The following is a 112,083-nucleotide window of genomic DNA, read 5'->3' as shown; positions in this document are numbered from 1 at the left end:
CGGTCGCGTCCAGATGGGCATCGGTGGCGGCTGGTACGAACACGAGTGGCGTGCATACGGTTACGGATTCCCGTCGGCGGGTGAGCGGCTGGCGCGGCTCGACGAGGGAGTGCAGATCATGAAGCAGGCCTGGGAGACCGGACGGGCGACGCTCGACGGCAAGCACTACACCGTCGACGACGCCATCTGCGCCCCGCAGCCCACGGCCGGGCGGCTGCCACTATGGATCGCCGGCGGCGGGGAGAAGAAGACGCTGCGTATCGCGGCCAAGTACGCCGACTACACCAACTTCGACGGCACGCCGGACGGGTTCGCGCACAAATCGTCGGTCCTGCAACAACATTGCGCCGACCTCGGACGCGACTTCGCGTCGATCACCCGCTCGGCCAATTACAACGTGATGCTCGGCGAGACCGAGGCCGACGTGGAGCGCAAGCTCACCGACCTCGAAGCCCGGCTGAGCAAGATCGTCGGGCCCGACGCTGCCTCCGGCAGTTTGGGCGCGTTCCGGGGGATGCCCGCGGTTGGGACGCCTGAACAGGTCGCCGAGAACCTTCGCGGGCTCGCCGACGCCGGGATGTCCTACGGGATCTGCTACTTCCCGAACATCGCCGTCGACCGCGAGGACCTCGAGATGTTCGAGCAGCGGGTGATCCCGGCGTTGCGCTGAGCTTCAGGCTGTCGGGTCACCAAGTGGCTTCGACTCGGCGCCTCGCTGCGCTCGGGGCCGGCTCAACCAGCGGGGGTGGTCGCCAAGTGGCTTCGACTCGGCGCCTCGACCTCGACGCGCTCCTTCGTCGCTTGCTCGGCCCGGCGGCTGCGCTCGGTGCCGGCTCAACCGGCGGGGTGGAGTCACAACCGGCGCAACCGCTCGGCGGCTTCGGCGATCACCTCGTCGCGTTTGGCGAAGGCGAACCGGAGCATGTGGTGCCAGGGTTCGCGGTCGTCGGTGAACACACAGACCGGCACCGCGGCCACGCCGATGCGTTCGGGCAGCGTTCGGCAGAACTCGATGCCGTCGTCGATGCCGAGAGGACGAGGGTCGGCGCAGACGAAATAGGTTGCCTCGCTACGGTGTACGGCGAAACCGGCGTCGGACAGTGCGGTCGAGATCAGGTCGCGTTTGGCCTGCAGCCCTCGCGCCGACTCGTGGACCCAGTCCAACTCGTGCTCCAGCGCGTGCGCCACCGCGGGCTGGAACGGCCCGGAGCCGACATAGGACATGTACTGCTTCGCCGTCCGTGCCGCGGCGACGAGTTCGGGCGGACCGCTCACCCAGCCGACCTTCCAGCCGGTGCAGTTGAAGGTCTTGCCGGAGCTGGAGATCCGCAGGGTGCGTTCCCGCATACCCGGCAGCGCCGCGAGCGGGGTGTGCGTCCGTCCGTCGAAGACCAGGTATTCGTAGACCTCGTCGGTGACGGCGATGACGTCGTGCGCGACGCACAGCCGTGCGATCTCGGCCAGGTCGTCGGTCGACAGCACGGTCCCCGTCGGATTGTGCGGGCTGTTCACCACCACCATCGATGTCTTCGGCCCGAAGGCCGCGGCAAGACGCTCGCGGTCAAGTCGGAAGCCGTCGCCGTCGGGGACCAGCGGCACGACGCGCCGCACACCCCCGGCCATCGCCACGGCGGCGGCGTAGGCGTCGTAGTAGGGCTCGATCATGATGACCTCGTCACCCGGCTCCACCAGACCGACGACGGCGCCGGCGATCGCCTCGGTCGCGCCGACCGTGATCAGCACCTCGCGGTCGGGGTCATAGTCCAGGCGATACCGATCACGCTGCTGCCGCGCCACCGCGTGCCGCAACTCCGGCACACCGATACCCGGCGGGTACTGATTGCGGCCGTCGCTGATCGCCTCGCGCGCGGCGTCGAGCATCGATGCCGGCCCGTCGGTGTCGGGGAAGCCCTGCCCGAGGTTCACGGCGTCGTGCTCGACGGCCAGCGCCGACATCTCGGCGAAGATCGTCGTGGTGAACGGACGCAGGCGGTCGACTGTCCGGTTCGCGGATGACATGTTCCAACAGTGGCACAGGTCCTCTCTTCAACGGTCGCGGTGGGCGCTGCGGGGGTGACAGACTGACCCCAGTCGCCGACACGGATGAGGAGGAGCGATGCCGCGCAATCCCGGCGAGCACTTCGCCGGCTACACCATCATCCGACTCGTCGGCCGGGGTGGCATGGGCGAGATCTACCTCGCGCGGCATCCCCACCTGCCGCGGAACGAGGCACTGAAGGTACTGCCCGCCGACCTCAGTCGCGACCCGATGTACCGGCAGCGTTTCGTCAAAGAGGCCGAGCACGCGTCGAGCGTCGTCCACCCGTCGATCGTGACGATCTTCAACTCCGGCGAGTACGACGGCCACCTGTGGATCGCGATGGAGTACATCGACGGCATCGATGCGCTGAAGCTCTTGCGCCAGACCCCGCGGGGACTCGACACCGCGACGGTGATCGCGATCGTGCGCGCGGTGGGCGCCGCGCTCGACCGGGCCCACGCGACGGGGTTGCTCCATCGCGACGTCAAGCCGGCCAACATCCTGCTGCAGGGCGCGGGTGGTCCGGAACCGCGGGTGTTGCTCGCGGACTTCGGGATCGCCAAGTCGGAGCAGGACGTCAGTCATCTCACCTCGACCAACGTCTTCCTCGGCACCGTCGCGTATGCCTCACCCGAACAGCTGCTCGGCGATCCGGTCGACGGCCGCGCCGACCAGTACGCGCTCGCGGCCACCGTCTTTGAACTGCTCACCGGGCGGCCGCCGTTCCAGGGTGCCGGCACCGCGTCGATCATCGCCGGCCACCTGCAGGCGATGCCGCCGCGACCGTCGACCCTGCGCCCGGGTATCTCGGGCGACGTCGACGCGGTGTTCGGTCGCGCCCTCGCGAAAGAGCCGGACCGCCGGTACGGGTCGTGCCGCGACTTCGCCGTCGACCTCGAACGCGCGCTCACCGTTCCACAGCTGTCCAAGGAGCCGACGGTGCGCGCGCCGTCGCCCGTGCCACCGGTTCCGGTGGCCCCGCCCGTTCCGGTGAACCCCCTGTCCTATCCACAAGGGCCGCAGCAGTATTCGCCGTACCAGTCGCAGCCGGGGACCTACCCCGGCGGGTTCCCCTCGCAGGGTGGCTACGCACCACCACCACCGCCGAAGAAGCGGTCCGGGCTGCTGATCGCACTGGGGTCACTCGCGGCCGTCCTCGTGCTCGCGATCGCGGCCGGGGTCGTCTACGTGGCGACGCAGGTGTCGAGTGCACCGACCGCGAGTGACACCTCGACGTCGCGCTCCACCACGGCCGCCGGGCCGGAGACCTCGACGTCCGCCGCCGGCACGTCTGCTCCCCGCACCACCGACTCCTCCACGTCGCCGGTCAACGGACCGGGGGACGTGCAGGTCGGCGAGTGCATCGGCATCGCGACCGACTCCGGATCGGCGACGAGCGTGAACGCGTCGAAGGTCGACTGCGACTCGGCCGGTCTCAACTTCTACACCGCCTCGAAGATCGCCGCGTCGACATCGTGTGCGAGCCCGCAGAACTCGACACTCACCTTCCCGGGCAGCTCCGACAAGGTCTGTCTCACGCCGAATTTCTACGAGGATCTGTGTTATCTGGTGCCGCTGTCGGGCGGTTCCCTCGCCGACTACCGGGAAGCCCCCTGCACGAGCGCCGCAACGGCGCAGACCGTCCTCGCCCGTGTCACGACGCGGTCGGATGCGTCGGTGACTTGTTCGGGCGAGGAGACGACATGGGTTTTCTACGAGCCGGAGTCGATCGGGTACTGCCTCGTCGAGACGTGAATCGACCCTTCGTGACGCGCCCTCCGCAAGCTCCGGGCGCTCCTCAGGGAGCAGTGGACGCGCCCTCCGCAAGCTCCGGGCGCTCCTCAGGGAGCACGGGGCAAGTAGCACTTCAGGTGCTACCCTGCAGGAATGAGGACGATCGGTATCCGCGAGCTCAGGCAGCACGCCTCGCGGTATCTCGCGCAGGTCGAGGCCGGGGAAGAGTTGGCCATCACCAACCGAGGCCGCACGGTTGCGCGGTTGGTCCCGGTGTCTGCGGGGGAGAGAAGTAGAGACGCGCTCATCGAGGCCGGGATACTCCTGCCGGCCCGACGTGCGGGCGGCATAACCGGGCTGCACCCCGAGACGTTGCCGGCGCGCGCGCTCACCGAAGTCCTCGACCAGGTTCGCGAGGATCGTTGATCTATCTCGACACCGCAGCGATGGTGAAACTCGTGGTGCGCGAGGCCGAGACCGCTCAGCTGATCGAGTGGCTCGCGCTGCATCCAGGGGTCCCGACCGTGACGAGTGCGCTGGGACGAGTCGAATTGATGCGCACCGCGTTGCGTGATGGCAGCCCGGGCCTTCATGAGCGAGCGCGTGTTCTCCTCGATGCTCTGGACGTGATCCCGCTGAGCGTTACCGTCATCGACATCGCCGAATCGATCGGCCCGTCTTCGCTGCGCTCGCTCGACGCCTTGCATCTCGCCTCTGCGAGCGTCATACGCGCCGAGATGAGTGCCTTCGTCGCTTATGATCACCGGCTTCTGGCGGGCGCATCGACGCTTGGCTACCCGACCGTTGCTCCCGGCGCCGAATCGTGAATCACCCGGCTGAACCCTCACCGATCGTCGGGCCGAGGAGGTCGTCGGCGTCGGTGATGCGGTAGGCGTACCCCTGTTCGGCGAGGAACCGCTGGCGGTGCGCCGCGTAGTCGGCGTCGAGGGTGTCGCGCGACACCACCGAGTAGAAATGCGCCTGTCCGCCATCGCGTTTCGGTCGCAGCAGCCGGCCGAGGCGCTGGGCCTCCTCCTGACGTGAGCCGAACGTCCCCGACACCTGCACCGCGACCGACGCCTCGGGGAGGTCGATGGAGAAGTTCGCCACCTTCGACACGACGAGGGTCTGCAACTCGCCGGAGCGGAACCGGTCGAACAGGACCTCGCGTTCCTTGTTCTTCGTCGATCCCTGGATCACCGGGGCGTCGAGTTCGCGGCCCAGTTCCTCGAGCTGGTCGATGTAGGCGCCGATGATCAGGGTCTGCTGACCCCGGTGCTTGTCGAGGATCGCCTTGACCACGTTGACCTTGGTGTGGGCCGTCGAGCAGAGCTTGTACTTCTCCTCGGGCTCGGCGACGGCGTACTGCAGGCGTTCCTCGTCGGTCAGGGTCACCCGGACCTCGACGCAGTCGGCCGGCGCGATCCACCCCTGCGCCTCGATGTCCTTCCACGGGGCGTCGTATCGCTTGGGTCCGATCAGGCTGAAGACGTCGCCCTCGCGGCCGTCCTCGCGGACCAGGGTTGCGGTGAGGCCGAGACGACGACGCGATTGCAGGTCGGCGGTCATCCGGAAGACGGGGGCGGGGAGGAGATGGACCTCGTCGTAGATGATCAGACCCCAGTCGCGGGAGTCGAACAGGTCGAGATTCTTGTACTCGCCCTTCGACTTCCGTGTCATCACCTGATACGTGGCGATCGTGACGGGACGGATCTCCTTGCGCTCGCCCGAGTACTCGCCGATCTCTTCTTCGGTGAGCGTCGTGCGCGCGATGAGTTCACGTTTCCACTGGCGGCCGGCGACCGTGTTGGTCACCAGGATCAGCGTCGTCGCGCCGGCCTTGGCCATCGCCGCCGCGCCGACCATCGTCTTGCCGGCACCGCAGGGGAGCACCACCACACCCGAGCCGCCGGCCCAGAACGAGTCGGCTGCCATCTCCTGGTAGTCACGCAGCTGCCAGTCGTCCTGGGCGAGGTCGATGGCGTGTGCCTCGCCGTCGACGTACCCGGCGAGGTCCTCGGCCGGCCAGCCGACCTTCAGCAGCACCTGCTTGAGACGACCGCGCTCGGACGGATGCACGATGACCGTGTCGTCGTCGATGCGCGCACCCAGCATCGGGGCGACCTTCTTGTTGCGCATCACCTCGATGAGGACGGCCTGGTCGAGGCTGACGAGTGTCAGTCCGTGCGCCGGATGCTTGACCAGTTGCAGGCGACCGAACCGGCCCATGGTGTCGACGACGTCCATCAGCAGCGGCTGGGGCACCGCGTAGCGCGAGTACGTCACGAGTGCGTCGACGACCTGTTCGGCGTCGTGACCTGCGGCGCGGGCGTTCCACAGCGCGAGCGGGGTGACCCGGTAGGTGTGGACGTGCTCGGGGGCGCGTTCGAGTTCGGCGAAGGGTGCGATCGCCGCGCGCGCCGCCGCGGCGTCGGGGTGATCCACCTCGAGCAGCAGCGTCTTGTCGGATTGCACGATCAGGGGTCCATCGGTCACCCGCTCCATTGTCCAGATCGCACCGACGATTGTCAGCGTCGGGCCTGCGCTGTGACGCGAGAGACCCCGGCGAACTCAGAAGACGGGGATGCCGAGCTTGCGACGGACCCGCAGGTCGATGATGTTGAGCCGGAAGATCCCGCGCAGAACTGGTGCCACCAGAGGGTCGACGCGGCGGAAGCCGGCAAGCGCCCGCTGATAGCGGCGTTCGTCGCGTTCGGTCCACCGCCACCGCATCATCGTGCGGAACTCCGGTGGCAACCCGGCCTTGATCGCGTAGGCGAGCGACGGCCCGATCGTGGCGTGCAGCAGCGTGCCGAGTTTTCCGACCCGGTACTCCAGGAAGGACAGGTCGGCGAGGCTGCGGAGCTCGTCGCGCACCGGGTCGTCGATGCGCAGCGAGGACAGTTCGGCGTTCCAGTAGACGAGCAGATCGTCGTAGGTCGCCGGCCACTTGTCCCGGGGAACGTTGAGTGCGGTGCCCAACGGGTGCGCCTCGGTGAGCACCATCTGCTTCTCCTCGGCGCTCAGCGGACCGTAGAGCAGTTCGTATTGGTCGATGAAGTACTTGAGCAGACACACCGCGACCCACAGCTGCAGACGCGAGTCGTTCCCGCTGTAGCGAACGGGACTCGACTGGGTGGAGTACACCTCGTCGTGGATGCGGCCGACGGCCTCGTGGATGTATGCCTTGTCGTCGTCGGAGCCCATCAGCGCGACCGCGAGGAACGTGCCGGTGGTGCGCCCCCGTTTGATGGGCCGCTTGATCGCATTGCCCGACGGCACGCGGCTCTCGTGGACGCCGTACCCGACCTTCGGGTTGGCGAGCTGCATGATCACGTTGGTGCCGGCGAGCGAAGGCCCGATGGCGGTGACCAGATCGGCCGGGCGCTTGACCCGAGGGCGCTTGCGTGCGGGCTTCATCCGGGCGACGAGGTCGTGCTGGTAGGTGTCGGCGACGGGGCCGAGATCTTCGCGAGCGGGGAGTTTCGGTGCCGCGGTCATACCCGAGGCTACCAAGGATGAGACGTGTTTCACAGGACGTCTCTACCCGCTGGACTCAGGCGTCGAGCAGCTCGACGCTGGTGAGGCGGTGCAGCGAGAACCGTTGCTCGTCATCGCTGCCCTCCTCGACGGCCACGAGCTGGCCGGCGCCGAGGATCTTCGGGGTCACTACATGCCGGCTCGCCGATCCCTGCGCGTCGACGTACCCGACGCGCAGCCTGCGGTTGGCGCGGAGCGCGAGCTGGATGAGCGCAGTGGCGGATTCGCCTCCGCCGGTCGCCCGCACCGGGGTCGTCGTGACGGCGCCGCGCACCGGGGTCGCGGCCGCCGCCCGGTCGGTCGAGCGGATGCGGGTCACCACCGACCGCAGCTGTGCCTCCGATGGCGCGTTCCTGCGTGGCTGGGCCTGCCGACGTGCCCGCGACACCGTGACCCGGCTGCCGCGTTCGCGGAGGTCGACCAGGGCTCCGGACGAATCCTCGCCCGCCGGAGCGAATCCCGCCGCCCGTAGCTGATCGATGACGTCGCGGACCTCCGACGGCGACACCGCGACCGTGGGGGCCAGCGCCCGCAGCGCGAGCGGTTCGGCCGCCGCACTGCGCAGCACAGCCGCCAGCACGGTCGGGTCCTCGCAGCGGATGAACGCCGACGCGACGCCCACGCGTAGCTGGCCGTGGCGTCGTGCGACGTCGTCGATGAGATACGTGAGTGACTGTGGCACCGGGGTTCTCGAGTGTTTCGTGAACATCGAGAGCAGTTCGTTGCTGCTGCGGCCCGCGTCGAGCGCCCGGCGCACGCTCTCGGGTGAGACCCGATAGACCGACGCCGCACCACCCGACTCCAGATCGGCGACGAGCTCCACCTGTTCGGCGAGTTCGGGCGTCATCGGGCCGGGGACGGTCAGCGTCAGATCGGCCTGCGTCAGGAAGTGGTCCACCGGCTCGGGGAGGGCCTTGCGCATCGCGGCGAGCACCGCCGCGTCGACGTCGGCGGGGTCGGAGTCCGGTGACTCCTCGATGGTGTACGCACGACCGACGGTGGTCAGGGCGTCGTGTGCGACCAGTCCCAATTCCCGTGCCTCACGCAGGGTTTCGGCGACGACGCGGCGGCTGAAGCGCCGGATCTGACGGGGGCGGTGCCAGTGCAGGTTCGCGAGGAGGGTGTCGGCGGGGACTCCCACCGCGGGGTCGGCGTGGGCGAGGGTGGACAGGATGAGCTGACGCTGCACCGGGGCGTAGGCGTCGTGGAGGTCGGACCCGAGCGCCGGCAGCGCATTGCCGTCCCGATCGGGTTCGCCGACCTGCCAGGCGCGGCGCGGCATGTGCATCCAGGCGTCGGCCAGCGCGAGCCACTGGCGCTCGCGCGGTTGGTGCAACCACGTGTCGGCGGTGGAGGTGGGCGCGAAGGACTGTTCGCCGGAATCGTTGGGCGGCGGGGGATCCGGGAAACCCGCGTCGATGAGCCGGAGATAGGCCGCGAGTTCGACGAGGAACGCCACCCGCTGTGTCTCGAGACCGGTCAGCTTCGCCAGACGACGCAGCTCGCGGACGCCGAGCGCGCCGGAACGGAGCACCGCCGCCGGCGTCGCGCCGAGGACCGCGATCAGCTGGGTGAGGTGACGGATGAGTTCGAGCGCCTCGCCGCCGGCAGCGGCGTCGACCGCCTTGGCCCCGAAACGTGGCTTCGCGCCGGGTTCGTGGAGGGGAGGGGGAGTGAGAACGTCTGTGTGCCAAGGTGGTTCGTCGCGGAGCACAGCGCCGACCATCGGCGGGAGCTCGACGGTCTGACTGTCGACGCGGGCCAGCAAGCCAGACGAGATGAGCCGCGCCACCGGGGAGTCCGGGTCGGCGTCGGGTGCCGCATCGCGACTGCGGCCCAGGGCCGGACCGCGTGCGAGGGTCTGCAGCAGACCGAGGGGCCGCTCGTCGAGATCGGCGATCATCGCCGCGATCTCCTCGCCCGACCGTCCGACGAGCGGACCACTGAGGTGCTTGGCCTTCCACGGCATCGCCGATTCGACGTGTTCACCGGCGCCGAGGGAGGAGTCCTCACCCCAGAGGATCGCGCGGCGTCGGAGGAGATCGATGCGGGTGCGGACGGCGGCCGCATCGGCGCGGCCGGACAGGGCTTTGACGATCGCAGTGACCGACGGTCGCCGCGTCTTCTTCGGGCTGCGGCTGTGGCGGGCGGCGACCTCTTCGAGAACCGCGACGGCCAGGACGTCGAGATCCTCGCCGGCGAGGGCCAACGACGCCGCCGACAGCGCCCGTTGCGCCAGTACCCGCGTCCCCGACGGAGTCGGTGAGGCGAGGTCGGGGCGCTCGAGGAGGAGCTCGGTCAGCGCGTCGTCGGAACGCGCGGCCAACTCATCGGCCAGGCCGGTGTGCTGGTCATCCGAACTCATTCGGCCCAGCTTACCGGGGGCTCAGGCAGCGGGGATCGGGGCTCAGACGTCGCCGCGGCGGAGCATGCGACCGCGGGCGGTCTCGAAGTCGACCTTCTGCCCACGAACCCAGGTCCCCTTGACCACACCGGCCAGTGCTCGTCCGTCGTACGGGCTCACCGGGTTCTTGTGGTGGAGGCGGTTGACGTCGACGATCTGCGCGGATTCCGGCTCGAAGATCGCGAAGTCGGCGTCGCAGCCGAGAGCGATGCGGCCCTTCGTCGGCAGACCGGCGAGGTCGGCGGGTTTCGACGCCATCCACTCGATCACCTGCGGCAGGTCAATGCCGCGCTTCTTGGCCTCCGACCAGATCAGCGACAGCCCCAGCTGCAACGACGCCACCCCACCCCACGCGACCCCGAAGTCGCCGTTCTCGGGATCCTTGAGGTCGACGGTCGACGGCGAGTGGTCGGAGACGATGCAGTCGATGGTGCCGGCCAGCAGGCCCTCCCACAGCAGTTCACGGTTGCCGGCCTCGCGGATGGGCGGGCAGCACTTGAAGGCCGTCGCACCGTTGGGTACCTCTTCGGCCAGCAGGGTGAGGTAGTGCGGGCAGGTCTCGACGGTGATCTTCACGCCGTCGCGCTTCGCGCTGGCCAGCATCGGCAGGGCGTCCGACGACGACAGGTGGAGGACGTGGGCGCGGACGCCGGTCCAGCGCGCCCGCTCGATGACCTCGGCGATCGCCAGGTTCTCGGCGCCGCGCGGACGGGACGCGAGGAATCGGGTGTACTCGTCACCCTCGGGCGACGGGGCCTTGTCGATGGCGCGGGAGTCCTCGGCGTGGACGATCATCAGCGAGTCGAACTCGGCGAGCTTGGCCATGTCGGCTTCCATCTCGTCGGCCGTCAGGTGAGGGAACTCGTCCACCCCCGAATGCAGCAGGAAGCACTTGAAGCCGAACACGCCGGCGTCGTGCAGGCCGCGCAGGTCGTCCTCGTTGCCCGGGATGGCGCCGCCCCAGAATCCGACGTCGATGTGCGTCTTGCCTTGTGCCGCAGCACGTTTCTCGGCCAGCGCGTCGACGTTCACGGTCGGCGGGATCGAGTTGAGCGGCATGTCGATGAGCGTGGTGACACCACCCGCGGCCGCCGCCTGGGTGGCCGAGTCGAAGCCCTCCCACTCGGTGCGCCCGGGCTCGTTGACGTGTACGTGGGTGTCCACGAGTCCGGGGATCATGACCTGGTCGTCGGCGAGCTCGATGACCTCGGCCCCGGTCAGCCCGCTGCCGAGGGGCTCGATCGCGACGATCCGACCGTCGCGGACACCGATCTCGCGTGCCACGATGCCGGCCGTGGTGAGAGTCTGTTCACCCCGCACGACCAGGTCGAACGGTGCGTCGGAAGTAGCGGCCGGGGCATCGGGTGCTGCGGTCATGGGGCGGGACTCCTTGCTGGTGCCGTGTCCGGTGTCGTTCCAGAGACTAACCCAGGTTATTCCTCATCATGGAATGAAGCCGTGTCATTTCGGAACTCAACTCGCGAGTAGGCCGGTGTCGTGCTATTGACAACGGCCTCGATCGTCAGGCTAACTGTCACGAACGCGGAAACTTGATTCCACATCACGGAACTCCGCGAGTGTAGGAGCGCGGTCCTCGACCGTCCGACCGAAAGTGCAGACATGAGCACTGAGCAGCACACAGCCCCCGTCGATGGACCGGTTTCCGAGGTCACCGGCACCGTCCCGGCCGGGCTGAGTCCGAAGCTGTACAACGACGACCTGGCACCGACCAGCCGCGTCGGACGACGCTGGAACACCTACAACATCTTCACGTTGTGGGCCAACGACGTACACAGTCTCGGCAACTACGCCTTCGCCATCGGTCTGTTCGCGCTCGGGCTCGGCGGGTGGCAGATCCTGACCGCCCTGGTGCTGGGTGGGGTGTTCCTCTTCCTGCTGCTGAATCTCTCCGGCTTCATGGGGGAGAAGACCGGAGTGCCGTTCCCGGTCATGAGCCGCATCTCGTTCGGGTTCCGCGGCGCGCAGATCCCCGCCCTCATCCGCGGTGGGGTGGCGATCGCGTGGTTCGGCATCCAGACCTACCTCGCGTCGGTCGTCCTGCGAATCATGTTGGTGGCGCTGTTCCCCGGCGCCGCCGACCTGGACACCAACCGTTTCCTCGGGCTCTCCACCCTGGGCTGGATCTCGTTCGTCTCGCTGTGGGTGATCCAGGTGATCATCGTCAGTTACGGCATGGAGATGATCCGTCGCTACGAGGCCTTCGCCGGTCCGGTCATCCTGGTCACCATGGTCGCACTGGCCGTCTGGATGCTGAGCAACGCCGACTGGACCATCGCGTGGTCGACGCCCGATTCGCTGACCGGCGTGGACATGTGGCTCCAGATCATCGGCGGCGCGAGCCTGTGGGTGGCGATCTACGGCACCTTCGTCCTCAACTTCTGCGACTTCACCCGCAACGCCGAATCGCGAAAGGCGATCGTGCGCGGCAACTTCTGGGGCATCCCGCTGAACATGCTGCTCTTCGGCGCCATCGTGATCACCCTCGCCGGCGCCCAGTTCCGGATCAACGGCACCGTCATCGAGTCGCCGTCGGACATCGTTCAGACCGTTCCCAACACCTTCCTGCTGGTGCTGGCCTGCCTCGCGCTGCTCATCCTCACCGTCGCGGTGAACCTCATGGCCAACTTCGTCGCGCCGATCTACGCGCTGTCCAACCTGTTCCCGCGCCACCTCGACTTCCGGCGCGCGGCGCTCGTCGCCGCGATCATCGGCCTGGTCATCCTGCCGTGGAACCTCTACAACTCGCCGGCGGTGATCAACTACTTCCTCGGCGGACTCGGTGCCCTCCTCGGCCCGCTGTTCGGTATCGTCATGGCCGATTACTGGCTCGTCCGCCGTTCGCGAATCGACGTGCCCGCGTTGTTCACCGAGGCGCCGGGTGCCGCCTACCACTACCGGAACGGGGTCAACATGCGGGCGATCGCCGCGCTCGTCCCGACCGCGGCCATCGCCCTGGTGATGGCCTTCGTCCCGGCCTTCAAGGTGATCTCGGAGTTCTCCTGGTTCATCGGCGCCGGTCTCGGTGCGATCGTGTACCTGGCGGTCGCCGACCGTCGCGGTCCGTTCGCCGAGGTGTCGGGCGAGTCGATCTCCGTCGCCAGCACTCACTGACCCACAAAGGACATCACCGTGCGCATCCTGGTCGCCAACGTCAACACCACCGTGTCGATGACCGAGGCCATCGCCGACTCGGCCCGCTCGGTCGCCTCCCGGGGGACCGAGATCGTGGGTATCACACCGCGATTCGGCGCCGACTCGTGTGAGGGGAACTTCGAGTCCTACCTCGCCGCGATCGCCGTGATGGACGCGATACTCGCCTACCCCGAGCCGTATGACGCGGTCATCCAGGCCGGTTACGGCGAACACGGCCGAGAGGGACTCCAGGAGCTCCTCGAGGTGCCGGTCGTCGACATCACCGAGGCCGCGGCGTCGACGGCGATGTATCTGGGACACCGCTTCTCGGTGGTGACGACCCTGGACCGGACGGTCCCGCTCATCGAGGACCGGCTCAAGCTGGCCGGCCTCGACCAGCGGTGTGCGTCGGTGCGGGCGTCGGGACTCGGTGTGCTGGAACTCGAGTCGGACCCGGAGCGGGCGGTGAAGGCGATCGTGGAACAGTCCACGCGTGCGGTCACCGACGACCACGCCGAGGTGATCTGCCTCGGGTGCGGCGGCATGGCCGAACTCGAGGAGCAGGTTCGTGAGGCGACCGGAGTGCCGATCGTCGACGGTGTGCGGGCGGCGGTCACGATCGCCGAAGGTCTTGTCCGAATGGGTCTCTCGACGTCGAAGGTCCGGACCTACGCCCCGCCGCGGGAGAAGAAGATCACCGGCTGGCCGTTCAACCGCTAGGCCTCCTTCACCGACTGCGGCCACCGGGGAGCCCGTCCGGTGAGGCCGGCGAGGCGGTCGACGAGGGGTGCGTCCTCGGGCACCTCGACGACCGGCCCGAACATGCCGTCGCGTTCTTCCTGCGGTTGGGGTGGGTAGTGGAGGTCGAAGACGACCTGGAGGATGTCGTCGGAGATGTCGAACGGGATGCCCATGGCACGTGCGATGTCCCAGCCGTGCAGCACGAGCTCCGACAGCGCCACGAGTCCCATGATCTCGGCCGGCAGTTCGACACCGCCCGCCTGGGTCATGCCGTCCCAGGCGGCGGGGTCATCCCAGGATTTGGCGAGGTCGTGTACGTGGCGACGCAGGTCGTCACGCCACTGCGTCGAGAGCTGACTCTGCGCTGGGTCCGGCGGCGTCGAGGTCAGCGTTCCGAAGTCCTTCCGCGCCGCGGCCGCGAAGGCCTGGGACAGGCCGTCGACGTGGGCGACCAGCGCGGCGAGGTCCATGTCGCCGCACGGGGTCGGACGGTCCAGGTCGGCGTCGGCGACTGTGGCGGTCAGAGCGAGCATGTGATCGGCGGCCGCCGATATCGATCGTGCCTGCGTGGTGTCGGTGGGCATGGGACTCCCTCTCGTCGTGTGTGCACTCAACAGGGCTGACCCGCTCGACGCCGGTTTCTCATCGGCCGCACCGATGCCCCCGTACGGTGGTCACGTGACCTCTCCGATCCGCGAGTACACGACCATCAGTCATCCGAAGCCGAATACCCGTGTCTGGCACGAGATCCAGGGCGACGGGCAACCGCTCGTGCTGCTCCACGGCGCCTTCTCGGGTGCGTCGTCGTGGGGCGGGCAGGTGCCGGCCCTTGTCGACGCGGGGTGGAAGGTCTTCTGTCCGGAACGTCACGGTCACGGACACAGCCCGGACGTGACCGACGAGTTCCACTACGCGGACATGGCCGAGGAGACGATCGCCTACCTCGACGAGGTAATCGGTGGTCCCGCCGAGATCGTCGGGTGGAGCGATGGCGCGGTGGTGGGTGTGCTGGTCGCGCTGCGTCGGCCCGACCTGGTCCGGCATCTGGTCCTGATCGGCCAGTACTACAACAGTTCGGGCCGGGCGGTCGGCGGCATCCTCGACGCGCTCGATTCCGCCGACGACGAGCTGATGGAGTTCTTCGCTGCCGACTACGCGTCCGAATCCCCGGACGGTGCAAGGCATTTCCAGGTCATCTTCGACAAGACGATGGCGATGATCAACTCCGAACCCGAGATCGACCTCGGTGATCTGGCCGCGATCACAGCACCGACGCTGGTCATGCAGGGGGACCGCGACGAGGTGACGCTCGAGCACAGCCGCGACGTCGTTGCCGCCATTCCGGGTGCCCGCCTGGCCGTGATCCCCGGGACGCACCTCATCCCCATCGAGGCGCCGCAGGCGGTGAACGCGGTCCTCGTCCAGTTTCTCGGCGCGGAGTGAGCCGGAGCCGTCAGTCCGGGACCATCGCCGAGAACGCGTCGGCCAGGGTGGGATAGAGGTCGAGCGTGTCGTCCAGGCCCGTCAGCCGCAGGGGCCGAGTGATGGCGGGATGCCCGCCGACGACGCCGAACCGGCCGCCGGCCGGGGTGACGGCCGCGTGCGCGGCGAGGAGCGCGGCGATGCCGGACGACGCGAGGAAGTCGGTGGCGGTGAGGTCGACGATCAGCCCCCGGGGTCGCTCGCTCACTGCTTCCAGCACGGCCGCACCCAACTGCGGGACGGTGAGCAGGTCGATGCTGCCGTGCACAGTCAGGATTATGAGTTGATCGCGCTGCGTCGAGATCACTGCCAGCGCGCGACCTGCCCGGGACGCGTCCTGGTCATCGTCGACGACCACCGGTTCGAAGCTGTCTGCCCTCATGTAGCCCTGCCTCCCTGTTCGCTCGAAGTCGCCCGTCCGTGAGATGGCAGCGCCTCGAGGTCCGCCTGGTGGCGTCGGCAGTTGGCTTCACCGGTGCCTTGGTGTGTCCTCGATATGACGTTCGGCGCCGTCGAAGACGCGGATGGCTGCGTGCCCCTCCCCGAGCACCGCGACATACCCGGCGACAGCTACTGCGCTGATGAGGAGCAGGTACCAGCCGGCAGCGTGATCGAAGGCCAGCAGGTAGAGCGCGGTCAGTGTCGCGGCGCAGATCGCCGCGGGCGGCAGTGCCGGAAGCCATCGTCTGTCTCGCAGGACGAGTATCGCCGCCTGACACTGCACGGCGATCTGCATCAGGGCCAGGAGCGCCCCGGCGCCGGCCATCCCGAGCAACCCCGGCAGTGTTCCGGTGTCGGAGAGGGCCGCAGTCGCGACGGTCGCGAGAATCGCGACCGAGCCGAGGGTTGCTCCGACCGTCGGGGAGGTGAAGCGCGCGAAGTCCTGGTCTACAGAGTTCTCGGGGTTGTCGACGGAAAGGTACATGACTTCTGTCTAACGCCTGATGCACGTCGGCGGTAGTATGCACAATATTGTCCATATGGACGAGAATGTCCACGGCGATGGCAGGGATGTGCGATGGAGAACCAGGATGATCCCGTGTTGCGCGACCCGGTTCGACGCGCCTACGAGGTGTGCCCGGTCGAGGTGAGCGTCGCCGTGCTCGGCGGTTCCTGGAAGATGACCATCGTCAAGAACCTTCTCGAGGGGCCGATGCGATACGGCGCCCTCGGGCGGGCAGTCGGTCCGGTCACGCCACGAGTGCTCACCCGCCAGCTACGTGAACTCGAATGTGACGGCATCGTGCAGCGCACGGCCTATCCCGAAGTCCCACCGAGAGTTGAGTACTCGCTCACCGAACAGGGACGGGCGTTGCGCCCCTTCGTCACCGCCCTCAACGAGTGGGGTAAGACCTACGCGACCGAGGTGATCGAACCCAAGGTCGCGCAGCGGGAGAGTGCGGCGAGCTGAGTCGAGGTCGCCGCCAGCCGGCGCAGTGTTCCGCGGAACACTCATGACCTCTGATCGAGGGGCGGGAGGAATTGTCGGTGCCTGGCGATACCTTGTTCCGGTACTTCTCGTTCGGTTCTGGGGGTTGCGATGGGGGTCAGTGCTTTTCGTTCCGGTGGAGATGCGTCGTCGATGTTCGACGATGCGGATCCGGTCTCATTGACGGATGAGGTGCTCGAGGCGCGGGTGCTGGGATATGCGGCTCAGATCACGGCGCTGACAGCGGAATTCCTTGAACTGGTGGCAGAACTGGATGAGCGGGAGTCGTGGCGGGGGCCGGGGATTCATTCGCTGGCGCACTGGTTGTCGTGGAAGGCCGGCATTGCACCGCGAACGGCGCATGAGCAGTTGAGGGTCGCCAAGGCGATACGAGAATTGCCGGCGATCCGCACGGCGTTTCGCGAGGGTCGGCTGACGTATTCGAAGGTCCGCGCCCTGACACGGGTGGCTACGCCGGAGCGGGAGGCGGAGTTGGTGAATCTGGCGTTGTCGTGCACGGCGAGTCAGTTGGATCGGGCGGTACGGGCGATGGGCCAGGTCGACCGCAACTGTGGCGTCGAAGAGGAAAGCCGGCCACCGGTGGAGTCGACGGGCCGGTGGAAGTGGAACGATGACGGGTCGTTGTCGGTGTCGTTGACATTGAGTCCATTGGATGGGGCGCGGTTCCTGGCGGGGTCGGTGCGGGCGGAGTATGAACGCACCCGGACCTGTGATGATCCGGATCTACCGTCGGCTGAGAGTGTTCCGCGGAACACTGACGCCGGTTCGGCACCTGAGGATTCGGAGGTGGTTCCGTCTCGGCGTCGGGATCTGTGGCGGCAGGTGCCGTCGAGTGTTGCGCCGGCGGTGGTGGCGATGGCCGACATGGTGCATGACGGGGTCGCGATGCCTGATCTCGCACCGGGTGCGGAGATCCTGATCCATGCCGGTGACGGGGTGGAGCATGCTCATCTGGATGACGGTCCGGCGTTGTCGGAGGTCGAGGTGGCCGAAGCTCGGTGCGGGGCGTCGACTCGGGATGTGGTGAGTCGCCGGGTTCCCGGGCAGCCCGGCAAGCTGGCGTTGTTGGGGGTGGGGCGTCGGAAGCGGGTGCCGAACAAAGCCCTGATCAGGGCGTTGTTCGTGCGGGATCGGTGTTGTCAGGTGCCGGGGTGTGGTCGGACGCGTCATCTGCATGCCCATCATGTGCAGTTGTGGTCGGCGGGTGGGCGGACGGATCCGGACAATCTGATCTTGTTGTGTGGGTCGTGTCATCGGGCGTTGCATCGGGGCGAGTTTGCGATCACCGCGCATGGGTTGCAGCGGTTCACGTTTCATCGCCCGGACGGCACTGAGATCGAGGTGGCGCCACCGACTTCGAGGCCGGGCGGGTGGCGACCCGATCAACGGATCGGGGTAGATGCGACGGTGCCGATCGGTGGGGGTCGGATGGATTTGGGTTACACCACCGAGGTGCTCTACGCGGTGTGGGAATGGAAGCAGCGCAACGAGACTCGCTCAGCACCAGTCGTCCGAGAGGCGGCGTAGCTATTCGTCGCGCAGCTCATCGATGTCGGTCCGCGTGATCTCGGTGAGCCGGTCGAGGATTCGGGTGTAGGACGGGGACTGGCGGTGGACGAGGGAGGTGTGGGTCTCGCCGTCGAACATGTGCAGCTCGGCCGAGCCGCCGGCGGCGTCAAGGGCGGTCGCGTAGCGGCGGGAGTTGGTCGGGTCGACATCGTCGTCGGCCAGTCCGTGGAACAAGGTGACCGGTAGCGCCGGATCGAGATTGCGGATGGGGTCGACCGAGTCATAGCGCGCGGGGACCTGTCGTGGTGTGCCACCCAGGACATGGGTGATCACCCGGTTGTTGCCGTGGCCGACGGCGTGGCGCATGTCGAGCGGGCCGGAGATGGACACCGCCCGGGATGGAACGAAGGCCGGACGCGAACCACTTCGTCATCGGTGAGGCGATGGCGCGTGCCGCCCCACACGGCCAATTGCGCACCGGCGCTGTGACCGACCACCAGCTCGTCGTCGATTCGCAACTGCGGGTAGGTCTCGGCCATCGCGGGCACATGGTCGAGTGCTCGGGCCACGTCGTGGAAGGTCGTGGGCCACCCTCCGCCGGTGCCCAGACGTCGGTACTCCACGTTGTAGACGGCCAACCCCCGGTCGGCGAGGTCTCTGGCCATCTCGTCGAATTGCTCTGCACCGGCCCGGCTTTCCCAACCGCCACCGTGGATGATCGTCACCAGCGGCAGCGAGTCGTCGTCGCGGGCGCCCGCAGGCAGGTACAGATCGGCCCAGTTCTCGGCGGGGTCGGCATCGTCGGAATCGAGATACTCGACGCGGACGACGTCGAAGGATTCGGTCCCCGCGGGGACCGGGGGAGCCGTCGCGGGTCCGTGCGCAGCCGATGGCGTACCGAAAGACGGTGACGGCGTTGACGACTGCTGGTCCGGCGGCGTCGAGCAACCACCGGCCACGAGCGCGATCACGCCCACGGCCACCGTGACGATCCGACGTCTCATCGCCTCACCGCAAACCGGAGGGCACGATCTTGCCGTTGACCGTGACGGTCACCTCGCCCGTCTCGGTGTTCTCGGAGATCTCGCCGTGCTCGAAGGTGACCACCTCGAGGTCACCGTCGACCGTCACGTCGCTCGTGGGCACACCGAGCGGCCCGGCCGAGCCGTTGGTGCCGAGGAGCAACGGGGTGCCGTCCGGGGCGCGCTCGGTGTTCCAGGCGTCCCGGATCTTGCCGGAGGTGACGATGTACCCAGGCGTTGCGGGGTCGCTGTTCCTCGCGATGATCACGCCACCGCGGAACTGTTGGTAGACAACGCCACTCTCTCGTGTCCCCGCGTTGTGATCCCCGGTCAACGGCTTGCCCAGGGCGGCCCGCTGTGCCTCGGTCGCCGACGCGTACTTCGTTGCGATCGGGCCGGTGAGAGTCACCTCGACATCGTCCTCGCCCATGACCGTGGTCTCGGTGGGCTTCGCATTCTCCACGACAGGAACGGGGCCCGTCGTGTCGCCGGCCGCTGAGGTCGTCGTCGAACCCCCGGTCGTCGAGGCTCCGGAGGGCGACTCGTCGGCGTCTGACGTGCCGCAACCGGCGGCGATCAGTGTGATCGCGAACAGTCCGGCGACCAACTCGGAGCGGCGGGATGCCACCAGTTTCATGTGATCCTCTCGACCCTCGACTCGTCGGCCTAGGTGTATCACGGACCGCGACCCGTCGCCGTGCGGCTGCGGTTCACCCGTGCCGACGGCGGTACTCGCCCGCGGCACCCGGATGCAGGGGGATGGGTCCGGTGAGGATCAATGACTGCGCGTCGAGGAACTGGCTGCCGATCGCCTGGGCGGGCACGAGGTGAGCAGCCTGGTCGAGCAGGACGTCGGCGATGGCCGCGGCGGTCGCATCCGGCACATCCCGACGGGCGAGCAGGAGATTCGCGACCCCGACGGTGGTGACCGCCGGGTGCCGGCCGTAGATGTCGGCGGGGATGCGTACGGGCTCGTACGCGGGCCCGAATCGCTGCCTCAAGCCCGCGACCACGTCACCGAGGTCGAGCAGGACGATCGGCACGCGCGGGTCGGTGAACGCCGGGGTCGGCAGACCGCCCGCCCACATGACGGCGTCGACCTCTCCCGCGGCAAGGGCGGCGCCGGCGTCGGCCATCGTCTGCTGGACCGGGCGGATGTCACGGCCAGTATCGAGGCCGGCCGCGGCGAGTACCCGCTCGGAGAGCCCGGCGGCGCCGGACCCCGGTGCTCCGACACTCACCGACCGCCCGCGCAGGTCGGCGACCGTCGCGATCCCGGACCCGGTGCGGACCGCCACCTGAAAGTAGTTCTCGTACACGCATCCGAGCGCCGTCAGCTGTGGGCCCGCGCGCTCGATGGCCGTGTCGCTGAGACTGATGGCGAGTTCCGCGGAACCGTTCGCCAGGGCGTCGAGGTTCTCGGCCGAGCCGCCGGACTGCCGCGGGCGGATCTCCAGCGCGCCGGACCGGTCGGCCGCCGCGGCGAGGAGACCGGCGAACTCCCAGAAGAAGCCACCGGGCTCGCCCGCCGCGAGGCGGACCGGTGCGCCGCGTTCGGTTTCGCACGCGGTCAGGAGAAGCAGCGCGCCCAGGCCGGTGGCCCCGCGGAGCATAGTCCGCCGGTCCACCGGCCCGCGCGCGAACGACATGATGACACCTTAGGCCCGCCGGGCAACGGCCTCTGCGTCGAGGAAGGCCCGCCCCTGCTCGCGATCGAGTGGGGTCTCCGCCTTGTTGCGCAAGACGAAAATGTAGACCATCAGCGACACCGCGATCACGACGGTGACGTAGGCGATGAACCACGGGACATGACCGCCGTTCTTGGCGGCCTGGTAGATCAGCGGCGCGGTGCCGCCGAAAGCCGAGTTCGCGAGCGCGTAGCCCAGACCCACTCCCAGCGCGCGGACGTGGGAGGGGAAGAGCTCCGCCTTCACGATCGCGTTGATGGAGGTGTAGCCGGTGAGGATGATGTAGCCGACTGCGAGCAGGGTCAACGACGTTGCCACCGAGGTGGTCTGGGGCAGGTAGGTGATCAGGACGTAGGTGTACAGGACACCGCCGACGCCGAAGAAGATGAGGACGGGTTTGCGTCCGACCTTGTCGCTGATCATCCCGCCGATCGGCTGCAACACCATCAGGAAGATCAAACCGATGAGGTTGATCCAGGTCCCGGTGCGACCGTGGTCCTCGTAGGCGGTCTTGACGATGGCCGGTGCGTTGACGCTGTAGGTGTAGAAGGCGATGGTGCCGCCGATGGTGACCAGGAAGCAGACCAGCAGAGGGCGCCAGTAGTTCAGGACGAGTTCGCGAATCGAGCCGGACTCGGAGTCGGCCCCGCTGCGGACGGCCTCCAACTGCTCCGGGGTGAGCGACTCGTCCATGCTGCGGCGAAGCCAGAAGACGACCACCGCGGCCACACCGCCGATGAGAAACGCGATACGCCAACCGAAGTCGGAGATCTGGTCCTTGTCGAGGAAGCCCTGCATCACCAGCAGGGTGAGCTGCGCCAGTACGTGTCCGCCGATGAGCGTGACGTACTGGAACGACGAGAAGAAGCCGCGACGCTCCCGGGTGGCCGCCTCGGACATGTAGGTGGCCGACGCGCCGTACTCACCGCCGGTCGCGAACCCCTGTACCAGTCGACAGAGCACCAGGACGACCGCCGCCCACACGCCGATCGACTCGCGACCCGGTGTCAACGCGATGACCAATGAGCACGCCGCCATCAGCGACACGCTGAAGGTCAGCGCCGCCCGGCGGCCCCGACGGTCCGCGTACCGACCGAAGAACCAGGAGCCGACCGGCCGCATCAGGAAGGTGACGGCGAAGATGGCATACACGTAGACGGTCGAGTTCTTGTCGGCCGAGTCGAAGAACTGGCTCTCGAAGTACGTCGCGAAGACGGTGTAGACGTAGACGTCGTACCACTCGACGAGGTTGCCGGACGACCCGCGCAGGGTGTTGAGCACGGCACGACGCGTCGCCGCGGCCGACGACGTCGGCGGTGCGCTCCGGGCGTTCGCGGGCTGCCGGGTGGGCGAGTCGGTCATCAGGGTCCTCCAGGTCGTCGAACGTGCACCCGACCCGGTCCGGCGTCGGTGCCCCTAACACTGTGAACGCAGTCACAGGCGGAACGGAAGCCGATCGCCGTTTCCTAACAGTCCCTTAGGACAGGTCGTCCACGGCCTCGTGGAATGGGACGTCGGAGGCCGGGATCCAGAGGTCCACCCGCAGTCCCGCGGGGCGTCCGGCGGTCACCTCCAGTTCGCCGCCGGCTCCTTCGACAAGGGCCGCGGCGATGGCCAATCCGAGTCCGGAGCCCGGCCCGCTGCCGGACGACGCGCGGAAGAACCGCTCCGTGATGTGTGGCAAGTCGTCGGCCGTCACGCCCTGTCCGGTGTCGGCGACCCAGACCCGGATACGCGCTCCCTCGGATCGACAGCCCAGCTCTACGTGGGCACCTTCCCCGGCGTGGTTGACCGCGTTGCTCATCAGGACGTCCATCGCCCGGATGAGGTCGTCCTCGTCGAGCGCGGCGATCACCGACCCGGGCCGGGGCGGCGAAGTGATCGACGCCGACATCCCCGCGTCGGCGAGCGCGTCCGCCCAGAAATCGTGGCGCTCGACCAGCACGGCGGCGACGTCGCAGACCCCTGTGGTGGAACCGGCGGGCCGCGACTCGGCGGTGGCGAGGACGAGGAGGTCGTCGACGATGCGGTCGAGCCGGTCGATCTCCACGACGGTCTTCCGATGCGATTCCAGCGAGCGGCCGGTCAATCCGAGGCCGAGGGTGTCGAGGCGAAAGCGGACCGCCGCCAACGGATTACGAAGTGCGTGCGCGGTGTCGGCGACCAGGCGGCGCTGGGCGGCGGTGGCGTTCTCGACGTCGTCCGCCATCGCGTCGAAGATCCGGGCCAGCTCGCGGACCTCCGGTGGGCCGGTGTGGCGTTGACCGGGCGATCCGCCCGGGGTCGTGTCGTTCGCCGACGGGCCGCTGTCGATGATCGAGGCGCGCAGCGAGCGCACCCGTGCCGACAACGCCGTGAGTGGGCGAACTGTCCACCGCGACAACGCAACCGCGATCATCGACCCGATCACGAGCATCGCGAGGGCCCCGGCGGCGATCACGGCCCACGTTCTGACGACATCGCGTTTCGCCGCCGTCGTCGACGCCTCGATGACGACCGCGCCGTCGACCTGGGTGCCCGTGCCGATCGGCATGGCCACGAGTACCGAGTCGGGCGACCAGGGCGTAAGCCCCGACGCGATCCGCGTGCGTTGATTGCGCAGCGCCTCGGAGACAGCCTCGGCGACCGCGGGTGACCGGGCTGCGAGGCCGGCCGAAGCGCGCGTCGTGCCGGCTCGATCGACCACCACGACACCTTCGTCGTAGAGGTCGCGGTAGCGCTCGGCGGCCCGCTGGAGTTCCGTACCCCGCATCTCCGGATCCCGATCCGCGAGGTCGGCGAAATAGACCGCGGATGCGGTCCGGCTCTCGGTGAACCGTTGCAGCCGTTCACGACTCGCCGTCGTCGCGAGGGGTACCGCCAGGCCCAGGACCACGATCGCCGAATAGACGACGAGCACGAGCAACACGCGCCGCCACATCGCTCAGGAACCCCAGCGGTAGCCGTACCCGCGGATCGTCTCGATCACGCCGGGCCTGCCGAGCTTCGCCCGGAGCGCGGTCATGTGGACGTCGAGGCTGCGCGAGATGGCGACGTAGGCGTCGCCCCAGATCGCGTCCATCAACTGTTCGCGGCTCACGGCTTCGCCCCGGCGGGTGACGAGGTGCGCGAGGAGTTCGAACTCCTTGGGAGTGAGGGCGACGTCGGTGCCGGCCACGGTCACCAGTCGCGCGTCGAGATCGACGACGATGTCGCCGGTGGCGATCTGTCGCGCCGCGGGTGGAGGTGCGTCGGCGGTGCGCCGACGGGCGGCCACCTCCAGGCGGGCCATCAGCTCGCCGAGGCGCGCCGGTTTCACCACATAGTCGTCGGCGCCCCCGCGCAGCGCACGCACCACCGACCTCTCGTCCTGCCGCGCGGTGAGCACCACGACCGGCATCTCACTCACCGCCCGCAGCCTGCGCAGCACGGTCAGCCCGTCCTCGTCGGGCAGCCCCAGGTCGAGAAGCGCGAGGTCGAAGTCACGGTGACCCAGGAGGAGATCGGCGCCGCGGCGCATGCGACGGGGCTCGTGCCCGACCTCGTTCAGGGCGTCGACGAGTGCGTCACCGACCCCGTCGTCGTCTTCCACCACCGCGATACGCATCGTCTCTCACGGTACGACAGGAACCGGAGGCGACCTCTCAGAGCACGATCTGCCGATTCACGTCCTTGTATAGGAGGTACCGGAAGTTCGACGGCCCGCCGGCGTAGCAGGCCTGCGGGCAGAAGGCGCGCAGGGACATGTAGTCGCCCTCCTGGACCTCCACCCAGTCCTCGTTGAGCCGGTAGACGGCCTTGCCCTCCAGGACGTACAGGCCGTGCTCCATCACGTGGGTCTCGGCGAAGGGGATCGATGCGCCGGGCTCGAAGGTCACGATGTTGACGTGCATGTCGTAGGCGAGGTCCTGGGGATCGAGCATTCTCGTTGTGCGCCACGCGCCGTCGGTGTCGGGCATCGGGGAGGGCTCGATGTCGCGCTCGTTGCCGAACTTCGGGGCCGGCTCGTGGCCCGTGATGGGCTCGTAGCGCTTACGGATCCAGTGGAAGGAGACGGGGACATCGCCGCGGTTGTGTGCCGACCACGGTGTGCCCGCGGGCAGGTAGCCGAAGCCGCCGTCGGTCAGGACGTGTTCCTCGCCCGCGATGGTCACGGTCAGCGATCCGGCGGTGACGAAGACGAAACCCTCGACCTCCGACTGCGGTTCGGGCGCAGCCGATCCGCCGCCCGGGGCGACCTCGACGATGGTCTGGGCGAAGGTCTGCGCGCCACCGGGCACCGGGCGGTTGAGCACCCAGGCGCGGGTGTCGGTCCACTCCGGGAACACCGAGGTCACGATGTCACGCAGCACGCCGCGCGGGATCACCGTGTACGCCTCGGTGACGACCGCGCGGTCGCTGAGGAGATCGGTCTGCGGCGGGAGCCCACCGGCGGGGGTGTAGTACGGCGTCGCGTTCATCGGGTTGTCCTCTGTGAGTGGGGGAGTGCGAAGTCGCGCACCTTCTCGATGGGCAGATCGGTCGCGGTCTCGACCTCGTCGACGGTCAGCGCGCCGCACACCTCGCCGCGTCGGATGAAGCCGGCGAGTGCGCGGGCCGTCGCCGGTTCGTCGAGCACCGACGACTCGAGCTTGTGCGCGTAGTTGCGCAGACGCACTGCGGCGGAATCGAATCCGTCACGGTAGAAGGCGTATGTGGCCAGGAAGCGGGTGACGAGCTGCGCGGGGTGGAGGTCCCACCCCTGATAGAAGCCGCGCTCGAGGTGGCGCCGGACCAGTCGCGCGTGCAACGCCCAGCCGGCTTCGACGGCCTCGGCGTCTCCGACGGGGAGGATGTTCGTCGAACCGTCCGACAACCGCACACCGGTGCCGGCCGCGGCGAGTTGCATCACGGCCTTCGCGTGGTCGGCGACGGGATGTTCCATCGACTGATACGCCGCGGCGATGCCGAGGGATGCCGAATAGTCGTAGGTTCCGTAGTGCAGTGCGGTCACCCGGCCCTCGCCGGCCTGGATCATCGCCGCCACGGCCGCGGTGCCGTCGGCGCTCATCACCGACTGCGGGGTCTCCACCTGGATCTCGAAACCGATGCGACCCTGCGGAAGTCCGTGAACCCGCTCGAGTTCGCGGGCGACGGCGACCATCGCGACGACCTGGTCGGTCGAGGTGACCTTGGGCAGCGTGAGCGTCAGACCCGCCGGGAGGTCCCCGGTGTCCGCCAGGCCGGCGACGAACAGATCGAGGGTGCGCAGGCCGCGGGCGCGGACGTCGGCCTCGAAACACTTGAAGCGGATGCCGAGGAACGGCGGTGAGGCGTCGCCGGCCGCCCGGATCGCGGCGACGGCGGCGCTGACGTGCGCGTCCTCCTCGTCATCGGCGCGGACACCGTAACCGTCCTCGAAGTCGATGCGCAGATCCTCGATGGGCTCGGTGCGCAGCTTGTTCTCGACGAGATCCGCGAGCGCGGTGGCCGCCGAGTCGGTCCGGGCGACGGTCGAGCGGGCGATCGCGGCGAGGCCGCCGTGGTCGGCGGCTGCCTCCAGGGCGGAATGGCCCCACTCCCGGGCGAGCTCGGCGGTGTACCGGTCGGCGGGAACGTAGACCGTGTGGACCGGCTGCCGGCTCCCGTCGTCGCCCGGATACCGATCGGATAGCACCGCGTCCGACGGTGCGAGGGCGGCCTCGATCTCAGCGAGGAAGGTCGCGCCGAGGCGACCGGGTTGCACGCTCATGGCGCCCCTTCGTGTCGGATCAATGGAAATCAAATTCCGCAGAGCGGAGTTTACTCCAGAACTGTCGGATGCGACCACCCGTGTGCGCAGACGGACCCTGATTGTGGTTTCACATCATGGAACGTAGCGTGATGCCGGACTGTGGAGGTGGCGATGGCGGGGAACTCCGGCGGTGTGCAATCCGTCGAGCGCGCATTCGAACTGCTCGAGCTCATCGGGCGCGCCGGCGGCGAGTGCTCACTGAGCCATCTGTCGGCGGAATCCCCGCTTCCGCCCCCGACCATCCACCGGCTGCTGCGAACACTCGTGGGAATCGGGTATGTCCGGCAGCTCCCGAACCGGTCGTACGCCCTGGGCCCCCGGCTCATCCGACTCGGCGAGGTGGCCAACCGGCAGCTCGGCGCGGTCGCCGCACCCGTCCTCGCCTCCCTGGTCGGCGAACTCAGCGAGACCGCAAGTCTCGCCGTCCTCGACGGCGACATGGTCATCTACGTGGCGCAGGTTCCGTCCCCGCACAGCATGCGCACCAACAACGAGGTCGGCCGTCGGGTCACGATGCACAACACCGCGGTCGGCAAGGCCGTGCTCGCCGAACTCGACGATGCGCGCATCCTCAAACACGTCACGCAGGCCGGGCTCACCCCCGCCACCCAATGGAGCGTCACGTCGCTGTCGGGTGTGTTCGCGGCCGTCGAGCAGGTACGGGCGAGCGGGGTCGCCACCGACGAACAGGAACACGAGGTCGGCGTCTGCGGGATGGCGGTCGCCGTCCCCGGTGCGCCCACGCCCATGGCGGTCGGGATCTCCGGGCCGGTCGCCCGATTCGACGACGGGCTCCGGGCCCGCGCGGTCGGGGCGCTCCGCACGGCCGCGGAGACCGTGTCCGAGGCGCTGATCGGGTCGCGCGAGTCCTAGGGGCGGGGCGGCTAGATGGTCAGTTTCGTGGGCGTCGTGCGGTTGGCGCCGTCGCCGCTGGAACCATCGCCGACCTGACCGTCGTTGTTGAATCCCCAGCAGTACACCGACGCGGCCGCCATCGCGCACGACGTCCCGTTGCCGGTCGAGATCGAGGTGACGTCGGTCAGCGTCGAGACCTCGCGGGGGATCTTCACCGACCCGCCGGACGAGCCGAGCTGGCTGCGGTCGTCGTCTCCCCAGCAGAAGGCCCGGTTGTCGGAGACCGCGCAGGTGGTGCCCCAGTCGGTGGAGATGGCCGAGACGCCGCTCAGATTGCCGACCTGAACGGGGGCCTGGCGGGTCTCGGTGGTGCCGTCGCCGATCTGGCCGTAGGCGTTGGAACCCCAGCACCACGCGTCGCCACCGGCGACCGCACAGGTCGTCTGGAAGTACGTGCTGGTGTTCGTGTTCGGATCGTCGTCGTCGGATGCCTCGTGGTAGCCGCCGACGGTGATGTCGGTGACGTCGGTCAGCGCGCCGACCTTCACCGGCGCCGAGCGCGCCGTCGTGCTGCCGTCACCGATCTGCCCATTGTCGTTGGCGCCCCAGCAGAACGCCGAGCCGTCCGACACCGCGCAGGTGGTGCCGTAGGCGGTGGTGATGTCGGTGACGACGCCGAGCCCGGGGACCTTCGTCGGTGCCGAGACCGGGTCGGTGCCGCCGCCGGTGCCGAGCTGGCCGTATTCGTTGTTGCCCCAGCAGTAGGCGTCGGTGCCGGCGACCGCGCAGGTGGTGCCCCAGCCGGTGGAGATCGCCTTGACGTCGGAGATGGCGCCGACCTTGGTCGCGGAGTCCACCGTCGAACCGCTGGAACCGTTGCCGACTTCGCCGTAATGGTTGTTGCCCCAACAGAATGCGTCGCCGGCGGCGATGGCGCAGGCCGTCGAGACGTAGGCGTTCTCGCCGGTGAGGTAGCCGCCGGTGGTGACCGCGGTCGCGTTGGCGACCCCGGTCACCGCCACCGGTCGGGTGTGCGGCGTCGTGGAACCGTCGCCGAGCTGACCGGAGTCGTTGTCGCCCCAGCAGTGCACGCTGCCGTTGACCACGGCGCAGCTGCTGCCGAAGTTCGTGCTCACCACCGGCTGCGCGACGGTCGCCTTCTCCGGGTCGGCGACGGTGCTGCCCAGGACGGCGAGTCCCACGACGGCGGCGACCACCAGCAGCAGCACGGCGCCGAGTACGCCGGCGACGATGAGGCCGGTCCGCTTCTTCTTTTTCGGCGGGACCGGCGGCATACCCGGGTAGCCGACCTGGGGATGCCCGGGCTGCGCGTGCGGGCCCGAGAGGTGAGGGGCCGAGGAGTACATCGGCTGGGGTCCCGACGGCTTGTTCATCAGCGGCTGCGGGCCCGACGGCCCGGTCATGGTCGGCTGCGGCGGCGGGGTGTACTGGCCATGGGGTGGGCCGAACTGCTGCTGGGGTCCCGAGGGGTGACCCGTGAACGGGCCGCCGGTGCCACCGCCGACGAGGGTGGGCGGCGGAACCGAACCCGCGATCATCGTGTTGCCCTGTGCGGCAGGGGATTCGAGCGCCGACTTCAAGGCGGCTGCGAAACTGCGGCAGTCGGGGTAGCGGGATGCGGGATTCTTCGACAGGGCGCGCTGGAACACCGGGTCGAGGTGCGCGAGGTCGCCGCGCAGCTGGCCGATGTGGGGAACCGGGCGCTGGATGTGGCCCAGCATCACCGACGGTTCGGACTGTCCGACGAAGGGCGGCTGCCCCGCGAGCATCGCGTAGGCCGTGCAGGCCAGCGAGTACTGGTCCGACCGGGCCGTGGCGTCGGCGCCCTCGAGTGTCTCCGGGGCCGAGAAGGCGACCGTCCCGATGAACGAATGGGTGCCGGTCAGGTTGGCCGAGCCGGCGAGCTTGGCGATGCCGAAGTCGAGCACGAGGGCGCGTTCGACGGCGTTCGTCGCCGGATCGCGCGTGACTAGGATGTTGGCGGGCTTGATGTCCCGGTGCACCACGTGGTGGCGGTGCGCGTAGTCGAGGGCGTCGGCCACCTGTCCGACGACCGTCGACACCTCCGCCGGCGTCAGACGTTCCTCGGTGAGGTCCTTGCCCTCGACGTAACTCATCGAGAACCAGGGCGAGCCGTCCTCGATGCCGTACTGGTGGATGGTGATGATGCTGCGATGGTCGAGCTTCGCGGTGGTGCGGGCCTCGTTGGTGAAGCGCTGGTTGAACCCGGGCTGGGCACTGACCGCCGTGGAGATGACCTTCAGGGCCTCCCGCCGCTCGAGTTGCAGGTTCTCGACGAGGTACACCTCGCCCATACCGCCCGCGCCGAGCTGGGAGACCACGCGATAACCGGCGATGTGGGTGCCGGGACTCAACGGCACGGCGTCACCTCTTTCTGGCTTGGCGGGAGAGCGGCTGCCAAATGGCTGCTCTCGCAGACGTATGCAGGGACGATACCGAACCGGGAAAGGTCCGGGGCACCCTTCAACCGGATGACGGAGCCGACGCTAGAACGTGACCTGAGTGGGGGTCAGACGGTCGTCGGTGCCCCCGATGCCGAGCTGTCCGGTGGCGTTGAAACCCCAGCACCACAGGTATGACGACGCGAGCGCGCACGTGGTTCGTTCGCCGGTGGACACCGCGCCGACATCGGACAATCCGTTCACCCGGGTGGGCGCCGGCCGGTCGGTCAGGGTGCCGTCGCCGACCGAGCCCCAGGCATTGGCGCCCCAGCAGTACGCGACCCCGGCCGCGAGTGCGCAGGTGGTGTTCGACGTGCCGGTGCTGATGGCCTCGACTCCGTCCAGGCCGGACACCGGCGTCGCCGTGCGTCGGCCGTAGGTGGTGCCGTCGCCGAGTTGGCCGAACGCGTTGTCGCCCCAGCAATATGCACTCGCCCCGGCGATCGCGCAGGCGGTCGCGGCGCCCGCCGAGACCGACGTCGCGCCGTCCAGGTCGGCGACCCGGGTCGGGCGGGCGCGGTTCGTGGTCGTGCCGTCGCCGACCTGTCCGTTGTCGTTGAGCCCCCAGCAGTAGGCGTCACCGGTCGCGACGGCACACGTGAAGTTCACGCCGACGCTGATGGCGGTCACGTCGTCGAGCCCGGCGACCCGGACCGGCCGGTACTGATTCGCGGTCGAACCGTCGCCGAGCTGGTCGAAGTCGTTGGTGCCCCAGCAGTACGCCGAGCCCGCCGAGATCGCGCACGTGGCCCAGTTGGCGGTCGAGATGGCGGTGACATCGGCGAGACCGGCGACCCGGGTCGGCGTCAGCCGCGCGTCGGTCGTGCCGTCGCCGATCTGCCCGTAGTCGTTGTTCCCCCAGCAGTACGCGAGTCCCTCGGCGATCGCACAGCTGTTGGGTCCACCGGTGCTGATCGCGGTGACGCCGCTGAGATCGGCGACCGGCGTGGGAGTCTGGCGGGTGTCGGTCGTGCCGTCGCCGAGTTGGCCGGCCGCGTTGTCGCCCCAGCAATAGGCGGTTCCGTCCCGGATCGAGCACGTGGCACCGAGCCCGGCGCTGAGCTGGGCGCCGGCATCGGCCGCCGCGATCGGCGACGACGGGGCGTCGGACGCGTCCCCGCCATCGCCGCCGCCGAGGGTGAGGACCCCGATCGCGACGACGACGGCCAGCACCGCGACCACGGCGACCGCGGCGAGGGCGAGCGGCCACCGTCGCCGGTGGGAGGGCGTCGGGGGCGCGGGGGATGGGGAGACCCACGGTTGGGTCGGTTTGGCCGGCGGCGGCGGGGTGATGACCTGGGTCGCAGCCACGGGCGCGGGTGGCCGGTTGTCGGAGTGGGTTCGCCCCAGCGCGGCGCGCAGATCCGCGGCGAACGCACCGCAGGTGGGGTAGCGGTCGAGGGGGCCGCGCGCGAGCGCACGGTCGAAGACGGGATCGAGGGCGGCGAGCTCGGGGCGGTGGGTGCTGATCGGCGCCGGGCGTGTCGTGAGCTTGGCGACGATGTGACGGGTCTGCGTGTCGGCATCGAACGGGGTTGCGCCGGAGAGCAATTCGTAGGCGGTACAGGCCAGCGCGTACTGATCCGATGCGGGGCCCGCGGGTTTGCCGTCGAGGATCTCCGGCGCGGCGTAGACGAGGGTGCCCACGAACGACGACGGCGCCGTCAAGGTGGTCGCGGTGGTGAGCTTCGCGATCCCGAAGTCGAGCACGACGACGCGGTCGAGGGCGTTGTCCATCGCGCGGCGCGTGACCATGATGTTGCCCGGTTTGATGTCGCGGTGGATCACGCCGTGCTCGTGTGCGTAGTCGAGGGCGTCGGCGACCCGGGAGACGACGGCCACCACCTCGTCGGGGCGGAGCGAGGCGCGTCGGAGGTCACGGCCGTCGAGGTAGGCCATCGTGAACCAGGGGTCGCCGTCGGCGACGCCGTAGTGGTAGATCGTGACGATCGACGGATGGTCGAGGGCTGCCGCGGTCTGTGCCTCGCGACTGAACCGGCGCGCGAACTCCTCGTCGACGGTCTCGGCTATCGAGATCACCTTGAGGGCCTCGCGCCGACGAAGCTGCGGATTCTCGACCAGGTAGACGGTGCCCATTCCGCCGCTCCCCAGCCGCGTGATCACCCGGTAGCCGGCGACCTGGACCGGTTGGGCGACCATGGGCGCCTCCTGGGGCGTGACCTGTGTTGCGACGACCTTAGCCCCGGCACGGGACTTCCGCCCCGGACACGGCTCTTGTTCATTCGAACGGCATGGCACAATGCACGACGTGGCAAACAAATCTGGCGCTGAAACACCCTCCTCCGGCGAAGCGGGGGCCGGCACCGGCAAGATCGTCGAATCTGCCAAGGGCAAGAAGCACTACGTCGACAACGGCTGGCCGCAGGACGAGAACGGCGACGCCGCCGAGCACGCGGTCTCCGAACTCGCGACCCACATCTCGGGTGCGCTGTCGCCGTTCGGCGACACCGAATTCCCGCTTCCGGTCGACGACCTGCCGTTCGTGCAGTCGAAGACCATCGTCAACCGCTGACGTCGATGCCGCCCACCGGGACTGACGAAGGTGGGTCGGACGCCCGGGACACCGGGCCGGCCGGCGGCTCCCGGCTGAGTCATCTGGACGAGTCCGGAACGGCCCGCATGGTCGACGTCGGCGCCAAGCCGACGACGAAGCGTCGCGCCGTCGCTGCCGGCACGTTCCGCACCACCGCCGAGGTGATCGGTCTCCTCAGCGAGTCGCGGCTGCCCAAAGGAGATGTGCTGGCCACGGCGCGCATCGCCGGGATCATGGCGGCCAAACGCACCGACGAGCTGATCCCGCTGTGCCATCAGCTGGCGTTGTCGTCGGTGGAGGTCGACTTCGCGATCGGCGCCGACACGATCGAGGTCACCGCGACCGTGGCCACCTCCGGCCAGACGGGTGTGGAGATGGAGGCGTTGACAGCGGTCGCAGTCGCCGGGCTGACACTCCACGACATGGTCAAGGCCGTCGACCGACGGGCGCAGATGGACGGCATCCGCCTGCTGGCCAAGACCGGCGGCAAATCCGGCGACTGGTACCGCGAGCCGTCTGACCCGGCTCATGACTGACCGGAATCCTTCCCGCGTCGCGCGCGTCGTCGTCGCGTCGAACCGCGCCAGCAGCGGTGTCTACGAAGACCGGTCCGGACCGATCATCGAGGCATGGCTGGTCGAGCAGGGCTTCACCGTCGACGAGTGCGACGTCGTCGCCGACGGCCCGCCGGTCGGCGAGGCCCTCCGCGCCGCGATCTACGCCGAGGTCGACCTCGTCATCACCACGGGCGGAACGGGTTTGACGCCCACGGACCGGACTCCGGAACAGACCCGCCCGCTCCTCGACGTCGAGATCCCGGGTCTGGCCGACGCCATCAGGTCGGCCGGGCTGCCGACGGTGCCCGCCGCGGTCCTCTCGCGCGGACTCGCCGGAATCGCCGGGACGACCCTCGTCGTGAACCTGCCCGGTTCGACCGGCGGGGTCCGCGACGGGCTCGGCGTCCTCGCGGGGGTCGTCCACCACGCGCTCGATCAGATCCGCGGAGGCGACCACCGATGACCCGAGAGGCCGGCCCGCACGTGGTGCACACCGCCGTCGTCGACGAGCCGATCACGCTGGCCGACCACGAGGCGATGGTCATCGACGCCGCCGACGGCAAAGCCGGTGCGGTGGTCGGGTTCGTGGGCGCGGTCCGCGACCACGACGGCGGCCGCACCGTGACCGCCCTGCATTATTCGGGGCACCCGACGGCGACGAAGGTCCTGGCCGAGGTCGTCGCGGAGGTCTCCGCGGTCGACGGGGTGCGCGCGGTCGCGGTGTCCCACCGGGTCGGCGACCTCGTGATCGGCGACATCGCGTTCGTGGTCGCGGTGGCGGCCGACCATCGTCGAGCGGCGTTCGAGACCTGCTCGCGCCTCGTCGACGAGGTCAAGGCCCGGCTACCGGTCTGGAAACACCAGTTCTTCGACGACGGCACCGACGAGTGGGTCAACTCGGCCTGACTCCGCCCCACTGGTTGAGCTGACCCCCCGCTGGTTGAGCTTGTCGAAACCAATGGAAAAGGGCCCCGCACGGATGGTTCATCGTGCGGGGCCCTTCGTCTGGGTCCCAGATCAGGCGTCGAGCGGCGATCAGGGGTTGGGCAGCAGGTGCTTGTTGTCGTTGAACAGCTTGATCTGATCCTGGTTCAGCGTGACGCCGCTGTCCTTGGCCGCCTGCCAGAGGTTCTTGATCTCGGGGCTGACGCCGGCCTCGGTGAGGGCGTCGGTGACCTGGTTGGCGACGTCCTCGGTGGTCTTCGCGAGGTCGACGCTGCCGTTGCCGCCGGGGAGCACCGGGGCGATCTCACGCGGGGTGTCGGTCGGCGCGCTGCGCGGGGTCGAGCCCGACAGGCCGGTGCCACAGGTGGGCCAGGCGCCCTTGCCCTGCGAACCGAGCACACGCTCGGCGACGACGATCTGCTCCTCGCGGGAGGCCTGATCGGCGGTCGGGGCGAACTCGCCGCCGCCGTGGCCGGTCCAGGTGCTCGGGGAGAACTGCAGGCCGCCGTGGTAGCCGTTGCCAGTCGCGATGGCCCAGTTGCCACCGGATTCGCACTGCGCGACCTGGTTCCACTCGGCGTCGGTGGCCGCATTGGCGGTACCGGTGCCCAGAAGGGCTGCTCCGCCGCCGAGGACCGCGCCGGTGAGGGCGACCTTGGTGATGGTCTTGGCGGCCGTGCTGGTCGTCTGCTTGCGATGACGTCCGGACATGTCTGTGTTTCCTCTCTCCACGCGCCTACGAAGTCAGCTGTCGGGTTCGAGCGAGAGGTGCTCGGTCTCGGGTCGTCGTGGTGGTCGCCGCGACTTCCGGGACTTAACCCCGAGGACACCTGGTGTGGTGCCCGGTCTCAGGGGATGAGGTTGGGTCCCCCGTCCTCGTTCCTAGATTGCTTGTCGTTCCCACCGGCGGAACGAGGCTCGGCGCGGCCGGTGGGACGTTATGTCTTGGTTGCTGTGTCGTGACCTCCGAGGAGGACGCTTCGAACAGTACGTCGTTCGTTGGACTGAATCACCTGCTTGGACGCAAGCGATTTTCGGCCCGGATCCGGGTCTTCCGACCCACTTCGGCCGTCATCCCAGTTCAACGGGTTAGTGGCCGTCCCGTGCCCATCCTGTTACCGCGCCGTGATGTGACCAAGGTCACAAGCCGGGTGTGGCGTCAGCCACCGGCAAACGGGGGGAGGACGTCGAGTGTCGCGCACGTGCCGAGCGCACGCGTCCGATCGGAGAACGCGATCTCGTCGCGCAGATACGAGCAGCGTTCGAGAACCGTGGCGAGGGACGGGTTTCCGGCGGCGAGCATGCCCTCGAGGGCGCCGAGCGGGGTCGACGGGTCGACGTCGATCACCTTCTCCTCGGCACCGGCGGCGGCGCGCGCGGCCGCGAAGAAACGAACTGTGAGCTGCATCGGACGCGAGCCTAGCCGCCGATCGCCGACATCGGCCGATCCGGTTGGGTGAAGCCCGCCGCGTTCACTTCGTGGCCCGCCGCTTTCGCCCACATGTTCGCGCGCCACAGGCGCGCGAGGGCGGCGTCGATCTCGTCGCCGGGGAGGGTGCGCAGCGCGTGCCGCACGTCGGTTTCCGACGTCGCGAACAGGCAGTTGCGCAGTGATCCGTCCGCGGTGAGCCGGGTGCGGTCGCAGTCCCCGCAGAACGGCCGGGTGACCGACGCGATCACCCCGACGCGTGCCGGGCCGTGCGCGCCGCGGTGGCCGTCGACGAGCCACGTGGCGGCCGGCGCGCTCCCACGTGGCGTGGGGTCGGGCAGCAGGGTGAACCGCTTCCGCAGGGTCGCGAGGATCTCGTGTGCGGTCACCATCTGTGCTCGCTGCCACGCATGGTCGGCGTCGAGTGGCATCTGTTCGATGATCCGCAGCTCGTAACCGTGCTCGAGACAGTAGGCGAGCAGGTCGGGGACTCCGGGTAGATCGCCACGGTCGGGCACCACGGCGTTGACCTTGACCGGGTCGAGCCCGGCGCGGCGCGCCGCCGCCAGGCCGTCGAGCACATCCGTCAGACGGTCCCGGCGCGTGATCTCGGCGAAGCGGACCGGGTCGATGGTGTCCAGCGAGACGTTGATGCGGTCGAGGCCGGCCTCGACCAGTCCGTCGACCCGCCGGGGCAGACCGAGTCCGTTCGTCGTCATCGCGATCTCGGGTGACTGCGGGAGGCCCGCGACGGCGGCGATGACGTCCTCGAGGTCGCGGCGCAACAGTGGTTCGCCGCCGGTGAACCGGATGCGCTCGATCCCCAGGTCGCGCACCGCCACCGTCAGCACCCGGATCAGTTCGTCGGTGGACAGCACCTGGTCGGTGGGCATCCAGTCGAGGCCCTCGGCCGGCATGCAGTACGAGCACCGAAGATTGCAGCGGTCGGTGACCGAGACCCGGAGATCCTTGGCGACCCGACCGAAGGTGTCGAGCAACGGCCCGTCGGTGGGCGCGTCGGAGGTCGCTGCTTCCCGCGGGGAGCGGGGCAGCGGCAGTCCGAGGCCGACCGTGCTCATGGTGCTGGGCGACTCACTTCCGGGTCGGGTCCGCGCGCGCCTCCAGGGCGCGGAAGGTGCTGGCGTGGAAGACCAGGGGCTCGATGTCGGGATCGGCGCGCAAGGTCTCGATCTCCAGCAACACGACGGTGTGGTCGCCGGCCTGGATCTCGTTGTGGATCGTGCACGACAGGTTTGCGGCCGCGTCGGGCACGAAGACCGCCCCGCGATCGGTGCTCAGCGGCGTGATGCCGTCGAACCGGTGCTCCGACGGCCCGGCGAGTTGCTTGCAGAGTTCGATCTGGTCGCCGGCGAACACGCTGACCCCGATGGCCGGAGCCGTACGGATCCGCGGCCAGGTCGTCGAGGTGTTCTGGACGCAGACCGAGACGAGTGGCGGGTCGAGCGAGACGGTGGTGAACGAGCTCGCGGCCATTCCGATCAATGTGGTCGAATCCCCGTCACGCTGTTCGCAACACACCGCCACGACGCCCGACGGGAAACAGCTGTACGCGTCACGCAGCGCCCGCCCGTCGGAGACGGGGGAGAGATCGGGGGTGGTGTCGATGGTTGTGGTCACGGTCCTCACCTGGCTCGGCGTCCGGCACGGAGTGCGTACACCAGGCCCAGGACGAAGCCCAGCGGTGCGCACATGGTCAGCAGATAGACGGCGGTCGGCGCGGTGTCGCCGCCGGTCACCAACGGTGTCAGGAACAACGCCACGATCGCCAGAATTCCGATCATGAACACGACCCCGGCAGCCTGCAGCAACCGCGGGGAGGATGTCTTCTGCATACCCGCCACGGTAGTGCAACGCGCGCCGGTGCGACGCCGCGCGATCCGTGCCCGCCGGGTAATGGTGTGACCGCGCGGTGGGGCGTTGGCTAGGATGGTCCGAAGCAGGCGCCTTGCATCCGTCTGGGCTCGCACGGTCTTCCGCCGTCCGGGCCGCGAGATGGGTGACGGCGTCTTTTGTCGTGACGGGTCGTTTTTCGACAGATCTAGAACAGATGAGGGTGAGCACAGTGCCGACCGGCAAGGTGAAGTGGTACGACGCGGACAAGGGCTTCGGCTTCCTCTCCCAGGAGAGCGGTGAGGACGTCTACGTCCGTTCGGCAGCGTTGCCCGACGGAGTCGAGGCGCTCAAGCCGGGCCAGCGCGTCGAGTTCGGCATGGCCGCCGGTCGTCGCGGCCCGCAGGCGTTGAGCGTGAAAGTGCTCGAACCCGCACCCAGCGTCTCCAAGAACGTGCGCGAGGCCGCCCGCAAGGACGCCAAGCGCCACACCCCCGACGAACTGCACGGGATGGTCGCCGACCTCATCACCCTGCTCGAGGGCAAGGTCCAGCCGGACCTGCGCAAGGGGCGTTACCCCGACCGCAAGACCGCACAGCGGATCTCCGAAGTCGTGCGTGCCGTCGCGCGGGAGCTCGACTCCTAGGACCGACTACGCGGCGGGCGCGGTCTGAACCGCGAGCTCGCCGCGCGGCAGGACGTCGTCGGCGGGGGTGAGCCGCGCCGACGCCGAGATCACGGTGAACCCGACCAGCACCCGGTCCGGTTCCGACCGGAGCGTCAGGGTGAAGGTGTCGTCCGCGCCCTGCTGCCGCTCGTCCTCGACGATCCCGCGCGGAGTCTGATAGACCGCCGCGAGGTTCCACGGACCCTGCGCGATCTCGCTCGAGACCGTCAGCATGATCGTCGAACCCACCGGCACCGGTACGGTCGCGGTCTCGTTCGGCGCGGTGATCTCGGGATCGCACACGGTCAGCATCAGGTCGCACCACCAGCGCGGATCGACGGTGTGCAACTCATCGCCGACCGCGACGTGCAGGTAGGGCTGATCGTCGTGCGCCGCGTTGCGGGTCAGCAGGAACACCGACGTCCCCACCACCGCGACGAACAGCACGACGACGATCGCGATGATCGACAGAGCCTTCTTCTCACCACTGCTGATCACTGACGACGTTGTCCTGTCTGGTTGGGCGGCGGGTGATCGCCGGGGCTGTACGGGCGCTCACCCCGGGTCTCGAACGGGGCGGTCGACGGGGTCCGGGTGGGCATGCGGGCGGTCGAGGGCCGCGCGGCGTGCGGTCGGGTGTCGGCGTCCGCCGGACCGGTCCGGGTGGCCGATCGGGCTTCTGCCGCGCGGAAGGCGACGGTGGGCGCGGCGTGGTCGGGGCGTCGACCGCCCAGACCGGGGACCAGTGACTTGCCGCGGGTGGTCATCACCGTCTGCAGCAGCCCGAGGCCGAGCAGTACCGAGACGACCGTGAACCCGATCCACAGGGTCGGCGGCAGCAGCACCCCGAGCGAGGCGCCGAAGACCCACGACAGCTGCAGCACCGTCTCCGACCGGCCGAACGCCGAGGCGCGGGACTCGTCGGGCAGGTCGTCCTGGATGGACGAGTCGAGGCACACCTTCCCGATCGCGCTGGTGCCGGAGGCGACCAGGGCTGCCACGGCGGCCGCGGCGATGTTGCCGAAGATGGCGGCCAGGACCGCGACGACGAAGCAGGCGGCGGTCGCGCCGACGACGATGTTCGGCGGGTTCTTCAGCTCGAGGCGGGTGCCGACGCCGTTGCCGATCATGTTGCCGACGCCGGCGGCGGCGCCGACCGCGCCGAGGAGGAGCAGCTGGGTCCAGTCGGAGGCGTCGCCCTGCTGGGCCTTGGCGTAGAACGCCACGAACAGCGTCAGGAAGCCGGTCAGGATGCGGATCGTGCCGTTGCCCCACAACCCGGCGACGACCTTGCGTCCGAGTGGCTGGCGCATCTTCGCCGCGATCATCTTCGCGCCGTCGCGAGCGCTCGTCGGCTGCTCGGAGTCGCCGGGGGCCGATCGCGCGGGCTCGCCGTGGTAGGTGAGGGTCGTCGGGATCTCGCCCTCGGTGGACTCGACCCACGCCGGGATGCGCATGCACAGGTAGGCGCCGGCGGCGGCGACGACGGCCAGCCACACCATCGCGCCGGGCAGATGCAGTGGGAGCAGCTGGCCGAGGAGGAACTCGATGGCCGCGGCGACCGCGCCGCCCACGATCGTGCCGCCGATGAGGCCGAAGGTGGTCAGCCGTGAATTGACCCGGGGGAGGTCGATGGTCGGCGGCACCACACGCGGCGTGACGGCCGACTTGAGGACGCCGAACGACTTGGACAGCACCAGCAGACCGAGGGCACACGGATAGAGCACCCATGGGTCGTATTCCAGCTGCTGGGTCGCGTCGTTCCACTGGACGTTGGCCATGATCAGCAGGGCCAGGACGACGCGCAGGCCGAAGGTCGTGGCCATGGCGATGCGGCGGCCGCGCTGCAGTCGGTCGAGGAGCGGGCCGATGAGCGGAGCGATCAGGGCGAACGGCGCGATCGTCAGTGCCAGGTACAAGGCCACATTGGTCTTCGACTCACCGGTCGCGGCGGCGAAGAACAGCGTGTTCGCCAGCGCGACGGCCATCGCGGCGTCGGCGGCGAAGTTGGCGATCACCGGCAGCGTCAGCGCGGTCAGGCCCGACTGGTCGGCGCCGTCGGCGGTGGCCGCCCGGTGGATCTTGCCGATCCCCCTGCCGGTCAGCTCGCGACTCCGCATCGCCGCGACCCGCATCACCGTCAGCTTCTTGGGTGTACGGCTTCCACCGTTCTGGGGCCCGTGGTCGGTCGGCATCGCCCGGGTCGCCTCGTCGGCCGGCGGACGGGCGCGGTCGTCGAGCGGCGGGAGATGCGGATTGTGGGTCGGCGGGGGGAGGTAGGCGTTGCGGCCGGGACCCGGCCCGGACGGCGGCTCTCCCCATCCCGGCGCCGGTCGCCGGGTCCGCATCTGCCGCGTCTCGTCGGCCGGATAGTTCGTCGAACCGGGGTGCTGCGCGGCGCGTCGTGCGCGACCGTCTGGTGGCGGTTGCCGAGGGTGCTGGTCGGCGGGACCCCTGGGGGCCCCGCGCCCCTCGTCGTGTCGGGAACTCCGTGGGATCACGCAGACGATTGTTCCTCATCTCCGACTGTGGTCGCTTGAAGCGGGTCGGTTGTGTGGCACACGTCGGCGGTATTGCACACTGGAGCGGTGACTCAGGTTGGTGACGGCGAACGGCACGGTGAGACCGAACGGCTGCTGGCAGCCGTCGACATCGCGCGTTCCGCGCTGCTCGATGAAGGTCAGCGGCCCGGAGCGCACCGGCGCAGTGTCGCCGAGGGCGACTGGGCCGCCGCTCACTACTTCGATGCCGAGCTCACGGGCTACCGGGGGTGGCAGTGGTGCGTCGTGCTGGCGGGTTCCCCGGGCAGCGACGAGATCACGCTCAGCGAGGTCGTGCTGCTTCCCGGTGACGGCTCGCTGCTCGCGCCGCCGTGGGTGCCGTGGTCGGAGCGGGTCGCGTCGGGCGATCTCGCACCGGGCGATCTGCTCGCCGCCGAACCCGACGACCCGCGTCTCGTGCCGAACCAGATCGACACCGGCGACGAGTTCCGATTCGAGTCCGAGTCCGTGGAACCCGACGACATCGGTCAGGTCGCGGGCGAGCTGGGGCTCGGCCGCAAGAGACTCCTGAGCCCGGAGGGACGCGCCGAGGCTGCGCAGCGCTGGTACGACGGCGACTTCGGTCCCGGCTCGGAGATGGCGCAGGCCGCGCCGTACTCGTGCTGTACCTGTGGTTTCTACGTCCCGCTCGCGGGTGCGCTGCGCGCCGGCTTCGGCGCCTGCACCAACGAACTGGCGGCCGACGGGCGCGTGGTGTCGGCCGAATACGGATGCGGTGCGCACTCGGACGTGCAGGGCCCCAAGGGGAACGGATCGCCCGCGTACGACGCCTACGACGACGGCGCGATCGAGGTCGTCGAGATCTCCCGGGACGCGGAACCGGCCCGGACCTGATCCGGCGCGAACCGACCGTGACCGACGATCCGTTCGGCACCGCGACATTGCGGTCGTCGACCCTGGATGCGTGGGCGGCGTCGCCGACCCGGTTGGCCGAGGACGCGGCCGCCGAAGCGGATCTGGTGACCGTCGGCTACCGGGATCGACTGCTGACCGAACTGGCCGCGAACGCCGCCGACGCGGCCGCGGCGGCCGGTGTCGAGGGCCGGCTGGCGGTCTGGGTGGACGGCACCGAGTTGCATGTCGCCAACACCGGGGCCCCGCTGACCGATGCGGGGGTGCGTTCACTCGCCGCGTTGCGGGTGTCGGCGAAGGCCGCGGACGACTCGGGCGCCCGGCAGATCGGGCGGTTCGGGGTCGGCTTCACCGCCACCGCGACGGTCGCCGATCGAATCGAGATCCGTTCGCGCAGTGGGTCGGTGGTCTTCGACCGAGCGGACACGATGGACGTCGCGCGAGCTGCCGGGATCTCCGTCGACGGGCCCGCGGACGTGCCGGTGCTGCGGCTGGTGTGGCCGACGGATCAGACGCCGACCGATGGCTTCGACACCGAGGTGGTCCTGCACCTCCGGGAGGAACCCGGCCCGCTTCTCGCCGCCATGCTCGGCCAGGCGCCGGATCTGGTCGTCGAACTGACTGCGCTGCAACGGATCAGCGTCGGCGATGTCGAGGTGTCGGCCGAACGGTCGGCGGGGCCGGACGTCGACGACGATGCCGCGCGCTCGGTCGTGACGACGGTGTCCGTCGTCGGTGCGCCGGACGCGACCGGCCTGCCGTCGACGCGCCGATGGCTCGAGGTCGCCCGGGGCGGCACACGCTGGCTCGTCGACGCCGACGGTGAGCCCGCGGCGGCCGGCGAGGTCCTGCGCGCCCCCACGCCCACCGACATCGAACTCAGCCTGCCGTGCCGGTGCATCACCGACCTGGCACTCACGCCAGATCGACGGCACCTCCATCCACGTGCCGAGATCGGCGATGCGGCAGCGGGTTACGTCGATCTCGTCCGGCTCGTCGAACCGGTGCGCAGGGTCGAACTGGTACCCGAACTGCATCTCGCGCGTAATCCCGACGACGCGCGCCTGATCGAGGCCGTTCGTCGCGAACTGCGGGATGTCGCGTGGCTTCCGGCGGCGGCCGGTGCCGACCTGGTGCCACCGCGCGGGGTGATGCTCGTGGGGCTGACCGATCGGCTCGCGGAGATCCTCGGCGACCTGTTCGGTGACCTGATCCACCCGGATCTGTCGCTGACACAACATCTCCCGACGCTGGGCCGGCTGGGTGTGTCGGAGCTCGGGCTCGCGGGGCTCGCCGAACGTCTCGTCGGCGTCGAACGTGAACCGTCGTGGTGGCACGACCTGTACGCCGCCCTTGCGCCCCTGGTGTCGACCGGCCGCGAGGTGGAAGAACTCGGCGCCCTGCCGATCCCGAGATCGGACGGACGGATGGCGATCGGGGTACGTGGACTATTTGTCAGTGACCGGATCTCGACCCCCATGCGGTGGATCCCCACCGTGCATCCCGAGGCGCGCCACGAACTGCTGACCCGACTCGGCGTCGCGGATCTGACGGTCGCGCAGGCAGTCTCGGACCCGCTGTTGCGCAGCCTCGTCGAAGATGTCGACTTCGATTCGGCCGGCCCCGACGATGACCGGCTCGCCGTCGAGGTGTGTGCGGTGTTGCGAGCCGATCCGGAAGCACCGGTTCCCTCGTGGCTCTCGGCGCTCGCCCTCCCCGACGCCGACGGCGAGTTGCGGCCGGCCGACGAACTCCTGCTGCCGGGCAGCCCGCTGCTCGAGGTCTTGGTCGACGATCACCCGTTCGGTGTGGTCGACGCCGAGGTGGTCGCCGAGTGCGGCGTCGAGGAACTGCGGCGGATCGGCGTCGGCTGGGGTTTCGTGACCGTCGACGACGACCTGCCCGTCGCGCCCGAGCATGACCTGCCCGACGAGGAGGACTGGTGGGCCACCCTCCCGGACGCGCCCGAGAAGCTCAGTGCAGTACGGGATCTCGACTTGATCGAGGACCGGCGCTGGCCGGAGGCGTTGACCATGATGGCCACCGACGAACGGATCCGGCCGCTGCTCGCCGACCGGACGGGTTACACCGCGTGGTGGTTACGACGCCATGCGGAGATCGACGGTCTGCTGCTGGGGGAGTACCGGTCGCCGTCGGATGAGGTTCTCGAGAACATCATCGATCCCCTCGACCACCCGTATGCCGACGAGCTCGCCGGCACCCTCGCCCGGCTGGAACCCGACTCCGCCGACGACGCGACGCTGCTGCTGACCCGGCTGGGCGATCGGGAGCGTGAGATCAGTGCGGGCGCAACGGTGTCCGTGCATGCCGCCGTCGTCGCGGCGTGCCGGAGCGGCGTCGTCGATGCGCACGACGTCGAGGTGCCCGAGCGGGTGCGCACCCTCGCCGGCACAACCGCCGACCGCGCGGTGGTCGTCGACCGGCCGTGGTTCCTGCAGACGCTGGCCGACGACGAGGCGGTACTCGCCGGACCCACCGTGGTCTCGGCCGACGCCGACCTGCTGGGCACGCTGCTCGACCTGCCGCTCGCGAGCGAGGAGTATTCGGCGACGGTGTCCGCGCCGGGGGAGGCAGTCGGCTGGGCGCACCCCGCGGTGGTGCGCTTCGGGGCGTCGCGGGGGATCGAGATCCCGCACGGCGATGTCCGGCTACACGACGAACTGTGGATCGCGTTGCGCAGCAACGACGGCGGAGACGGCCCCGATGTCGCACGGGAAGTGCGGGTCGAATGGTGGGTCGACGACGCGGGTGTCACCCACCTCGAGCGTCCGGGCCGGCGTCGATCCCCGCGGTGAGGATCGACGCGAGCTGGCGGTAGGCGGCCGCGTCGTCGAGTCCGGTCGCGGCCCACACCTCGCGACGCTGGATCCGGGTCATCATGGATGAGGCGAGGTCGGCGGCGAACGCGGCGTCGACGTTGCGGAACTCGCCGGCCGACACCCCGTCGGCGATGAGCGCCTGGACCCGGGACGATGCCGCCGCGGTGTTGCGCTCGTACAGTGCGCGTGCCGGTTCGAACGCGTCGAGATCGCGCATGAACGCCTCCGAGGCCGGTGCGAGTGCCTCACCCACCGCCACCAGGTAGACGATGACCCGTTCGCGCGGACTCGACGACGCCGCGACCCGTGACTCGACCTGTTCGGTCGCGCTGCGGAAGAAATGCGTCACGGTGGCGGTGACCAGTTGTTCCTTGCTGGCGGCGAGGGTGTACAGCGTCGACTTCGAGCAACGGAGTTCGGCCGCGATGGAACCGATCGACAGGTGCGCGAACCCCTCGCGCAGGATCAGCTCGAGAAGGGCGTCGAACAGCGCGGCCCGTCGGCGGGTGGCGAAACCCTGGGTGGCCATGCGTGCTCCCTTCCGCTGTACGAACGCTGCCCGAAATAGTACTGTGCAGAAGACCTGAGTACTAGTTTCGTAACCCTGGAGGTCTGGAATGCCGGTCGATCGCCTGCTCCCCAACGACGAGGCGCGCGACCTGATCGCGCTGGTCCGCGACATCGCCGACAAGCGCATGGCGCCGATCGTCGATCAGCACGAGAAGGACCGTCGGTACCCGGACGGGTTGTTCGCCGAACTGGGTGAGGCGGGGTTGCTCGGGCTGCCCTACCCGACGGAGTGGGACGGCGGGGGCCAGCCGTACGAGGTCTACCTGCAGGTGCTCGAGGAGCTCGGCGCGCGCTGGGCTGCGGTCGCCGTGGCGGTCAGCGTGCACGGGCTGGCCTGCCATCCGCTGTTCAACTTCGGCACCGACGAACAGAAGCAGCAGTGGCTGCCGGACCTGTTGAACGGCAAGCTGATCGGTGCCTACAGCCTGAGCGAACCCCAGGCCGGCTCCGACGCCGCGGCGCTCGCGTGCCGCGCCGCACCGACCGACGGCGGTTACTCGATGACGGGCTCGAAGGCGTGGATCACGCACGGCGGCATCGCCGATGTGTACAACGTCTTCGCCCGCACCGGTGAGGGTTCCAAGGGGGTGTCCTGCTTCTTCGTCGCCCGGGACACCGAGGGGCTCAGCTTCGGCAAGCCGGAGGACAAGATGGGCCTGCACGCGGTCCCGACGACCGGCGCCACCTACGACGACGCGTTCGTCGAGGAGGGACGCCGGCTGGGGGCGGAGGGGCAGGGGCTGCAGATCGCCTTCTCCGCGCTTGATTCCGGACGCCTGGGCATCGCTGCGGTGGCCACCGGCCTGGCGCAGGCGGCGCTCGACGCCGCCGTCGACTACGCGCAGGAACGAGCCGCGTTCGGCCGCAAGATCATCGACCACCAGGGGCTGTCGTTCGTGCTCGCCGACATGGCCGCCGCGGTCGACTCGGCCCGCGCGACCTACCTCGACGCCGCTCGACGCCGCGATGCCGGCATCGACTACACGCGGGCGGCGGCGACCGCCAAACTGGTGGCCACCGACGCCGCGATGAAGGTCACCACCGATGCGGTCCAGGTGTTCGGCGGTTACGGCTACACCCGCGACTTCCCGGTCGAGCGCTACATGCGCGAAGCGAAGATCACCCAGATCTTCGAGGGCACCAACCAGATCCAGCGGTTGGTGATCGGTCGGTCGCTGGCGCGGTGAGTTCGCCGGCCGTCGGTGTTCAGCGCGGGTTGTAGTAGAACGCGCGGTCGTCGAGGCGCCGGAATCTCGGTCCGCCGAGTCTGATCATCAGCCGCAGGATGGCGGGGATGCGGGCGTAGACCGCCTCGCGGTCGGGACCGGTCAGCCCTTTCGCCATGAGCGGGCACGTCCGCAGGGTCTCGGCCAGACCGGCGCGCTTGCTCATCTTCTCCTCGAAGGCGTCCCAGTCCTGCGGCGTGAGGCGGCGCTGCACGATGGCGATCGCGTCGGTCTCCTCATGGGCCAGGTGTCTGCCGAGGACCTCCTGGGCGCGCTGCAGCGCGTCCGCGAGGGTGGCCCGGGTCTGTTCGTCGGCGCGTTCGGCCATCCGCGCGAAGCCGGCCGCACACTCTTCGAGCAGCGGATCGATCTCGTCGTGCTCGTCCTCCATCGCCTGCAGGACCTCCGCCTCGGCGTTGTCGCACCGCTCGAGCAGCAGCGGCCACAATTCCAGGTCCTCGCCGGTGTGGTGGTGGTGCAGCGCATGGGCGAACATCGCCCATCGACGGGAGAGCGCACGCCAGGTCCCCGCGTCGTCGACGGGGGTGGCCGGAACGGTGGCGGCGAAGTCGGCGAGGTCTCGCCGGAATCCGTGGTGCAGGACGTACATCATGAACGGGTCGAGCGGTCCGTCGGGCGCGGCCGCCTGGCCGGGGAGCCGGAGCTGGATCGGGTGAGCGGTGTGGGCGGGGTGGGTCGTCATCGCGGGGGTCCTCATCGATACGTGGTCGGGCGGGTTCGAGGACCACAGTGGGCGGTGACGCTTGCGATGTGCTTGAGGGCGACTTGAGCGACGCCTGGATAGGGTGGCGGGATGTTCATCTCTCCGACGACGATCGACGAGAACATCCTGAACTGGGTGGTCGAGAACCGGTCGGAGCCCTGGGTCTCGATCGCCGAAGTGGTGACGGTGCTCGGCAACACGGTGACGATGTTGGTGCTGACATGTGCGGTCGTGGTGACACTCGCCGTGACCCGGCACCGAGTCGACGCGGTCTTCGTCGGCGCCGGAGTGCTTTTCGGATACGGTCTGATGCAGGCACTCAAGTACTCGTTCGCGCGGGACCGGCCACCCGTCGAAGACCGTCTACTGAACATCGACACCTTCTCGTTCCCCTCCGGGCACGCGATGATGACGATGGTCGTGTTCGGGCTGTTCGCTGTCGCCGCGTTTCGCTCCTCGCCCTGGGTGCGGGCGCATCGCTGGATCCTCGTGATCGCCCCCGTGCTGTCGATCCTCGTCGGCCTCACCCGAATACAACTCGCCGTGCACTGGGCCACGGACGTCGTGGCCGGATGGTTGTTCGGGGCGATCTGGGTGGTGTTCTGTACCTGGATACTGCTCCGGTACGAATCACGCCGCGGCTCCGGTGGTCTCGTCGGGGTTCAGCAGTAGACCACGCGGTCACCCGGACCATCCGCCGCCACATCTCCGGAAGCGGGGGCAGTTTGGTTCGACATGCGACTCATATTGCCCCCCCTGCTTGTGCGACCGCCTGGCTTTTCAACCGGGGGCCCGCCCGGTTGCGAGCGGGGCTAATCGACCGGGGTTCACTGTGGAGTTGTCAAGGGACTGATGCGGTCCCAGGTGTGGCCCGGGTGCGGAAGGTGCTACGCGAAAGTCTGGTGGTCTGTGGCGGCAGCGGTCAGGCGGCGTCGTCGAGTCGCATCGTGCGCCGGTTGTAGGCGGGTAGCGGTCGGCGTTGCGGGTCGATACTGGCGGGTGGGACGAGCCAGGGATGGCGGTCGAATCCCATCACGATGTCCCAGCCGTGGTGGTGGACCTGCGTATGGCAGCGCTGACACAGCAAACAGCCGTTGTCGAGGTCGGTGGGTCCGCCGTCGGCCCACGACTTGATGTGGTGGACCTGGGTATGTGACGGTGGTGCACCACATTTGACGCAACACGCGTCGCGGACGATCACCGCCTTACGTAGGTGCGCCGGATACAACCGATGGGTGTGACCCATCTGCAGCGGTACGCCCTCACTGTCGAGGACGATCTCGGTCAGGGATCCGTCGCAGGAGACCTGCTTCGCGGTGGCATGGCTGACCGTCCCGGTCCACGGCAGCGTTGCGAGTTCTCCGGTGGCGGGGATGGTCAGCAGCAGTTGCGTGCGTGGACTTCCGACGGTATTGATGGTCGCGCCGATCGCGGCTTGGTCGAGGATCAACTCGAAAGCGTCGGCACGGCGCTGCTCGGCGGTGCGACGATCTTCGGCGCCGTCGGGTTCGGGCCGTGGACACGATCGTTCGTCGATCATGGCCTGGAACTTCTCGCCGACGACCTGGGTGAGGTCGGCGCGGACTTCGACGCGGCCGTCGTCGGTGGTGTGTGCATTGACTGAGTTCAAGCTTGCATTGTCCGACGCCGGGACTGCTGTCTCGGAGGCGTCGGCGAGCGTGTTGCCGATAGCCCGCGCATGCCTGCGCACGTCTGTCGGCGTAGCACCTGAGAGCGCTTGGGCAATTAGTTCGAATTCATATCGGGAACGTTCATCCTCGGAAAGAGCGTCGCCACAACGTTTCTCGATTTCATTCATGCCTCGCACGATGGCATCGACGATCTCGCCGGAGAGTCGCCCGTCGGCGGCGTGACGAGCCAGCGCGGGCAACGCCGAGAGGGCATCGACACTCCGCATGGTGCGAAGAGCAGCGGCCGGTGCATGACCTGACTCGATCAGCAACTTCTTGGTGGTGCCGCCGGCTTTCTGAGCGACGCCGAGTTCGTCGAGTTGTGCTGCGTGGGTGACGATCTGGTGGTCGACGGTGTTGCGGATCAAGCGCAGCGTCTCGAGCGCGTCGAATGTTGCTCGGCCCGTGGGGTCGTCGGCGGGTGGGGTGGTCTCGATGAGTTGATCGAGGAGAGTGGCGAGCTCTGGCATGACTCCAAGGTACCGGAACATTCGTTCGATTTCGAGGGAATTCCACAGGCCGAGAACCGCGAATTCATCGACTGTGCAGCGCTTTTCGTTGACTGGGCGCAGATCGTTGACAGTGATGAACTTCAGTCACACCCGTTTCGATTCCCGGTCGAAAAGTGGTGGGTTTGTCACGAACGAAGGCCTCGACGGTCGCTCGGCGAGCGCCAGTGTGCTCAGCCGGCGGGGCGCACCGGGCTCGCTGTGCAGATGCGGGAACTGCTCGGTCGGCGTGAGCGGACGCCGAAATTCCCCCGGGTGGGGGACAGTCGAACGGCGTCGGACTGGGATTCACTGGACGGATGTCGAATCCGGGGCCACCCGACGATGACGCGACCATGCCCGGATCGTCCGACGGCGACGAGTCGCCGACGACGATCCAACCTGCCCGCCCGACGGTGGTCCCGGGGGTGTCACTGAACAAGGCCCCGGCGCCGGACCCCTACGCCGCCACGCAGACAGGTCCGACGCCGCAGTACCCACCGCCGTATCAGCAGCCGCCGAGTGGCTATCCTCCGCCACCCGGACAAGCCCAGTACGGCTACCCACCGCCGGGCTACCCACCGCCGGGTTATCCACCACCGGGGTACCCCCAGCCCGGATATCCCCAGCCCGGATATCCCCAGCCCGGGTACCCGCGCAGGTCCAATCGGCGCGCGTACCTGATCACGGGCGTCGCGTTGGTCTGTGTCCTCGCGCTGGTCCTCGGGGGCGTCGTGTGGTGGAAGGTGTCCTCGTCGAGTGGCAATTCCGACGAAACGCCGGACCTCGTCGCCGGTCAGCTCACCGGTTCGTTCCCGACCGCGCCGAGTCCAGCCTGGAGCGTCGACGCGAGTTCGTTGGGTGGTACGGGGTACGTCTCCGGTCTGCCGCTCGAGGCGACGTACAGGACTCAGGGTGCGGTCCACGACGACCACACATTGGTGACGCTCGTGCAGGTAGGTGACTCCACGAACGGCCCGGCACTGCGGCCCATCGGGATAGACACCGAGTCCGGCGGGAAATGGTCGTTCGACGAACCCGTGTCCGGGTGCTCGGACTCCATCGTGGACAGCACCATCGCCTGCCTGGGTCGGGGCGCCGCGTATTTCGTCGACGTCCGGACAGGTCGCGAGATCGGCCGTGCTCCCGCTCCGCCGCAGGCGTTCGGGATCGCGTTCAACGGGAGAGCGGCGTTCGTCCGCGACTTCAGTGGTGGCAACGAACGCCAGGTCGTGTTCCACAAGGTGACACCAGGAGGCGTGGAGTGGCAGCGAACGATCGACCTGCCCGAAGCGCTTCCGAGCGGGGACGCCTCGCAGTTCATCGCCACCGACGAGCTCGTCGCGAGCGCCGACGGCGTGGTCGCCGTCATCTCGGCCGACGACGGCCGGGAGATCTTCACGAGTCCGGGCCGGACCGGGATGTCGCCACGCCCGGACGGATCGATCCTCGTGGTGACGGGCAGCATGACAAGCGGCACACCGACGAATGGTCCGGTCGTCGTGGTCCGGCCGGACGGCACCACCAGCGACTTGGCGGGTATGAGCGTGGAGTCAGCTGCTGTCATGACTCCGACTCAGAGCGGGCGTGTGCTCATCGACGGTGCATACACCGACGTCGCAGACGGCGCGCGGATCTGGACGACGACTGATCTCCCGGCCCACACCTCGCCGACCGTCGTGCTGGCCGATGACCGTGAAGTCGTGTGGACGACGCACGACGCTGTCACCGCAGTCGATGCCATCTCCGGCCAGACGTTGTGGACGACTCCGACCGGGCCGGTCTACGGGTCGACCGGCCACGCCGTCACCGACGGCGAACGCCTCATCGCGCCCATGGCCGACGGCGGCGTGACCGCCCTGGATCTGGTGGGCGGTGCGCCGGTGTGGTCGGTGCCCCCGTCCACGATCGGCAACACCCCCGCTGCGGGTGTCACCGAACCGCGTCCGCCGCTGACGTTCGCCGTCGGCGACCGCCTGATCACGATGACCGCGACCACGATCACCGGCTTCGCGCCCACCGGTCCGGAGGCCATCGTCCCGGGCACGACTCGCGAGGCCGGCACCGCCGACGGCGGCGAACCCGAGTACGTCACGCCGTGCGGGGCGCCCCCGGTGTTCACGCCGCAGTCGTTCCGCACGTCGGCGGGTGGGCTGGGCGTGACGATGAAGGTCACCGCGAAGTGTCCCGGCGGCGACGTCCTGTACGGGCCGCAGACACGCATCACCATCTCCGACGGCAGCGGCATCGTCGCGTCGGGGAACTTCGACTTCCAGCGGGCGCCGGTCGCGGTGCCCTCGCTCGACGGGGCGGGCGAGGCGCTGACTATGGAACTCACCTATCCGCCCGGGAGCTTCTTCCGGCTGCCGGACACGCTCGGTGCCCAGGGGAGCGCGGCCGGCGGCGGCCGCTACCTCGTCGACTGCGACAAGGGCCCGACCTCCGGGGCCGCGCCGAAGCTCGCGACTCCGCAGTCGGGAACGGCCGCGTCGTCGACCGCCACCGGGGTGTCGTTCCCGGCCGGAGCCGACGTGACGGCGAGCAGCGTCAGCGCCCTCCGTCTGCAGGCCGACGCCGATCGGGCCTTCATCGTGGCAAACCTGAACAACCGGTGGGTGGCGCAGCTGAGCTCCAAACGGCCGGGTCTCGTCGCCGAGGGGCGGACCTGGACCGACCAGGCCATCCTCGACGAGTTCCTGGCACTCCGGTTGCGGTTCAACGACGTTCGGCTCCTGTGGAGTGACGAGTGGCCGGTGTTCTCGTACCGCGGCTGGTGGGTGACGGTGGCCGCGGCGACCTTCCCGGGCCCGGTCGAGGCCAACAACTGGTGTCGCGCCCAGGGATTCGGCCCGGACAACTGCTTCGCGAAACTGGTGAGCACCACGGCCGGACCGGAGCGGACGACCCTCTACTGGAAGTGACGGTGCCCGACGCCGCGCCGGTTTGCTCGGAACGATGACGAGTAATCGGTTCATCGCGATACGGTCGGGTATGGATTTCTCCCCGTCAGCGCGGTCGGCCGAACTCACCGAACGCGTGCGCACCTTCGTGACCACCGAGATCGAGCCGGTCGAACCCGAGATCCATCGGGACATCAAGACCCGCCGCGACGAGAACGGCAACCCGTGGACGCCGTCGCCGATCATCGCCGAACTGCAGAAGAAGGCCCGCTCGGAGGGGCTGTGGAACCTCTTCCTGCCCGCCGAGCACGCCGGCCGCTATGCCGCCGACTTCGGCACCGACGGCGGCGCCGGGTTGACCAACTCCGAGTATGCGCCGATCGCTGAGGCGATGGGATCGTCCGGGCTCGCGCCGGTGATCTTCAACTGCAACGCCCCCGACACCGGCAACATGGAGGTGTTGTTGCGCTATGGCACCGACGAGCAGCGCAAGCAGTGGCTCGAACCCCTTCTGACCGCCGAGATCCGCAGCGCCTTCTGCATGACCGAGCCGGCCGTCGCGTCGTCGGACGCCACCAACATGGCCGCGACCGCCGTGCTCGACGGCGATGACGTCGTCATCAACGGGACCAAGTGGTTCTCCACCGGCGTCGGCCATCCGGACTGCAAGGTCCTCATTTTCATGGGCGTCACCGACGCCGAGGCCGACCGGAAGTCGCGGCACACGATGGTGCTCATCCCGATCGACGCCCCCGGCGTCACGATCGACCGGATGCTCACCACCATGGGCTACTTCGACGAGCCGTTCGGCCACGGCGAGGTCAGCTTCGACAACGTGCGCGTCCCGGCATCGAACATCTTGCTCGGACCCGGCCGCGCCTTCGAGATCGCCCAGGGCCGGCTCGGTCCGGGTCGCGTGCACCACTGCATGCGGGCGATCGGACTCGCCGCGCGGGCACTGGAACTCGGTGTGCGTCGCGCACTCTCGCGGGAGGCGTTCGGCAAGCAGCTCGCCCGGCTCGGCGGCAACAGTGAGCGCATCGCCGACGCCCGCATCGCGATCAACCGGTCGCGACTCCTCGTCCACCACGCGGCCTGGTTGCTCGACCAGGGCATGTCCCGCGAAGCCCTGTCGGCGGTCAGCGAGATCAAGGTCGAGGTGCCCAACATGGCACTCGACGTCATCGACCTCGCCATCCAGTTGCACGGCGGTGCCGGTCTCACCGACGACTTCCCGCTCGCGCAGGCGTGGGTGGGCGCGCGGTCGCTCCGACTCGCCGATGGCCCGGACGAGGTGCACCGCAACGTGGTTGCGCGCATCGAGTTCGGCAAGTACCGCTGATCGGGGGACGAGGATGACCAACGAGGTGACCGGTGCGGGCGAGGTCCGCACCGAGGATGCATTCGACGTCGAGGCGATGGCCAAATGGCTGGAGGCCAACGCCGCGGACCCGACCGGTCTCGACGCCGTGCCGGAGGTCCGTCAATTCGGCGGCGGTGCTTCGAATCTCACGTACCTGCTGCGCTATCCGTCCAGGGATCTGATCCTGCGCCGGGCGCCCCGGGGTACCAAGGCGCGGGGCGCGCACGACATGGCACGCGAGTACCGGATCCAGTCCGAGCTCGCGACCGCCATCCGCTACATCGCGCCGATGATCGCGTTCTGCGACGACGAGTCGGTCCTGGGTGCGGACTTCTACGTGATGGGCCGCATCGACGGCGTCATCCCGCGGACCGAGTGGCCCGCCGACGTCCCGCTCGACGCCGAGCAGGCGCGCCGGCTCTGTCTGAACTTCATCGACACCCTGGTCGAGGTCCACTCGGTCGATCCGAGCACGACCGGACTCGCCGATCTCGGCAAGGGGCCGGGTTATGTGCGACGGCAGGTCGAGGGCTGGTCGGCGCGGTTCCGCAATGCGCACACCGACGACGTGCCCGACTTCGAGTCGACGATGACGTGGCTGGCCGACAATCAGCCCGACGACGTCGCCAACTGCGTCATCCACAACGACTTCAAGCTCGACAACGTCGTCCTCGACAAGGACGATCCCACCCGGGTGATCGGCATCCTGGACTGGGAGATGGCGACCCTCGGCGATCCCCTGATGGATGTCGCGGGTTCGATGGCCTACTGGATCCAGGCCGACGACCCGGATGCCATGCAGCTCATGCGACGCGTCCCGACGCACCTGCCCGGCATGCTCAGTCGTGCCGAGTTCGTCGAGAACTATTGCGAGCGTATGGGATTCGACATGACGCCGGAACGCTGGCGCTGGTATGAGGTGTTCGGACTGTTCCGGGCGGGGGTGATCGCCCAGCAGATCTACTACCGCTATTACCACGGCCAGACCACCAACAAGGCGTTCGAACGTCTCGGATACGCGGTCGGGATCATCGCGCAACGGCTGGACGACCTGCTCGTGTAGCCACCCGACGAAAGGACCGCCATGGCGGAGGACGTGGTCACCCCGTCGGGTGCCGGCGGAGGATCGCCCGACGAGATCCGCATGAGCGGTTACCGTCCGGAGCTGCGCCGAACGCTCGGCGGGTTCGCGGTGTTCGCGATCTCCTTCGCGTTCATCTCCGTCGCGGTCGGGATCTTCGCCACCTACGGCAGCGTGCTCACCACGGCGGGTCCGGTCGGGAGCTGGTTGTGGATCGTCGCCGCGGTCGGCCAGACCCTGATCGCGCTGGTCGTCGCCCAGTTCGCCGCCCGGATCGCACTGAGCGGGTCGTCGTATCAGTGGGCGTCGAGGCTGGCGAACCCGAAGATCGGCTGGTTCTTCGGCTGGCTGAGCTTCTGGTACCTCGCGATCGGCGTGGTCGCCATGGACAACGCGCTGGCCAGTCAGGCGCTGATGCCGCTCGCCGGGATGGCCGAGAACGAGGACGTCGCCCGCGTCATCGCCCTTGTCGTGCTCGTCATCCAGGCCGTGCTGGTGATCGCCTCGACCCGGTTGCTCGGCCTGTTCACCTCCGGCGCGGTCGCGGTCGAGTTGGCGATCGTGGCGATCCTGATCCTGGTGCTCGCGGCGGTGATGGTGTTCAGCGGAAGCGGTCACCCGGGCAACCTGGTGTCCGAGGGAGTGGCCGCCGGTGCGCCGGACTACTGGGCGATCGGTGGCGGGGTGATGGCCGCGATGGTCATGGGACTCACCACCCTGGTCGGGTTCGATTCCGCGGCCAACCTCGCCGAAGAGGCGAAGGATCCGTTCCGCAGCGTGCCCCGGGCGATCGTCGGATCAGTGGTGGCCGCCGCGGTCCTGGGACTGGTCTTCCTCATCGTCCTCACAACGGCGATCGAGGACGTCCAGGCGGTCACGGCCGACGGGTCGCCGGTCGCCGCGATCATCCGGGAACAACTCGGGCCGGTCGCCGAGCGAATCCTGCTCGCCTGCATCGTCTTCGCGATGTTCGGCGCCGGCATGGTGGTGATGGCGGCCTGCGCCCGGCAGGTCTTCGCGATGGCCCGCGACCGTCGCTTCCCGGCGCACCGGCTGATGGCCAGGGTCAACCCCCGGACCCAGACACCGGTACCGGCGACGCTGCTCATCCTCGGCGTCGGGGTGGTGCTGATGCTGGCACTGCCCGGGGCGGCGCTGATCGAGCTGATCATCGCGTCGACGATCCTGCCCGCGCTCATCTACGGCGGGACCGTCGTGCTGTACCTGGTCGTCCGAAAGCGGTTGGAGCGCAAGTCCGGTGGGTTCAGTCTCGGACGCCTCGAGGTGCCGGTCGCGATCGCCGCGCTGATCTGGGTGGGGGTCGCCCTGTTCGTGCTCGTCACGCCCGACGACGCGCGGGTACCGACCCTGATCGTGCTCGGGCTGATCGCGGCGGGTGGCCTCTACTTCGTCGCTCTGCTGTTCGGACCCGGTCGCGTCCTCGAACACGAACCCGGCACCGACGAATTCGACGCGCCCGCTCAACCGAATCGCGCCGAACCGGACAGAAGCTAGTCGAGACCTTCCTGCGCGCCTCGATCACCGCGTCGGACACCGGCGCGCTGGACGAGGACGATCGTCGTCCCGAGCAGACCGACGGCCAGGCCCACCAGGCACACGGACAGCGCGCGATCGCCACCGAGATCGGTGACCGCGACGACCACCGTCGCCACCACCCACCCGATCATCCCGACCACGATCACCGGCTCCGGGGCGCGCAGCGCGCGGGGGAGTTCGGGGATCTCGAGTGTCGTGGACATGGACAACAGGGTAGCTTTCGGAACGTGCCACACGATGAGCCGAGTGAGTCTCGCGATCTGAGGTCCTCCGACATCCCGGGTGCGGACACGTCGAGGGGGAACCTCCCCACCGAGCCCGACTTTCCCGCGACCACCCCGGGGCCGGATTCGGCGGTCCCGCGCGGCCCGCTCGACCGGTTCTTCAAGATCTCCGAACGTGGTTCGACGATCAACCGCGAGTTCCGCGGTGGCCTGGTCACGTTCTTCACGATGGCCTACATCGTGGTGCTCAACCCGATCATCATCGGCGGTATCCCGGGCGGTGACAAGAACACCGACGTCCTGGGCAACGTCCTGCCGCTGGCGCAGGTCGCCGCGGTCACCGCGCTCGTCGCGGGCGTGATGTCGATCCTGTTCGGCCTGGTCGCCAACTATCCGTTCGCGATCGCGGCGGGTCTCGGCATCAACAGCCTGCTGGCGGTGTCCATCGCGCCGCAGGTGACCTGGCCCGAGGCAATGGGTCTGGTGGTCGTCGACGGCATCATCATCGTCCTGCTGGCCGTCACCGGATTCCGCACCGCGGTGTTCAACGCGGTGCCCGCCGAACTGAAAGCCGCGATCGCGGCGGGGATCGGCCTGTTCATCGCGTTCATCGGTTTCGTCGACGCGGGATTCGTCAAGCGCGTTCCCGACGCCGCCGGCACCACCGTCCCGGTGCAGCTGGGCAGCGACAACTCGATCTCCACGATCCCCACACTGATCTTCGCGGTCGGAGTGCTGCTGATGGGCGTCCTGGTGGTGCGTCGGGTCCCCGGCGGCCTGTTGATCGGTATCGCGATCACTACGGTGCTGTCGATCGTGCTGGAGCGGATCTTCGATTACGGGTCCAGCGTCGCCAACCCCTCCGGCTGGGGTCTCAGCGTGCCCGACATCCCGAGCGCCCTCGGCGGTCTGCCCGATCTCAGCCTGATCGGTGACGTCGACCTGTTCGGCGCGTTCACCCGGATCGGTGTGCTCGCGGCGTCGGTGCTGGTGTTCGCGCTGGTGCTCTCGAACTTCTTCGACGCCATGGGCACGATGACCGGCCTCGGCAAGGAGGCCGGGCTCGCCGACGAGAAGGGCAACCTGCCCGGGGTCGGGCGTGCGCTGGTGGTCGAGGGGACCGGCGCCATCGCCGGCGGTGCCGCCTCGGCGTCGTCGAACACGGTGTTCGTCGAGTCTGCGTCCGGTATCGCCGAAGGTGCGCGCACCGGCCTCGCCAACGTGGTGACCGGAATCCTGTTCCTGGTCGCGATGTTCCTGACACCGCTCTACGAGGTGATCCCGCTCGAGGCGGTCGCCCCCGCGCTGGTGGTCGTCGGCGCGATGATGATCGGCCAGCTCACGACCGTCGACTTCAAGCGGCTCGACTATGCGCTCCCGGCCTTCCTGACCGTGGTCACGATGCCCTTCACCTACTCGATCGCCAACGGCATCGGCATCGGCTTTATCAGCTGGGTCGTGATGGCGACCGCGGCGGGCAAGGCCCGCACCGTGCATCCGTTGCTCTGGTTCGTCGCCGCGATCTTCGTCGCCTACTTCGCGCGCGGACCGATCTCCGACCTCATCGGCTGACGGACTTGGTCATCTGTCCGGGTTTGCCCGTTTCGGTGTCGTCCACCCGGTTCAATTTCGTCGCGGACGGGCAGTGAGGCCGATTTCCTGGCCTACGATTTGGCAATGCATGCACCTTATGGTGACGGAAGTCTGTCCGGCGACCTGTCCCTCGCCGTGGTGCGCCTGGCGCGCCGACTCCGAGGTCGGCGGGAGAACAAGCTGGTCTCGCTCACTCAGCTGTCCGCCCTCAACACGCTGCACCACGAGGGCCCGATGACACCAGGTGCGCTCGCGGCCGCCGAGCGGGTTCGCCCGCCGTCGATGACCAGGGTCATCGCCTCGCTGTCGGATCTCGGGATGATCAAGCGCGAACCCCATCCCACCGACGGCCGTCAGGCCATCGTGACGTTGTCCCCGGAGGGCGTCGAAGTCGTGACCGACGAACTCGCCGCCCGCACGGCATGGTTGAGCGACCGCCTCGCGGAACTGTCCGCCGAGGAGCGGGACATCCTGCGCGAGGCCGTGCGCATCGCCAACAAGATCCTCGGGCAGGCCGACACCGACGTCCCGCGCTCACGCGCGATCTAATCCCGCTCCCTGAGGAGTCCCGGAGCTTGCGGAGGGACGTCTCACCGCTCCCTGAGGAGTCCTGGAGCTTGCGGAGGGACGTCTCGAAGGGTCAGAAGAACGTGCCCGAGAAGGGTGCGCGGTCGGTCATGAACGCGTGATCCAGCGCGCGCAGCGTCGCCGGGGAGTCGACGCGCAGCCGTCTCGCCGCCGCGAAGGCCGAGGGTCGGATCCCGCCGAGGTAGATGCTCGACAGCACCGAGATGTCGAGCGAGACGGTGGGCGTCGCTCCCGACTTCGCCGGCGCGACGATCGCCCCGCCCTCGCGTACCGAGATGTCGAAAACGCCTCCGTGCCCGCGGAATTCGTCGGTCACCTCGATCACGGCGTCCAGGTCGGCGGCATAGTGGCGGGCGCCGAGCGCGGCCGGGACGTCGAGGATGCGCAGCCACATCGTGTCGGCGGTCCCGGTGACCGACACCGACCGCGGATTCACGAGTTTCTGCGACAGCGGGTCGTCGACCGGGATGGTCGCGGTGAGCGAGGGGATGAGGTCGAGGCTGATCAGGACGCGCCACAGATCGGTGTGTGCGTCGTCGGTGACCGCGAAGACCTCGTTGACCTCGCCGCGCACCGCGCCGGTCTCGTCCTTGTAGATGCGATAGCTCGCGTAGCCGTCGGCGTGCAGCAGGTAGTGCAGACCGCTTGCCGACAGCGGGCGCTCCGACGCCCGGTCGGCCAGGATGGGATTCCACCAGGCGGGGGTGCGGGTGAGCGCGCCCGGGGTGGTCAGCGTCCACCGTGCGTGGAGGTCGGGGATCGCGGCGGCCACCGCGTCGGCGTCGGCATACCGGACGGTGGCATCGTCGGGCTGGGCCGCTCGCATCTCCGCGCCCGGGCTCAGCGACACCGAGTTCGCGAAGCATGCCGGTCCGAAGCCGAAGCGTTCGTAGATGGTGCCCTCACTCGCGGTGAGGATTCCGAAGGTGTACTTCTCCGATTCCCACTGCTCGACGAGTTCGGTGAGCATGCGGCGGAGGATGCCGCGACGCCGGTGGGTCGACGCCACCGAGACCCACGACAGTCCGGCCGCGTCGGACACGCCACCGCCGGGCAGTGACATCGACATCCGATAGAACATCGCCACTCCGACGAGGGGCTGCGTGTCCAACCCGGTGTCGCGCACCAGCACGACGTCGTCGTCGGCGACCTTGCCGCGCAGATCGGCGACCTCGTCGTCGGGCAGCGGATTGCGCATGGCGAACGCGCGGGCATCGGTGGTGATGATGTCGGCCCAGTCCGCGTCGGTGGCGCGGGTGAGGGTCAGACGTGACATCGGAGTCGAATCGCTGGTCACGCCCTCCACAGTTTCACACCCGTGCGCTGCCGGTTTCGTCCGGGTGGCAGACTGTTGCGGTGCCCGGGCTCGCAGTGAACGTGATCGAGATCGACGACCCGGAGGACCCGCGCGTCGACGACTTCCGCGACCTCAACTCCGTCGACCGACGGCCCGATCTCCCGGTTCTGCCCGGCGGGCGCCCGGGCCGCGGTCTGGTCATCGCCGAAGGTGTTCTCGTCGCCCAGCGGATGATCGCGTCACGGTTCGCGACCCACGCCTTCCTCGGTGTCGCGAAACGCCTCGACGAGCTCGACGCCGATCTCTGTGATCCCGGGCTGGCCGGTGTCCCGTTCTTCCGCGCCACCGCCGAGGTCATGGCCGAGATCGTCGGCTTCCACCTCAACCGCGGCGTGCTCGCCGTGTCGCGCCGACCGCCCGTGCTCACGGTGCCGGAGGTCCTCGAGAGCGCGCGGACCGTCGCGATCCTCGAAGGTGTGAACGACCACGAGAACATCGGATCGATCTTCCGCAACGCCGCCGGATTGGGCGTCGACGCAGTGCTTTTCGGTCAGGGTTGCGCCGACCCGCTGTACCGCCGATGCGTGCGGGTGTCGATGGGCCACGCACTGCTCGTGCCGTTCGCGAGATTCGACGACTGGCCGCGCGGTCTGGACCTGGTGCGGGAACGCGACTTCCAGCTGGTCTCGTTGACGCCCGATCCCGCCGCCGTGACACTGGCCGAAGCCGTCACCGCCGACAAGGTCGGCTTCCTGGTCGGTGCGGAGGGCCCCGGTCTCACCGCATCGGCGATGGCGGCCACCGACGTGAAGGCGCGAATCCCGATGAGCCGGGGCACCGACTCGCTGAACGTGGCGACCGCTGCGGCCGTTGCGTTCTACGAGCGCGCCCGGTCGGGCACCATGGGATTGTGACCGTCGAGCGGGAGGGTGTCGAACCGACGCCGTGGGCCCTGGGGCTGATCGTCGGTGCCTCGTGCGCGCTGTTCGCCGCATTCGTCTTGGTCGGCGTCTACCTGCTCATCGGCGAGATCCTGCGGTTCCTCGGAATCGCCGCCGTACTGGTCGTCGCGGGCGGACTCGGGTGGACCCTCTGGGAGTTCCGGGCGCGGCCCGTGTGGCGGTGGGTCGTGTGGGGATTGCTGCTCGGCTTCCTCGCCGGGGTCGCGTCGTCGATCGCGCTGCTCGCGCTGGGACGCCCCGCACCCTAGAACCCGAAGTACTCGCGGATGCGCCCGCGCTTGCGAGCGTCCTGACCTGGCGATCCCGTCCGCTCCCGGGCGCGCGAAGCCGTTGCGGCGCGGTAGTTCTCGTAGTCGGCCGCGGTCGGTTCGTATTCGGTCGGATGCAACGCGAAGCAGGTGACGGTGATCTGGGCCGGGTCGAGATCGGACTCCGCGAGCGGGTGGGTGTAGCGGAACCCGAGCCACGCACGGTTCGATTCCTCGGCGAGGTGCGCGGGATGGAAGGGGAGCGACATGGGTGCGGTGGGCACGCCCTCGGCGTGGCTGAGCGGGTGTTCGCCACCCCAGAACGGCTTCTCGAACGTGAACGGCAGGCCGTGGTCCTCGTGGATGGTGACCGGGTCGGCGGCGAAGGAGCGTCGAAGCGTCCCCGACTCCCACCGGGCGAACACTCCGAGTGAGGAGTCGGGCTCGGTGTAGAGGAGGGTCGTGGTCGCACTGGGGCGGATCCGCGCAAGCGCGCGGGTCAGCGTCGACGGCGTGGTCGTCTCGAACAGCGAACACGACACGACGGCGAGCGGACCGTAGAACCCGGCGTAGACGTGGGTGTCGCGGACCGCGGCAGCGGATGCGAGATCGGTGTCGACGAGCGGGACCAGGACGCTGTCACCGAAGACGGTCGTCGCAACCTGCTGGGCGTGCTGGGAGTCGTTGGCCGGATGCGAGCGGAGAATCGCGGCCGGGTCGTCGGTGTCGATGAACCAGACCGTGGCCGCGCGCGCGGAGGACACTCAGCTGTTCCCGTTGCTGCGCACGCCGAGCAGGACATCCTCCCAGGCCGGGACCGCCGGTTTACGTGCCTTCTTGCGGCGCGGACGTTCGGGGCCGGACGACGGTGCGGGAACCGATTCGTCGGCGTCGGCGTCGTCGGCGGTGGGAGTGGCCGCCGCGTCGTCCGTGTCCGAGGCTTCGGCGGTGGCGGCGGACGGCTCGTCGTCGAATCCGAAGTCGAACGGCACGGCGCCGTCGTCCTCGGCCGCGGTGCGGCGGTCGTGCCGGGCGCGCTGCGCACCGATGATCGAGGCTGCGTCGATGGTGACCTCTTCGCGTCCGTCCGGGGTCGTCTCGACAGCGACTTCGGGGGTGGCGACCGGGGTCAGCCGACGACGGGGCGCGATGGTCTCGGGATGGGTGAGTTCGTCGGCCAGGTCGTCGAGCGGGTCGACGCTGCCACCGTGCGATCCCGGCTGGTAGCGCCAGTGCGCCAGGTTGTCGGTACGTCCGACGCTCCACGCGACCTGGACCACCCAGTACCCGTCGTCGCCCTTCCATGCGTCCCAGTCGGCGTCGTTGGGATTCTGGCCGTAGGCGAGAAGTCCCTCGGCGACCGACTCGACCAGTGTCGCCACTGCCGGGCCGTCATGGCGGATGGGATGCGCGGCGCCGGCGAGTTCGGTGGCGCGGCTGCGCTCGAGGAGGACCGGGTGGGCGAAGCGTTCGATCTTGTCCACACCCACCCCGGCTGCGGCCGCCACCTCGGCGACGGTTGCACCCGCTCGGATTCGTGCCTGGATTTCGCGTGGCCGCAATGCACTCTCCATCTCGATTTCGATCTGTCCCAGTCGTGAGATGTCGCCGCGGGCGGCGGCGCGGAGGCGTTCGTCGGAGGCGATGCGGAATTTCTCGCCCGATTGCGGGTCCTGGCAGATGACATGGGAGCCGTCGGTTTCCACCCCGACGACGCGGAGCTCACGCATCTGCTCCTCCTCCGGTCGGTGCACGCATTGGGGTCACATTAACTCACCGATCTGCCGGTTCACTGTGGGACACGCGGCAAAACCGCAGTTCAGCACGCGTGGGGCGCAAGCGACGCCAGCGATCGATGCGTCATATGTGGTCTGTGGGAACCAGGCTACCGGTTCGGTGAAGCACCACCGGCGCGCCGCAACGATCTGTGCGGCGCGCCGGCGACGAGGTGTCGAGGAGGCGATCAGAGGCGCTCGACGATGTAGTCGATGCACTGGGTGAGCTTGCTGACGTCCTCCGGCTCGATGGCCGGGAACATGCCGATGCGCAGCTGGTTTCGGCCGAGCTTGCGGTACGGCTCGGTGTCGACGACCCCTTGGGCGCGAAGGATCTTCGCGACGGCCGCGGCGTCGACATCGTCGTTGAAATCGATGGTGCCGACGACCTGGCTGCGGTTGGCCGCCTCGGTGACGAACGGCGTCGCGAACTCGCTCGCCTCGGCCCACTGGTAGAGACGCGAGCTGGAATCGGCGGTGCGCGAGACGCACCAGTCGAGGCCGCCGTTGTTGTTCATCCACTCGATCTGGTTGGCGAACAGCAGCAGCGATCCGACGGCCGGGGTGTTGTAGGTCTGGTTCTTGCTGCTGTTGTCGACGGCGGTCGGCAGCGACAGGAACTCCGGGCACCAGCGATCGGTCTCGGCGATCTCGGCGATGCGTGCGAGCGCGCGTGGGCTCATCAGCGCGACCCAGAGCCCGCCGTCGGCGGCGAAGCACTTCTGCGGCGCGAAGTAGTAGACGTCGGCGTCGGCGACGTTGACGGGCAGGCCGCCCGCACCCGAGGTGGCGTCGATGGCGATGAGCGCGTCATCCGAACCGGCGGGACGGACGACGGGCACCGCGACGCCCGTCGAGGTCTCGTTGTGTGCCCAGCCGATGAGGTCGACGCCGCCGAAGTCGTCGACGGTCAGCGCGGCCGGGTCGGGCGCGGTGCCGGGGTCGGTCGAGATGACTGCGGGGGAGTCGAGGAAGGGGGCCTTCTTCGAGACCGTCGCGAACTTCGACGAGAACTCGCCATAGGTGAGGTGCAGCGAACGCTGCTTGATCAGGCCGAACGCCGCGGCGTCCCAGAATGCCGTGGTGCCGCCGTTGGAGATCACGACCTCGTAGCCCTCGGGCAGCGAGAACAGGTTCGACAGCCCCTCGCGGATCGAGCCGACGACGTTCTTCACCGGTGCCTGACGGTGGCTGGTGCCGAACACCGACGCGCCGGTGTCGACGAGGGACTGCAACTGCTCGGGGCGAACCTTCGACGGCCCGCAACCGAAGCGGCCGTCCGACGGCAGCAGGTCGGCGGGCAGGGTGATGGATGCGGTGGCGGCTTCGCTCATGACGGCAATTCTAGGGAGTGGCCCTCGCCACCTGTGGGGGCGCCTCGGGTTAGGTGTCGGCAGCCGGGTGGTGCAGCGGCGATCTCTGCGCCGGTGGCCCCATGCAGAATCGCTGTTTCATCGAAAGGTGCGCTACCTGGAAGTAGCGCACCTCTGGGTCGAGTAGGGCTTCTGGGGCGGGCACGTCAGACGAGTCCCGCATCGCGGAGGGCACCTGTGATGAGGCCACGGAAGTGATGCGGGTCCAGGAGGTCCTGCCACGTCCACCGCACGACGAGCCGCCCCGTTCGCCGGATGGCGTCCTCACGTCGTTTCTCGTCGACCACCGTTTCCGACGCGGGCGTGCCGAACTGTCCCGAGTACTTGACCTTGCCGTCGAACTCGCCGATGACCTTGTCGTCCCAGCCGAAGTCGCCGCGGGCAACGAACCTGCCGTCGCCGTCGAGGATGGTCACCTGGAGGTTGGGGAGCGGGAGTCCGACGGCGATCATCGTTGCGCGGCTGAAGGATTCGCCTACGCTTTCGGATCGTGCGTCGGCCATCGAGAGCGCCTGACGCAGTTGTCGGATGCCCTTCATCTTGATGCTCGACGCCACGACGGCCTGGATCTCGGCGTGTGTGATGCCGGAGCGGAGACCACTGTCGAGGCAGCAGACTGCCTGTTCGAACGTCCCCAGGCGGGCCACGTCGGCGACCGTGCGGGCCGGCGTCGTCACCCGGACGTTGTCGACGGACATCACCTGCTCGTCCGGCAGGTTGTCGCGGTGTATGTGGATCTTGTCCCCGGTACGACCGGTCTTGGACGAGGTGAAGTGGACTGTGGTCATGTCCGGTCGGAGGAGGGGGATGCCGTGGAGCGCGGCGGCGGACTCGTGGCTGACCACGCGTCCGTTCCCGCCGACGGCCACGGCGCCGCGGATCTTCAGGCGATAGCGTTCGAGCTCGTCGTCGGGCGCGGGTCCGAGGTGCACCGCACCTCGCCATACGCTCCGCAGCGCGCCAGTCTCCTGACGCAACCGGATCTCGTCCTCGCCGAGACGGGCTGCGAGAGCGGACCGTCGGATCACGTGATTGTCGGGCATGCGCTCGATGGTGAGGCCGCCCCGGTCCGATTGCGGGTGCCTCGGCGTCCCTGTGGAATTCACTCAGACGTTGTCCACAGCCGATTGGCCTCCACAGGGTCGCTACCTCGACCACAGATTCGCTATCTGTGAATAGCGAATCTGTGGGGGAAGTAGCGATTCTGGTGGAAGGGACCTACAGGCCCGGCTTCACCACGTCGCCCCAGCCCTCGACGTCTTCGGGGCGCCGGGGGCTCGGACCGGTGTAGATCGCGGCCGGGCGGACCAGCTTGCCGAGGCGCTTCTGCTCGAGGATGTGCGCACACCAGCCGGCGGTCCGGCCGCAGGTGAACATCGCCGGCATCATATGCGTCGGCACCTCGGCGAAGTCGAGGATGACCGCCGCCCAGAACTCGACGTTGGTCTCGATGGCGCGGTCGGGGCGTCGTTCCCGGAGTTCGGTGAGCGCGGCCTGCTCGAGTGCGGCGGCGATCTCGAAGCGGGGGACGCCCAATTCCTGGGCGGTGCGGCGGAGCACGCGGGCACGCGGGTCCTCCGCGCGGTAGACGCGATGCCCGAAGCCCATGAGCTTCTCCTTGCGGTCGAGGATCCCCTTTACGAGTCCCCGTGCGTCACCGGTGTTCTCGACCTCCTCGATCATCGGCAGCACGCGTGCGGGGGCGCCGCCGTGGAGGGGGCCGGACATGGCGCCGATCGCACCCGACAGCGAGGCCGCGACATCGGCTCCGGTGGAGGCGATCACCCGTGCGGTGAACGTCGACGCGTTCATGCCGTGCTCGGCGGCGCTGACCCAGTAGGCGTCTATCGCGGCGATGTGACGCGGATCGGGGTCGCCCTTCCAGCGGGTCATGAAACGTGCGGTGACGGTGTCGCATTCGTCGATGACGTGCTGGGGGACCGCGGGCTGGTGGATGCCGCGCGCGGACTGCGCCACGTACGACAACGCCATCACCGACGCGCGGGCGAGGTTGTCGCGGGCGGTTTCGTCGTCGATGTCGAGCAGCGGCTGGTAACCCCAGATCGGGGCGAGCATGGCGAGCGCGGCCTGGACGTCGACGCGCACGTCACCGGTGTGGATCGGCAGCGGGAACGGTTCGGCCGGCGGTAGGCCGTCGCCGAACTTGCCGTCGACCAGGAGGGCCCACACGTCGGCGAAGGTCACCTTGTTCTCGACCAGGTCCTCGATGTCGACGCCGCGGTAACGGAGGTTGCCGCCGTTCTTGTCCGGTTCGGCGATGTCGGTCGTGAAGGCCACCACGCCCTCGAGTCCGGCGACGAAATCCTCGGGAACTGTGTTGGCCATGGCAACCCACCTCACTCGACGTCCGTGTCGTGCATCCACGAGGATGCAATCCACGACGAACTGTAGATCAGCACGACGCCCCGCGTGTACCCCGGAGTAACGAGCACGGTCGGAGTAGCGTCAGGAAAGTGCTGGACGAGTCGCGCGACCCCATCGACCTGCCGAACATGCGCGTCGGATACGGCGGCGGCATCCCACCGAACATCGGCGAGGGCGACCGCGCCGCCGGTGCCGACGGCATCCGCGAGAACCTCGACCCGAGCTGGCTGCGCGGCGACCCGCCGTGGCTCGATCTCTTCCACGTCTGGCTCCGCGAAGCCGTCGACGCTCGGATCGCCGAGCCCAACGCGATGGTCCTCGGCACCGCCGACGCCGAGGGCAGGCCGTCGACCCGCACCGTCCTGTGCAAGGGGGTCGACGCGAACGGCGTTGTCTTCTTCACCGGGTACGACTCCGACAAAGGCCGACACCTGGCCGCGAATCCGTATGCCTCGGTGACGTTTCCCTGGATCGCGCTGGAACGGCAGGTGCACTTCCGCGGACCGGTCGAACACGTCAGCGCCCTGGAGATCCAGGCGTACTGGGAGCTTCGACCCCGCGGGTCGCAGCTCTCGGCGGCCGCGTCCGAGCAATCACGGCCCATCGGCAGCCGCGTCGAACTCGAGCAGAAGGCCGCCGAACTCGCCGAGGCCTACGGCGGGTTCGACGAGGGTGCCGAGGTCCCGGTCCCGTCCGATTGGGGTGGGTACCGCATCGTCCCGGTCGAGGTCGAGTTCTGGCAGGGGCGAGCGAACCGCCTGCACAACCGGGTTCGGCTGACCCACGTCGATCACTCCTGGCGGGCCGAACGGCTGCAGCCCTGAGCGTCGACACCCGTTCTGCGGGCCGTCAGCGGTAGTCGAGGCGGTTCGGGTCGAGTCTGGCGATACCGCACTGCGCCTGGGCGAAGATCGGTGCCCGGTACACATGGTGCGCGACGCGTACGCCGTTCACCCAGATCGTGCAGCGGGCATAACCGCCCCACGACGTGATGTTCGCGGCTGTCTGCTGTCGCTGCTTGTGCGAGGTGAAAGTGGTTGTGGTCGACCACAACCGGGTCTTCGGATCGTAGTCGCGCAGGCTCATGCCCACGCGGCCCCCGCGAGGTGACATCCGGTTGTGACCGTCGACCCACCAGAAGCCGTACGCGCTCTGCTGATCCGACGCGACCTGCACCGTGATGCGATCGCCGGCCGTCGGATACCGCGGACCGGCCTGTGCCGTCCCCGGAACCGCGAGGCCGAGTACGACGGCCACCGCGACCGTCACCACCGTCATCCAGCGTCGAACACCCATGTGCATCCCCTTCTCCGAGCCCCGACCAAGGTGCAAGGTGCGCCTCGGGCGGAATGACCATAGCGGAGGGCAGCGACCACGCGACGGCACTGTCCACAGGCGGCCTTGTGGAGTGCCTGCGTGGCCGGACGTCGGCGGGCGGTCCTAGCATCATGGAAATGCCCCGCCTCCTCGCCGACACCGCGCCGCTGCGCAACCAGTACTTCCGGCGACTGTGGCTGGCGAACATCGTCACCGTCATCGGCGCGCAGTTGAGTGTGGTCGCGGTGCCGGCCCAGATCTACGAGGTCACCGGTAGCTCTGCCTACGTCGGACTGACCGGTGTCTTCGGCCTGGTGCCGCTCGTCGTGTTCGGGCTCTGGGGTGGGGCGCTGGCCGACGTCGTCGACCGCCGGACCCTGCTCATCATCACGACCGTCGGCCTCATCGTCTGCAGCGCCCTGTTCTGGGCGCAGGCCGCGGCGGGTGGGCAGAACGTGTGGATCGTGTTGGTGCTCTTCGCCGTTCAGCAGGCGTTCTTCGCCGTGAACCAGCCGACGCGGACGGCGGTGCTACCGCGGCTGCTCGACGCCAAGGACCTGCCCGCCGCGCTGTCGCTGAACATGACGGTCATGCAGGCCGGCGCCATCGCCGGGCCACTCGTCGGCGGCGCCCTGATCCCCGTCCTCGGCTATTCGCTGTTGTATTTCGTGGACACGATCTTCCTGCTGCCGACGCTCATCGCCGTCGCGATGCTGCCGTCGCTGCGGCCGGAGAGCGATGCCGCGCCCAAGGTGGCCGGCCTGCGTTCGGTCCTCGAAGGGCTGCGGTATCTCGCCGGGCACAAGATCCTCCTGGCGTCGTTCCTGGTCGACCTGATCGCCATGATCTTCGGCATGCCGCGGGCGCTCTTCCCGCAGATGGCCCACGAGAACTTCGGCGGCCCCGAGGGCGGCGGCATCGCCTTCGCCCTGCTGTTCACGGCGATCTCCGCGGGAGCCGTCGTCGGTGGGATCTTCTCGGGCTGGGTCGCCCGCGTGCAGCGCCAGGGCCTGGCGGTCATCGTGTGCATCATCATCTGGGGTCTGGCGATCACCGGAACCGGGATCGCGGTGTCGTTCGCCGACGGCACAGCCATGCCGATGCTCCTCGTCGCGGTGGTGTTGCTGATGATCGGCGGTGCGGCCGACATGGCGTCGGCGGCGTTCCGGCAGTCGATCCTGCTCACCGCCGCGACCGACGAGGTCCGCGGCCGACTCCAGGGCGTGTTCATCGTCGTGGTCGCCGGCGGGCCCCGGATCGCCGACGTCGCCCACGGCGCCGCGGCCGCCTCGATCGGGGTCGCCGCCGCGACCGCGTTCGGCGGTATCGCGGTCGTCGTCGCGACCATCATCGCGGCGTTGCTGATCCCCGCCTTCGTGCACTACCGCGCCGGTCAGCGCACCTGAGAACGGGTTCCGCCGACCAGCGCGGTTTCGCGATCGGTGCCACCATGGACGCCATGACCGCCGCCACCACCGGATTCGACGTACCGCTCATCGACATCTCGCCGTACACGCGGAACGGTGACCCGGCCGATCGGGCCGTGGTGGCGGCCAGGTTCGACGACGCGGCGAGTTCGGTCGGCTTCATCCAGGTCGTCGGGCACGAGATCCCCGCCGCCGTCATCGACGAGTTCACCGCCGCCATGGACGTCTTCTTCGCGCTGCCACTGGAGCTGAAGAAGACCTACCGCACGCCGCCGGAGATCAATCGGGGATACGCCCCCCCGAAGTCGGAATCCCTGTCGTTGTCGCTGGGGGTCGAGTCCGCGGCACGCATGAACGACTTCTTCGAGGCCTTCAACGTCGGCGTGGAGGCGACGCAGTACCCGGAACTCGATCTACCCGCCGACCACTACGCGACGAACACGTGGCCGGCCGTCGAGCATTTCCAGGCGGCGGTGTCGGCGTACTTCAACGAGGCACGACGCGTCGCTCACACGCTCACCAGGATCTTCGCCGATGCCCTCGACCTACCCGCCGACTTCTTCGAGGGATTCACCGACCATTCGCTCGACGTGCTCCGGATGAACAACTATGCGCTGCCGCCCGGTGAGATCGAGCTGGACGGCGACCTCACCGGCATGGGGGAGCACACCGACTACGGCATCGTGACCGTGTTGTGGGCCGACCAGGTCAAGGGTCTGCAAGTTCTCGACCAGCACGGTGACTGGCACGACGTGAGTCCCGCCGACGGCGCGTTGCTGATCAACCTGGGTGATCTGATGGCGCGCTGGACCAACGAGCGGTGGATGTCCACCTTGCACCGGGTGAAGCCGCCCGTCGTCGACGGAACGGTGGAGCGGCGTCGTTCGGCTGCCTATTTCCACGACGGCAACCTCGACGCGATGATCTCGACCCTGCCGTCGTGCGTGGGGGCGGGCAGCCGCTATTCGCCGATCACCGTGGGCGAACACATCGGTGCGAAGCTCGCCGGCTCCCGAGCGGGCCGTCCGAACCCGCACGCCCCTCGGGAGGCCGGACGTGTCCGGCAGGCGATGCGCCGAAGCCAGGGGCAGCAGTAGTCGTTCGGGCGTATGTCAGTCCGCGGTGAGCACACCCGGGTACGACGCCCGCCGTGCCGCGGTCACCGGGCAATAGTGCATCGGGTTGCCGCGCTCGCTCTGCGGCGGGAGATTGCGCGTCGGCGTGTGCACGATCGGTGCATCCACGGCGACCTTGCCGTGCACGCGATCCCACGCATCGCGCGGTCGGGGGTGGCGCAGCGCCCGCTTGGGTAGGAGCTTGTGCATCACGAGGTTGATGCCCTGACCCACCAGACGGAATAGACGTTCGTCCTTGTCGGTCCACTCGAGCCCGAGGATCTCGCGGATCGGCTCGTCGTAGAACCCGGTGGTCAGCCACATGAACAGTTTCTGGTTCTGCGGCACCAGGTACCGGTCCCACAGCCACGTCGGGATGAAGCTCAGGAACGGCGGGGGCGGCAGCTGGGTGATGTCGAGGACCGTGCGGACCGATACGTGATCACGAAGCACGTTGCGGCACATCTGGTCCCAATACTCCAGGAAGTCCTCGTAGGTCTCCGGGACGGGACGCATCGAGACGCCGTACTGGGCGTACCAGGCTTTGGACTCCTCGAAGAGCTGCCGCTTCTGGTCCTCGGTGAGGAAGGGTCCGAAGCGTTCGCACAGTCGGACGTTGCCGTACCAGAACGTGGCGTGGGCCCAGTAGAAGACGTCGGGATCCAATGCGTGATAGCGGGACCCGTCCTCCATGGTGCCCTTGACGGCGAGGTGGTAGTCGCGCACCTCTTCCCCCGTCCGGGCACCCGGGATGACGGAATCGAAGACGACGCCGCTGATCGGATACAGGGAGCGCATCAGGCGCTGCCACCGTTCGCCGAAGAAGTCCGAATGGTCCCACACCGCCGCACCCAGCTTGGGATGCATGTTCTGGATCGACCCGGCCCACAAGCCCTGGAACATCCCCGTCCAGGTCCCCCAGATCTGCCAGGTCAGCGAATCCGGGCCAAGGGGTTCGTACCCGTGTGTCGCCGACGACGCCGCGCCGGCCGGGCAGGTGGCCTCGGCCGACGCGGCGTCGACGGGACAGGTGTCCTGGGAAGCGTGCAGAACCTCGGCCATGAGACGAAACGATAGGTTCGTCTCACTCGGGTGTCAACCGAGGTCTACCGAGAGTCACTCCGGATTCTCGTGGGTCACCGCCCGGTACCCGCGCGCTCCGGCGCGGTCGACGGCGGCGCGAACGAGACCGAACACGAGTCCTTGCAGCGCGGCGGCCACGAGAACCTCTGTGTTGCTGCGCTCGAGATCCTTGGGATCGGGCGCCGACTCGTCGTCGGAGATCCGCTTCCAGATCTGCCCGAACACCGCGCCCGCGGCGATACCGCCGAGCACGCTGGTCGCGAGGGACATCGGTTTGTACATCGCCTTCGATACGGCACTCATGACAGCTCCTTGCTCTTGGCTCGACTACAACCGCCCGACGGCGGCCTCTCAGCGACGACGGCCGGTCAGCGACGACGGCGGCGGATCACGATGAACGCGCCCAGCGCCACCACCGCGGCGACGGCCGCACCGATCAACACGGTCTGGTTCTCCTGGGCCTTCACCTGCGCGGTATGCGCGGTTTTCGACGCCGCCTCGTTCACCCGTGCCGGGACATCCAGCTTGGCCGCGAGAGCGTCGACCGTCTCGGCCAGCTCCTCCCGCTGTTGTTCGATCGGCGGCGGATCGTCGGTCGGATTCTGGTCGGGATGTGTCTCACTCATCTACAGGTGCTCCTTCACAGTCGCCACGTCACGCTGGACACTCTCGACGGTTCGCTCCGGTGCCGGGGGCACAGCGGATTTGGCGCGCTTGGCGCCGATCGCCGCGGCGGCCCCGCCGATGACCAGCAGCACGACGCCGACGATCACCGCTGCCAGCCACGCCGGCACGGCGTTCGCCAGTCCGAGCACGGCCGCCGCGACCAGCGTGCCGAGGCCGAACAACACCAGCAGTGTGCCCGCGCCGGAAATCCCCGCACCCACCCCGATGCGGGTGCCCTTACCCTTCATCTCCGCGACGGCGTGCTGCAGTTCGGTCTTCACCAGGGTCGTCGTCTGCTGTTGCAGACGTTCGACGAGTTGCACGGTCGACAAGTCGTTCACAGACGGATCACTCACGCTCGTACCTCCTATCGGGACGCTCGTATGCGTTCCCGCGGCGGTCGAAGGCGAAACATCGTGTCCGCGCGATCAGCACCGACGAAATCGGATCTCCGATCCGGGTACAAGCTGCGCGGCCAGGTCCACCGCGCCCGCGGCGAGGACCGCCACCACGGGGTAGCCGCCGGTGACCGGGTGATCGGCGAGGAAGATCACCGGACGGCCGCTGGGCGGGACCTGGACCGACCCGTGGGCGATCCCCTCCGAGCGGAGCTCGGCGGCGCCGGCGCGATGGGCGAGGAGCGGCTGCGCCGACCCCTCCGCGCGGTCGATCCGCACCCCGACCCGGTTGCTGTCGGACCCGACCAGCCACGTTCCGACGAACAGATCGGACGGCGACTCGAGATGCCCGGCCCGCGGACCCTCGTGGCACTCCAGCACGACGACACGAGGGTGGTCGCGGTCTGCGGGGGCGGACAACGCGGTGGGCCAATCGCTCGCCGCATGGCCCACGGGCAGACGGTCGTCCGTGCCGAGAGGTGGCGGTCCGAGCCCGGACAGCGTATCGGTCGCCCGGGAACCCAGTACGGGCTCGACGTCGATCCCACCCCGCACGGCGATGTAGTTGCGCAACCCCCAACCGGGGGTGTCGAGGGCCAGCTCGTCACCGGCGCGCAGCACCAGTGCCGCGGCGAGCCCCGCGGGGACCCCGTTGTGGCGCACCACGGTATCCGCCCCGGTGACCGCGACCAGGGCGTCGGCGTCGACGCGTGCCCGGAACCCGCCCAGCGTCGTCTCGACGACTGCCGCCCACTCCGCGTTGCCCACAAGGCGATTGGCCAGCGCGAGGGCCCCACGATCAGCACCGCCGGAACCGGGGACACCGAGATCGGCGTAGCCCGGTCGGCCGTGGTCCTGAACAGTCGCGAGGGGTCCCGTCGCGAGAACAGTCAGCGCGGTCATGTGCCGTCGCGTCCGGCGTCGACGAAGCGGACCACCCGGCCCGCAGCGAGCCGGGCGGGGGGATCGGCACCGGCATCCCACAGCCGAACATCGGTGCGGCCCAGCAACTGCCAACCGCCGGGACTCGACCTCGGGTACACCGCGCTGTACCCGGCGGCAATCGCGACCGACCCCTCCGGAACATTCGTGCGGGCCTCCCGGCGTCGGCCGACGGCGTCGAACGGATGCGCTGCCTCGTCGTCGGCGACGAGATACCCGAAACCCGGTGCGAAGCCCATGAACTGGACGCGCCATCGGGTGCGACAGTGCAGCCCGATCACCTCGTCGGTCGTCATCTCCAGTGCCGCAGCGACATCCGGGAGGTCGGCACCGTCGTAGACGACCGGGATGACGATCTCGTCGGTGCTGTGGATGTCGGGATCGCCCGCGCGCTTCCGACGCCGGAGCGCCCGGCGGACACCGAGTTCGTCCAGCCCGCGGCCGGGACGGGCCTGGACCAGGACGGTGTGCGCGCTGGGCACGAGGTCGGTGACCTCGGGGAGTTCACCACCCCGGATCGCTTCGCGGAGCGCCGCGACCGCGCTGAGTACCGCGGCCGACGGGGAGTCGTCGGCCGAGAAGTCGAGGACCACCGCATCGGGGCCCGCCGGCAGCTCGTGCATCCAACGAACTTACCCCGCGCGACACGGTGTCCCACCGATTGAACTCGGGCGGAGGGGACTGCGTCCGGTGGCAGACTCGGAGAGGACGGGCGCGGGATGGCCGACGCGGAACGTGAGGAGAGACAGTGAGAGAGATCGTCGTCTGCGGTGAGGCGCTCGTCGATGTCGTACAGCAGGGCGGTGGCCGGCACGACACGACCGCCGGCGGTCTGGCGCCGTTGCAGCCCGCCCTCGGTGGTGGCCCGTTCAATGTGGCAATCACGCTGGGACGGTTGGGGAGTGCGGTCTCACTGCTGTCCGCGGTGTCCACCGACACCTACGGCGATGCGGTCCTCGACGCACTCCGGGCCGCCGGCGTGGGAACCGCGTTGGTCCAGCGTCGTGACGAGCCCACCTCGTTGGCCCTGGCGACCATCGCCGACGACGGTTCGGCGCACTACTCCTTCTACGTGGAGGGCACGGCAGATCGCGCGATCGACGATCCCGGCGCACTGCCGCCGACCGTCGCGGCGGTGACCTTCGGGACCCTCTCGCTGGTCCTGGAACCCGGTGCCACCGTGTACGAGAACCTGATGCGCAGATGCCGGGCCGAGGGCCGAGTCGTGGTGCTGGACCCGAACATCCGGCCCGCGGTCATCGCCGACCCCGAGGCCTATCGACGGCGCTTCCGGAGCTGGATGTCGTCGGTGGACGTGGTCAAACTGTCCGACGAGGACGCGGCCTGGCTCAACAAGGGGTCCGCGGGGAGTTCGACGACAGACTGGCTGGCCGACGGCGTCGCCGCGGTGGTCACCACAGCGGGAGCCGCGGGCATCACCGTTCGCACCGCGGCCGGTGAGGTGACCGCACCGGCTCCGGCCGTCGATGTCGTCGACACGATCGGCGCCGGGGACAGCGTGCTCGGGGGCCTCGTCAATCACCTGGACCGGCGTGGTCGACTCACGCCCGGAGCAGTGCGATCCCTGACCCTCCAGCAGTGGCGGGAAGCGGCTGAATTCGCAGCTCACGTGGCTGCGGTGACGGTCTCGAGGCCCGGCGCCGACCCTCCGTGGGCGGGCGAGCTGAGAAGCGACTAGGTTGTACCTGTGTGTCCTACCCGGTCACTGTAAAAATCTCTGATCTGAATAAGGGGTTCGTGTGTCTGCTGAAACAGTCCCAGCCGACCAGGCGTCCGACACGGCCTCAGCGACCTTCACCTACCCCGGTGGACAGCTGGAGCTCCCGATCCTGAAGGCCACCGAGGGCACCGACTCGGTCGCGCTCGGCAAATTCCTGGCCGAGACCAATCTGACCACCTTCGACGGTGGCTTCGTGAACACCGCGTCGACCAAGTCGGCCATCACCTACATCGACGGTGACGCCGGCATCCTGCGCTACCGCGGAATCCCGATCGACCAGCTGGCCGAGAAGTCGACCTTCATCGAGGTGAGCTACCTGCTCATCTACGGGGAGCTCCCGACTCCGTCGCAGCTCGAGGACTTCACCACCAAGATCCAGCGCCACACCCTCCTGCACGAGGACCTCAAGCGCTTCTTCGACGGATTCCCCCGCAACGCTCACCCGATGCCGGTGCTCTCGAGCGCGGTCAACGCTCTGTCGGCCTACTACCAGGACTCGCTCGATCCCAAGGACGACGAGCAGGTCGAGCTGTCGACGATCCGCCTCCTCGCGAAGCTGCCGACCATCGCGGCGTACGCGTACAAGAAGTCGGCGGGACAGCCGTTCCTGTATCCCGACAACTCGCTGAGCCTCGTCGAGAACTTCCTGCGGATGACCTTCGGCTTCCCCGCGGAGCCCTACGAGGTCAACCCCGAGGTCGCCAAGGCCCTCGACATGCTGTTCATCCTGCATGCCGATCACGAGCAGAACTGTTCCACCTCGACCGTCCGCCTGGTGGGCTCGTCGCAGGCCAACCTGTTCACGTCGATCTCCGGCGGCATCAACGCGCTCTGGGGCCCGCTGCACGGCGGCGCCAACCAGGCCGTGCTCGAGATGCTCGACGACATCCGGGCCGACGGTGGCGACACCAAGGACTTCATGAAGCGGGTGAAGAACAAGGAGGCCGGCGTCAAGCTGATGGGCTTCGGTCACCGCGTCTACAAGAACTACGACCCGCGCGCCGCCATCGTGAAGAAGACCGCCGACACGATCCTGGAATCGCTTGGCGTGCAGGACGACCTGCTCGACATCGCCAAGGGTCTCGAAGAGGTCGCCCTCAACGACGACTACTTCATCGAGCGCAAGCTGTACCCGAACGTGGATTTCTACACCGGTGTCATCTACCGTGCGATGGGCTTCCCGACGCGCATGTTCACCGTGCTGTTCGCGCTGGGACGCCTGCCGGGATGGATCGCGCACTGGCGCGAGATGCACGAGGACCCGACCACCAAGATCGGCCGTCCGCGTCAGCTCTACACCGGCTACACCGAACGCGACTACGTGCAGATGGGCGATCGCTGAGCGACCGTTCCGACGCACCGCCTGACCGCCGAACACCCGACTCAAAGGAGAGTCCAGTGACCAGCACCGAGAAGCCAGTGGTCGAGTTCCAGGCGGGACCCCCGCCGACCGACCTCACCATCTCCGACCTCATCGTCGGCGAGGGCGAGGAAGCCGCTCGCGGCGGCATCGTCGACGTCCACTACGTCGGGGTCGACTACGAGACGGGCGAAGAGTTCGATTCGTCGTGGGATCGCGGCCAGTCGGCCAACTTCCCGCTGGACCGGTTGATCCCGGGCTGGCAGGAAGGCATCCCCGGGATGAAGGTCGGCGGACGCCGCCAGCTGACGGTTCCGCCCGAGCTGGCCTACGGCTCGGCCGGTGCCGGACACCGTCTCTCGGGACGGACCCTCGTGTTCGTCATCGACCTGCTCGGAGTGGGCTGACGTCCGCCACCGAACTGGTCTGGCTCAGGCGCGATCTACGCCTGAGTGACCTCCCGCCGCTCGCCGCGGCCGCCTCGAGGACCGATTCGTCGGTCCTCGTGTGCTTCGTGGTGGACCCGCGGCTGGAGAAGTCCGCGGGCGAGCGGCGGCTCGCGTTCCTGTTCGACTCCCTGCGGGAACTGGACGACAAGCTCGACGGCAAGCTGCTCGTCGTGCGGGGCCGACCCGAGGTCGAGATCCCGAAGCTGGCCCGGGCGGTCGACGCCGAACGGGTGCACATCTCCGAGGACTTCGCCCCGTTCGGCCGCCGACGCGACGAGGCCGTCGCCGACGCGCTCGGCGACATCGAGCTCGTGGCCACCGGGTCGCCGTACCTCGTCTCACCCGGTCGTGTCACCAAAGACGACGGCGAGCCGTACAAGGTCTTCACCCCGTACTTCAAGCGGTGGCGTGACCACGGCTGGCGTGCGCCCGCCGACTCGTCGGTGCCTGCGAAGAAGATCGTCGATCCGTCCGAGCTGACGAAGACCGGGCGCATCAAGATACCGAAGTCGCCGACCGGGTTGTCGTTGCCCGCCGGTGAGGACGCGGCGCTCGAGCGGTGGGCCGAGTACGTCGACGACGGTCTCGCCGACTACGACTCCGGCCGCAACGATCCCGCGGGTGACAGCACCAGCCGGATGTCGGCGTATCTCAAGTACGGCAACATCCATCCCCGCACGATGGCCGCCGATCTCGGCAAGTCTGGTTCTGCTCCCCGAGGTGCGAAGGAGCGCAGCGACGGAGCCTCGAGGGGGCCGCAAGCGTATCTACGCGAACTCGCCTTCCGCGACTTCTACGCCGACGTGCTGTTCCACTGGCCACATAGCTTGTGGCACAACTGGAATCGACAGTTCGACGGCATCGACCTCGACACCGACAAGAAGGCCTACGAGCGTTTCGACGCATGGAAGGCAGGGCGTACCGGTTTTCCGCTCGTCGACGCCGGGATGCGTCAGCTCGCGGAGACCGGGTACATGCACAATCGGGTGCGCATGGTGACCGCGTCCTTCCTCGTCAAGGACCTGCACCTGCCGTGGTGGTGGGGAGCGGAATGGTTCCTCGAGCAGCTCATCGACGGTGACATGGCGTCGAACAACCACGGCTGGCAGTGGGCCGCCGGTACGGGAACCGATGCGGCGCCGTACTTCCGGGTGTTCAACCCCGAGGCGCAGGCCAAGAAGTTCGATCCCGACGGCGAGTACGTCCGACGCTGGGTCGGTGACGTCGAAGCCGACGACTATCCCGAGCCGATGGTCGATCACAAGGCCGAGCGTGAGGAAGCGCTCCGCCGTTTCGGCCAGATCTAGCTGATCTCAGAGGACGAGTCCGTCAGAATGGTGGCGGGTTCTCGAGGAAGTCGCGACGGTCGGCTTCGAGTTCGGCCTCGCGTCGTTTCTTGTTGCGGGCGCGTTCTTGTCGCCGGCGGGCCAGTTTGGCGTCCAGTCGGCTGTGTGTGCGCTCTGGGTTGTCGGTGGTGATCACCCGCGGGGTGGGTGGGGCTTGGGCGGGTTGGTCGAACCGGATACGCCGCAGGTTCGGGAAGGTGTCTTCGAGGGTTTCGGCGTCGCCGGGCAGGGTGACCCCTTCGGGGGTCTCGTATTCGGTGACCAGGCGTCCGTCGTCGTCGCGGTATTGCACATCGACCCAGTCCCCGTGGGTTTTGAACAGGTGACTAGGTCGGCATTTGGCGTTGAGGTTCTCACTCGACGTCGCCCCACCGCGGGCGGGGTCGGTGTGGTCGTATTCGGTGACGTGGTCGAGATCGCACGCGAATGCTGAACGGGTGCAGCCGGGTTCGGTGCAGTAGCCGTCCCGCACTCGCACGAAATCAGCACACGACGTGGTGGGCCGGTACCCGTTGCCGGGATGGGTGGCCGGATACACCACTGCTACGCCCGAGGCGAGGCCACCGGTCCCGCCGACATCACCGGGTTCGGCTGCCTCGACATCAGTGCCGCCGTGGACAGTCGACTCGACTGTGTTAGCCGGCGCGGGGCGATGGGCAGTTCGCTGTGCTGCATCGTCGGCGGTATCGGCGGTATCGGCGGTGTCGGCGACGTAGGTGGGTTGGGTGCGGGCGGGGGTGACCGGGGTGAGGGTGGCGTCGGGGCGGGCGGCGAGGTCACGGACGTGTTCGTCGCTGATGATGCCGTGTTCGTCGAGGAATCCGACCCCGGGTGCTCCGGCGAGGGTGGCGGCGTCGGTGACGACATGGATCACGACTTCGGCGCGGACGGCGTCGAGGACGCTTTGCGGGTCGGGGATGTCGGCGGTGCACTCCTGCTCGTTGTCGTCGCATTGGCACTCGAATGGCGTGCGGGTCAGCAGGGCGAACATCGCATCGGATCGTCGTATCCCTTGGGTGCGGCCGTCTCGTTTGCAGACGGAGTCGGCGAGGATGGCGACGGCTTTGGCCGAGATCCGCACGTTTTCCGCTGACATGACGGCGGTGAGTTCGGCGGTGCCGTCGGGCAGTTCGTGGGTCCATACCCCACGTTGGTCCATGGCGTCTTTGCGGCGTTGGCGTACCGCGTCGGGGTCGTGGCGGAAGACCAGGCGGTCGACCATGTCGCGCAGGCGGGCCCGATCCCACACACCTGTGCGGCGGCGCACCGTGTCGGCGATCTCGGCATCCAACGCGGGGGTGATCGGGTCATCGGTGGGGATCAGTTCGGTGCGGGAGATGACCAACCGGATCTGCCACTGCGACAAGACCCCGTCACGCAGCGTGTCCGCTACCTCGGGGAGCCGATCCCGTAGTGCGATGGCCTCGTCGATCAGGGTCTCGGCATGCCGGCGGGACACCCCGGCTTGGCGGGCGATGCGGGCCGCGCAGTCAGCCTGGCCGTCCATGACGAACCCGGACGCGCTGGTGGTGATCAGGCGGTCGGTCATCGCCGCGATCGTCTGATAGCGGTGCCAGGCGAGGTAGGACTCGCCGCGCCGGGTGGCGTCGAGGCCGGCCATCAACATGACCATGTCGGTCTCGGCCGTGTGGGCAGGATCGACCCCGGCGACGAACTCGCCCGGTAGATCGGTCCACACCCGCACAACGCCCCCCGACGCCTACTCTGCCACCCGCCCCGAGCTGGGTGATCTGATACGAACAATGTAAACCCGACCACCGACAAACCCGGGTGAGTCTCCACAGCAGACGACGTCGTCGTAGACGAAATGGTCTCTGGGCGTTGCGGTATGGTGCCGTCCGGGCTGGCGCCGGTTGAGATCGTCGGGTCGCCAGGTGGTTTCGACACGGCGACTCGCCTAGCGGCTCGTTGCCGGCTCAACCAGCGGGGGTGGGCGACTCGCCTAGCGGCTCGTTGCCGGCTCAACCAGCGGAGGGCGCGGCGAAGGGTCCTGCCACGCATCGCAACAGGACCCTTCGTGACGCTCACAAGCTCGCTCCTCAGCTCAGGGGTCGGAGGGTGACGCTCGCAAGCTCGCTCCTCAGGCTCAGCGGGCGAGCTTGAGTACCTCGCCCCAGCCGATCCGCGAGCCGGTGCGCAGGATGGACCGCTGGTAGATCCGCGCGGCGATCCAGGTGGCCGCAGCACAGGCGGCGCCCATCAGGCCGAAGGTGACGATGATCTGGACGGCATCGGTGTCGCCGGTCGCGATGCGCATCGGCATGAGCGCCGCGCTGAACGGCGGTATCCAGCTGAGCACCTCGATCAACGTCGAATCCATCGCCTGCACACCGAAGATGCCGGAGTACAGCACCGCCACCGCGAGGAATGTCAGCGGCGCGGACGACGAGTTCAGCTCCTCCTGCCGGGAGACGATGGCCCCGGTTGCCGCGTAGAGCGAGGAGAAGAACAGGAAGCCGAGCAGGAACCAGGCGATCACCGCCGCGAACATCCCGATGGCGGCGCCCGGAAGGGTGAGGATTCCGGTCGCGGTGCCCGCGATCAGCGCGGTGGCACCGAGCAGCACCACCTGCCCGAGGGCGACCACACCGATGCCGATGATCTTGCCCCACAGCAGATGCAGCGGCTTGATGGTCGCCAGGAGCAGTTCCACGACGCGCGATGTCTTCTCCTCGACGACGCCGACGGCGACCATCGTGCCGCCCATCATGATCGCGGTGACGAGCAGCACCACGCCGACCATCGCGATGAGCAGGCGCTGTCCCTCGTCGGGGTTGTCCGGTTCGGTCTGCGAGACCGAGATGTCCACGGTCGGCAGGGTGGCGGCATCGACACCGCGTTCGGCCAGTGCCGCAGAGAGATTCGCCTGCGACACCGCGGTGCGGATCGGGCCCTCCACAGCCGGTTCGAGGCTGTCCTTGGTGATGATCACATATGATCCCGGCGTCTCTCCGGGCACCAGCGCGGCCTTCACGTCGCCGCTGTTGACCCGATCGCGTGCCTGTTCGACGGTGTCGGCCGGCTCGGTGGCGATCGTCGTGCCGGAGGCCTCACCGACGGAGACGATGGATTCGGTGACGGCGGCCGGCTGACCCACGACGGCGACCTTCTCGACGTCGTCGCCGCCGGAGAACAGGTTGATGATGATGGAACCGGCGACGATCACGATCATGAGCAGCGCGGTACTGACGACGAAGGACTTCGTCTTGGCGCGCGTGGTGATCTCACGGCCGGCGACGAGCCGGATCGCCTGTGCGGCAGATGCTCTCGGATCAGAACCGGTGGTGGACACCGGGGTGTCGGGTAGCGTGGTCATGCGGAAACCACCTCTCGGAACAGGTCGGTCAGGGACGGGGTCGAGGTCGCGAACCGGTGCACCGGCCCGTTCTGGAGGGCGGTCGCCAGGATCAGCTGATCGTCGGCGATCTCAGGGTCGATCAGCAGGCGGGTCGTCTCGCCGTAGTCGACGCCGCGGACACCGGGCAGGGAGTCGGCCCACGCGACATCGGCACGCGGCCCGGTGATCTCGAGGGTGATGCCCTCGCGCGCACGCAGGTCGTCGACCGTGCCGAGGGCGCGCATCTCACCGCGCGCGATGATGCCGACACGGTTGCAGAGCCGCTGCACGAGGTCGAGTTGGTGCGAGGAGAAGATCACCGGGATGCCCTCGGCTGCCTTCTCTTTGAGCACATCGCTCATCACGTCGACGGCGACGGGGTCCAGGCCGGAGAACGGCTCGTCGAGCACCAGGACGCTGGGGTCGTGGACCAGGGCGGCGGCGAGCTGGACCCGCTGCTGGTTGCCGAGGCTCAGGTCGGCGACGTTGTCGTCGTAGCGGGCGCCCACACCGAGGCGGTCGGTCCAGCGTTGTACGGAATCCTGCGCCTCGGCCGCCGACATCCCGTGCAGCCGGGCGAGAAAGGTGAGCTGTTCGCCGACCTTCATCTTGGGGTACAGACCGCGCTCCTCGGGCATGTACCCGATCCGTCGACGCAGGTCGAGGTCGATGGGCTGTGTGCCCAGGCGAACCTCGCCGGCATCGGCGGCCAGCACGCCGAGGATGATGCGCATGGTGGTGGACTTGCCGGCGCCGTTGCTGCCGACGAACCCGAAGATCTCACCCGGGTCGACGGAAAAGGTCATGTCGCGCAGCGCGATGAGGTCTCCATAGCGTTTGTGGAGCCCGTCGACGATCAGTGGTGCGGTCATTGCGCACTCTCCTCACTGGGGATGGTGGTCGGGTCGGATGTCGATGACGCGAAGTCCTCGGGATCGGGATCGGCCATCCACCAGGCGGTGAGCATGGTCGGAACGCAGATCGCGGCCAGGACGAGCGTGATGAGCAGGATGGCCGATCCGTAGACCGCCTGGCCGGACACCTGGTCGTCGAAACTGAGGACGACCAGCACCGCGTACGGGATGAACATCAGGCTGTACAGAACGGTGAAACCGATGGAACGCGCCGAATTGCGTTGCGCCACCTGGATCTCATCGAGAGCGGTGACCGGCGTGTCGGCGATCGACCCGGTGACGATCCGCGTCAGGTACAGGGTCGTGATGATGCCGGCGAGTCCGATCAGGAAGGGCACCAGAAAGATACCGGTGTCGAAGAACGCGAGAATCGAGCTGAGGATCAGCAGGATGGCGAAGAACGCCTGCACGAGCACGAGTCGTCGATAGGTTCGCCGGGTGCGCCACGAGGTGAGGCGGTGTGCGTTCTTGTCGTTGAACTCCTGGTGCCGGCGGCCCCGCCACTCCTCGTAGCGGCGCCAGAGGGCGGGTGTGGCCTCCTCGGGGATGGCCGAATTGGGGTCGTTCATCGTTCACCTCCGGACTCGTCGGTGTGGGTGGCTGGGTGCAGTTCTTGACGGGGCGACGATTGGCGCCGGTACAGCGCCGACGACATCGCCTCGAACTCGTGCCGGCTGAACACCGCCTCCACCGGTAAATCGAAGACGTCGCAGATGCGGAACGCCAGGTCGAGGCTGGGGTAGTTGTCGCCGCGCTCGAGTGCGCCCACCGATTGGACGTTGATGCCGACGACTGCGGCGAGTTCGGCCCGCGACATCCGACGCTCCGCCCGCAGCACGCCGATGCGGTTGTAGATGGGGAGCTTTTCCCCACGGCGTATTGGACTCACCTGACTCAGTGTTGTGAAAACACAACACCTTGTCAAGTGGTGGCAACTACTTCGCGCCCCCGTGGGAACGTGAGGGCGCCCCGAGCAGCTCGGCCGCGACCCGTGCCGCCTCCCGCCCGGCGCGATTGGCCCCGATCGTCGAGGCCGACGGGCCGTAGCCGAGCAGTTGGATCCGGGGATCGGCGTCGACGACCGTTGCGAGGCGGCCGGACATCGTGATGCCGCCACCCGGCGCGCGCAGGCGTAACGGGGCGAGATGGTCGATGGCGCTGCGAAAACCGGTGTTCCAGAAGATGACGTCGACATCCAGGTGCTCCGGGACGTCCGGGTGATCGGGGGAGTCGCCGGATGGTCCGTCGCAGTCCCAGCACACCCCGGTCTCGGTGATCCGTGTGAACATCGGACGCCACGCGAGGATTTCGTCGCGCTGCGCGGCCGCGATCGCGGGGGTGAGTGCCAGCCCGGTCACCGACACCACCGAGGTGGGCGGGAGCCCGGCGCGCACCCGCCGTTCGACGCGGGCGACGGCCTCGCGCCCCTGCTCGGGGGTGAACGGTTCCGGGTTGAAGACGGGCTCGCGCCGGGAACACCAGAACGTCTCGCTGCCGGGCGCCTCCCGGGCGATCTCGATCAGCAATTGGATGGCGGAGATGCCCGCGCCGACGACCAGGACCCGCTTGCCCTCGAACTCCGCGGGCGATGTGTAGTCGTGCGTGTGCAGCTGCCGGCCGCGGAAATCGGCGGCCCCGGGGATATGTGGGATGAACGGACGGTCCCAGGTGCCGGTGGCGTTGACGATGAGCTTCGAGGTGACCGACCCGCCGTCGCCCAGCTCGGCGCGGAAGCCGTCGTCCTCGCGGCGCACGGCGCGCACGTGCACGGGTCGATGCACGGTCAGGCCGAACTTCTCCTCGTACCGCCCGAAGTACTCGGGGACGGCGGTGGCCGCCGGGAGCTCGTCACAGTCCAGGCCGAGAGCCTCGACGAGGCCCCACCCCGGCAGGTCGTGGACGCGGTTGGCGGTGGCGAGGGTGAGCGTCGGCCACCGGAACTGCCAGGCCCCGCCGGGCCCGGGGGCGTGGTCGAGCATCTGGTAGCGAGCGCCGAGGCCGAACCGCTCGAGAAAATAGGCCGCCGACAGTGCGGCCTGTCCGCCGCCGATGATCAACACATCCGAGTGCGGTGCGGGCGCTGCGCCGGCCGGGGAGATCTGCACGTCCCCACCTTGTCACGACGTGTCGAATGGGTGCGGTGGGTAGGTTGGGGCCCATGATTCACTCCACCACCGACGGGGCGGTCGTCACGATCGAGCTGGACCGGGCCGACAAGCGCAACGCCCTGAACGACGAGATGCTCGCCGGCCTGTCCGATGCGTTCGACGCCGCCCTCGGGTCCGGCGCACGCGCCATCGTGGTGACCGGGCGGGGGCCGGTGTTCAGTGCCGGCGCCGACCTGTCCGGTCCCGTGTACGAGAAGGGCTTTCTCGACACCCTCGTCGGGACCCTGAAAAAGATCGAGTCATCCCCGGTGCCCGTGCTCGCGGCGCTGAACGGCTCCGCGATCGGCGCAGGATTGCAGCTGGCGATGGCCGCCGACCTCCGGGTGATGGCACCGGATGCGATCGCGGGCATACCGGCGGCGAAACTCGGTGTCGCCGTTGACGAATGGACCATCCGACGCCTGGTGTCGCTGGTGGGGGCGGGGCAGGCCCGGGGGATGCTGATCGGGTGCGATCCGCTGACCGCCGACCGTGCGCACGCACTCGGGTTCGCCAACCGCATCGGCGACCTCGCCGACGCGCAGCACTGGGCGGACACGATCGCCGGCCTCGCCCCGTTGACGCTGCAGCATTACAAGCTCGTCCTGAACGGCGACGGTGCGCGCGACGCCGCGCCCGAGGATCGGGCGGCGGCGATGATGCGTGCGTGGGAGAGCGACGACCTGCGGGAGGGCCGCGCGGCCCGGGCCGAGAAGCGTCCGCCGCGGTTCACCGGGTCCTGACCCGGAGGTCGACGCTACCGGCGGTGGATCGGTCCGTCGCCGGCGTGCAGCGGTGCGCCGGTGGCGCCGTGCCGCTCGGCGATGAGTTGTGCCGCGATTGCGACTGCGACCTCGCCCGGGGTGTGTCCGCCGAGATCGAGGCCCAGGGGTGAGCGCAGCCGGTCGAGTCGGATGTCGTCGACTCCCGCCTCGCGGAGGCGTTGGTCGCGATCGGCGACCGTCCGCCGCGACCCGAGTGCACCGACGAAGCCGAGTTGCCGGCAGCCGAGTGCCACCTGCAGGGTCGGGACGTCGAACTTCGGGTCGTGCGTCATCACGCAGACCGCGGTCGACGGACCGACCAGGCCGTCCCGGATCTGTTCCGCCAGATAGCGATCCGGCCAGGAGACGACGACCTCGTCGGCGTCGGGGAAGCGTTCGGGGGTGGCGAACACCGGTCGTGCGTCGACGACCGTCACCCGCATGCCGAGACCGGCCCCAACAGAACTGAGTGCACGCACGAAGTCGTTGGCGCCGACCAGGATCAACCGGGCCGGCGGCCCGAAGGTCTGCACGAAGGTCCGGGGACGTTCGTCGGACGGGGCATCGCAGTCGTCGACGCCGATGAGGCCGGTCCGGCCGGTGGCGAGGAGATCGGCGACGTCGCGGTCGAGGCGGCGCCACGGCTGCTGTGAGGCGGCGGTGGCGAAGTACCAGTCGGTCTCGTCGGTGAGGGTCGTGGCCCACGAGACGGGTTCGCCGGCGTCGATCGCCGCCGCGAGTCGGTCGAGCTGGCCGCGCCGACCGCTGCTCGGTGCGACACGTTCGACGAGAACCTCGATCTGCCCGCCGCAGGTCAGACCCGGCGCGGGACTGTCGGGATCGTCGACGCCGTACTGTTCGACGATCGCGACCCCGTCGGTGAGGACGTCGCGGGCGGTGTGCACGAGAGCTGATTCGACGCAGCCACCGGAGACCGAACCGATCACGGTGTCGTCCTCGGTCACGATCATGGCCGCGCCGAGCTCGCGGGGTGCCGATCCCGACGCGCCGACGACCCGGCAGAGTGCGACCGGACGCGCGTCGTCGCCGTCGAGAAGTTCGGTCAGGGACCGCAGGACGTCGCGCATGTTCTCCAGTGGACCAGATCTCCCCGACTGCGGCCACGTGGGCGGCGGCCGGCCGACGTCACGACTTCTCGATGATCCCGGGGGCGCTGGCCGAACCCGCCGCACGGTAGCCGAACATGCGGCTGAGATCGGCGGCCGCAGAGACGACGGTCGCGGTCAGCTCCTCCGTGTCGTCCGGGTCGAGCCGATAGCGCGGGCCGGAGACGCTCAGGGCCCACACGATGGTGCCCGTGTGATCGCGTACCGGTGCGGCAATCGCCACCAGGCCGACCTCGAGTTCCTCCACCGCCATCGCCCAACCCCGGCGCTCGACCTCGCGCAGGTCGGCGACGAGGTCGTCGATGTCGACGACCGTGTGGTCGGTGAACCTGGTCAACCCGCCCGCGAAGGTCTCGCGCACCTCGTCTTCGGACAGACCGGCGAGCAGGACCTTCCCCGAGGACGTCGCGTGAGCGGGGGAGGCCTGGCCCACCCAGGTGCGGAGGGCGACCGCGGACGGCCCTTTGGCCTCGACGACGTTGATGGCCTGCGACTCGGCGAGGACGGCGAGATTGGTGGTCTCACCGGTCTGCGCGGCCAGCGCGTCACAGGTGTCCTGCCCACATCTGGTCATGTCGAGGGTTGCCATCGTCGACCCGGCGAGGCGGACCACCGTGAGGCCGATCCGGTACTTGCGACCGTCCGGTACCTGCTCGACGAAACCGCGTGCCTCGAGTGACGAGACGATTCGGGAGACGGTGGATTTGTGGACGCCGAGCTCGACGGCGAGTTCGGTGATGCCGGCCGACCCGGCGGACCCGATGAGCTCCAACACCTGCAGTGCCCGATCGACCGCGCCCCCCGGACGTTCGGTCTCCGCACTCTGCTCAGTCATCGCAGCGCCCAGGGTACCGGTCGGGGCGGGTGGGACCGGAACCGCGTCGCGAACCGCGGCAAGCCGTCCCGGGCGGGTCACGGGCGTCGGTGGGTACCCGGAACCGCTCATCTCCGGATCCGGGTCATCTGAGGATCGACCACCGGGTCGGCGATGACGACGGCCGTGTGATGGGTGGTCTGGTAGGCGACGTCGACCGAGGTGTCGTCGGGGAGGTCGGCGGGCAACCAGGCGTAGGCCAGGCACGCGCCGACCGTCGCCGACCACCCGGCGCTGGTGACGTAGCCGACGACCCGGCCGCCCATCGATACCGGCTCCTTGCCCAGGACGACCGCCGCCGGATCGGTGAAACGCAGGGTGCGCAGCGTGTTCGGCGCATCACGCTCGGCCAGGGCGGCGCGGCCGAGGAAGTCGTCCGCGGTCTTGCGGATGGCGAAACCGAGCCCGGCAGCAGCGGGCGTGTGCTCGGTGGTCATGTCGGAACCGGCCGCCCGGTAACCCTTCTCGATCCGCAGGCTGTTGAAGGCGATCCGGCCGGCCGCGATGATGCCGTGGGGATCGCCCGCCGCTGCCACCGCGTCCCACAGCGCCGGTCCGTCGGCCGCGGAAGTGTAGATCTCCCAACCGAGTTCGCCCACGTACGAGACACGCATCAGGGTCACCGGGATTCGGGCGACGGTGGTGGTGAGCGCACGGAAGTAGCGGAGGCCGTCGTTGGTGAGGTCGGCCGGCGTGAGCGGTGCCAGCACGTCGCGCGCCAGCGGGCCCCAGAGACCGAGACAGCAGGTGGCCGTGGTGATGTCGCGCAGGACGACCGAGCCGTCCGCCGGGAGGTGCCGGCTGATCCAGTCGAAGTCCAGCGGACCGTTGGCGCCCACCTGGAACACGTCGTCGGCGAGCCGGGCGACGGTCAGATCCGAACGGATGCCGCCCTTCTCGTCGAGCATCAGCGTGTAGGTCACCGAGCCGACGGACTTGTCCATCTTGTTGGTGGTGAGGTGTTGGAGAAGGGCGAGCGCACCCGGACCCGACAGCTCGAACCGGGTCAGCGGGGTCATGTCGTACATCGCGACGTGGCTGCGGGTGTGCGCCGCCTCGGCGACGGAGACAGGCGACCAGTGCCGGGCCGACCAGCTGTCGCGCTCCGGTATGACGAGCCCGTCGGCGAGCTTCTGATCGAGCAGCGGACGGTTGGCCTCGTACCAGGCGGGTCGTTCCCAGAGCCCGCTCTCCCAGAACTCGGCGCCGAGTGCGGCCTCGCGGTCGTGGAACGGGCTGAGACGAACGTTGCGCGGGGCCTTGCGCTGATCGTGCGGGTGGATGATGTCGTAGACCTCCACGAAGGCCTGCGAACTCGTGGTGAGGATGAAGTCGTCGGTGAGTGCGTCGTCTTCGAAGCGGTACAGGTCGGTCTCGTGGACGTCGACACCGGGAGTGCCGTCGATCATCCACTCCGCCATCGTCTTCGCGACGCCCGCCGAGTGGGTGACCCACACGGACTCGGCGACCCAGAAGCCGGCGAGGTCGCGGTGTTCGCCCATGACCGAATGGCCGTCGGGGGTGAACGAGAAGATCCCGTTGAAGCCCTCCTCGACCTTGCCGTTGCCGAGTTCGGGTAGCAGGGCCACCGAGTGCTGCCACGCGTCGTCGAAGTCCTCCGGGGTGAACATGAGCTTGGAGGGCATGTCCGCCAACGTGATCGCGGTGTCGTGGTCCAGATCGCCCACGTCCGAGGGCATCGGCCGGTGACCGTAATAGCCGATGCCGATCCGGTCGCCGTGTTCGCGGTAGTACAGGTCGCGGTCCTGGTGGCGCAGGATCGGCAACGTCGCCTCGGCCAAAGCGGAGTTGACGCCCCTGCGAGAGGCGACGGGGGTGGTGATCGCGTATTGATGGGCCATCGGTACCAACGGGATGGTCAGTCCCACCCGGCGGCCGAATTCGCGGCCCCAGAAACCGGTGCAGCACACCACGATGTCGGCGTCGACGACTCCGGTCGAGGTGCGCACCCCGCGCACCTCGCCGTTGGCCTCGACCACGTCGATGACCTCTTGTCCGCCACGGAACTCGGCGCCGCGCGCCATCGCGCGGCGGGCCTGGGCCTCGACCGCGCGCAGCGCTTTCGCGAGGCCGTCGTTCGGCGTGTGCAGCCCGCCGAGGACGGCATCGCGTTCGAGGAGCGGATGCATCGCAGCGCATTCCGCGGGGTCGACGAGTCGGTGTTCGATGCCACGAGCGGCCGCCCACCCGGCCTTGCGATGCAGGTCCTCCCACCGTTCCGGGGTGGTGGCCAGTTCCAGTCCGCCCACCGGGTTGAAGCACCAGCCGTCGGGATGAGTGAGCGCGGAGAACTTCTCGATCGTGTAGGAGGCGAGCGCGGTCATCGTCTTGGACGGATTCGTCGCGAAGACGAGGCCCGGCGCATGCGAGGTCGACCCGCCGGTGGCGAAGAGCGGGCCGCGGTCGAGGACGGTGACGTCGGTCCAACCGCGCTCGGTGAGCTCGTCGGCGAGTGAGGTACCGACGATGCCGGCGCCGACGATCACGACTTTCGGTGCAGCCATGGGGAACAATCCTTTTCGGGCAGGTGTGGGGTCTGTAGGAGCCGGGTCCGGGGCCGGTCAGGTGAAGACGACGGTGCTGGTCCCGTTCATCAACACCCGGTACTCGCTGTGCCACCGCACGGCGCGCGACAGGGCCAGCGCCTCGGCGTCGCTGCCGACAGTGGCGAGTCGGCGCGGATCGTGGGTGTGGTCGATGCGGATGACCTCCTGCTCGATGATCGGGCCCTCGTCGAGATCGGGGGTCACGTAGTGCGCGGTGGCGCCGACGTACTTGACTCCGCGCTGGTGCGCCTGGTGATAGGGCTTGGCGCCCTTGAACCCCGGCAGGAACGAGTGATGGATGTTGATCGCCCGGCCACGCAGGGCCGAACAGGTCTCGTCGGAGATGATCTGCATGTACCGGGCGAGGACGACCAGATCGACGTCGTAGGACGACACCAGGTCGAGCATCGCGTTCTCGGCCGCCGGCTTGGTCTCCGGGGAGACCGGTAGATGGTGAAACGGAAGGCCGGCCGATTCGGTCATCGGGGCCAGATCGGCGTGGTTGGAGGCGACGGCGACCAGCTCACCGCCGAGGGTGCCCGAACGCCAGCGGAAGATCAGGTCGTTGAGGCAGTGCCCCAGTCGAGAGACCATCACCAGGATCCGCTGCGGTGTCTGGTCGTTGATCGAGTATCCGGCGCCCAGACCGGTGGCGAGATGATCGAAAGCCGCCGACAGCTGCTGCGAGCCGGACTCGTGGGCGGACGCGAATTCGGTACGTACGAAGAGGGTGTGGGTCATCGGGTCGTCGTACTGCTGATGGTCGAGCACCTCGCAACCGTGGCTGTAGAGGAACGAGCTGATCGCGTGCGTGACGCCGCTGCGCGACGGGCATCGCAGGGTGAGGGTGAATCGATGAGACATGTGGTTCCTCTACGGCAGCGGGGAAGGAGCGGGCACGATGGCGTACTCGGTGGCGGCGTCGACGAGCCACGCGGCGAGGTAGTCGGCGTAGGAGTTGCGGACGAGGAGGGCGAATCCGTCGGGAACGCGATGCACGATCACCGCGGCCTGGGCCAGCAGTGTCTGGGCCACGTCGTCGGGCCCGAAGCTCCTCGGCGACAGATCGATCGCGCAACCGTGGGCGAGGATCGTCTCGGCGTGCGGGCCGCCGACGACGAGGCGGGTGCGCTGGCCGGAGGCATCGGCGACATACGCGCCGCCCTGCGCACGGTCGGCCATCGCCGCGGCGAACTCGTGCGGTGCAATGCCGGCCGCGTAGGCGAGATACTCGTCGGGACCCAGCCAGACGACCGTGGTGTCCCCGTCGCGCGTCATCCGGCAGGCACCGGGCAGGTCGAGCTGCTCCGCCGCGGCGGGTTCGGTCGGTCGGATCACCGTCTGTGCCACCGATGTCGGGCGCAGCAGTACGGCCGGGGCCAGTTCGGCGAACCTCGCCGACCAGTGCTGCAACGGCGAAACCGGTTCGAGGGCGCCGTTGTCCGGCAGAGAATGCACGGTGGTGTCAGCCATCGCGTCGGGCTCCTTCCGCGTCGACGAAAACGGTTGTGGTGATCTCGACTTCGCACAGCGTGTCGCCGATGGGGACATCGAGCCGGCTGCCGATGAGGTCGCGACCGCCCTTCACCAGCGCAAGGGCGAACGGGCGGTCCAGCTCGGCGCTGCGGTAACTCGACGTCACGTGCCCGAGCATCGGCACCGGCGGCGGTGGCAGGGTGCGGTCGACGCGGTGGGAGATGATCTGCGAACCCTCGGGGAGCCGGGTGCTGCCGTCGACCGGCAGCAGTCCGACGAGGTGCTTGCGGTCGGGCGCCGTCGCGGATTCACGCGCGAATGATCGCTTGCCGATGAAGTCCGGCTTCTTCTTCGAGACCGCCCAGCTCATCCCGAGGTCGTGGGGCGTGACGGTGCCGTCGGTGTCCTGGCCGATGATGGGATAGCCCTTCTCGGCGCGCAGGACGTGCATCGTCTCGGTCCCGTAGGGGGTGATGGCGTGCGGTTCACCGGCGTCGATGAGTGCCTGCCACACCGCTTGGGCATAACCGGCCCCGACGTTCACCTCGTAGGCGAGTTCCCCGGAGAAGCTGATCCGCCCGATCCGCACGGGCACGCCGCGAAAGGTGGTGTCCCGCCACGTCATGAACCCGAACGCATCGTTCGAGACGTCCAGATCGGGGAACACGGTGCCCACCACGTCGCGCGAGCGTGGGCCGACCACCGGGAACGTGGCCACCTGGTCGGTCAGCGAGGTCATCCACACCCGGAGGTCCGGCCACTCGGTCTGATGCCATTCCTCCATCCAGTCGAGGACGGCCGCGGCGTTGCCGGTCGTGGTGTACACGGTGTAGCGGTCGTCGGCGATCCGCATCACGGTGCCGTCGTCGAACACCATGCCGTCCGCGCCGCACATGACGCCGTAGCGGACCTTGCCGACCGCGAGGGTGCTCATCATGTTGGTGTAGAGCAGGTCGAGGAAGGCCGGGGCGTCGGGACCGGCGACATCGATCACGCCGAGGGTGGAGCCGTCGAGGATGCCCACTCCCGTTCGCACGGAGGCGCATTCGCGGAGGGCCGCGTCGTGCATGTCCTCGCCGCCACGCGGGTAGTACCGCGGCCGTTTCCACTGGCCGACGTCTTCGAAGACGGCGCCGCGCTCGACGTGCCAGTCGTGGATCGGGGTCCGCCGCACCGGGTCGTACCGGTCGCCGCGATCACGTCCGGCGAGCGCGGCGAAGGTCACCGGGGTGTACGGAGGACGGAAGGTGGTGGTGCCGGCGTCGTTCACGGGGATGCCGAGCCTCTCCGCGACGATGCCGGAGGTGACGATGCCCGAGGTCTTGCCCTGGTCGTGCCCGGTGCCGATGGTGGTGTAGCGCTTGACGTGTTCCACCGATCGCATCCCGGCACCCAGCGCCCGGGCGATGTCGGCGACGGTCGCGTCGCGCTGGAGGTCGACGAACGAGAGGGTGTCGTCGTCGGGACTGTCGGGCACGTACCAGCAGACGGCCGGCGCGGCCGGAATCCGCTCGGTGACGCGCGGGATGGCGCGCAACTCCGGTGGCGCCATACCGAGTCCGGCGAGGGTCGCCACCGCGCCGCGTCGACCGTCGGCCAGGCTGTCGCCCAAGGTGGTCGAACCCGCTGCGGCACCGACGATCTCGGTCTTAGACACGGTTCCCGTGGGCAGGAAGGTCGCGGCTCGGTCGTCGAAGGCGATGGTTCCGCGCAGTTGACTCCAGAGGTGCACCGCCGGATTCCAACCGCCACTGACCAGGACGGTGTCGCAGACCAGGGACGAGCCGTCGCTGAGGTCGATCCCGGTGACCGCATCGGTGCCGTGCGCTCGGATCACGGTCGTACCCGCGAGGATCGGGATGCCGCGCCGGCGGGCGTTCTCGCCCAGGTCCGCGCTGACGGCCGGGCGGACGTCGACGACGGCGGGAACCGAGACCCCGGCGTCGACGAGCGCGAAGGCCGCGGTGTAGGCGGAATCGCATGCGGTGAAGACCACGGCCGTCCGGCCGACCCGGACGCCGTAGCGGCTGAGGTAGTCACCGCCGGCGCCGGCCAGCATGACCCCGGGCACGTCGTTGCCGGCGAAGACGATCGGTCGCTCGTGGGCGCCGGTGGCGAGAACGAGACGACGAGCCCGGATACGGTGCACCCGTTGCCGGGAGAGGTGTGCGGGGGCGTCGCTGCCGAGGTGGTCGGTGCGGTGTTGGACGGCCAGGACGAAACCGTCGTCGTAGGCACCGAACGCGATCGTACGGGTCAGGCGCGTGACGTGCGGGTGCGAATCGAGTTCGGCGACGGCTTCGGCCACCCACCCGGCGCCGGGAGTACGGCCACCGGGTTCGCTGCGCTCGTCGACCAGGAGAACGTGGGCTCCGGCACGGGCGCAATGGAGGGCCGCCATCAGGCCCGCGGCGCCCGCACCGACGACGAGCACGTCCGGATGGTGGTGGAGCGAGTCGTATCGGGCGTCGTCGACGGTGCTGCTCAGCTTTCCCCAGCCCGGTACCCCGTGGGCGACGAGGCCGGGACACAGGGCGACCGTGGTGGCCGGCACCATCGGTTCCACGAACGGGGCGTCGATGCCGACCTGCGCGGTGGCGTCCTCGGCCCAGGCTCCGGTGACGCCGCGCGGGCGCCCGAGGTTGACGCTGGTGGTGACCACCCGCACCCCGTTGGCGAGCAGGGCCGACGCGAGGGTGTCGCCCGCGTAGCCGCGGTAGGTGACCCCGTCGAACACGAAGTCGATCGGCGTGCTCCGGTCGATGCGTCCACCGGCTCCGGTCCGGAACGGCTGAGCGGGAGTGGATTTCGGGTCGGTGGTGCTCATCGGGCTGCTCCGGATGCGGGTTCGGTGGGGGATGCGGTGGCGGGCGACCGCGAGGGCACCGTCTCGCCGGTGAAGGCGTGCGTGCGTGTGTCGCGCTCGACGGTGAACCACTGGCGGCACCCGGTGGTGTGGCACCACCGTTCGGTCATCGCCCCCTTGGGATTGGGCCGGAAGAACAAGTAGTGTGCCCACGCGGTGTCGTCGAGGTCGGCGGGTCGCTCGGGATAGGCGACACCGGCCGCGGCACCGTAGTGGAACTCGGTTTCCTCACGGGGCCCGCAGTGCGGGCAGCGGATCATCTGCATCGTGGTGTCCTCGGCGGTGGCGGGTTCAGTGGGCGACGGCGGCCGCGCCGTGCTCGTCGATGAGGCGGCCGGTGACGAACCGGTCGAGGGTGAACGGTGCGTTGACGGCGTGCGGGCTGCCGGTGGCGATCGTGTGCGCCAGCGCCCAACCGACGCCCGGGGTCGCCTTGAATCCGCCGGTGCCCCAACCACAGTTGAGGTAGAGGTTCTCGTACGGGGTGGCACCGACGATGGGTGAGGCGTCGGGGGTGACGTCGACGATCCCGCCCCAGGTCCGCAGGAGGCGGGCCCGCCCGAACACCGGGAACAGCTCCACCGCGGCAGCCATCTGACGCTCGATGATGTGGAAGGCGCCGCGCTGCCCGTATCCGTTGTAGGAGTCGACCCCGGCGCCCATCACCAGCTCACCCTTGTGGGCCTGGGACACGTAGACATGCACCGCGTTCGACATCACCACGGTCGGGTGGATGGGCTCGAGGAGTTCGGACACCAGGGCCTGCAGCGGATGACTCTGGATCGGAACCCGGAAACCGAGCTGGTCGGTGAGCGTCGAGGTGTGTCCGGCGGCGCACAGCGCGACGGTGCCCGCAGCGATGCGGCCGCGGGTGGTCTCGACGCCGACCACCCGGTCGCCGTCGGTGACGAACCCGGTGACCTCGCAGTTCTGGATGATGTCGACGCCCGCATCGCTGGCGCTGCGAGCGAAACCCCAGGCGACGTAGTCGTGTTTGGCGATGCCGCCACGGGGTTGAAAGGTCGCGCCCAGCACCGGATAACGGATGTCGGAGGAGGTGTTGACGATCGGGCACACCTCCGCGACCTGCTTGGGATCCAGCCATTCGGCATCGATGCCGTTCAGCCGATTGGCCTCCACCCGCCGGATGCTGTCGCGCACATCCTGTTCGGTGTGGGCGAGGTTGAGTACGCCGCGCTGACTGAAGAGGATGGGGTATCCGAGCTCGTCCTCGAGACCCTCCCACAGCTTCAGCGAGTGCTCGTAGATCCCGGCGCTCTCGTCCCAGAGATAGTTGGATCGGATCAGGGTGGTGTTGCGCGCCATGTTGCCGCCGGCCAGCCAACCCCGTTCCAGGACGGCGACATCGGTGATGCCGTGGACGCGGGCGAGGTAGTGGGCCGTGGCGAGACCGTGGCCGCCGCCTCCCACGATGACGACATCGTAGGAGGACTTGGGTTCTGGTGCGCGCCAAAGGAACTCGGGGTGGTGGGGGAGGTGGGCGCCCGGGGGCGCCAGGCCCGCGGGACGCGGTGTCTTCTGGCTTGTCATCGTCGGGTCTCCCTCAGAAATCGATCACGACCGGGGACAGGGGTTCGGCGCAGCAGAGCAGGATCTTGCCCTGCGCGATCTCTCGTGGGCGGATACCGCCCTGGTGGTTCATGACCACGTCGCCGGAGACCTTGCGGACCTTGCAGGAACCGCACAGGCCCACACCACACGTCGATGGCAGGGTGACGCCCGCTTTGGCGGCGGCGGCGAGGATCGTGGTGCCGGGACCCACGGTGACCCGCCGGGCGCGTCGGGAGAAAGCGACGACCACGCCGGTGTCGGACTCCGACTCGTCATCGGTGGGCAGGCTGAACCCGAAGCTCTCCTCGTGGATCCGAGCGAGAGCCGAGCCGGCCGACACCAGTGCGCCGCGCACCTCGCTGCGAAAACGCCCGGGCCCGCAGAGAAACACCTCGCGGTCACCGAGGTCGGGGCAGACCCGTTCGAGCATCGCGCGGTCGATGCGCCCGCGGTGTCCGGTCCAGTCGGGGAAGTCGCCGGCGCCCATGCGCGTCGCCGCGAACGCCAGTGTCACGTTCGGATGCCGACGGGCGAGTTCCTCGAGTTCGTCCCGGAATGGGATGTCGTCGACATTGCGCGCACTGTGCACGAAGGCGATGTCGAGCGGGGACTCGCTGTCGGTGACCGATCGGAGCATGGACATCACCGGCGTGATGCCACTCCCGGCCGAGACGAACAGGTACTTCTCGGCCGGACGAGCGGTGTAGGTGAATCGACCCAGCGGTCCGGAGGCGGTGATCATCATGCCTTCGACCATGTTGTCGTGCAACCAGTTCGAGACATGGCCCCCGGTCACGCGCTTCACCGAGATCGACAGGCCCCCCGGCCGGGTCGGGGGTGAGGAGATGCTGTAGCAGCGCTGGACGGGCCGGCCGTCGATCTCCACGGTCATCGCCAGGAACTGACCGGGGGCGAAGACGAAGGTCCGGTGGTCGTCCGGGCCCCCGGCAGCGGAGCGCGACGGCGACCCGCCCGCGACCCGGAAGGTGAACGTCGCCATGTCCCGGGTGGTGTCGGTGCGGGACACGCACTGCAGGAAGATGTTGTCGGCCATGGTCGCTCTCAGGCTCCCGCCGCGCCGGAAGAGCTGTCGGCGGCCGGAATGTCGAGCCGGTGGCGCAGCATCGTGACATACCAGTTGACGAAGGCCTCGACCTGGATCTCCGACGTACTGTAAGGGCCGGGAACGTAAGCGGGATCGCTGATCCCGCTGTGCGCGAGCGCAACGAGGTCGGCGTCCTGCTGATTCGTCGTCTCCCAGACCCCGGTGAGCTGGTCGAGGTCATAGTCGACGCCCTCCACGGCGTCACGATGGACGAGCCAGGTGGTGCGCACCAGGGTCTGATCGGCGGAGACCGGGATGACCGCGAAGAGCACGGCGTGGTCGCTCGTCACGTGCAGCCACATGTTGGGCTGCAGGTGCATCGACAGCCGGCCGAGTCGCGCGTCGGGGATGTCGGTGAGGAGGCGGCCGCAGGCCGCGGAGCCGTCGAGGGTGAACGACTCGCCGGCGAGGTCGAGTGCGTCGCGCTCGATGTGGAATCCGGTTGCGCGCGTGTCGAGTTGGACGACCCGGGTGTGGGGTAGGCCGTGGCGGTCCCAGATCTCGGTCTGTTCCGCGGTGGCGCGGTGGAACCGGTCGAACGCCGGCGCCAGCCGGCTGGGGATGGCGTCGGTGTCGCTGTATCCCCAGGTCGGGAAGAACACGTTGAGGAGTTCCGGATGGCCACCGCAGTGGTAGCACTCGCGGTTGTTCTCCATCGTCAGTTTCCAGTTGCCGTCTTCGACGATGTCGACCTGTTTGGCCACCTTGGCCTCGGCGAGACGGTGCGGCGTCAGATAGGGCTCGACGACGGCGGCGACCTCGTCGATGTCGGCCGGCGGGTCGTCGGCCAGGCAGATGAACACCAGGCCGCCGATCGTGCGGACATGTACCGAGCGCAGCGAGTAACAGGACTTGTCGAAGCCGGGCGCCTGGTCATCGGCGAACTCGAGGCGCCCGTCCATCCCGTAGGTCCACGAGTGGTAGGTGCACACCAGGGTCCCGGTCGATCCGCTGGGCTCGGTGAGCAGGCGGGCCCCTCGATGCCGACACACATTGTGGTGGGCCCGGACCCGGCCGTCGTCGTCTCGGACGACGATGACCGACCGGGTCGAGAAGGTGATGGTGACGTAGTCACCGGGATCGGTGATCTCGGCTTCGGTGGCCACGAAAATCCATGACTGAGAGAAGATCTCGTCGACATCGAGGTCGAAGAACTCCTGGCTCACATAGAACTCCGCCGGCAGGCTCTCGCCTGCGCGGCGGTCGGCGATCAGAGCGCGGGTGCCGGTTTCCGGTGCCCTGGTGGCGGCATGCGCGACGAATGGTGCAGTCATCAGCAGTGCGGGCCTCTCTGCACGGTCGGTGACGGATCTGTCGGGATGGCGGTTACATCGAGATCAACTGCATTGCAGTCGATCTCGAGACAGTCGGACGGCGCGTGGATTCGGCCGGGCCAAGCTGGGGGAGTGTTGATTTGTTGCGTCATACGCAACGACGCGCATGCTATGCAACAAGTGTGAGTCTCGGGTCTTGCGGTGTCAAGCGGGACGTGCGACCGTTTCTCCACGAGCCACACAGGCGTCGAGGGACCGTCGAGAGCCAGGCTCGGCCGCTCTACCCGACAGGGGTCGCATCATGACCGTCTGCGTCTTCGAACTGTTCTCCGTCGGCGTCGGACCGTCGAGTTCGCACACCGTCGGGCCGATGCGTGCCGCCCAGCGATTCGTGGCCGGCCTCGCGCGGACGGGAGACCTCCTCGAGGTGACGCGTCTCGAGGTCGACCTCTACGGATCACTGGCCGCCACCGGAGCGGGACACGGCACGCTGACCGCGGTGCTGCTGGGTCTGGAGGGCCACGAGCCCGAGAGCATCAGCTCCGAGACGAAGGCGGCGCGGATCGCCGACATGGAACGCACCGGGCGAATTCGACTCGGCGGGCTGGTCGAGTTGCCGTTCAGAGCGAACGACATCGGTTGCCATCCGCGGGTCATCCGTCCGCGGCACCCGAACGCGATGGAACTGCGGGCATCCACCCGGGGCGGTGCGCGACTGCCTGCTGAACGGTATTACTCGGTCGGCGGCGGTTTCGTCGTGACCGACGCGAGTCCGACAATCCGTCGGTTGGTACGGACGTACCATTCGGCAACGGCTCCCGACGACGTGACCGTCCGGTTCCTGTTGGCCGCGGGTGCGATCGGCGGGCTCATCAAATCGGGGGCGTCGATCTCGGGTGCCGACGTGGGTTGCCAGGGCGAGGTGGGTTCCGCGGCGGCGATGGCCGCCGGTGCACTGGCCGAGATCCGCTCAGCGTGGTGGAGTGCTGAAGCCGGACGCTAGTCGCCCAGCACCCGCCGCAGGTAGTCGTTGGCGAACACGCGGGACGGGTCGTATCGGTCCCGGACGGAACGGAATTCGTCGAACCGTGGATAGACGCCGCGTAGATACTCGGCGTCTCGGGCGTGCATCTTTCCCCAGTGGGGCCGGCCGCCGAGACCGGTGAGGATGGCTTCGACGTCGGCGAAGTAGGCATCGGAGTCGGCGGGATCGTCGCGGTGATAACGGTGTACGGCGATGTAGCCGCTGGTGCGTCCGGAGGCGGTGGAGAGCATGAGGTCATCGGCCGCGGCGGCGCGGACCTCGATGGGGAAGCTGACGAGGTGGTCGCGCCGGTCGAGGAGGGCGCGGATCTCGCGCAGCGCCTCCGGCACGGCCTCGAGGTCGACGGCGTACTCCATCTCGCGGAACCGGACGTCGCGGTCGGAGACGAAGACCCCGGTGGAGGAGTCGGTGAACTCTCGTGCGGAGAGCGCGCGACCGGTGACCCCGTTGATCGTCGGCACCAAACGCGGCGCGCGCGCACCGATCTCGCACAGCAGACGAAGGGCCTTGTTGCTCAACAGTTCGTCGTCGATGTAGCGCTTGACGCGCGACGGCCCGGTGACCGGGGCGTCGGGACCGACCCGCGTGTTCGTCTTCACCAGAGCGCAATTGGTGTGCGGGAACAGGTAGAACTCGTGGTGGTCGGTGGTCGCGACGCGCTCCTGGAAGGCGGCGATCGCCGCATCGGCCGTCTCGGGACCCTCGACCGCGTGCAGCCGGAACTCGTCGACACAGTCGATGGTCAGTTCCACAACGACTCCGAGCGCGCCGAGGCCGAGTGCGACGGCCTGCATGTCGGCGTCGTCGGCGGTCACGGTGACGATCTCGCCGGAGCCGGTGACGATGGTCGCGCCGACGATCTGGGTGCTGATGCCGCCGAAGGCGAGCCCGGTGCCGTGGGTTCCGGTCGAGGTGGCGCCGGCGATCGTCTGACGATCGACGTCGCCGAGATTGGTCATCGCGAGTCCGAAAGGTGCCAGGATCCCCGGGATCTCGTGCAGGTGTGTGCCGGCGCGCACGGTCACTCGGTGGCCGTCGACCGCGACCAGACCACGCAGGCGCGACAGATCGAGTTGCACGTCGTCGGCCACGGCTATGGGGGAGAAGCTGTGTCCCGCGCCGACGGTCTTCACCGTGCCGCCGCGAGCGGCCGTCTCCCGGACGATGGCGGCGATCTCGGCGGCACTCGCCGGGTGCAGCACCTGGTTCGGCGTGCAGGCCGCGGTGCCGCCCCAGTTGCGCCAGCCGGGCGCCGAACGCGCAGCGGTCCTGCTCACAGGAAGCACCTGCCCTCTCCTCGGTAGGTCGGTACGACCTCATCGACCACCGCGTGCCCGGCGTCGTCGCGGCCGACGATCGCGACCTCGCGCGCTCGTTCGCACACCTCGCCGGACTTGGTGTGCCGGAACCACACCCGACTCCCGACGGCGATCTCGTCCGCGACCGCACCTCGCAGTGGGGTCTGCACCTCGCCGGCGGCCTCGGTACCGACGTAGGTGAGTCCGTGCGGCCACACGGGTGTGGGCAACCGGTCGGCAGCGGGCGGGCCGGACGCGATCCAACCGCCGCCCGCGCAGGTCACGACGCCGGGCGCCGGGCGGCGGACGACGTCGAGACCGAAGGACAGCGCGGGGGCGGGACGGAACCGCGCGTACCCGTCGAACAGATGGCCGCCGAACAGACCGCTGCCCGCGGCGATGTCGGTGACCGAGCGGTCGCGCGCGGTCTCCTCCAGGGAACCGGTGCCGCCTCCGTTGACGAACTCCAGGTCGGCGATCCGGCGCACGTCGTCGATCACCTTGCCGCGGCGACGGCGCAATTCGGCCATCGAATGTCGTTGCATCGCGCGAATGGCCCGGTTGGCCAACGCCTTACCGGGCGCCGCATCGGCCACCCCGGCCACCTGCGCTTCGTAGGACATGACCCCGACGAGATCGAAGCCGGGCCGTGCCACGATGATCCGTGCCAGCTCGAGTGCGTCACGACGGGAGTGCACCGGCGAGCGGCGAACCCCGATGTGCACCCGCCCGCCCAGTAGACGGTATGACGCGTCGAGGTCGATCGCGACGCGGATCGGCGGCCGGGCGGACGGAGGCACGACGGCGTCGATGAGGTCGAGTTGGTCGACGGAATCGACGAGCACACTCACCCGACGGGTCGCGACCTCGTCGGCGGCCAAGGCCGCCAGCGCATCCCGCCGCACACTGGGGTATCCCATCAGCACGTCGTCGATCCCCGAGGTCGTGGCGAGCCAGTGTGCCTCGGCCACGTCGTAGGCGAGCACCCCCGCGAAACCGGCGCGCGCGGTGATGTCGTCGATGACCGAGCGGACACGGACGGATTTCGTGGCCAGGCGGATCGGGACACCCGCCGACCGACGGGTGAGATCGGCGACGTTGTGCTCCAGGGCGGCCCGGTCGAGCGCGAGGACCGGTGCGTCGAGTCCCGCATCGGCGACCGCTTGATCAATTGCCGCCCAATAGGATTCGGGATCACTCAGCCACGGCGCGGGCGTCGGCGTCACCGGTGCCGCGTCGGGCGCCTCACCCGAAGCTGACATGGGTCATGAGCTGATCGGTGATCGAGCGGATGATCGCGTCGACGACCTTGTCGTCGGCGGTGCTGAGGTAGACGAGGGTGATCGAGTTCGTCGCCGCGATGATCAGCGGACCGAGGTCCTCGACCGGCGTGGTCCACTCCATGGGCGTCAGGTGGGCCATCGACCGCAGCCCGGCCGAGGCCACCCGGTAGAGCTGCTCGTACATGTGCTTGCCGACCTGCTGCAGCTCCGGGTGATTGTGCGCATAGATGCCGAGCGCGATGGTCGCCTGCATCCGGCCGGGATCGGCTTTGAGCAGGTCGTAGAACGCGTGGAACTGGCTCACCATGCTCGACCGCATCGTCTCCACGCCCGGCTCGGGTCCGTAGTCGGCGGCGGGCAGCACCGCGTGCAGCATGCGCTCGATGTCGGTGGGGACCGCCGTCTCCATGACCGCGCACAACAGTGCGGTGCGACTCTCGAAGGCATAGTGGAAACGTGCGAGCGGCATGCCGGCGTGGGCGCAGATGCGACGCGTGGTCGCGCCCTCGACCCCATGGTCGGCGATCACACGGTACGCCGATTCGAGAAGCGCGCTTCGACGTTGGTCGACGGACATCCGTGCCACTGCGGTATCTTCCTGACCACATGCGCCGGCGCATGCTCGGGTGGACAATATCGCCGCAGCCTATCAGTGCCGGTGAGGCGCACAATGCCGTTCACCCGGAAGAAATCGCAGATCACACCGGGGACACTCGGGAGGCGTGCACCGCACGGCGCGACCGCCGTCTGCCCGGGGTGACGCCACCGAACGCACTACTGTGTGAACGTGACCTCCACGACCGGTAGAAAAGGCACCAACGACCTGCGCCGCGACGTCCTCGCGCGTGCGGGTTCGGCGGGAGTGGCGGTGGCCGACGCCGTCGTGGCGCGGCTCGCCGCCGAGGGACTCGGTCCCGCCCGCGCGCTGGGCGCCTCCCGCGACCAGGTAGCGCCGCACGTGCGGCGGAGCCCGCATCTGCGGAACGGCGCCTTCGTCAACCCGGAACCCCCGTCGATCGCCGATCCGAGCCTGCAGGTCCTCACCGACATGGCCCGGCGGCCCGGCCGGCCGCGCCGACCGGTCATGGTGACGGTCCCACGCTTCGAGGCCCCCGGCGACCTCGCCGTCACCTGGCTCGGCCACGCCACCGCCGTCGTCGACATCGACGGCGCGCGGGTCATCACCGATCCGGTCCTCAGCCGCCGCTGCTCGCCCAGCCAACTCGTCGGGCCCGGACGCATGCACTCCGCCCCACTGGCGCCGCCACAGTTGCCGCCACTCGACGTCGTCCTGATCAGTCACGATCACTACGACCATCTCGACATGGACACCGTCGTCACGATCGCCGACACCCAGCCCGACGCGGTGTTCGTCACGACGATCGGGGTCGGCGCGCACCTGGCCTCCTGGGGGATCGCGGAAGATCGCATCCGGCAGGCGGATTGGTGGGATGAGGTGGTGGTGCCGACCGGCGCGGGCGAGCTGCGGTTCACCTGCGGTCCGGCGCGACACTTCTCGGGGCGGTGGCTGGAGCGGAATCTCACCCAGTGGGGCAGCTGGGCGATCACCGGACGGGAGCACAAGGTCTTCTTCTCCGGGGACACCGGCCACAGCGAGCGCTTCGCCGATGTCGGCGACCGACTCGGCCCGTTCGACCTCACCCTCATCGCCGTCGGAGCCTACGACGTGATGTGGCCGGACATCCACGTGAACCCCGAGGAGGCCCTGTCGATCCACCGGATGGTCTCGCCCGGTACGGGATCCGACTCGGTCTTCATCCCGATCCACTGGGGCACGTTCAATCTCGCGCGCCATCCCTGGGGGGAGCCCATCGCGCGGTTGCAGGCGGACGCCGGGCCGGACAAGCCGACGATCCTGGTGCCGCAACCGGGCGGTTCGATCGACCTGATGACGCGGACCGGTAGCGGTGTGGCACAACCCAATTGGTGGGAGGCTTCGGCGTGAGCTCGCCGACCGAGATCGCGGACGCCGGCCTGACCGCGGCCGAGGTGGCGCAGCGGGTCGCGGCCGGCCAGGTCAACGCGCTGCCCGACCGGTCCGGCCGCAGTGTGGCCGACATCGTCCGCGCGAATGTCTTCACCCGGATCAACGCGATTCTCGGGGTGCTGTTCGCGATCGTGGTGTTCACCGGATCGCTCATCAACGGCCTGTTCGGACTGCTGATCATCGCCAATTCCGGGATCGGCATCATCCAGGAGGTCCGGGCCAAGCGGACGCTCGACAAGCTCGCGATCGTCGGCCAGACCCGACCTCGAGTCCGGCGCGACGGCGAGGTCACCGAGGTACCGCCGGACGAGGTGGTGCTCGACGACATCATCGAGATCGGTGCCGGCGATCAGATCGTCGTCGACGGCGAGGTCGTCGAGGCCATCGCACTCGACGTCGACGAGTCACTGCTCACCGGCGAGGCCGACCGATCGACAAGGACCCGGGAGACGCGGTGCTGTCGGGCAGCTTCGTGGTCGCCGGCGGTGGCGCGTACCGCGCCACCAAGGTCGGCGCCGATGCCTACGCGGCCCAGCTCGCGGCCGAGGCGTCGAAGTTCACGCTGGTCTCCTCCGAGTTGCGCTCCGGCATCGATCAGATCCTGCGGGTGATCACCTGGTTGCTGATCCCGGCCGGTGTCCTGACCATCGTCAACCAACTCTTCGTCAGCGACAACGGGTTGCGGCGGTCCCTGCTCGGCATGGTCGCCGCGCTGGTGCCGATGGTGCCCGAGGGGCTCGTCCTGATGACCTCGATCGCCTTCGCGGTGGGTGTGGTGCGGCTCGGTCAGCGGCAGTGTCTGGTGAACGAACTCCCGGCCATCGAAGGGCTCGCGCGCGTCAATGTGGTCTGTGCGGACAAGACCGGCACCCTGACGGAGAACGGGATGCGGCTGGCCGAGGTGCGTTCCCTCGGGACGGTGCCCGCCGAGACCGCGGGACAGGTGCTGGCCGCGCTCGCCGCCCACGATCCGCGGCCCAACGCCAGCATGATCGCGATCGCCGAGGCACATCCGATCCCACCCGACTGGTCGGTGGCGGCCATCAAACCGTTCACCTCGGCCACCAAGTGGAGCGGGATGTCGTTCCGCGGGAGCGGGTCCGGCCCGACCGCCGGCACCGACGACGGTCACTGGCTCATCGGTGCGCCCGACGTCCTGCTGGACCCGGAGGGCGAGACGGCCCGCCTCGCCTCCGACATCGGCGCCGCCGGACTCCGCGTGCTGCTGCTGGCCTGCACCGACGTGCCCGTGGACACCGAACCCGCGCCGGGTCGCGTCGCACCGGGGACCGTCTCCCCGGTCGCCCTCGTGGTCCTCGAACAGCGGGTCCGGCCCGATGCGCGCGACACGATCGACTACTTCGGACAGCAGCACGTCGCGGTGAAGGTCATCTCCGGGGACAACGCCCGGTCGGTGGGGGCGGTCGCCGCGTCGCTCGGGCTCGGATCGGCAGAGTCCTCGGTCGACGCGCGCGAGTTGCCCTCAGAAACAGGCGAACTCGCCGACGTCGTCGAACGGGGCGTCACGTTCGGGCGGGTCCGGCCGGATCAGAAGCGGGCCATGGTGAAGGCGCTGCAATCGCGGGACAACACCGTCGCGATGACCGGCGACGGCGTCAACGACGTCCTCGCGCTCAAGGACGCCGACATCGGCGTGGCGATGGGCTCGGGCAGCTCCGCCGCCCGGTCGGTGGCGCAGATCGTGTTGCTGGACAACAAGTTCGCGACCCTGCCGTATGTGGTGGGCGAAGGTCGGCGTGTGATCGGCAACATCGAACGCGTCTCCAACCTGTTCCTCACCAAGACCGTGTACGCGGTGTTGCTCGCACTGTTCGTCGGCGTCGGCGGACTCCTCGGCGCACTGTTCGGGTCCGACCCGCTCAGCTATCCGTTCCAGCCGATCCACGTGACCATCTCGGCCTGGTTCACCATCGGCATCCCGGCGTTCGTCCTGTCGCTGGCCCCCAACAACGAGCGGGCCCGGCGTGGTTTCGTACGGCGGGTGCTGCTCAGCGCCGTGCCCAACGGCATCATCGTCGGCCTGTGCACCTTCGTGACCTACGTGATCGTCAACCCCGGCGGCGCCGGCGTCGAGGTGGGTGGTGACGCCGTCGAACTCTCGCAGCCTCAGACGCAGGCCGCCACCGCGGCGCTGATGACGCTGATCGCGATCGCGGTCTACGTCCTCGCCGTGGTCGCCCGTCCGTACAACTGGTGGAAGGCGGTGCTCCTCGCGGTCTCCGCCGCCGCATACGTGCTGATCTTCGCGTGGCCGTTCACCCAGGACCTGTTCCGGCTCGACTCGTCGAACTGGGGGATGAACACGGTGGCCCTGCTCTCGGCGGCGGTCGGCATCGCGTGTGTCGAGGTCGTCTCGCGGGTGGCGCCCCGATGGGTCGCCACGCATGACAACGATCAGCACGGGGACGAAGCGCAGGTCAGCGGGGTGCTCACGTCCGACCGATAGAATCTGCGGCAAGTGGCCGGAAGGTGTCCGGCACGTCGATCAGAGGAGACGTCATGGATCTCAAGGGACTCGTCAACAAGGCCAGGGCCACGCTGCAGAAGAATCCGAGCCTGATCGAGAAGGGCGGCGACGCCATCGACAAGGTCACCAAGAACAAGTACTCGGGTCAGGTGGACAAGGCGCAGGACGCCGTGCGCAAGGCCGTCGGCGCGCCGGGACAGGGAAACCCGGGACAGACTCCGCCGACCAATCCCACCAACCCCGGGGAGCCGCTACCGGGTCAGCAGAGCCCGCAGCCCCAGAATCCCCGGCCGCAGAACCCCCAGCAGCCGCAGCACCCGCAGCGGTAGTCCGAGTAGTTTTCAGAGCTGCGCCCGCGGATGTCGGCGATACGCCGACACCGTGGGATCGGCGTCGATCCAGAACCGCCACGCCAGGTCGGCAGCGCGGCGGACCCCGACCCGAGGCCCCGCGACGACGCGTTCCCCCGGACGCGGTGCCCCGGGGTCGAGGGTGACCGGGGTCGACGGGTCGGCGAGATCGGTGTCGAGGTCGGCCATCGTGAGCCCGAGGGCACGGCACAGGTTGCCCGGCCCGCTGGCGAGCTTCGCGTCGGGGACCGGCCCCGAGCGCGTCGCACCGCGCCGGGCGCGTGCGAGGTCGACGCCGTCGACCACCGCGCCCGCGCGCAGCAACACCGCAGCAGCGGGTCCCGGCCCGGCGACGACGACGTTCGCGCAATGGTGGCCGTGGATGCGATAGACGTACAACCGTCCCGGGGGCCCGTACATGATCTCCGAGCGGGCGGTTCGGGTGTAGGCATGCGACGCCGGGTCGTCGGGACCGGCGTACGCCTCGACCTCGGTCAGCCGGATCGTCACCCCGTGCCCGGTCACCCGCGAGCCCAGCAGCGAACGTGCCTGTTCGGCGGCGGAGGCGGGGGCACTACTCTCTTGGGTCATGGCGAAGACGAGTGACTCCATCGGCGTTGATCTGTCACCGGAAGATACCTGGGCCGCGGCATCGGATCTCTCGCGGTACAGCGAATGGCTGGTGATCCACGAGACGTGGCGCAGCCCGATCCCGGCGTCCGCCGACCTTCGCAAGGGCACCGAGGTCTCCTCGATCGTGCGGGTCAAAGGCACCCGCGTCCGCTTCGACTGGGTGGTCGAGAAGTTCGAGCCGGTCTCGCACGTCCGCCTCAAGGGCAACGGCAAAGGCGGGGTCAAGGCGAAGCTGGATCTGGGCATCGCTCCCACTTCCAGCGGATCGGAAGTAACCTTCACTGTTGATCTGGGTGGGCTGCCGCTGATCGGGCCCGTGGGTAAGACCGCGGCCATGGCGGTGTCGGGGGATCTGCGTAAGTCGCTGCTGAAATTCCGCGAGGTGTTCGGCTGAGCCACGCGTGAACACGCGGGCCGCGACCGCCGATGCGTCGATGCGTCGTGCGGCGACCACGCGAGAGGCGGGTCTGCAGACCGCCGCCGTACGAGGGGAACGGGAAAAGAACAATGGGGCGTCACAGCTCCGGCGCCGATCGCGCCGGAAACGAGTGGAACGGGAACGACCGGTCGGGTGGGGCGGTTCCGCCACGCGCCCAGACTTCATCGGACAGAGGCAGGTCGAACGATGCCCGGTCGGGAAGCGATGACGACTTCGGCTTCGAGCACCGCAACACCGATGGGGGCCGCCGCGGGGGATGGCTGTGGGCGGGTGCGGTCCTGCTGGTCGTCGTAGCCCTGGTGACCGGCGTCATCATTTGGCAGACGGGTGCGGGTGGCTGCGGGGACCGGACCCGGGTCGCCGTCGCGTCGGACTCGGCGATGACCGGTCCGCTGCGCGAGGTGGCGCGGCAGGCGTCCGCGGACTCGTGTTTCGACTACGACGTGCAGACGGCCGCGGGTGCGGATGTGCCCGGCCTGCTCACCCAGGGTGCAGCGGCTCCGGACCTCTGGGTCGCGGACTCGCAGGTGCAGGCTCGCCGGGTGACGACCCAGGTGCGTCGTGACCTCGATATGGTGTCGCCGTCGATCGCGTCGACCCCGACCGTCGTCGCCGGCACCGACGTACCCGAGCTGGGCACCTGGGTCGAGGTCATGAAGTTGCCTGATCTGCGAACCGGCAGCCCGGTGGACACCAGCACCGGCGACGCCCCGATCATCGGTGCTCTCGCCGCGGTCGACTCCGGCGAGCTCGCCGACGAGGACTTCACCGAGGCGATGACCATCCTCGCCATCCAGCAGAACAATGCGCGCCTGGCCAACGACAACGAGGGCACGCGTCTGAACCTGGCCAACACCTCGGGCGTCCCGGTGGTCACCACCGAGCAACAGTTCGATCTGTTCATGCGCACGCACCAGGGTTCGCAGTTGACGTCGACGATCCCCGCGGCGGGCACGGTCATGCTCGACTATCCGCTGGTCAACACGGCTCCCGCGGCGCGCCAGCAGGCGGCCGCCGACGCCGGGGCGGCCCTCGTCACCGCGCTGAACACCGATGCCGGTCGCGCAGCGCTGGCCGACTCGGGATACCGCGACACCGACGGAAACGGTGTCGGTCAGCCGGTCAAGGAACTGGAGCTGCGCGACCCGTCGTCCGTCGACAAGGCATTGCGGCAGTGGCAGGTACTTGGTGTGCCGATCCGCTCGCTGGTCGTCCAGGACACCTCCGGCTCGATGGAGACACCGGCCGGCGGCACCACCCGGGCGGACCTGCTCATCGACGCCTCCCAGACCGGACTCAAGCTCTTCCCCAACAACACGATGATCGGCGGCTGGGCGTTCAGCGTGAACAAGGGCGGGCCCGGACAGGACTGGGAGGAGCTCGCCCCGATCCGCCGCCTCGATGCCCGCTCGGGGAGCGGTACGCATCGGGACGCGCTCGGCCGGGCCGTCGAAGAGGGGTTGTCGGACCTCGGGGGCGGGACGGGTCTCTACGACACGACCCTCGCGGCATTCAAGAAGGTGCAGGACACCTACGACCCGAACTACTCCAACAGCGTCATCATCATGACCGACGGTCAGAACGAGGACCCGGACAGCATCACGCTCGACAATCTGCTCGCCGAACTGAAGCGCCTGGAGGATCCGGCACGACCGGTGCTGGTGCTGACGATCGGTATCTCCGACGATGCCGACTCCGATGCGCTGAAGCAGATCGCCGAGGCCACGGGTGGCACCACCTACGTCGCGGAGAACGCGGCCGACATCCGCACCGTCTTCGTCGACGCCATCCAGGCGAGGGTCGCAGCCGCGGGACGCTGAGACCGTTCGGAACGCGCCGCGGCCGTCGCCGGGACCAATGGCCGCGCAATCGGCACAATTGGTGCATGACGCACACCCCAGAGCCAACCGAGACCCTCGACCCGAGCACGATCGCCGAACCGGGCCCCGGTTCTTCGCGCCCGTCCCGCAGCCCGCGGGGATCGTCCGTCCTCGCCCGCACCGGCGGGGTGGTCGCGGCGATGGCGGTGGTCGGACTCGTGGCGGGCGCATGCTCGTCCGAGGACTCCGGGTCGGACGACTCGGCCACCGGCACGACGACCGGCGCCGCGACGGGCAGCTCCGCTGCCACCGAGGCCGCCGACGCGGGCTCCGGCGAGTACGAGGACGGCGAGTACACGGCGCGCGGTGAGTACATCTCGCCGGGTGGTCCGCAGAGCGTCGGGGTCACCGTCACGTTGTCGAACTCGGTCATCACCGCCGTGTCGGTGGACACCAGCCAGACCAAGGGCCCGTCGCTCGAGTACCAGGGCAAGTTCGCCGGCGGCATCTCCGACGTCGTGGTGGGCAAGAACATCGACGAGATCGAGGTCGACAAGGTGTCCGGCTCGTCGCTCACCTCCGGCGGTTTCAACGAGGCGATCGAACAGATCAAACAGGAGGCGCAGGCCTGACCTCCGTCGGCACCGCGCACCACTGGGCGTTCGATGCGATCGGCACCCGGTGGACGATCAGCACCCCGGAAACACTTCCCGCCGATGTCGTCGACGCGGTGAACACCGAGATCGACCGGATCGACCGGGCCTGGTCACGGTTCCGGGACGATTCGACGGTCGCGCAGATGGCCAGAGAGGCGGGGCGATACCCGATCGCCGACTCCGACCAACCGCTGGTCGACTGGTACCGCCGTCTGTACGGCCTCACCGGCGGCGCGGTGTCGCCGTTGGTGGGGCGCACGCTCGCCGAGGCCGGTTACGACGCGGCGTACACGCTCCGCGCGTCGGCGCGGGTGCCGACGGCGCCGGCCTGGGAGGCGGTGATCGGTGAGCACGTCGGTGCGCTGGAGATTCGCGAACCGGCTCTGCTCGACGTGGGCGCAGCCGGAAAGGGATTCGCGGTCGACCGGGTGGCGGAGATCGTCGGCGGCCACGTCGACGACTTCGTGGTCGACGCAGGTGGGGACATGGTGATATCGCCGCGTTCCCGCGGACTGCGGGTGGCGCTGGAGCATCCGCTGGACACGACGAAGGCGATCGGCGTCGTGTCCGTTGCCGGCGGCGCGGTCTGCGCCTCGGCGAGCAATCGGCGGGTGTGGGCCGACTGGCACCACATCGTCGATCCGCGTACCGCCTCGCCCGCGCGGGAGGTGCTGGCGACCTGGGTGATCGCGCCGTCGGCGATGGAGGCCGACGGCCTGGCGACGGCGCTGTTCTTCACGCCTGCGGCGTTCCTGCGCGGCGATTTTGACCATCACCGTGAGGGATTTCATCACGTGACCATCCGACGCAACGGGAGCGTCGAACACACCGCCATCCCCGGATTGGAGTTGTTCCTGTGACAACGCTTCTGCCGCAGCTGCTCTCGCCGATCGACGCGGCCCGGCGGCACCTGACCCCGTATCGGGCGGTGCTCTGCGGGCTGGTGGTGCTGGCCGCAGTCGCTTTCGTCGTCTCGGCGACCGATGCCGACTTCGGTTACGGTCCGGACGAATTGGCGGTGTGGCTGGTCGTCGCGGTCGGGGTCAGCGGGGTCGTGAGCTACGTCTGCGCCGGCGTGCTGCGGGTGCCGCCGAACTCGGATTCGTGGCTGATCACGGGACTGATCCTGTTCTTCGTCCTGCCCGGCGGCTCGGAGGACACCGCCGTCGCCACCGTCGCGGTGGGCGCCGCCATCGCCGCGGCGTCGAAATATGTTCTCGCATGGCGTCGTCGGCTGATCGTCAATCCCGCGGTCACGGGTGCGGTCGGTTGTTACGCGCTGGCATACGCCGGTGTCGAGGGCATCAGCTTCCCGTTCTGGTGGGTGGCCGCCGATCCGCTGTTCGTCCCGATGGTCGTGATCGGTGCGGTGGTCGTGACGTTGATCCGCGAGTGGCGACTGGCCCTGGTGTTCATCGGCGCCTCCCTTGTCACGATCGGGGTCGTCGAACTGGTACGCGGCGGCCAGGATCTGTCCACATGGGTGGTGTCGAGTCCGATGCTGTTCGTGGCGGCGATCATGCTGCCCGAGCCGCTGACGTCGCCGGCCACCGAGCTGCACCGACTGTTGTACGCGGCGTTGGTCGGTGTGCTCATGCACTGCCAGTACACGATTGCGATCACCGACGCGTACACGTTGGCGTTCGTGCCCGAGGTGGCGTTGCTCGTCGGATGCCTGTACGCGTTCCTCGTCCGACTGGTATCGGGCACTGCGCGCCGGGTGCCGCTCGACGTCGTCACCGTCCCGGTTGCCGACCGAACCTACGCGGTGCGCGGTGAACCGGTCGGTGGCGCAGCGGTGTTCCAGGCGGGGCAGTGGTCGAGTGTCAGTGTGCCGCGGTGGTCGGCGCCGCTGTGGTCGGGTTCGCGGCGGGTCTTCTCGTTCGTGTCCGCGCCCCGGCAGCAACCGGTGGAGTTCGGCTTCACCGTCGCCGCGGCGCCGTCGACCTACAAGGCAGCACTGGTCGACGGAAACGTACGCCGGGTCTACGTCGACGAGATCGGAGGGGACTTCGTGCTG

106 protein-coding genes, 2 pseudogenes and 1 riboswitch (2 of these 109 only partly in view) are annotated in these 112,083 nt (G+C 68.8%); of the genes and pseudogenes, 45 read left to right on the top strand and 63 right to left on the bottom strand.

Translation table 11 applies throughout. The features are described from left to right. A protein-coding gene (locus ACFUEJ_RS04340; protein ID WP_388027752.1) for an LLM class F420-dependent oxidoreductase crosses the window boundary here: on the top strand, positions 1–670 show its 3' portion. 314 nt of this gene lie to the left of the window's left edge; 670 of the gene's 984 nt are visible here — the last part of the coding sequence; its start codon lies off the left edge, out of view; it ends in the stop codon at positions 668–670. 182 nt (positions 671–852) lie between these two features. Here ACFUEJ_RS04340 and ACFUEJ_RS04335 read toward each other — a convergent pair whose 3' ends face one another. After that, entirely contained in the window at positions 853–2,019 is a 1,167-nt protein-coding gene (locus ACFUEJ_RS04335; RefSeq protein WP_280360752.1) for a pyridoxal phosphate-dependent aminotransferase, read from the bottom strand. A gap of 97 nt (positions 2,020–2,116) precedes the next feature. Between ACFUEJ_RS04335 and ACFUEJ_RS04330 the strand changes: the two genes are divergently transcribed. From ACFUEJ_RS04330 to ACFUEJ_RS04320, 3 genes are all read left to right on the top strand, one after another. Beyond that, positions 2,117–3,796 carry a protein kinase gene (locus ACFUEJ_RS04330; protein ID WP_280360754.1) on the top strand — a complete coding sequence of 560 codons (1,680 nt, stop codon included), beginning with the start codon at positions 2,117–2,119 and terminating at the stop codon, positions 3,794–3,796. Between the two features lie 132 nt (positions 3,797–3,928). Beyond that, positions 3,929–4,201, top strand: a complete 273-nt coding sequence (locus tag ACFUEJ_RS04325; RefSeq protein ID WP_280360756.1) for a type II toxin-antitoxin system prevent-host-death family antitoxin — start codon at positions 3,929–3,931, stop codon at positions 4,199–4,201. Continuing rightward, on the top strand, positions 4,198–4,602 hold the full coding sequence (locus tag ACFUEJ_RS04320; RefSeq protein WP_280360757.1) for a type II toxin-antitoxin system VapC family toxin: 405 nt from the start codon (positions 4,198–4,200) through the stop codon (positions 4,600–4,602). Before ACFUEJ_RS04325 ends, ACFUEJ_RS04320 begins: the two co-directional genes overlap by 4 nt. Before the next feature lies 1 nt (position 4,603). Here the strand turns inward: ACFUEJ_RS04320 and ACFUEJ_RS04315 are convergent, their stop codons facing one another. From ACFUEJ_RS04315 to allB, 4 genes are all read right to left on the bottom strand, one after another. Continuing rightward, a complete protein-coding gene (locus ACFUEJ_RS04315) occupies positions 4,604–6,271 on the bottom strand; it encodes a DNA repair helicase XPB (RefSeq protein WP_321179980.1) in 1,668 nt (555 codons plus the stop codon). A 75-nt stretch (positions 6,272–6,346) separates the two neighbouring features. After that, entirely contained in the window at positions 6,347–7,276 is a 930-nt protein-coding gene (locus ACFUEJ_RS04310) for an oxygenase MpaB family protein (protein ID WP_388027747.1), read from the bottom strand. A gap of 55 nt (positions 7,277–7,331) precedes the next feature. Further along, positions 7,332–9,680, bottom strand: a complete 2,349-nt coding sequence (locus ACFUEJ_RS04305) for a helicase-associated domain-containing protein (protein ID WP_388027745.1) — start codon at positions 9,678–9,680, stop codon at positions 7,332–7,334. A 42-nt stretch (positions 9,681–9,722) separates the two neighbouring features. Next, positions 9,723–11,096 (bottom strand): allantoinase AllB, encoded by a 1,374-nt coding sequence (gene allB, locus ACFUEJ_RS04300; protein WP_388027743.1) that lies wholly within the window; start codon positions 11,094–11,096, stop codon positions 9,723–9,725. Between the two features lie 243 nt (positions 11,097–11,339). Between allB and ACFUEJ_RS04295 the strand changes: the two genes are divergently transcribed. Beyond that, on the top strand, positions 11,340–12,851 hold the full coding sequence (locus ACFUEJ_RS04295; protein ID WP_388027741.1) for an NCS1 family nucleobase:cation symporter-1: 1,512 nt from the start codon (positions 11,340–11,342) through the stop codon (positions 12,849–12,851). Between the two features lie 18 nt (positions 12,852–12,869). Further along, positions 12,870–13,592 (top strand): aspartate/glutamate racemase family protein, encoded by a 723-nt coding sequence (locus ACFUEJ_RS04290; protein WP_388027739.1) that lies wholly within the window; start codon positions 12,870–12,872, stop codon positions 13,590–13,592. Here the strand turns inward: ACFUEJ_RS04290 and ACFUEJ_RS04285 are convergent. Further along, positions 13,589–14,197: a TIGR03086 family metal-binding protein gene (locus ACFUEJ_RS04285; protein WP_388027736.1), complete on the bottom strand. Its 609-nt coding sequence runs from the start codon at positions 14,195–14,197 to the stop codon at positions 13,589–13,591. The two genes, ACFUEJ_RS04290 and ACFUEJ_RS04285, sit on opposite strands and share 4 nt — an antisense overlap. 94 nt (positions 14,198–14,291) lie before the next feature. Here ACFUEJ_RS04285 and ACFUEJ_RS04280 point away from each other — a divergent pair, with 94 nt between their 5' ends. Next, the gene (locus ACFUEJ_RS04280; protein WP_388027735.1) at positions 14,292–15,056 is read left to right on the top strand and encodes an alpha/beta fold hydrolase; all 765 of its coding nucleotides are present in this window, start codon (positions 14,292–14,294) and stop codon (positions 15,054–15,056) included. Between the two features lie 10 nt (positions 15,057–15,066). Here ACFUEJ_RS04280 and ACFUEJ_RS04275 read toward each other — a convergent pair whose 3' ends face one another. Next, positions 15,067–15,477 (bottom strand): STAS domain-containing protein, encoded by a 411-nt coding sequence (locus ACFUEJ_RS04275; RefSeq protein WP_137810531.1) that lies wholly within the window; start codon positions 15,475–15,477, stop codon positions 15,067–15,069. Between the two features lie 87 nt (positions 15,478–15,564). After that, the gene (locus ACFUEJ_RS04270; RefSeq protein ID WP_240199402.1) at positions 15,565–16,020 is read right to left on the bottom strand and encodes a hypothetical protein; all 456 of its coding nucleotides are present in this window, start codon (positions 16,018–16,020) and stop codon (positions 15,565–15,567) included. 93 nt (positions 16,021–16,113) lie between these two features. Between ACFUEJ_RS04270 and ACFUEJ_RS04265 the strand changes: the two genes are divergently transcribed. Both ACFUEJ_RS04265 and ACFUEJ_RS04260 read left to right on the top strand, forming a co-directional pair. Then, positions 16,114–16,506, top strand: coding sequence for a helix-turn-helix domain-containing protein (locus tag ACFUEJ_RS04265; protein ID WP_137810530.1), 393 nt, complete (start codon positions 16,114–16,116; stop codon positions 16,504–16,506). A gap of 171 nt (positions 16,507–16,677) precedes the next feature. Beyond that, positions 16,678–18,072, top strand: a complete 1,395-nt coding sequence (locus ACFUEJ_RS04260) for an HNH endonuclease (protein WP_388027730.1) — start codon at positions 16,678–16,680, stop codon at positions 18,070–18,072. On the opposite strand, the gene ACFUEJ_RS04255 is transcribed toward ACFUEJ_RS04260, so the two are convergent. From ACFUEJ_RS04255 to ACFUEJ_RS04215, 9 genes are all read right to left on the bottom strand, one after another. Further along, the gene (locus ACFUEJ_RS04255) at positions 18,073–18,444 is read right to left on the bottom strand and encodes an alpha/beta hydrolase family protein (RefSeq protein WP_388027727.1); all 372 of its coding nucleotides are present in this window, start codon (positions 18,442–18,444) and stop codon (positions 18,073–18,075) included. Then, positions 18,384–19,058, bottom strand: coding sequence for an alpha/beta hydrolase (locus tag ACFUEJ_RS04250; protein ID WP_277242586.1), 675 nt, complete (start codon positions 19,056–19,058; stop codon positions 18,384–18,386). Before ACFUEJ_RS04250 ends, ACFUEJ_RS04255 begins: the two co-directional genes overlap by 61 nt. A gap of 4 nt (positions 19,059–19,062) precedes the next feature. After that, positions 19,063–19,713 (bottom strand): LGFP repeat-containing protein, encoded by a 651-nt coding sequence (locus ACFUEJ_RS04245; RefSeq protein WP_065631959.1) that lies wholly within the window; start codon positions 19,711–19,713, stop codon positions 19,063–19,065. Positions 19,714–19,786: 73 nt separating this feature from the next. Beyond that, on the bottom strand, positions 19,787–20,725 hold the full coding sequence (locus tag ACFUEJ_RS04240; RefSeq protein WP_068972647.1) for a TAXI family TRAP transporter solute-binding subunit: 939 nt from the start codon (positions 20,723–20,725) through the stop codon (positions 19,787–19,789). Positions 20,726–20,734: 9 nt separating this feature from the next. After that, on the bottom strand, positions 20,735–22,126 hold the full coding sequence (locus tag ACFUEJ_RS04235) for an MFS transporter (protein WP_137810527.1): 1,392 nt from the start codon (positions 22,124–22,126) through the stop codon (positions 20,735–20,737). A gap of 115 nt (positions 22,127–22,241) precedes the next feature. Continuing rightward, on the bottom strand, positions 22,242–23,684 hold the full coding sequence (locus ACFUEJ_RS04230; protein ID WP_068972649.1) for a HAMP domain-containing sensor histidine kinase: 1,443 nt from the start codon (positions 23,682–23,684) through the stop codon (positions 22,242–22,244). A 3-nt stretch (positions 23,685–23,687) separates the two neighbouring features. Then, positions 23,688–24,350 (bottom strand): response regulator transcription factor, encoded by a 663-nt coding sequence (locus ACFUEJ_RS04225; protein WP_068972650.1) that lies wholly within the window; start codon positions 24,348–24,350, stop codon positions 23,688–23,690. A 37-nt stretch (positions 24,351–24,387) separates the two neighbouring features. Then, positions 24,388–25,203, bottom strand: a complete 816-nt coding sequence (locus ACFUEJ_RS04220; protein ID WP_137810526.1) for a bifunctional allantoicase/(S)-ureidoglycine aminohydrolase — start codon at positions 25,201–25,203, stop codon at positions 24,388–24,390. Beyond that, positions 25,200–26,474, bottom strand: coding sequence for a DUF6986 family protein (locus tag ACFUEJ_RS04215; RefSeq protein ID WP_137810525.1), 1,275 nt, complete (start codon positions 26,472–26,474; stop codon positions 25,200–25,202). Before ACFUEJ_RS04215 ends, ACFUEJ_RS04220 begins: the two co-directional genes overlap by 4 nt. A 153-nt stretch (positions 26,475–26,627) precedes the next feature. On the opposite strand from ACFUEJ_RS04215, the gene ACFUEJ_RS04210 reads away from it, so the two are divergent. After that, positions 26,628–27,389 carry an IclR family transcriptional regulator gene (locus ACFUEJ_RS04210; RefSeq protein ID WP_058251688.1) on the top strand — a complete coding sequence of 254 codons (762 nt, stop codon included), beginning with the start codon at positions 26,628–26,630 and terminating at the stop codon, positions 27,387–27,389. A gap of 11 nt (positions 27,390–27,400) precedes the next feature. Here the strand turns inward: ACFUEJ_RS04210 and ACFUEJ_RS04205 are convergent, their stop codons facing one another. Together ACFUEJ_RS04205 and ACFUEJ_RS04200 are read right to left on the bottom strand one after the other, a co-directional pair. Beyond that, complete coding sequence (locus ACFUEJ_RS04205) at positions 27,401–29,773, bottom strand: protein kinase (RefSeq protein WP_165630421.1); 2,373 nt, start codon at positions 29,771–29,773, stop codon at positions 27,401–27,403. Positions 29,774–29,899: 126 nt separating this feature from the next. Next, a complete protein-coding gene (locus ACFUEJ_RS04200) occupies positions 29,900–32,014 on the bottom strand; it encodes a protein kinase (RefSeq protein ID WP_388027719.1) in 2,115 nt (704 codons plus the stop codon). A gap of 100 nt (positions 32,015–32,114) precedes the next feature. Between ACFUEJ_RS04200 and ACFUEJ_RS04195 the strand changes: the two genes are divergently transcribed. The 4 genes from ACFUEJ_RS04195 to ACFUEJ_RS04180 are packed head-to-tail and all read left to right on the top strand — an operon-like array spanning position 32,115 to position 33,871. Beyond that, positions 32,115–32,387, top strand: coding sequence for a hypothetical protein (locus ACFUEJ_RS04195; RefSeq protein ID WP_065631941.1), 273 nt, complete (start codon positions 32,115–32,117; stop codon positions 32,385–32,387). 5 nt (positions 32,388–32,392) lie between these two features. After that, entirely contained in the window at positions 32,393–32,944 is a 552-nt protein-coding gene (moaC, locus tag ACFUEJ_RS04190; RefSeq protein WP_259936049.1) for a cyclic pyranopterin monophosphate synthase MoaC, read from the top strand. Continuing rightward, positions 32,937–33,428: a molybdenum cofactor biosynthesis protein B gene (locus ACFUEJ_RS04185; protein WP_388027717.1), complete on the top strand. Its 492-nt coding sequence runs from the start codon at positions 32,937–32,939 to the stop codon at positions 33,426–33,428. The genes moaC and ACFUEJ_RS04185 overlap by 8 nt, the downstream gene beginning before the upstream one ends. Beyond that, positions 33,425–33,871: a molybdenum cofactor biosynthesis protein MoaE gene (locus tag ACFUEJ_RS04180; protein ID WP_388027714.1), complete on the top strand. Its 447-nt coding sequence runs from the start codon at positions 33,425–33,427 to the stop codon at positions 33,869–33,871. Before ACFUEJ_RS04185 ends, ACFUEJ_RS04180 begins: the two co-directional genes overlap by 4 nt. 129 nt (positions 33,872–34,000) lie before the next feature. Here the strand turns inward: ACFUEJ_RS04180 and ACFUEJ_RS04175 are convergent, their stop codons facing one another. The 5 genes from ACFUEJ_RS04175 to ACFUEJ_RS04155 all read right to left on the bottom strand — a co-directional run bounded on the left by ACFUEJ_RS04175 (position 34,001) and on the right by ACFUEJ_RS04155 (position 37,192). Further along, complete coding sequence (locus ACFUEJ_RS04175; protein ID WP_058251629.1) at positions 34,001–34,621, bottom strand: transglycosylase family protein; 621 nt, start codon at positions 34,619–34,621, stop codon at positions 34,001–34,003. Between the two features lie 6 nt (positions 34,622–34,627). Beyond that, positions 34,628–34,844: riboswitch (cyclic di-AMP (ydaO/yuaA leader) on the bottom strand. Positions 34,845–35,069: 225 nt separating this feature from the next. Continuing rightward, positions 35,070–35,318 carry a MoaD/ThiS family protein gene (locus tag ACFUEJ_RS04170; protein ID WP_259936051.1) on the bottom strand — a complete coding sequence of 83 codons (249 nt, stop codon included), beginning with the start codon at positions 35,316–35,318 and terminating at the stop codon, positions 35,070–35,072. Positions 35,319–35,329: 11 nt separating this feature from the next. After that, positions 35,330–36,418, bottom strand: coding sequence for a GTP 3',8-cyclase MoaA (moaA, locus tag ACFUEJ_RS04165; protein WP_388027710.1), 1,089 nt, complete (start codon positions 36,416–36,418; stop codon positions 35,330–35,332). Between the two features lie 13 nt (positions 36,419–36,431). Next, a complete protein-coding gene (locus tag ACFUEJ_RS04160) occupies positions 36,432–36,977 on the bottom strand; it encodes a flavin reductase family protein (RefSeq protein ID WP_388027708.1) in 546 nt (181 codons plus the stop codon). Between the two features lie 5 nt (positions 36,978–36,982). After that, a complete protein-coding gene (locus tag ACFUEJ_RS04155) occupies positions 36,983–37,192 on the bottom strand; it encodes a hypothetical protein (RefSeq protein ID WP_058251626.1) in 210 nt (69 codons plus the stop codon). A 230-nt stretch (positions 37,193–37,422) separates the two neighbouring features. On the opposite strand from ACFUEJ_RS04155, the gene ACFUEJ_RS04150 reads away from it, so the two are divergent. Beyond that, positions 37,423–37,836 (top strand): cold-shock protein, encoded by a 414-nt coding sequence (locus ACFUEJ_RS04150; RefSeq protein ID WP_205334249.1) that lies wholly within the window; start codon positions 37,423–37,425, stop codon positions 37,834–37,836. Between the two features lie 6 nt (positions 37,837–37,842). Here the strand turns inward: ACFUEJ_RS04150 and ACFUEJ_RS04145 are convergent, their stop codons facing one another. Together ACFUEJ_RS04145 and ACFUEJ_RS04140 are read right to left on the bottom strand one after the other, a co-directional pair. Continuing rightward, a complete protein-coding gene (locus tag ACFUEJ_RS04145) occupies positions 37,843–38,355 on the bottom strand; it encodes a DUF2771 family protein (protein WP_388027705.1) in 513 nt (170 codons plus the stop codon). Continuing rightward, positions 38,352–40,358, bottom strand: coding sequence for an MFS transporter (locus ACFUEJ_RS04140; RefSeq protein ID WP_388027702.1), 2,007 nt, complete (start codon positions 40,356–40,358; stop codon positions 38,352–38,354). The genes ACFUEJ_RS04145 and ACFUEJ_RS04140 overlap by 4 nt, the downstream gene beginning before the upstream one ends. Before the next feature lie 87 nt (positions 40,359–40,445). Between ACFUEJ_RS04140 and ACFUEJ_RS04135 the strand changes: the two genes are divergently transcribed. Continuing rightward, positions 40,446–41,252, top strand: a complete 807-nt coding sequence (locus ACFUEJ_RS04135; RefSeq protein WP_078113542.1) for a DUF3027 domain-containing protein — start codon at positions 40,446–40,448, stop codon at positions 41,250–41,252. A 17-nt stretch (positions 41,253–41,269) separates the two neighbouring features. After that, positions 41,270–44,086, top strand: a complete 2,817-nt coding sequence (locus tag ACFUEJ_RS04130) for a sacsin N-terminal ATP-binding-like domain-containing protein (RefSeq protein WP_137810989.1) — start codon at positions 41,270–41,272, stop codon at positions 44,084–44,086. Here the strand turns inward: ACFUEJ_RS04130 and ACFUEJ_RS04125 are convergent. Then, positions 44,043–44,639, bottom strand: a complete 597-nt coding sequence (locus ACFUEJ_RS04125; protein ID WP_058251621.1) for a TetR/AcrR family transcriptional regulator — start codon at positions 44,637–44,639, stop codon at positions 44,043–44,045. The two genes, ACFUEJ_RS04130 and ACFUEJ_RS04125, sit on opposite strands and share 44 nt — an antisense overlap. An 88-nt stretch (positions 44,640–44,727) precedes the next feature. On the opposite strand from ACFUEJ_RS04125, the gene ACFUEJ_RS04120 reads away from it, so the two are divergent. Then, on the top strand, positions 44,728–45,867 hold the full coding sequence (locus ACFUEJ_RS04120) for an acyl-CoA dehydrogenase family protein (RefSeq protein WP_058251620.1): 1,140 nt from the start codon (positions 44,728–44,730) through the stop codon (positions 45,865–45,867). A 19-nt stretch (positions 45,868–45,886) separates the two neighbouring features. Here ACFUEJ_RS04120 and ACFUEJ_RS04115 read toward each other — a convergent pair whose 3' ends face one another. Further along, positions 45,887–46,609, bottom strand: coding sequence for a hemerythrin domain-containing protein (locus tag ACFUEJ_RS04115; protein ID WP_388027697.1), 723 nt, complete (start codon positions 46,607–46,609; stop codon positions 45,887–45,889). Between the two features lie 111 nt (positions 46,610–46,720). Here ACFUEJ_RS04115 and ACFUEJ_RS04110 point away from each other — a divergent pair, with 111 nt between their 5' ends. After that, a complete protein-coding gene (locus tag ACFUEJ_RS04110) occupies positions 46,721–47,302 on the top strand; it encodes a phosphatase PAP2 family protein (RefSeq protein WP_205334252.1) in 582 nt (193 codons plus the stop codon). A 250-nt stretch (positions 47,303–47,552) separates the two neighbouring features. Here ACFUEJ_RS04110 and ACFUEJ_RS04105 read toward each other — a convergent pair whose 3' ends face one another. Beyond that, entirely contained in the window at positions 47,553–48,812 is a 1,260-nt protein-coding gene (locus ACFUEJ_RS04105) for an HNH endonuclease signature motif containing protein (RefSeq protein WP_205334253.1), read from the bottom strand. Positions 48,813–49,129: 317 nt separating this feature from the next. On the opposite strand from ACFUEJ_RS04105, the gene ACFUEJ_RS04100 reads away from it, so the two are divergent. From ACFUEJ_RS04100 to ACFUEJ_RS04085, 4 genes are all read left to right on the top strand, one after another. Further along, positions 49,130–51,730 carry a PQQ-binding-like beta-propeller repeat protein gene (locus tag ACFUEJ_RS04100; RefSeq protein ID WP_388027694.1) on the top strand — a complete coding sequence of 867 codons (2,601 nt, stop codon included), beginning with the start codon at positions 49,130–49,132 and terminating at the stop codon, positions 51,728–51,730. 70 nt (positions 51,731–51,800) lie between these two features. Continuing rightward, the gene (locus ACFUEJ_RS04095; protein WP_388027780.1) at positions 51,801–53,051 is read left to right on the top strand and encodes an acyl-CoA dehydrogenase family protein; all 1,251 of its coding nucleotides are present in this window, start codon (positions 51,801–51,803) and stop codon (positions 53,049–53,051) included. Positions 53,052–53,064: 13 nt separating this feature from the next. Further along, positions 53,065–54,135, top strand: a complete 1,071-nt coding sequence (locus ACFUEJ_RS04090; RefSeq protein WP_078113458.1) for a phosphotransferase family protein — start codon at positions 53,065–53,067, stop codon at positions 54,133–54,135. A 21-nt stretch (positions 54,136–54,156) separates the two neighbouring features. Then, on the top strand, positions 54,157–55,668 hold the full coding sequence (locus ACFUEJ_RS04085) for an APC family permease (RefSeq protein ID WP_078113457.1): 1,512 nt from the start codon (positions 54,157–54,159) through the stop codon (positions 55,666–55,668). On the opposite strand, the gene ACFUEJ_RS04080 is transcribed toward ACFUEJ_RS04085, so the two are convergent. Continuing rightward, entirely contained in the window at positions 55,665–55,913 is a 249-nt protein-coding gene (locus tag ACFUEJ_RS04080; protein WP_078113456.1) for a DUF2530 domain-containing protein, read from the bottom strand. The genes ACFUEJ_RS04085 and ACFUEJ_RS04080 overlap by 4 nt on opposite strands. Before the next feature lie 24 nt (positions 55,914–55,937). Here ACFUEJ_RS04080 and ACFUEJ_RS04075 point away from each other — a divergent pair, with 24 nt between their 5' ends. Further along, positions 55,938–57,506 (top strand): NCS2 family permease, encoded by a 1,569-nt coding sequence (locus tag ACFUEJ_RS04075; RefSeq protein ID WP_078113455.1) that lies wholly within the window; start codon positions 55,938–55,940, stop codon positions 57,504–57,506. A 105-nt stretch (positions 57,507–57,611) separates the two neighbouring features. Continuing rightward, entirely contained in the window at positions 57,612–58,076 is a 465-nt protein-coding gene (locus ACFUEJ_RS04070) for a MarR family winged helix-turn-helix transcriptional regulator (RefSeq protein ID WP_058251610.1), read from the top strand. 91 nt (positions 58,077–58,167) lie between these two features. Here ACFUEJ_RS04070 and ACFUEJ_RS04065 read toward each other — a convergent pair whose 3' ends face one another. Continuing rightward, positions 58,168–59,391 carry a GNAT family N-acetyltransferase gene (locus tag ACFUEJ_RS04065; RefSeq protein WP_078113454.1) on the bottom strand — a complete coding sequence of 408 codons (1,224 nt, stop codon included), beginning with the start codon at positions 59,389–59,391 and terminating at the stop codon, positions 58,168–58,170. A gap of 80 nt (positions 59,392–59,471) precedes the next feature. Between ACFUEJ_RS04065 and ACFUEJ_RS04060 the strand changes: the two genes are divergently transcribed. Together ACFUEJ_RS04060 and ACFUEJ_RS04055 are read left to right on the top strand one after the other, a co-directional pair. Further along, positions 59,472–60,326: an RNA methyltransferase gene (locus ACFUEJ_RS04060; RefSeq protein WP_078113453.1), complete on the top strand. Its 855-nt coding sequence runs from the start codon at positions 59,472–59,474 to the stop codon at positions 60,324–60,326. Further along, a complete protein-coding gene (locus ACFUEJ_RS04055; protein WP_058251607.1) occupies positions 60,323–60,622 on the top strand; it encodes a DUF2537 domain-containing protein in 300 nt (99 codons plus the stop codon). Before ACFUEJ_RS04060 ends, ACFUEJ_RS04055 begins: the two co-directional genes overlap by 4 nt. Here ACFUEJ_RS04055 and ACFUEJ_RS04050 read toward each other — a convergent pair. The 5 genes from ACFUEJ_RS04050 to ACFUEJ_RS04030 form a co-directional block, all read right to left on the bottom strand. Next, positions 60,619–61,386 carry a DUF6928 family protein gene (locus ACFUEJ_RS04050; protein ID WP_068970273.1) on the bottom strand — a complete coding sequence of 256 codons (768 nt, stop codon included), beginning with the start codon at positions 61,384–61,386 and terminating at the stop codon, positions 60,619–60,621. The two genes, ACFUEJ_RS04055 and ACFUEJ_RS04050, sit on opposite strands and share 4 nt — an antisense overlap. Then, positions 61,387–62,352, bottom strand: a complete 966-nt coding sequence (gene sepH / locus ACFUEJ_RS04045) for a septation protein SepH (RefSeq protein WP_068970285.1) — start codon at positions 62,350–62,352, stop codon at positions 61,387–61,389. It lies immediately after the preceding gene. 233 nt (positions 62,353–62,585) lie between these two features. Continuing rightward, positions 62,586–63,731, bottom strand: a complete 1,146-nt coding sequence (gene serC / locus ACFUEJ_RS04040) for a phosphoserine transaminase (protein ID WP_388027687.1) — start codon at positions 63,729–63,731, stop codon at positions 62,586–62,588. A 185-nt stretch (positions 63,732–63,916) separates the two neighbouring features. After that, entirely contained in the window at positions 63,917–64,813 is an 897-nt protein-coding gene (locus ACFUEJ_RS04035) for a hypothetical protein (protein WP_065630761.1), read from the bottom strand. Between the two features lie 175 nt (positions 64,814–64,988). Next, positions 64,989–66,116, bottom strand: coding sequence for a citrate synthase 2 (locus ACFUEJ_RS04030; protein ID WP_065630762.1), 1,128 nt, complete (start codon positions 66,114–66,116; stop codon positions 64,989–64,991). A 167-nt stretch (positions 66,117–66,283) separates the two neighbouring features. Here ACFUEJ_RS04030 and pdxH point away from each other — a divergent pair, with 167 nt between their 5' ends. Next, positions 66,284–66,979, top strand: a complete 696-nt coding sequence (gene pdxH / locus ACFUEJ_RS04025) for a pyridoxamine 5'-phosphate oxidase (protein WP_374612790.1) — start codon at positions 66,284–66,286, stop codon at positions 66,977–66,979. Between the two features lie 25 nt (positions 66,980–67,004). Here pdxH and ACFUEJ_RS04020 read toward each other — a convergent pair whose 3' ends face one another. Next, positions 67,005–67,451 carry a hypothetical protein gene (locus ACFUEJ_RS04020; protein WP_137810790.1) on the bottom strand — a complete coding sequence of 149 codons (447 nt, stop codon included), beginning with the start codon at positions 67,449–67,451 and terminating at the stop codon, positions 67,005–67,007. A gap of 158 nt (positions 67,452–67,609) precedes the next feature. On the opposite strand from ACFUEJ_RS04020, the gene ACFUEJ_RS04015 reads away from it, so the two are divergent. Beyond that, on the top strand, positions 67,610–68,878 hold the full coding sequence (locus ACFUEJ_RS04015; protein WP_065630765.1) for an MFS transporter: 1,269 nt from the start codon (positions 67,610–67,612) through the stop codon (positions 68,876–68,878). A gap of 44 nt (positions 68,879–68,922) precedes the next feature. After that, positions 68,923–69,996, top strand: a complete 1,074-nt coding sequence (locus ACFUEJ_RS04010) for an isopenicillin N synthase family dioxygenase (protein ID WP_388027682.1) — start codon at positions 68,923–68,925, stop codon at positions 69,994–69,996. A gap of 15 nt (positions 69,997–70,011) precedes the next feature. Here the strand turns inward: ACFUEJ_RS04010 and ACFUEJ_RS04005 are convergent, their stop codons facing one another. The 6 genes from ACFUEJ_RS04005 to ACFUEJ_RS03980 form a co-directional block, all read right to left on the bottom strand. Next, a complete protein-coding gene (locus ACFUEJ_RS04005; RefSeq protein ID WP_159370291.1) occupies positions 70,012–71,076 on the bottom strand; it encodes an oxygenase MpaB family protein in 1,065 nt (354 codons plus the stop codon). 54 nt (positions 71,077–71,130) lie between these two features. Beyond that, positions 71,131–71,400 carry a DUF4235 domain-containing protein gene (locus ACFUEJ_RS04000; RefSeq protein ID WP_058251595.1) on the bottom strand — a complete coding sequence of 90 codons (270 nt, stop codon included), beginning with the start codon at positions 71,398–71,400 and terminating at the stop codon, positions 71,131–71,133. 65 nt (positions 71,401–71,465) lie between these two features. Further along, positions 71,466–71,723 (bottom strand): DUF3618 domain-containing protein, encoded by a 258-nt coding sequence (locus ACFUEJ_RS03995; protein WP_065630768.1) that lies wholly within the window; start codon positions 71,721–71,723, stop codon positions 71,466–71,468. After that, on the bottom strand, positions 71,724–72,119 hold the full coding sequence (locus ACFUEJ_RS03990; RefSeq protein WP_035718303.1) for a phage holin family protein: 396 nt from the start codon (positions 72,117–72,119) through the stop codon (positions 71,724–71,726). Positions 72,120–72,191: 72 nt separating this feature from the next. Next, positions 72,192–73,064 carry a biotin-dependent carboxyltransferase family protein gene (locus ACFUEJ_RS03985; protein WP_388027678.1) on the bottom strand — a complete coding sequence of 291 codons (873 nt, stop codon included), beginning with the start codon at positions 73,062–73,064 and terminating at the stop codon, positions 72,192–72,194. Further along, positions 73,061–73,726 (bottom strand): allophanate hydrolase subunit 1, encoded by a 666-nt coding sequence (locus tag ACFUEJ_RS03980; protein WP_068970281.1) that lies wholly within the window; start codon positions 73,724–73,726, stop codon positions 73,061–73,063. The genes ACFUEJ_RS03985 and ACFUEJ_RS03980 overlap by 4 nt, the downstream gene beginning before the upstream one ends. 125 nt (positions 73,727–73,851) lie before the next feature. Between ACFUEJ_RS03980 and ACFUEJ_RS03975 the strand changes: the two genes are divergently transcribed. The 4 genes from ACFUEJ_RS03975 (at position 73,852) to ACFUEJ_RS03960 (ending at position 77,960) form a co-directional block, all read left to right on the top strand. After that, on the top strand, positions 73,852–74,802 hold the full coding sequence (locus ACFUEJ_RS03975; RefSeq protein WP_159370292.1) for a carbohydrate kinase: 951 nt from the start codon (positions 73,852–73,854) through the stop codon (positions 74,800–74,802). A gap of 61 nt (positions 74,803–74,863) precedes the next feature. Next, positions 74,864–76,186: a citrate synthase gene (locus tag ACFUEJ_RS03970; RefSeq protein WP_078113443.1), complete on the top strand. Its 1,323-nt coding sequence runs from the start codon at positions 74,864–74,866 to the stop codon at positions 76,184–76,186. Positions 76,187–76,242: 56 nt separating this feature from the next. Then, complete coding sequence (locus ACFUEJ_RS03965; RefSeq protein ID WP_205334261.1) at positions 76,243–76,611, top strand: FKBP-type peptidyl-prolyl cis-trans isomerase; 369 nt, start codon at positions 76,243–76,245, stop codon at positions 76,609–76,611. A 14-nt stretch (positions 76,612–76,625) separates the two neighbouring features. Then, positions 76,626–77,960 carry a deoxyribodipyrimidine photo-lyase gene (locus ACFUEJ_RS03960; protein ID WP_065630816.1) on the top strand — a complete coding sequence of 445 codons (1,335 nt, stop codon included), beginning with the start codon at positions 76,626–76,628 and terminating at the stop codon, positions 77,958–77,960. Positions 77,961–77,982: 22 nt separating this feature from the next. On the opposite strand, the gene ACFUEJ_RS03955 is transcribed toward ACFUEJ_RS03960, so the two are convergent. From ACFUEJ_RS03955 to ACFUEJ_RS03930, 6 genes are all read right to left on the bottom strand, one after another. Then, positions 77,983–79,698 carry a DUF222 domain-containing protein gene (locus tag ACFUEJ_RS03955; RefSeq protein ID WP_388027777.1) on the bottom strand — a complete coding sequence of 572 codons (1,716 nt, stop codon included), beginning with the start codon at positions 79,696–79,698 and terminating at the stop codon, positions 77,983–77,985. A 408-nt stretch (positions 79,699–80,106) separates the two neighbouring features. Then, positions 80,107–81,336 (bottom strand): ABC transporter permease, encoded by a 1,230-nt coding sequence (locus tag ACFUEJ_RS03950; RefSeq protein WP_265968817.1) that lies wholly within the window; start codon positions 81,334–81,336, stop codon positions 80,107–80,109. Then, entirely contained in the window at positions 81,333–82,229 is an 897-nt protein-coding gene (locus ACFUEJ_RS03945; RefSeq protein WP_265968818.1) for an ABC transporter ATP-binding protein, read from the bottom strand. The genes ACFUEJ_RS03950 and ACFUEJ_RS03945 overlap by 4 nt, the downstream gene beginning before the upstream one ends. Next, on the bottom strand, positions 82,226–82,840 hold the full coding sequence (locus tag ACFUEJ_RS03940) for a hypothetical protein (RefSeq protein ID WP_065630774.1): 615 nt from the start codon (positions 82,838–82,840) through the stop codon (positions 82,226–82,228). Before ACFUEJ_RS03940 ends, ACFUEJ_RS03945 begins: the two co-directional genes overlap by 4 nt. Further along, on the bottom strand, positions 82,837–83,160 hold the full coding sequence (locus ACFUEJ_RS03935; RefSeq protein WP_058251583.1) for a helix-turn-helix transcriptional regulator: 324 nt from the start codon (positions 83,158–83,160) through the stop codon (positions 82,837–82,839). Before ACFUEJ_RS03935 ends, ACFUEJ_RS03940 begins: the two co-directional genes overlap by 4 nt. A 46-nt stretch (positions 83,161–83,206) precedes the next feature. Then, positions 83,207–84,376 carry an NAD(P)-binding domain-containing protein gene (locus tag ACFUEJ_RS03930; RefSeq protein ID WP_388027672.1) on the bottom strand — a complete coding sequence of 390 codons (1,170 nt, stop codon included), beginning with the start codon at positions 84,374–84,376 and terminating at the stop codon, positions 83,207–83,209. A 53-nt stretch (positions 84,377–84,429) separates the two neighbouring features. Between ACFUEJ_RS03930 and ACFUEJ_RS03925 the strand changes: the two genes are divergently transcribed. Continuing rightward, positions 84,430–85,161 carry an enoyl-CoA hydratase gene (locus ACFUEJ_RS03925; protein ID WP_065630777.1) on the top strand — a complete coding sequence of 244 codons (732 nt, stop codon included), beginning with the start codon at positions 84,430–84,432 and terminating at the stop codon, positions 85,159–85,161. A 14-nt stretch (positions 85,162–85,175) separates the two neighbouring features. On the opposite strand, the gene ACFUEJ_RS03920 is transcribed toward ACFUEJ_RS03925, so the two are convergent. The 10 genes from ACFUEJ_RS03920 to ACFUEJ_RS03875 form a co-directional block, all read right to left on the bottom strand. After that, complete coding sequence (locus ACFUEJ_RS03920; protein WP_338857025.1) at positions 85,176–86,270, bottom strand: XdhC/CoxI family protein; 1,095 nt, start codon at positions 86,268–86,270, stop codon at positions 85,176–85,178. 58 nt (positions 86,271–86,328) lie between these two features. Beyond that, complete coding sequence (locus ACFUEJ_RS03915) at positions 86,329–87,144, bottom strand: IclR family transcriptional regulator (RefSeq protein ID WP_068972052.1); 816 nt, start codon at positions 87,142–87,144, stop codon at positions 86,329–86,331. Between the two features lie 107 nt (positions 87,145–87,251). Continuing rightward, entirely contained in the window at positions 87,252–89,708 is a 2,457-nt protein-coding gene (locus ACFUEJ_RS03910) for an FAD-dependent oxidoreductase (RefSeq protein ID WP_388027668.1), read from the bottom strand. 57 nt (positions 89,709–89,765) lie between these two features. After that, on the bottom strand, positions 89,766–90,614 hold the full coding sequence (purU, locus tag ACFUEJ_RS03905) for a formyltetrahydrofolate deformylase (protein WP_265968829.1): 849 nt from the start codon (positions 90,612–90,614) through the stop codon (positions 89,766–89,768). Between the two features lie 9 nt (positions 90,615–90,623). Further along, a complete protein-coding gene (locus ACFUEJ_RS03900; protein ID WP_226512727.1) occupies positions 90,624–91,223 on the bottom strand; it encodes a sarcosine oxidase subunit gamma in 600 nt (199 codons plus the stop codon). After that, positions 91,216–94,053 carry an FAD-dependent oxidoreductase gene (locus ACFUEJ_RS03895; protein ID WP_265968830.1) on the bottom strand — a complete coding sequence of 946 codons (2,838 nt, stop codon included), beginning with the start codon at positions 94,051–94,053 and terminating at the stop codon, positions 91,216–91,218. Before ACFUEJ_RS03895 ends, ACFUEJ_RS03900 begins: the two co-directional genes overlap by 8 nt. Continuing rightward, on the bottom strand, positions 94,050–94,358 hold the full coding sequence (locus tag ACFUEJ_RS03890; protein ID WP_065630783.1) for a sarcosine oxidase subunit delta: 309 nt from the start codon (positions 94,356–94,358) through the stop codon (positions 94,050–94,052). Before ACFUEJ_RS03890 ends, ACFUEJ_RS03895 begins: the two co-directional genes overlap by 4 nt. A gap of 25 nt (positions 94,359–94,383) precedes the next feature. After that, complete coding sequence (locus ACFUEJ_RS03885; RefSeq protein WP_065630784.1) at positions 94,384–95,643, bottom strand: sarcosine oxidase subunit beta family protein; 1,260 nt, start codon at positions 95,641–95,643, stop codon at positions 94,384–94,386. Between the two features lie 13 nt (positions 95,644–95,656). Beyond that, positions 95,657–96,718, bottom strand: coding sequence for a hybrid-cluster NAD(P)-dependent oxidoreductase (locus tag ACFUEJ_RS03880; RefSeq protein ID WP_265968832.1), 1,062 nt, complete (start codon positions 96,716–96,718; stop codon positions 95,657–95,659). An 8-nt stretch (positions 96,719–96,726) separates the two neighbouring features. After that, positions 96,727–98,043, bottom strand: coding sequence for an aromatic ring-hydroxylating dioxygenase subunit alpha (locus ACFUEJ_RS03875; RefSeq protein WP_078113432.1), 1,317 nt, complete (start codon positions 98,041–98,043; stop codon positions 96,727–96,729). A 301-nt stretch (positions 98,044–98,344) separates the two neighbouring features. Here ACFUEJ_RS03875 and ACFUEJ_RS03870 point away from each other — a divergent pair. Further along, positions 98,345–99,010: pseudogene (locus tag ACFUEJ_RS03870) on the top strand (serine dehydratase beta chain); the annotation flags it as partial. Positions 99,011–99,042: 32 nt separating this feature from the next. On the opposite strand, the gene ACFUEJ_RS03865 reads toward ACFUEJ_RS03870, so the two are convergent. Genes ACFUEJ_RS03865 through ACFUEJ_RS03855 form a run of 3 tightly spaced genes read right to left on the bottom strand, consistent with a single transcriptional unit; the run spans position 99,043 to position 102,255 of the window. After that, positions 99,043–100,374, bottom strand: a complete 1,332-nt coding sequence (locus tag ACFUEJ_RS03865; protein WP_078113430.1) for a D-arabinono-1,4-lactone oxidase — start codon at positions 100,372–100,374, stop codon at positions 99,043–99,045. After that, positions 100,362–101,648: an alanine racemase gene (locus ACFUEJ_RS03860; RefSeq protein WP_078113429.1), complete on the bottom strand. Its 1,287-nt coding sequence runs from the start codon at positions 101,646–101,648 to the stop codon at positions 100,362–100,364. Before ACFUEJ_RS03860 ends, ACFUEJ_RS03865 begins: the two co-directional genes overlap by 13 nt. Beyond that, positions 101,632–102,255, bottom strand: coding sequence for a TetR/AcrR family transcriptional regulator (locus ACFUEJ_RS03855; RefSeq protein ID WP_058251576.1), 624 nt, complete (start codon positions 102,253–102,255; stop codon positions 101,632–101,634). Before ACFUEJ_RS03855 ends, ACFUEJ_RS03860 begins: the two co-directional genes overlap by 17 nt. A gap of 195 nt (positions 102,256–102,450) precedes the next feature. Between ACFUEJ_RS03855 and ACFUEJ_RS03850 the strand changes: the two genes are divergently transcribed. The 4 genes and pseudogenes from ACFUEJ_RS03850 to ACFUEJ_RS03835 all read left to right on the top strand — a co-directional run bounded on the left by ACFUEJ_RS03850 (position 102,451) and on the right by ACFUEJ_RS03835 (position 106,494). Continuing rightward, positions 102,451–103,635, top strand: coding sequence for an MBL fold metallo-hydrolase (locus ACFUEJ_RS03850; protein WP_058251575.1), 1,185 nt, complete (start codon positions 102,451–102,453; stop codon positions 103,633–103,635). After that, positions 103,617–104,407, top strand: a pseudogene (locus tag ACFUEJ_RS03845) (cation-translocating P-type ATPase); the annotation flags it as partial. The gene ACFUEJ_RS03850 and the pseudogene ACFUEJ_RS03845, both read left to right, overlap by 19 nt. Then, a complete protein-coding gene (locus tag ACFUEJ_RS03840) occupies positions 104,399–106,144 on the top strand; it encodes an HAD-IC family P-type ATPase (RefSeq protein ID WP_388027775.1) in 1,746 nt (581 codons plus the stop codon). The pseudogene ACFUEJ_RS03845 and the gene ACFUEJ_RS03840, both read left to right, overlap by 9 nt. A gap of 53 nt (positions 106,145–106,197) precedes the next feature. Beyond that, positions 106,198–106,494 (top strand): antitoxin, encoded by a 297-nt coding sequence (locus ACFUEJ_RS03835; protein ID WP_058251574.1) that lies wholly within the window; start codon positions 106,198–106,200, stop codon positions 106,492–106,494. Positions 106,495–106,506: 12 nt separating this feature from the next. Here ACFUEJ_RS03835 and ACFUEJ_RS03830 read toward each other — a convergent pair whose 3' ends face one another. Next, the gene (locus tag ACFUEJ_RS03830) at positions 106,507–107,127 is read right to left on the bottom strand and encodes a DNA-3-methyladenine glycosylase (RefSeq protein ID WP_058251682.1); all 621 of its coding nucleotides are present in this window, start codon (positions 107,125–107,127) and stop codon (positions 106,507–106,509) included. On the opposite strand from ACFUEJ_RS03830, the gene ACFUEJ_RS03825 reads away from it, so the two are divergent. The 5 genes from ACFUEJ_RS03825 to ACFUEJ_RS03805 form a co-directional block, all read left to right on the top strand. Further along, positions 107,105–107,542, top strand: coding sequence for an SRPBCC family protein (locus ACFUEJ_RS03825; RefSeq protein ID WP_058251681.1), 438 nt, complete (start codon positions 107,105–107,107; stop codon positions 107,540–107,542). The two genes, ACFUEJ_RS03830 and ACFUEJ_RS03825, sit on opposite strands and share 23 nt — an antisense overlap. A 113-nt stretch (positions 107,543–107,655) precedes the next feature. After that, a complete protein-coding gene (locus ACFUEJ_RS03820; RefSeq protein ID WP_058251573.1) occupies positions 107,656–109,407 on the top strand; it encodes a substrate-binding domain-containing protein in 1,752 nt (583 codons plus the stop codon). A gap of 65 nt (positions 109,408–109,472) precedes the next feature. Beyond that, the gene (locus ACFUEJ_RS03815; protein ID WP_139114203.1) at positions 109,473–110,039 is read left to right on the top strand and encodes an FMN-binding protein; all 567 of its coding nucleotides are present in this window, start codon (positions 109,473–109,475) and stop codon (positions 110,037–110,039) included. A 38-nt stretch (positions 110,040–110,077) separates the two neighbouring features. Next, entirely contained in the window at positions 110,078–110,923 is an 846-nt protein-coding gene (locus ACFUEJ_RS03810; RefSeq protein WP_078113428.1) for an FAD:protein FMN transferase, read from the top strand. Beyond that, positions 110,920–112,083 carry the 5' portion of an FAD-dependent oxidoreductase gene (locus ACFUEJ_RS03805; protein ID WP_165630379.1) on the top strand. 411 nt of this gene lie beyond the right edge of the window, so 1,164 of the gene's 1,575 nt are visible here — the first part of the coding sequence; it begins with the start codon at positions 110,920–110,922; its stop codon lies beyond the right edge, outside the window. The genes ACFUEJ_RS03810 and ACFUEJ_RS03805 overlap by 4 nt, the downstream gene beginning before the upstream one ends.

The organism is Gordonia sp. NPDC057258 (assembly GCF_042668985.1).
Lineage (GTDB): Bacteria > Actinomycetota > Actinomycetes > Mycobacteriales > Mycobacteriaceae > Gordonia > Gordonia hongkongensis.
This window is presented reverse-complemented; position numbering and strand designations above follow the sequence as displayed.

What these genes read in the sequence shown, in the direction of transcription:
- ACFUEJ_RS04335 (WP_280360752.1), bottom strand. Translation starts at nt 2,019, where the DNA reads ATGTCATCCGCGAACCGGACAGTCGACCGCCTGCGTCCGTTCACCACG.
- ACFUEJ_RS04330 (WP_280360754.1), top strand. Translation starts at nt 2,117, where the DNA reads ATGCCGCGCAATCCCGGCGAGCACTTCGCCGGCTACACCATCATCCGA.
- ACFUEJ_RS04325 (WP_280360756.1), top strand. Translation starts at nt 3,929, where the DNA reads ATGAGGACGATCGGTATCCGCGAGCTCAGGCAGCACGCCTCGCGGTAT.
- ACFUEJ_RS04310 (WP_388027747.1), bottom strand. Translation starts at nt 7,276, where the DNA reads ATGACCGCGGCACCGAAACTCCCCGCTCGCGAAGATCTCGGCCCCGTC.
- ACFUEJ_RS04305 (WP_388027745.1), bottom strand. Translation starts at nt 9,680, where the DNA reads ATGAGTTCGGATGACCAGCACACCGGCCTGGCCGATGAGTTGGCCGCG.
- allB (WP_388027743.1), bottom strand. Translation starts at nt 11,096, where the DNA reads ATGACCGCAGCACCCGATGCCCCGGCCGCTACTTCCGACGCACCGTTC.
- ACFUEJ_RS04295 (WP_388027741.1), top strand. Translation starts at nt 11,340, where the DNA reads ATGAGCACTGAGCAGCACACAGCCCCCGTCGATGGACCGGTTTCCGAG.
- ACFUEJ_RS04285 (WP_388027736.1), bottom strand. Translation starts at nt 14,197, where the DNA reads ATGCCCACCGACACCACGCAGGCACGATCGATATCGGCGGCCGCCGAT.
- ACFUEJ_RS04275 (WP_137810531.1), bottom strand. Translation starts at nt 15,477, where the DNA reads ATGAGGGCAGACAGCTTCGAACCGGTGGTCGTCGACGATGACCAGGAC.
- ACFUEJ_RS04270 (WP_240199402.1), bottom strand. Translation starts at nt 16,020, where the DNA reads ATGTACCTTTCCGTCGACAACCCCGAGAACTCTGTAGACCAGGACTTC.
- ACFUEJ_RS04265 (WP_137810530.1), top strand. Translation starts at nt 16,114, where the DNA reads ATGGAGAACCAGGATGATCCCGTGTTGCGCGACCCGGTTCGACGCGCC.
- ACFUEJ_RS04260 (WP_388027730.1), top strand. Translation starts at nt 16,678, where the DNA reads ATGTTCGACGATGCGGATCCGGTCTCATTGACGGATGAGGTGCTCGAG.
- ACFUEJ_RS04250 (WP_277242586.1), bottom strand. Translation starts at nt 19,058, where the DNA reads ATGAGACGTCGGATCGTCACGGTGGCCGTGGGCGTGATCGCGCTCGTG.
- ACFUEJ_RS04245 (WP_065631959.1), bottom strand. Translation starts at nt 19,713, where the DNA reads ATGAAACTGGTGGCATCCCGCCGCTCCGAGTTGGTCGCCGGACTGTTC.
- ACFUEJ_RS04240 (WP_068972647.1), bottom strand. Translation starts at nt 20,725, where the DNA reads ATGTCGTTCGCGCGCGGGCCGGTGGACCGGCGGACTATGCTCCGCGGG.
- ACFUEJ_RS04235 (WP_137810527.1), bottom strand. Translation starts at nt 22,126, where the DNA reads ATGACCGACTCGCCCACCCGGCAGCCCGCGAACGCCCGGAGCGCACCG.
- ACFUEJ_RS04230 (WP_068972649.1), bottom strand. Translation starts at nt 23,684, where the DNA reads ATGTGGCGGCGCGTGTTGCTCGTGCTCGTCGTCTATTCGGCGATCGTG.
- ACFUEJ_RS04225 (WP_068972650.1), bottom strand. Translation starts at nt 24,350, where the DNA reads ATGCGTATCGCGGTGGTGGAAGACGACGACGGGGTCGGTGACGCACTC.
- ACFUEJ_RS04220 (WP_137810526.1), bottom strand. Translation starts at nt 25,203, where the DNA reads ATGAACGCGACGCCGTACTACACCCCCGCCGGTGGGCTCCCGCCGCAG.
- ACFUEJ_RS04215 (WP_137810525.1), bottom strand. Translation starts at nt 26,474, where the DNA reads ATGAGCGTGCAACCCGGTCGCCTCGGCGCGACCTTCCTCGCTGAGATC.
- ACFUEJ_RS04210 (WP_058251688.1), top strand. Translation starts at nt 26,628, where the DNA reads ATGGCGGGGAACTCCGGCGGTGTGCAATCCGTCGAGCGCGCATTCGAA.
- ACFUEJ_RS04200 (WP_388027719.1), bottom strand. Translation starts at nt 32,014, where the DNA reads ATGGTCGCCCAACCGGTCCAGGTCGCCGGCTACCGGGTGATCACGCGG.
- ACFUEJ_RS04195 (WP_065631941.1), top strand. Translation starts at nt 32,115, where the DNA reads ATGCACGACGTGGCAAACAAATCTGGCGCTGAAACACCCTCCTCCGGC.
- moaC (WP_259936049.1), top strand. Translation starts at nt 32,393, where the DNA reads ATGCCGCCCACCGGGACTGACGAAGGTGGGTCGGACGCCCGGGACACC.
- ACFUEJ_RS04185 (WP_388027717.1), top strand. Translation starts at nt 32,937, where the DNA reads ATGACTGACCGGAATCCTTCCCGCGTCGCGCGCGTCGTCGTCGCGTCG.
- ACFUEJ_RS04180 (WP_388027714.1), top strand. Translation starts at nt 33,425, where the DNA reads ATGACCCGAGAGGCCGGCCCGCACGTGGTGCACACCGCCGTCGTCGAC.
- ACFUEJ_RS04175 (WP_058251629.1), bottom strand. Translation starts at nt 34,621, where the DNA reads ATGTCCGGACGTCATCGCAAGCAGACGACCAGCACGGCCGCCAAGACC.
- ACFUEJ_RS04170 (WP_259936051.1), bottom strand. Translation starts at nt 35,318, where the DNA reads ATGCAGCTCACAGTTCGTTTCTTCGCGGCCGCGCGCGCCGCCGCCGGT.
- moaA (WP_388027710.1), bottom strand. Translation starts at nt 36,418, where the DNA reads ATGAGCACGGTCGGCCTCGGACTGCCGCTGCCCCGCTCCCCGCGGGAA.
- ACFUEJ_RS04155 (WP_058251626.1), bottom strand. Translation starts at nt 37,192, where the DNA reads ATGCAGAAGACATCCTCCCCGCGGTTGCTGCAGGCTGCCGGGGTCGTG.
- ACFUEJ_RS04125 (WP_058251621.1), bottom strand. Translation starts at nt 44,639, where the DNA reads ATGGCCACCCAGGGTTTCGCCACCCGCCGACGGGCCGCGCTGTTCGAC.
- ACFUEJ_RS04120 (WP_058251620.1), top strand. Translation starts at nt 44,728, where the DNA reads ATGCCGGTCGATCGCCTGCTCCCCAACGACGAGGCGCGCGACCTGATC.
- ACFUEJ_RS04115 (WP_388027697.1), bottom strand. Translation starts at nt 46,609, where the DNA reads ATGACGACCCACCCCGCCCACACCGCTCACCCGATCCAGCTCCGGCTC.
- ACFUEJ_RS04110 (WP_205334252.1), top strand. Translation starts at nt 46,721, where the DNA reads ATGTTCATCTCTCCGACGACGATCGACGAGAACATCCTGAACTGGGTG.
- ACFUEJ_RS04105 (WP_205334253.1), bottom strand. Translation starts at nt 48,812, where the DNA reads ATGTTCCGGTACCTTGGAGTCATGCCAGAGCTCGCCACTCTCCTCGAT.
- ACFUEJ_RS04100 (WP_388027694.1), top strand. Translation starts at nt 49,130, where the DNA reads ATGTCGAATCCGGGGCCACCCGACGATGACGCGACCATGCCCGGATCG.
- ACFUEJ_RS04095 (WP_388027780.1), top strand. Translation starts at nt 51,801, where the DNA reads ATGGATTTCTCCCCGTCAGCGCGGTCGGCCGAACTCACCGAACGCGTG.
- ACFUEJ_RS04090 (WP_078113458.1), top strand. Translation starts at nt 53,065, where the DNA reads ATGACCAACGAGGTGACCGGTGCGGGCGAGGTCCGCACCGAGGATGCA.
- ACFUEJ_RS04085 (WP_078113457.1), top strand. Translation starts at nt 54,157, where the DNA reads ATGGCGGAGGACGTGGTCACCCCGTCGGGTGCCGGCGGAGGATCGCCC.
- ACFUEJ_RS04080 (WP_078113456.1), bottom strand. Translation starts at nt 55,913, where the DNA reads ATGTCCACGACACTCGAGATCCCCGAACTCCCCCGCGCGCTGCGCGCC.
- ACFUEJ_RS04070 (WP_058251610.1), top strand. Translation starts at nt 57,612, where the DNA reads ATGCATGCACCTTATGGTGACGGAAGTCTGTCCGGCGACCTGTCCCTC.
- ACFUEJ_RS04065 (WP_078113454.1), bottom strand. Translation starts at nt 59,391, where the DNA reads ATGTCACGTCTGACCCTCACCCGCGCCACCGACGCGGACTGGGCCGAC.
- sepH (WP_068970285.1), bottom strand. Translation starts at nt 62,352, where the DNA reads ATGCGTGAGCTCCGCGTCGTCGGGGTGGAAACCGACGGCTCCCATGTC.
- serC (WP_388027687.1), bottom strand. Translation starts at nt 63,731, where the DNA reads ATGAGCGAAGCCGCCACCGCATCCATCACCCTGCCCGCCGACCTGCTG.
- ACFUEJ_RS04035 (WP_065630761.1), bottom strand. Translation starts at nt 64,813, where the DNA reads ATGCCCGACAATCACGTGATCCGACGGTCCGCTCTCGCAGCCCGTCTC.
- ACFUEJ_RS04030 (WP_065630762.1), bottom strand. Translation starts at nt 66,116, where the DNA reads ATGGCCAACACAGTTCCCGAGGATTTCGTCGCCGGACTCGAGGGCGTG.
- pdxH (WP_374612790.1), top strand. Translation starts at nt 66,284, where the DNA reads ATGCGCGTCGGATACGGCGGCGGCATCCCACCGAACATCGGCGAGGGC.
- ACFUEJ_RS04020 (WP_137810790.1), bottom strand. Translation starts at nt 67,451, where the DNA reads ATGGGTGTTCGACGCTGGATGACGGTGGTGACGGTCGCGGTGGCCGTC.
- ACFUEJ_RS04015 (WP_065630765.1), top strand. Translation starts at nt 67,610, where the DNA reads ATGCCCCGCCTCCTCGCCGACACCGCGCCGCTGCGCAACCAGTACTTC.
- ACFUEJ_RS04010 (WP_388027682.1), top strand. Translation starts at nt 68,923, where the DNA reads ATGGACGCCATGACCGCCGCCACCACCGGATTCGACGTACCGCTCATC.
- ACFUEJ_RS04005 (WP_159370291.1), bottom strand. Translation starts at nt 71,076, where the DNA reads ATGGCCGAGGTTCTGCACGCTTCCCAGGACACCTGTCCCGTCGACGCC.
- ACFUEJ_RS04000 (WP_058251595.1), bottom strand. Translation starts at nt 71,400, where the DNA reads ATGAGTGCCGTATCGAAGGCGATGTACAAACCGATGTCCCTCGCGACC.
- ACFUEJ_RS03995 (WP_065630768.1), bottom strand. Translation starts at nt 71,723, where the DNA reads ATGAGTGAGACACATCCCGACCAGAATCCGACCGACGATCCGCCGCCG.
- ACFUEJ_RS03985 (WP_388027678.1), bottom strand. Translation starts at nt 73,064, where the DNA reads ATGACCGCGCTGACTGTTCTCGCGACGGGACCCCTCGCGACTGTTCAG.
- ACFUEJ_RS03980 (WP_068970281.1), bottom strand. Translation starts at nt 73,726, where the DNA reads ATGCACGAGCTGCCGGCGGGCCCCGATGCGGTGGTCCTCGACTTCTCG.
- ACFUEJ_RS03950 (WP_265968817.1), bottom strand. Translation starts at nt 81,336, where the DNA reads ATGACCACGCTACCCGACACCCCGGTGTCCACCACCGGTTCTGATCCG.
- ACFUEJ_RS03945 (WP_265968818.1), bottom strand. Translation starts at nt 82,229, where the DNA reads ATGACCGCACCACTGATCGTCGACGGGCTCCACAAACGCTATGGAGAC.
- ACFUEJ_RS03940 (WP_065630774.1), bottom strand. Translation starts at nt 82,840, where the DNA reads ATGAACGACCCCAATTCGGCCATCCCCGAGGAGGCCACACCCGCCCTC.
- ACFUEJ_RS03925 (WP_065630777.1), top strand. Translation starts at nt 84,430, where the DNA reads ATGATTCACTCCACCACCGACGGGGCGGTCGTCACGATCGAGCTGGAC.
- ACFUEJ_RS03920 (WP_338857025.1), bottom strand. Translation starts at nt 86,270, where the DNA reads ATGCGCGACGTCCTGCGGTCCCTGACCGAACTTCTCGACGGCGACGAC.
- ACFUEJ_RS03915 (WP_068972052.1), bottom strand. Translation starts at nt 87,144, where the DNA reads ATGACTGAGCAGAGTGCGGAGACCGAACGTCCGGGGGGCGCGGTCGAT.
- ACFUEJ_RS03910 (WP_388027668.1), bottom strand. Translation starts at nt 89,708, where the DNA reads ATGGCTGCACCGAAAGTCGTGATCGTCGGCGCCGGCATCGTCGGTACC.
- purU (WP_265968829.1), bottom strand. Translation starts at nt 90,614, where the DNA reads ATGTCTCATCGATTCACCCTCACCCTGCGATGCCCGTCGCGCAGCGGC.
- ACFUEJ_RS03900 (WP_226512727.1), bottom strand. Translation starts at nt 91,223, where the DNA reads ATGGCTGACACCACCGTGCATTCTCTGCCGGACAACGGCGCCCTCGAA.
- ACFUEJ_RS03895 (WP_265968830.1), bottom strand. Translation starts at nt 94,053, where the DNA reads ATGAGCACCACCGACCCGAAATCCACTCCCGCTCAGCCGTTCCGGACC.
- ACFUEJ_RS03890 (WP_065630783.1), bottom strand. Translation starts at nt 94,358, where the DNA reads ATGCAGATGATCCGCTGCCCGCACTGCGGGCCCCGTGAGGAAACCGAG.
- ACFUEJ_RS03885 (WP_065630784.1), bottom strand. Translation starts at nt 95,643, where the DNA reads ATGACAAGCCAGAAGACACCGCGTCCCGCGGGCCTGGCGCCCCCGGGC.
- ACFUEJ_RS03880 (WP_265968832.1), bottom strand. Translation starts at nt 96,718, where the DNA reads ATGGCCGACAACATCTTCCTGCAGTGCGTGTCCCGCACCGACACCACC.
- ACFUEJ_RS03875 (WP_078113432.1), bottom strand. Translation starts at nt 98,043, where the DNA reads ATGACTGCACCATTCGTCGCGCATGCCGCCACCAGGGCACCGGAAACC.
- ACFUEJ_RS03860 (WP_078113429.1), bottom strand. Translation starts at nt 101,648, where the DNA reads ATGTCAGCTTCGGGTGAGGCGCCCGACGCGGCACCGGTGACGCCGACG.
- ACFUEJ_RS03840 (WP_388027775.1), top strand. Translation starts at nt 104,399, where the DNA reads ATGGTGCCCGAGGGGCTCGTCCTGATGACCTCGATCGCCTTCGCGGTG.
- ACFUEJ_RS03835 (WP_058251574.1), top strand. Translation starts at nt 106,198, where the DNA reads ATGGATCTCAAGGGACTCGTCAACAAGGCCAGGGCCACGCTGCAGAAG.
- ACFUEJ_RS03825 (WP_058251681.1), top strand. Translation starts at nt 107,105, where the DNA reads ATGGCGAAGACGAGTGACTCCATCGGCGTTGATCTGTCACCGGAAGAT.
- ACFUEJ_RS03830 (WP_058251682.1), bottom strand. Translation starts at nt 107,127, where the DNA reads ATGGAGTCACTCGTCTTCGCCATGACCCAAGAGAGTAGTGCCCCCGCC.
- ACFUEJ_RS03820 (WP_058251573.1), top strand. Translation starts at nt 107,656, where the DNA reads ATGGGGCGTCACAGCTCCGGCGCCGATCGCGCCGGAAACGAGTGGAAC.
- ACFUEJ_RS03815 (WP_139114203.1), top strand. Translation starts at nt 109,473, where the DNA reads ATGACGCACACCCCAGAGCCAACCGAGACCCTCGACCCGAGCACGATC.